Origin of the sequence: Glaciibacter sp. 2TAF33 (assembly GCF_052114945.1) — a bacterium.
Classification (GTDB): domain Bacteria; phylum Actinomycetota; class Actinomycetes; order Actinomycetales; family Microbacteriaceae; genus Cryobacterium.
In genome coordinates this window covers 1-115,343 of sequence record NZ_JBFRFS010000003.1, presented here as the reverse complement: position 1 = coordinate 115,343, position 115,343 = coordinate 1, and the positions used below count along the sequence as shown (strand labels likewise).

Sequence of the window (115,343 nt, the reverse complement as noted above, 5' to 3'; positions counted from 1 at the left end):
GCTACGCGAGACGTTAGAGCGTATGCTGCCATTCCGGGGATCCGTCAGGGCTCGGGCCCTCATCGAGTTCGGCACGGAGCTCTCGGGTTCGACCGGGGAATCGTGCAGCAGAGTCGACATCGCACTGAACGGGTTCCCCGACCCGGTTTTACAGCAGACATTCGTGATCGACGGCACGAGCTACGACACTGATTTCTTCTGGAGGGAATTCGATTCTGTTGGTGAGTGTGATGGCGATTCCAAGTATTTTGACCCTGCGATTTTGAGGGGACGGACCACCGCCCAAGTGGTGAAAGCCGAAAAGGACAGGGAAGACGCGATTCGGCGGAAGGTTGCTGCCTTCGCACGCTGGAACAGCGCAATCGCGATGAGCCAGTATCGGTTACGCGACCGATTGGTCGAGCTCGGGCTCCCGCCTGGACGTCCAAGACTGCAACTGGCGACACGGTGAGGTCACTTGCTCGCGCGCGGGTTCAACGCCGTTACGCGCGGTGAATTCGTCCCGCGCAACGGCGTTCGTCCCGCGCGTAGTGAATTCGATGACGGATGCACCGGCCGTTCAACGCGCGCAACGGCGTTCGTGCCGCGCGTGCCCTCCGTCGTGCCGGCCCAGCGTGGCTCAGCGCGGCGCGTGCGCCTCGAGGAACTGGAACACCTCGGTCTCGTCCACACCCGGGAAAGTCCCCGTCGGCAGCGCCGCCAGCAGGCTGGTGGGGGTGCGGGCGGCAGGCCAGGCCTGTCCTGACCAGCGCTCGAACAGTTCATCAGGTGCGCGGCGGCAGCAGGACTCGTCCGGACAGCGCGACACCGCCCGGTTCACAGTCTCGCGCCCGCGGAACCACTTCACGTGCACGAACGGCACGCCGACACTCACCGAGTAGTCGCCCTCCTTTGCCTTTTCAATGCGGGAGGTGCACCAGAAGGTACCGGAAGAGGTGTCGGTGTACTGGTACCAGGGGCTGAACCGGTCTTCGACGTCGAACACGGTCCGCGCCGTCCAGCTGCGGCACACCGTGGTGCCCTCGACCGCCCCGAGGGCGTCGCTCGGGAACCGCACGGAGTCGTTCTCGTACGCCTTGATGATGGTGCCCGATTCGTGCACCTTCATGAAGTGCACCGGGATGCCGAGCCGGGCGGTGGCGAGGTTGGTGAACCGGTGGGCGGCGGTCTCGTACGACACCGCGAACGCGTCCCGCAGGTCCTCCATCGAGATGCGGCGCAGGTTCTTGGCTTCGGTGAGAAGTTTCACGGTATCCCGCTCGGGCAGCAGGATCGCCGCGGTCAGGTAGTTGGTCTCGACTCGCTGGCGCAGAAAATCCGCATAACTTCTCGGCTCATCGTGCCCGCACAGGTGGCTGGCGAAAGCCTGCAGGATCGGTGACCGCGAGTCGTGGGATGCCGACTGCTCGGTCGGCAGATAGATCCGGCGGTTGCGTTTGTCGGTCACCGACCGCGTCGAATGCGGCAGGTCGCCCACATAGTGCAGTGAGTAGCCGAGGTGCGTCGCCATGTCCGCAACCACCTGGTGCGACACCGGTCCGCCGGTGTGCCCGACGGCGCCGAGAAGCTCGAGCGCCTGCTTCTCCAGCTCAGGAAAGTAGTTGTCGCGGCTGCGCATCTCCTTGCGGAGTTCGGCGTTGGCGCGCCGGGCCTCCTCGGGCGTTGCCGCCCGCTCCCTGTTCAGGCGCTCGATCTCGTTGTGCAGCGCCAGGATCGTGCGCAGCGTTTCGTCGTTCTGGCCCTTGCTGACCCGCGTCGCCGGTAGTCCGAGCGCGGTGAACACCGGCCCGTGCTGGGCTCGTTCCACGGCGATCTCGAGGGCATCGCGCTCTGACGGGGGTTCGGCGCTCATCAGGTCATCGACCGTGGCACCCAGTGCGGCAGCCATGAGCCGGAGCATGGCGAGGCTCGGTTCCCGCTTGCCGTTTTCGATGGTCGACACCTGCGATGGTGCCCGGCCAACGGCTGCGGCGAGGCGCTCGAGGGTCATCCCTCGCTCACGACGCAGCAAGCGGATGCGACGCCCCAGCGTGAGCGCGTCGAGTCCGTCGTGCTCGGTGGTGGCGGAAGCGGCCGGAGCGCGGGACGGCCGACGGGTGGGCGGATCGACGATGACCATGTCTCATGCTCACACGGGCCGAATGTTCTGACAAACAGAAGAACACCGCTTCTTCTGTCGATGGACCTGGTCTGGGCCGGCTGCGGTGGCCACACAGTTGGTGCACGGCCCCACCACGGCTGCACCACTGCCGCATCCCAGGCCCACCATCGACCCCCGTGGCGTCCCCTGGTCCCCGCACAGCCCCGCAGAACAGCCCCGCACCACCCCCAGCACGTCACCGACAGGAGCAAACCATGACCGACCACACGCCCAGCGCATCGCCCCGCATCCCTGCCTCCCGCCCCGGCGACCAGACCCAGACCGCCGCCGAACTCGCACTCGAGTGGGCTGCCGACCCGCGCTGGGACGGCATCCGTCGTGACTACACGGCAGAGGATGTCATCGCCCTACGCGGCTCGGTGCGGGAGGAACGCACCCTGGCCAGGCGAGGCGCCGAGAAACTGTGGGAGCTCGTCAACCAGAACGGCACCGCGGAGAATCCGGAATGGGTCTCGGCCCTCGGCGCCCTCACCGGCAACCAGGCGGTGCAGCAGGTGCGCGCCGGCTTGAAGGCGATCTACCTGTCCGGCTGGCAGGTCGCCGCCGACGCGAACCTGTCCGGCCAGACGTATCCGGACCAGTCGCTCTACCCGGCGAACTCGGTTCCGGCCGTCGTGCGCCGGATCAACAACGCGCTCCTGCGCGCCGACCAGATCGAGAGCAGCGAGGCATGGGTCTCGACCCCTCGACAAGCTCAGGACGGCGCGGGCTCGACCACCGATGGCTCGACCACCGATGGCTCGACCACCGATCGCTCGACCACCGCTGGCTCGACCACTGAACCCCGCGACTGGCTCGCCCCGATCGTCGCCGACGCGGAGGCCGGCTTCGGTGGCCCGCTCAACGCGTACGAGCTGATGCACTCGATGATCGAGGCGGGCGCTGCCGGCGTGCACTGGGAGGACCAGCTCGCCAGTGAGAAGAAGTGCGGCCACATGGGCGGCAAGGTGCTGGTGCCCACGGCACAGCACATCCGCACCCTCAACGCGGCCCGGCTGGCAGCGGATGTCGCCGGAGTTCCGACGGTCGTCATCGCCCGCACTGACTCCCTGGCTGCAACGCTTATCACCAGCGACATCGACCCCCGTGACCAGGGGTTCCTCACCGGCGACCGCACGGCAGAGGGCTTCTATGACACCCGCAACGGCATCGATGTCGTCATCGCCCGCGGCCTGGCCTATGCGCCGTACGCCGACCTGATCTGGGTGGAGAGTAGTGAGCCGGACCTCGAGCTCGCGCAGCGATTCGCCGCGGCGATCCACGCCGAATTCCCCGGCAAGAAGCTCGCCTACAACTGCTCGCCGTCGTTCAACTGGAAATCCCACCTCGACGACGCGCAGATCGCAGCCTTCCAGCGGGAGCTCGCGAAGGCCGGTTACACGTTCCAATTCATCACGCTGGCCGGTTTCCATGCGCTCAACCACTCGATGTTCACGCTCGCGGCGGACTACGCCGAGCGCCAGATGAGCGCCTACGTCGACCTGCAGGAAGCCGAGTTCGCAGCCGAGAGCGCCGGTTACACCGCGACCCGCCACCAGCGGGAGGTCGGCACCGGCTACTTCGACCGGATCGCCACCGCGCTGAACCCGACCAGCGCCACCCTCGCCCTCGCCGGATCCACCGAGGCCGAACAGTTCTAACCCACCTCACCGACACATTCTTCGAAGGAGATACGACCATGAACACCACACCAACGGCAACTCTGGATCGCCGGGTCTCGACAGGCTCGACCACCGGGACAGGCTCGACCGCCGCCACCGGGAACGGAAGCTTCGCCACCATCCGTCCGCACCTGGAGGTCACCGGCCCGATCGGCGACCGGTACGACGAGATCCTCACTCCCGACGCCCTCCAGTTCCTGGCCGACCTGCATGAGCGGTTCGCCGGCATCCGTCATGACCTGCTCGCCGCCCGCCTCCGTACCCGGGTCGACGCCGCGAACGGCCGGGACCCGAAATTCCTGCCCGAGACCGAGCACATCCGGCGCGACCCGGAGTGGCGGGTCGCCGGCGCCGGGCCGGGGCTCGAAGACCGGCGAGTGGAGATCACCGGCCCAACGGACCGGAAGATGGCCATCAACGCACTCAACTCGGGCGCCCGGGTGTGGCTGGCCGACCAGGAGGACGCCACCAGCCCCACCTGGCCGAACGTGATCGAGGGCCAGCTCACCCTGCTCGACGCGATCCGCGGTGACCTGCGCTTCACCAGCCCGGAGGGAAAGCAGTACCGGGTGACGGATGCCGCGGCCACGCCGACAATCGTCCTGCGTCCTCGGGGTCTGCACCTGGTCGAGAAGCACATCTCCTTCGTGGACCGCGCAGGCCGGGCAATGGCGGCCTCCGGGAGCCTGATCGACTTCGGACTGTACTTCTTCCACAACGCGCACCGGTTGATCGAGCAGGGCAGTGGGCCGTACTTCTACCTGCCGAAGCTCGAAGGCCACCGCGAAGCGCGCCTCTGGAACGAGATCTTCACCTTTGCCGAGCAGTGCCTGAACATCGCACATGGCACCATCCGCTCGACCGTGCTGATCGAGACGATCCAGGCCGCGTTCGAGATGGAGGAGATCCTCTACGAGCTGCGCGACCATTGCGCCGGGCTCAACGCCGGCCGCTGGGACTACATCTTCAGCATCATCAAGACCTTCCGTGCTCGTGGCGCCCGGTTCGTGTTCCCCGATCGCACCCAGATCACCATGACCGTGCCGTTCATGCGCGCGTACACGGAGCTGCTGGTGGCCACCTGCCACCGTCGCGGCGCACATGCGATCGGCGGCATGAGCGCCTTCATCCCGAACCGGCGCGACCCGGTTGTCACAGCGCTGGCGCTGGAACGCGTCTCAGCCGACAAGCGCAGGGAGGCCGGCGACGGCTTCGACGGCACCTGGGTCGCTCACCCCGACCTGATCCCCACCGCGCAGGCCGAGTTCGACCGGGTATTCGGCGACCAGCCGAACCAGCTGGAGCGCACCCGGGATGAGGTGGAGGTGACGAAAGCGCAGCTGCTCGACATCGCATCCATCGGCGGCACCATCACCGAGGCGGGAGTGCGGGACAACATCCGGATCGGCATCCGCTACATCGAGTCCTGGCTTCGGGGTGCGGGCGCCGCAGCGATCGACAACCTGATGGAGGACGCCGCGACCGCGGAGATCTCCCGCTCACAGGTGTGGCAGTGGATCCACAACAACTCCGTCACCGCCGAGGGCACGCGCATCGACGAGGCCTGGGCTGACCAGGCGCTGGCCGATGTGGTCTCGTCGATCGAGCGCACGCCCGGCGACCGGTTCGACGATGCGCTCGCCGTGTTCCGTGCCTCGGCGCTGGAGCCGGAGTTCCCGACGTTCCTCACCGTGGGGGCTTACGCCCGCTTCTTCTGAGGCTCGTGCCGCGCCGGGCTGGCAGTTCCACGAATGTGGGACGACTCCCAGCCCGGTGGCGCGTGCGAGGAGTTCACCGGTCGTAATATTGGCGCATGACCGTCACGATCCGCCAGGCGCAGCCAACGGATGCCGCCGCGCTGGCCAGCCTGGCCGCCGCCACATTCGCCCTGGCCTGTCCGCCCGGCACGTCGCCGGAGGCGATCAACGACTTCATCCGGAACAACCTGAGCGAAGCCTGCTTCGAGCGCTATCTCGTCGACCCGGACCGGGACATCCGCCTGGCCCTGAACGACGACGTCGCCGCCGGTTACACCATGCTCGTCTACGGCGAGCCGCACGACGCGGATGTCGCCGCGGCGATCACCCGCCGGCCGACGGTGGAGCTCAGCAAGGTCTACGTGCTCGGCGAACACCACGGTGCCGGCGTCGCGGCTCCGCTGATCGCGGCCACCATCGATGCCGCGCGCGCGCGGAACGTGGCCGGGGTCTGGCTGGGGGTGAACCAGCGGAACGCCAGGGCCAGCCGGTTCTACGCCAAGAGCGGATTCGAGGTCGTCGGGGAGAAGACGTTCATGGTCGGCCCCGAGCTCCACCACGACTACGTGATGGAGCAGGTCTTCTAACCTTCCGCCACCCGGAGCACGATCTTGCCGCGGGTGTGGCCCTCCTCGAGCAGGCGGTGCGCCTCGGCGCCCTCGGCCAGGTCGAACACCCGGTCAACGTGCACCCGCACGCGCCCGTCCTCGATCAGGGCGGTGATCTGGTCAAGCACCCGGGCGTCGCCGGGCACCTTGTAGCCGGTGGCGCGGATGCCCGCCGCTACCGCCTCCTCCATCATGGTCGGCCAGCTTCCGGTGGGCGCGTTCACCAGGATGCCGCCGGGGCGGACCACGCCGAGTGAGCGGGTCCCGGTGTCGTCGTGCACGTTCCCGATCAGGTCGATCACGGCGTCGAGCCCCGAAACCTCGTCCTCGAAGCGCGCCCTGGTGTAGTCGATGACGGCGTCGGCGCCCAGCTCGCGCAGGAACTCGAGGTTGCGGGTCGAGCCGGTGGCGGTGACATGCGCCCCGGCGACGTGGGCGAACTGCACCGCGAAGTGGCCGACGCCCCCGCTGCCGGCGTGCACCAGCATCCGCTGCCCGGGCGCCGCGCCGGCCAGCTGCACCATGCCCCACGCGGTCATCGCGGCCAGGGGCACCGCCGCGGCTTCGATATGCGTGAGGTTGGCGGGTTTCCGGGCGACGCTCAAACTCGACACCGGCAGATAGTCGGCGTAGCTGCCCGTCGTGCGCGGCACCCGGCCCATTCCGTACACCTCGTCGCCCGGCTGCAGCGGGAACGCCTCGTACGGCGCCTTCACCACGACGCCGCTGAAGTCGTTGCCGAGTACCGCCGGCCAGCTGCTGATCGCCGCTGACGAGCCACGGCCGGCCCTGGTCTTGGCGTCGATCGGGTTGATGCCGGCCGCGACCACCCGCACCACCACTTCGTCCACCACGGCCACCGGCGAGGGCACCTCGGCCAGGTGGAGTTCTGCCGGTTCCCCGGTGCGGTCGATGACGAGCGCGCGCATAACGGTCGGGATCTCGAGTGGGTCTGCCATACCTTCATTCTGGGCCATGTGCACGTCGCACCGCAGTGCACAGCAGAGGACCGCCGAGGTGGGAGAAGACCGGGTCAGACCCCGCGGTACGCCGGCGCGTAGATGTCCTCGGGCGGATGCTCCGCCTCGCGTTGGCGCTGCCGGGCCAGGATTTCAAGCAGCTGGTCTGCGAAACCGACCAGGATGGCGATCTGGTCCTCGTCGCGGTCGACCCACCGGCACTCGGGTTCCCGGCTGACCGGCACGAAGTCCAGGTGCTGTTCCCAGACCACGAGCGTGCGGTCGGCGCCCAGCACATACTGCTGCCACCACACCTGGCGCAGATAGGAGCGCGGGATGCTGCGCCACGGCTTGCTGGTGGTCTTGATCTCGGCCAGCTGGAGCTCGCCGGACGCGCTGACGACCACACCGTCGGGAGTCGCCAGATGGCGCGGCTGGCCGTGGGCGTGGTAGAGGTTGGTGCTCGGTTCAATGCCGTAGCGGTCCAGCACCCAGGCCGCGATCTCCGGTTCGCGGGCACGACCATGGTCAGTGAACGGGTTGCCGCTGAATCCGGTGCCGTGGATCTTGTCGTACGCGGCATTGTGCACCGACTTCGCGGTGGCCAGTTTGGCGACATCCGTTGCGGTGATGCCGCGACTTCGCGCCCGCAGCCATCCGACCCGGTCGGTGGAATCGGCGACGATCCGCAGGGTGTGCGGTGCCGGTCGTGGCGGCGGGGGCAGGGCCGGTGACGGATGCTCGTCCAGGTCGAACAGGGAGAGCATGGTGTCGGTCACCCCTCTATTGTCGCCCCTCGGCGGGAGACGGGGCGCAAGCGGATCGGTGTCGTGCGGCATCCACCGACAGCAACGGCATCCGCCGACGGCAACGGCATCCGCTAGCGTGAGGGTCATGTCAGGGAAGCCGGCGCGGTCAAGGGCGAACGGTGGCGAGGCTGAGGCCGGCGCGGTGGATGTCAGCACTGACGACCGCGGGGTCGCCGCGCGACTGTTCGCCATCCTCGACGCGTTCACCGCGCCCACGCCGGCGGCCTCACTCACCCTGAGCGCAATCGCCGAACGCGCCCGCCTGCCGCTGTCGACCACGCACCGCCTGGTCGGCGAATGGGTGGCCTGGGGCGGCCTCGCGCGGCAGGACGATGGTCGTTACACGCTCGGGATGCGGCTCTGGGAGGTGGGCGTGCAGACTCCCAGCGCCCGCAATCTCCGCACCATCGCGCTGCCCTACCTGGAGGACCTCTACGAGACCACCCGCGAGCATGTGCACCTGGCCATCCTCGACGGCACAGACGCCCTCTACGTCGAGAAGCTCTCCGGGCACCACGCGGTCCGCGTGATCTCCCGGGTGGGTGGCCGGCTCCCCCTGCACTCCACCGGCGTGGGGCTGGTGCTGCTCGCATACGCCCCGACCGACGTGATCCAGGCGTACCTGGACGAACCCTTGCAGAAGTTCCTGCCGCAGACGGTGACCTCGTCCGACGAACTCCGGAAGCGCCTCGCCGTCATCCGGGCGCAGGGGATCGCGGTGATGTCCGAGGAGATGACGGCGGGGTCAAGTTCCCTGGCCGCGCCGATCAGGGACCGGACGGGCCAGGTCGTCGCCGCCGTGTCGATCGTGACCCGCACCGACCACAACCCGAGCCCGCAACCCGACCCGGGGCAGGAGCAGGCGGTGCGCCTGGCCGCCCACGGCATCAGCCGGGCGCTCGGCTACCGCCGCTCCGCCCCCTGACCAACGCCAGCTCCCGGGGGTTTCCACTCAGTGGAAACCCCCGACGGTGGCGCACCGGGGCCAGCCAGAATAAGGCAACCCCACGCCGACGTTGCCAGGAAAATGGTCGCACCGTGTCACATGAAACCACCCGAGTCGCCATCATCGGCGCCGGCCCGGCCGGCCTGCTCCTCAGCTGGGCGCTCCGCGACTCCGGGATCGACTCGATCGTGGTCGAGAATCGCTCGCAGGACTACGTCCTGGCCCGCATACGCGCCGGCGTGCTCGAGCAGGGTTCTGTCGAGACCCTGACCCGGCTGGGCCTCGGCGCCCGCATCAGGAGCGAGGGCATGGTGCACAACGGCATCTACCTGCAGGCCGCCGGCGAGCGGCACAACGTGAACTTCCATGACCTGATCGGCCGCACCGTCACCGTGTACGGCCAGCAGGAGGTCGTGAAAGACCTGGTCGCCGCGCACAGCGACGCCGGTTCCACCATCTACTACGAAGCAGCGGATGTCGCAGTGCACGACCTCGAATCCGCCCGGCCGCGCGTCACGTTCGGCCACGCCGGCGAGCCGCACGAGATCACGGCGGACTTCATCGTCGGCGCCGACGGATTCCACGGCGTCTGCCGCGCGTCGATTCCCGACCGCGACATCACCCTCTACGCCCATAGCTACCCGTTCGCCTGGCTCGGAATCCTGGCGGACGTTGCGCCGTCCACAGACGAATTGATCTATTCCCTGCACGACGACGGCTTCGCGATGCACTCGATGCGCTCGCACACCGTCTCCCGGCTGTACCTGCAGGTGGACCCCGCAGAGGACATCGCGAACTGGTCGGACGACCGCATTTGGGACGCGCTGCAGACCCGGCTCGGCGTGCCCGGCTGGACCCTGCATGAAGGCACAATCACCGAGAAATCCATCACCCCGATGCGCAGTTTCGTCGCTTCCCGCCTCGACTACCACAGCCTGTTCCTGGTCGGCGATGCCGGCCATATCGTGCCGCCCACAGGCGCCAAGGGACTGAACTCGGCGATCTCCGACGTGACCATGCTCGCCGCCGGGCTGATCGACCACTACGCCGGCGACGACGCGACACTCGGCCGCTACGGGGAGGCCGCGCTCGCCCGGCAGTGGAAGGTGCAGCAGTTCTCGCAGTGGATGACTGAGTTGCTGCACCGGCATCCCGGCGACCTGCAGTCGAACGAATTCGACTACCGCAGCCAGCTCGGCCGGATCGACTACGTCACCCACTCCCTCCACGCCCAACGGATGCTCGCTGAGCAGTACACCGGCTTTCCGCTCTGACCCCCACCGAGAGAAGCACGATCATGACGACGCTGTCCTCCCAGGACGAGATCACTGCCGAGATCCTCGCGACCGAAGCGGATGCCCGCAGCACGGTCGAGGAAGGCGGTGCGCCTGAGCTGCATCCCCGCCGCGACTATGCGCCGTACCGCAGCTCGATACTGCGCCACCCCACCCACCAACTGGTCCGGGCCGACCCGGAAGAGATCGAGCGGACGAGCCCGGCGTACGGGCACACCGATGTCGGCATCCTCGAGAGCGACCTCACCATCGCCCACTCGGGGGAGCCGATCGGCGAGCGCATCACCGTCAGCGGGCGGGTGCTCGACGGTGAGGGCCGTCCGGTGTGCAACCAGCTGATCGAGGTGTGGCAGGCGAACGCCGCCGGCCGCTACGTGCACAAGCGAGACCAGCACCCCGCCCCGCTCGACCCGAACTTCACCGGCGTCGGCCGCGCCATCACCGGCGACAACGGCGAGTACCGGTTCCAGACGATCAAGCCCGGGCCGTACCCGTGGCGGAACCACGTCAACGCGTGGCGACCCGCCCACATCCACTTCTCGCTCTTCGGCACCGCGTTCACCCAGCGCCTGGTCACCCAGATGTACTTCCCCGGCGACCCGCTGTTCGCGCTCGACCCGATCTACCAGTCGATCACCGACCCCGACGCCCGGGCCCGCCTCATCGGTCGGTACGACCACGATCTGAGTGTGCCGGAATACTCGCTCGGCTACCGCTGGGATATTGTTCTGACCGGTCCCAAGTCCACCTGGATGGAAAGCGAGGAAGCCCATGACTGACGCGACATTCCGGCAGACGCCGTCCCAGACGGTGGGACCGTTCTTCGGCTACGCGCTGCCCTACGAGAAGGGCGCCGAGCTGGTTCCCGGGCACCACACGAACGCCATCCGCTTCCACGGCACCGTGCTCGACGGCGCCGGCGAGCCGGTGCCCGATGCGCTGGTCGAGATCTGGCAGGCCGACGAGAGCGGCGTCATCAGCCGCGCACAGAACAGCCTGGAGCGAGACGGTTACACGTTCACGGGTTTCGGCCGCGCTGAAACGACGCTGGCCGGAGACTTCACGTTCACGACCGTCAAGCCCGGCCCGGCCTCCCCGGGCGCCGCACCGTACATCCTGGTCACGGTGTTCGCCCGCGGCCTCACCCACCACCTGTTCACCCGGGCCTACTTCCCCGAGAACGGCGAGGCCAACGACAGCGACACCGTGCTGGCCATCGTTCCCGCCGACCGCCGGGAAACCCTGATCAGCGTGGCGGACGGGGACGCGTCGTACCGGTTCGACATCCGCTTGCAGGGCGAGAACGAGACAGTCTTCCTGGATTTCGATGTCTGAACAGGATGTCGGATTACTGAACCCGCTCGGGCAGGGCACCCGTGAGGCCGAACTCACCAGCGACGCCGCCTGGCTGCAAGCGCTCGTCGACGCGGAACTGGCGCTCACCCGCGCACTCATCGACGCCGGGCTGGTTCCCGACTGGATGAGCGGCGTCTGCGACGAACTGGCGGCTGCCGCCCTCGACGTGGTAGCCATCGCCGCCGCCGGCCGCGGTGGCGGCAACCCGGTCATCCCCCTCGTCAGGCATCTGGGCCGTGCGGCCGACGCAGTGCGCGCCGGAGCGTCCGACCACATCCACGTCGGCGTCACGAGCCAGGACGTGCTCGACACCGCCGCCATGCTCATCGCAAGCCGGGTGACCGCGGACGTCCGCGCCCAGTTCGCGGCACTCGCGACGACCCTGTCGGCCCTTGCCGACCGGCACCGCACCACGGTCATGGCCGGTCGAACGCTCGGGCAGCAGGCCTCGCCCACCAGCTTCGGTTTCGTCGTTGCCGGCTGGCTTGACGCCGCCGTCACCGTACTGCAGGGCCTGGACCGGGTGCGGGGCAGCCTTCCCGTGCAGTTCGGCGGCGCCGTCGGAAACCTGTCGGTGTTGACCGAGATCGCCGGTGCCCGGCGAGCGGATGCCGCTGCCGCCGTCGACCGGGCGCGTGCCCGGTTCGCGGAGCGGCTCGGCCTGTGCGATCCGGTCGTGAGCTGGCATACCAACCGGGTGGTCATCACCGACCTCGCCTCCGCGCTGGCCGCCGCAGTCGGGGTGGCCGGACGGTTCGCGCTGGACGTCTCGGTGCTCTCCCGCACCGAGGTCGCCGAAGTCTCTGAACGGCTCGGCCACGGCGAGGGCGGCTCGAGTGCGATGCCGCACAAGCGCAACCCGGTGACCGCAGTGCTCGTCGTCGCTGCGGCTCGGCAGGCCCCCGGGCTCATCGCAACCCTCTACGGAAGCCTTCTCGCCGAAGACCAGCGCCCGAGCGGCGCCTGGCACGCCGAGTGGCAGCCCCTGCGCGACCTCGAACGGCTGGCGATCGGCGCCAGTTCCGGGGCGGCATCGCTCGCCGAGCGGCTCGACGTCGACTCCGAGCGGATGCGCGCCAACCTCGACCTCACCGACGGCCTGGTCTTCAGCGAACGGGTGACGACATTGCTCGCCGAGGCGCTCGGCAAGTCCCGGGCATTCGACCTGGTCACCCGCGCCTCCCAGGAGGCAGCGGCCACCAATCGGCCACTGCAAGTGGTGCTCTCCGGCGCACTCGCCACCGACGGCACCGGCGACGAACTGCGCCGCACGGTATGGGCGGCGTTCGACTACTCCGGCGACCTCGGCCAGTCCGATGCCGCCATCGACCGGGTGCTGGCCCGTTTCGCGCAGCTCCCGGACCCCGCTGCGCCCTCACCCGGCGTTGCGCCCTCAGAATCGGAGGCCTCATGAGCAAGCCCACCATTCGGTGCACAGTGACACCGGTTCGAAGCGGAGCGCCCGACGCGCAGCTGATCGTGCTCGGCCCGTCGCTCGGCACCACGACCGCCCTCTGGGAGGGCGCGGTTGCCGCCCTCTCCGAGCAGCACCGGGTGCTCTGCTTCGACCTGCCGGGTCACGGCTACAGCCCCGCAGCGGCAGAGCCGTTCACCGTCGCCGAACTCGCGGCATCCGTTCTCGATGTTGTCGACTCGATCGGCGGCGGCTCATTCCACTACGCCGGAATTTCGCTCGGTGGGGCCATCGGGCTGGCACTCGCGGTGAACCACCCGGAGCGCCTGCAAAGCCTGGCCGTGATCTGCTCGGCCGCGAAGATCGGCACGGACGAGAGCTGGCGGGAGCGCGCAGCGCAGGTTCGTGCCAGCGGCACTCCCTCCCTGGTGCGCAGCAGCTCAGAGCGATGGTTCGCACCCGGGTTCCTGGAGCGGAACCCGTCGGCAGGATCGTCGTCCCTGGAGACGCTGATGGAGGTCGACGACGAATCGTACGCGCGGTGCTGCGAGGCGCTCGCCGGCTTCGACCTGCGGGAGGCCGTTTCCGGCATCGGCACGCCGACCCTGTGCGTGTCGGGGGAGTTCGATGTCGCCACCCCGACCGCGCTTGTGCAGGAACTCGCCGACGCGGTTCCCGGGGCACGGTTGGTGACGATCCCCGGGGTTGCGCACCTTCCCGCCTATGAGGCACCGGATGTTGTGGCCTCCCTGGTCATGGCGCACATCCAGGCCGTTGAAGGGGGCACCGTCGATGTCGGCACCGTCGAAGGCAGTACCGCCCCGCAGCATGACCCGCTTGGCGGCGGCGCGGCCCGAGCCACGACTCCCACCTCGCCCACCGCGGCAGAGACGTACACGGCGGGAATGCGCGTGCGGCGGGCGGTGCTCGGCGACGCTCATGTGGACCGGGCTACCGCGGCGATCACCCCCGAAACCGCTGACTTCCAGGACTTCATCACCCGGTATGCGTGGGGGGAGATCTGGACCAGGCCCGGCCTTGACCGGCGCACCCGCAGCTTCCTCACGATCGCATCGCTGGTCACCGGTGGGCACGAGCACGAACTCGCGATGCACGTGCGCGCCGCGCTGACGAACGGGCTCACCCGAGCCGAGATCAGCGAAGCGATCATGCACACCGCGATCTACGCCGGGGTTCCGGCGGCCAATTCAGCACTCGGCGTGGCACGCGATACCTTTGCAGTGATGGACTCCGCAGCGGATGCCGCGGCGAGTTCTGACCTCATCTCCTGACTCTTGACCTCTGATCCAACGAAGGACAGCCCCATGGATAAGACGTACTCCTCCGCGGCCGCAGCCGTGGCCGACATTCCCGATGGTGCCTCGCTGGCAGTGGGCGGCTTTGGGTTGGTCGGCGTACCGATCGTGCTGATCAGGGCTCTTCTGGCCCAGGGAACCACCGACCTCCGTGTCGCGTCGAACAACTGCGGCGTGGACGGCTGGGGTCTCGGTGAGCTGCTCGCCGCCGGTCGGATCAGCCGGGTGATCGCCTCCTACATCGGCGAGAACAAGGACTTCGCCCGCCGGTACCTCGGCGGCGAGCTTGAAGTGGAACTCACGCCGCAGGGCACCCTCGCCGAGCGGCTGCGCGCCGGCGGCACCGGGATCCCCGCGTTCTTCACCGCCAGCGGGGTGGGCACCATGGTCGCCGACGGCGGTCTGCCCTGGCGCTACGGGCCTGACGGTGAGGTGACCGTGAAGTCCCCGCCCAAGGAGACCCGCACCCTCACCACGTTCGGCAAGGAGACCGAGTACGTGCTCGAGGAGGCGATCGTCACAGACTTCGCCCTGGTGCGCGCGGCCAAGGGAGACCGGCACGGCAACCTCGTGTTCGAGAAGTCCGCCCGCAATTTCAACCCGCCGGCGGGCATGGCCGGTCGGATCACGATCGCTGAGGTCGACGAACTGGTCGAGCCCGGTGAGATCGACCCGGACCAGGTTCACCTGGCCGGCATCTACGTGGACCGGATCATCCAGCTCACCCCCGACGAGGCGTCAGACCTGCCGATCGAGAAGGTGACCACCCGGGCGAAACCCGGTGGGGCATCCGCTTCTGCCAACGGCACAGCGAAGGAAGGCAACTGAGATGGCTCTCTCTCGGAACGAAATGGCGGCCAGGGCGGCGCAGGAGCTGGCCCCGGACAGCTACGTGAACCTGGGCATCGGGCTGCCGACGCTGATCCCCAACTTCCTGCCGGAGGGGGTGCACGTGATCCTGCACTCGGAGAACGGCGTGCTCGGCGTCGGGCCGTACCCGTGGGAGGGGGAGGCAGACCCCAAGCTGATCAACGCCGGCAAGGAGACCATCACGGTCAACCCCGGCGCGGCCTACTTCGATTCCTCGCAGAGTTTCGGCATGATCCGCGGCGGCATGATCGACGTCGCCGTGCTCGGCGCCATGCAGGTGTCGGCCGCCGGTGACATCGCCAACTGGGCGGTCCCCGGCAAGCTGATCAAGGGCATGGGCGGCGCGATGGACCTCGTGCACGGTGCCGACAACGTGATCGTCGTCATGGAGCACGTTGCCAAGGATGGCGGCTTCAAGATCGTCCCGGAGTGCACGCTGCCCCTGACCGGCAAGAAGGTCGTCACCCGGATCATCACCGACCTGGCCGTGATCGACGTGACGGATGCCGGGCTGGTGTTGCGCGAGATCGCCCCCGGCCTCACGGTCGACGAGGTGCAGGCCGCGACCGGCGTGCCCCTGATCAGTGAGGGCGAGCCCGCCGTCATCACCACCATCCTCTCCGCGCCGGACGGCGACGCCGCATGAGCGAGCTCCGCGAAGTTGTGATCTGCGAGCCGCTCCGCACCCCGATCGGCCGGTTCGGCGGGGTGTTCAAGGCGGTCCCGCCGGTCGACCTGGCATCTGCGGTGATCGCGGCGCTGATCTCGCGGACCGGCCTCGACGGCGGGGTCGTCGACGACGTGATCTTCGGGCAGGGTTACCCGTCGGCGGAGGCTCCCCCGATCGCGCGTGTCGCCGCCCTCAACGCCGGGCTTCCAGTCACCGTCGGTGGAGTGCAGCTGGACCGCCGCTGCGGATCCGGCCTGCAGGCCATCCTCGACGCGGCGATGCAGGTGCAGACCGGCGTCAGCGATGTCGCGATCGCCGGCGGCGTCGACTCAATGAGCCAGGCTCCGATCTACACCGTCGACTCACGATGGGGCCTCTCCGGAACCAGCGGCGTGCTGCTGCGCGATGCGCTCGGTCGAGCCCGCGAGACCGCCGGCGGCGTGCACTACCCGGTCCCCGGGGGCATGATCGAAACCGCAGAGAACCTGCGCCGCGACTACGCGATCGGCCGCGCCGAGCAGGATGCGCTCGCGCTCCGGTCCCAGGAGCGGGCCGCCCGTGCCGTTGCCGAAGGCCGATTCGACGACGAGATCGTCCCCGTGTCGGTGCCCGGCCGTAAAGGTGCGACGGTCATCTCGGTCGATGAGACACCGCGTGAGACGTCGCTGGAGGCGCTCGCCGGGTTACGCCCGATCATGCTGAAAACGGATGCGGAGTCGACGGTGACCGCCGGCAACGCCAGCGGGCAGAACGACGCCGCGGCCGCGTGCATCGTGACCACGCCGGAACGGGCATCCGCTCTGGGCCTCACCCCGCTCGTGCGGCTGGTGTCGTGGGCTCGCGCCGGCGTCGACCCGTCGCGGATGGGCATCGGCCCGGTTCCTGCGTCGGCGAAGGCCCTGGCGCGTGCGGGTCTCACCCTCGCCGACATGGACCTGATCGAGCTCAACGAGGCATTCGCCGCGCAGGTGCTCGCCGTCAGCCGCGAATGGGGCCTCACCGAGGGTGACTGGGAGCGCACCAACGTCAACGGGTCGGGAATCTCGCTCGGGCACCCGGTCGGCGCCACCGGCGCTCGCATCCTCGCCACCGGTGCGCGCCAGCTGCAGCGCGACAACAGCCGCTACCTGCTCGAGACGATGTGTATCGGCGGTGGGCAGGGCCTCGCCGCGGTCTGGGAACGGGTCTAACCCGGTCGTTTCGACCCGCGCGGTTTGAACGCTGTTGCGGGCGTTGAACGCCCGGCGACCGGGGCGGTGCCAGAGACCTGCGCGGGTTGAACGCCGTTGCGCGGGTGGAACTCAACCGGCGAAGCGGCGTTCGACTAGCGCAACGATCATTGGACCACGCGGGGTGTCGATCGAACGCGTGCTCAATCGTCATAGGGGTATACCGGTCACGCGATGCGGCCGGTACCGTACCTGAAGGGAAGGAACTCCCATGCGATATTCATTGCTCATGCACTACCCGGAAATGACCGAGGCGGAGCTCGGCGAGGACGTTCTGGCCGAGGGGAAAGCCGCGTTCGACGCCTACGCGAAATCTCTCGACTCGGCCGGCGTGCTCGTCTCCGCAGAAGTGTTGCAACCCGTGGCTTCGGCCACGACGCTCACCCTGCGCGAAGGGTCGCGGAAAATCCAGGACGGCCCGTTCGCCGACACGAAGGAGCAGCTCGGCGGCACCTTCGTCATCGACGTTCCGGACCTCGATGCCGCACTGGACTGGGCTGGCAAATGTCCGGCCGCACAGTACGGCGTCGTCGAAATCCGCCCGTCTGCAGTCTTCTTTCACGACGGGCAGTGGCAAGGCGCGATGTGAGCCCGGACGGCACGGCGGCACGAGCAGAGCAGGTCGCCCGTGCCGCCTACGGGCACTTGCTGGCGCTCCTCGCCGCCGCGACGGGCGACATTCCGACCGCGGAGGACGCGCTGTCGGACGCGTTCGTGCAGGCACTGACGACCTGGCCTGTGCGCGGTGTGCCGAACAATCCGGAGGCCTGGCTCCTCACCGTCGCTCGCAACCGGCTTCGCGACCTCTACGCGTCATCCGCTCACCGTACCTCGGTGCCCTGGCTGGACCTGGAGCCCGCTGTGTTTGACCACTTCGACCTTGAGGTAATCCCGGACAAGCGGCTCGAACTCCTGTTCGTGTGTGCGCACCCGGCGATCGAGGCTGGCATTCGCACCCCCCTCATGCTGCACACGGTGTTGGGTTTCGAGGCGTCGCAGATCGCGACGGCATTCGCTGTGCCCGCGCCGGCGATGGCGCAGCGTCTGGTGCGAGCCAAGCGCCGCATTCGGGACGCGCGAATCCCGTTCACCGTGCCGACGCGGCAGGACATGCCGGCGCGGCTGCCCGCGGTGCTCGAAGCGATTTACGGTGCCTATGCGATCGACTGGGTGCTCCTCCCCGGCGAAGGCGTGCGTCTCTCGCTGTCAGGTGAGGCGCTCTATCTGGCCGCCACGCTGGCCGCGCTGCTCGAGGACGAGCCTGAGGTCTTCGGGCTGGCCGCTCTCATCGCGCTGTCCCTGTCGCGAGCGGATGCCCGCGTCGTCGACGGCGAGCAGGTGCCGCTCGACGAGCAGGACACTGCACTCTGGGACGCCGAACTGATCGCCCAAGGGGAGGCGTGGCTGCGGCGTGCGCACTCGTTCGGGCGCATCGGGAGGTTTCAACTGGAGGCGGCGATCCAGTCGGTGCACAGCACGCGGGCGATATCGGGGTCGACGGACTGGGAGGCGCTGCGGAAACTCTACGAGGGGCTAATGCGGGTTGCACCCACCCTGGGGGCGGCAGTTTCCCGCGCGGCAGCAATCGCGCACACTGAAGGGCCGGCCGTCGGGCTGGCGGCGCTGGACGCGATCACCGATGCGGCGGTCGAGCGCTTCCAGCCGGCTTGGGCGACGAGAGCGCACCTGTTGGCTGAGGCCGGCAGGTCAGGTGAGGCGGCCGCGGCCTTCACGGCGGCCATCTCGCTCACCGTGGACCCCGTCACCCGCGCTTACCTGACGAGACGCGCGGCGCGGGTTCTGTAGCGGAGCCCGGGCACGGTGAGAGGTGACGGGTGACGCCTTGGACGCTCCGAAGCCCCTGCTGGCACGAGCTGTGCCCTCGAAGTCCGGTTCGGGACTGGATTAGAAGGGCAGACCATCGAGCATCGACCGCCCGGCGAGCCCTAGCGCGGAAACGTCCCGCGGAACTAGAAGTCGAGCGTCTCGTACGTCTCGCGCACCCGGCCTTCGAGTTCGGGGATCGCCCTCCCCAGCGCGAATTCGGCGAAATGGGCCGACTTTCCGTGTGCCTCGAAGGCATCGGCATCCGTGTACACCTCGAAAATACGGAACACGTTCGGCGCCTCGGGGTCAGCATAGGGCTGGTAGTAGATGTTCCCGGGTTCGGTGCGGGTCGCCGGGGTCAGCTCGGCGAGGGCGCCTCGTACGATGTCCTCACTGCCCGGCTTGGCGGTCCAGGTCGCGATACAGACGAGCGCCATGTTGGTGCCTTTCGAGTTGTCGGAACTCAGTCGAGTCCCGCCCAGCCTATTCGCCGGGCATCGTCCCGATGACGATTGTCGCATCGACGTCTTCGGACCTGGCGATCCGCGCCTCCAGCCCGCTGCGCGTGAACACGTCGGCCAAGTGCGGCGCCTGCCGCCGGCTGGTCTCGATCAGCAGGTGCCCTCCGGGACGCAGCCAGAGAGGCGCCCCTGCAACAACACGACGCTGGATCTCGAGCCCGTCCGCCCCTCCGTCGAGCGCAAGGCGGGCCTCGTGGAGCCGCGCCTCGGGCGGCATCATGGCGATCGCATCCGTTGGCACGTATGGCGCGTTGGCGACCAGCACGTCGACGCGACCACGGATTCCGGACGGCAGCTGTTCGTAGAGGTCACCCTGGAACACGCGGTCGGCTCCGAGATTGCGCCGCGCGCACGACACCGCACGCGGATCGATGTCGGTCGCATACAGGTCGATGCCGTCAACGGATGCGGCCAGCGCGGCTCCGATCGCCCCGGCCCCGCAACAGAGATCGACGACAACCGCCCGGGGAAACGCGCGCGCCGCCGCCTGCCGCACGAGGAACTCGGTACGACGGCGAGGCACGAAGACGCCCGGCTCGACGAGGATGCGGAGCCCGCAGAACTCGGCCCACCCGAGGATGTACTCCAACGGCTGACCGGCAGCCCGCCCGGCCACCATGGTCTCCAGCTCGGTGGGGGAGCGTGCCGCTTCCACGAGCAGCCTGGCCTCGTCCTCTGCGAACACGCAGCCGGCCGCGCGCAGGCGAAGAACGACGGCGGACTCGGTCGGGGAAACGGAAGAGGTAACGGCGCACATCCTGTCTGCGTGAGGGCGAGCGCCATGCTACCGAACGGATGCCGCCGCTGTCACTCGGCCGGTCACGCCGCCTCGCGCACCACGCCCTGCTTGATGTGAAGCCGCCGCTGGGCACGCCGCGCCACGGTACTGTCGTGGGTCACCACGATCAACGTGAGTCCGCGCTCCCGCCAGAGGTCCTCCAGCAGCGCCATGATGTCGTCGCGGGTCTCCTCGTCGAGCGCTCCCGTCGGCTCGTCGGCCAGCAGCACCGACGGCCCTTTCACGAGTGCGCGCGCAATCGCCACCCGCTGCTGCTGGCCTCCTGACAGCTCGGACGGCCGGTGGTTGCCCCGGTCCCCGAGACCAACGGATGCCAGCGCCTCCGCCGCTCGTTGCGTGCGTTCCGACCCGCTCACCCGGAGCGGGGCGAGGGCCGTCTCGACGTTCTCCTGCGCGGTCAGCGTGGGGATCAGGTTGAAATCCTGGAAGACGAAGCCGATCTGCTGCGCCCTGATATGCCCGAGCTTGTGATCGCCGAGCCGGGCCAGGTTCGAGACGGCGCCGTCGGCGGCGCCCAGCTCGATGGTGCCTCCAGTCGGCCGGTCGAGGGCTCCGAGCATCTGCAGCAGAGTGGACTTGCCACCGCCGGTCGGTCCCTGGACCGCGAGCATCTGGCCATCCGGAATCGAGAGGTTCACGGCGTTCAAGGCAGTCACCTTCCGTTTCCCTTGCTTGTAGGTCTTGGTGACATCGGTCAATTCGTACATGGCGTCTCTTTCGTGGATTGTTCACCCGGTGAGGGGCCAACTTCTCCTAGTGCGAAGCGCGCCGCACTAGGTTTTGGTGACCCTCACCGGCTGGAGTGAAGGGGAGCGGGGGGACGGGGGAACGGGGTGAGTGGGGAACGGGCGCTGGTCAGGCGACGCTGCGGAGCGCTTCGGCCGGGCGCAGGCGAGACGCCCGCCACCCACCGATCGCGCCGGCGAGCAACCCGCCGAAGATGGCGAGTCCGACTGCGATCAGGATCACCGGGACCGTGACCGGCGCGGTGAGTGCGACGTCAGTCGTCGCGGCAGCCTGCGCGGCCTGGCCGAGACCGAATCCGCCGCCGGTGCCCGCGGTGACGGCGCCTCCGCCCGCCCCACGGCCGGGTGCGCCCGCTGCGAGGCCCGTCGCAGTGGCGGTGAGGGTGGGGGAGACCAGGTTGACCACGAGGATCCCGACCAGGCCGATCGCGATTCCCGCAACGCCGCCGATCAGTCCCTGCACGAGCGACTCACCCGCGACCTGCCGCACGATCCGGCCGTTCGACCAGCCGATCGCCTTCAGGGTGCCCAATTCTCGCGTGCGCCGGGTGACGCCGGAGATGGTGAACAGGATGGCGATGAGGAACGCGGCGGCGAGCACGATCAGCGACAGCCAGCGACCCAGGTTCGAGGCCAGGTCCGCGGCGGTGGAGAGCGATCCGGACACACTCGACGCCAAATCCGCCTGGGTCTTCACCGTGGCATCCGGCAGGGCCTTCTCGATGGCGGACTGCACCTGGTCGATATCGGTCGACGACGCCGCCTGCACGTAGATGTCGGACACCTGCCCGGTCAGGCCGGAGAGCGTCTGGGCAACGTCCAGCGGAATGTAGACGTTCGACGCGGTGGCGGCATCCGCTGTCGCGGCAGAGACCAGACCAACGACCGTGACGCCGGTTCCGGCGATCTGGATGGTGTCACCGAGCGCAACGGATGCCGTGGTCGCGTATGCGGCGTCGAGGACGGCAACGTCCGTCCCGGCGTCGGCGGCCGTGAGCGTACGGCCGTCGGTGAGGGCGACGGCGGACAACGGGCCGACCGCGTCGGTGGCCGGGTCGATGCCGAGCACGCTGAAGGAGTCGACGTTGAAGGAGCTGCCTCCGGCGCCGTCAGGCCCGCCTTCCGGCGGTGTCGTGCCATCGGCGCCGGGCGCGGCGGAACCCTGCGGCGTCTGGGCCCGGTTGGGCAGCTGCCCGTTGAAGGTGGTGTTCTCGAGGGACAGGGTGGCCGCCGCCGCGCTGACATTGTCGATGTCGCTGACCGTTTTCAGGGCGGCAGCGTCGAAGGTGGCGGTGCCGCGCCCGGCCCGGAGACGGGACTGGCTGACGCTGGTCGTGCCGTCGGAGGTAGCGCCATCCGCTGCCCCGAAGTCGAACCGCTGGGGTCCGCCGGTGCCGGCCGCGGCGTCGGTCGGCGTGGTGGGCGTCTGGTTGACGGTGATGTCCGTGCCGACGCCGTAGACCGATTCGAGCACTTTCGCCTGGGCCGATTGCACGCCGCTCGACACGGCATTGACGATGATGACCAGCGCGATGGCCAGGGCCATCCCGATGGCGACGACAGCCGTTTGCTTCCGGCGACCGGCGAGCTCTCGTCTGAGGTAGGTGATGAACATGCGTCTCCCGTTCCGTCGGCCAGCGAAATCCGGCCCTCGAACCCTGACCCTAGGAACCCCACTTATCACCGCACTATGGCGACCCTATGAACGCCCTATGTCGCGGACAGCCAGTCGTCGACGGCGGTGCGCATGGCCGCGGTGTGCACGCGCACCCCGTCGTCGCGAGCGGGTACCCGCAACAGCGGCGCACCGAGTCCGTCCGCCCACTGCTCGGCGATCGACAGCGGATGCACCGGGTCGCGTACCGCGCCGACCACGGCGATCCGCGCCTCTGTCCGGCCGGCGGCGGCGAGCTCGTCCGGGCCTGCGAACGCTCGGTTGCGCGGGATCTCGACCAGGCGAACGGCGCGCGCCGCGGCATCCGCTGACCGGAACTGGCTGAGCAGGCCGTGGCCCCCGAGCGGAGAGGCCTCGGCGATGCGGGAGTACAGCGACGTCCGGCGGAACGCTGCCTCGCCGTCGCGGGAACCGAGGTCGGCCAGGAACTGCCCGATCACCGGGAACGGATTGAGATTGGCCGGGAGCGGTTCGTCGGTGAAGGCCGGTCGCACGAAGACGGCGCGCCGCACCGGCAGGAGCCCGCGCAGCAGGATGCGGAGCCCGATCGCCGCCCCCATCGAGATGCCGATCACGGTCAGCGGGGGGTTGTCGGCCGACTCGAAGCCGGTTCCGGCGCCTTGGCCGCCGGGGCCGGCGAGGTCGGCGTGCACTGCCGACATCACCCGGTCGGCGAGCCGGTCGAGCGCGAAGTCGGACGCGGGAGGCGTGGCGACCCCGCCCCCGGCCCCGCCCCCGGCATCGACGAGTTGGCCGTGTGCCAGCACATCGGGGGCCAGTATCCGTGCACCGGCGGACCCCATCCCATGCCCGCTGTGCGAGCCGGCGCCCAGGACCGCTCCGAACAGCGACAGCGGTTGACGCCGGTCGGCGCCGAGCCCGTGCAGCAGGAGAGTGGTCACGGCTCCATTGTCCCCGCGCCGTGCCGACGCGGTGAAACCCCCGGCTCACAGAACTCCGACTCACAGAACGCGTCAGGCGCTCACATGGCGAATTCATAGGATTCGCGCAGATAATCGAGCGCATGAGCACACGCGTCAACGACAACCCTGCCCCCAAACTGCACAAAGCGGACGGCAGCGCGATCCGGGTCCTGGTCGTCGACGATGAGCCGGGCCTCACCGATTTGCTCTCGATGGCTCTCCGCTATGAGGGCTGGGACGTTCGTTCGGCGGGTGACGGCCAACAGGCGCTCCGGATCGCGCGGGAGTTCCGGCCCGACGCGATCGTCCTCGACATCATGCTCCCGGATATCGACGGCCTGCAGGTGCTGCAGCGCGTGCGCGCCGACGGCCACGAGACACCGGTGTTGTTCCTCACCGCCAAGGACTCACTCGACGACCGCATCGCGGGCCTCACCGCGGGCGGCGACGACTACGTCACCAAACCGTTCAGCCTCGAGGAGGTGGTCGCTCGGCTCCGCGGGCTGATCCGCCGCTCGACGCTCGCCGTCGCCGACTCCAGCGACCCGCGCATCACGATCGGCGACCTCACCCTCGACGAGGACAGCTACGAGGTGTTTCGTGCCGGCGAGCAGATCGAGCTCACTGCCACCGAATTCGAACTGCTCCGCTTCCTGATGCGCAACCCGCGCCGGGTGCTCAGCAAGGCGCAGATTCTTGACCGGGTCTGGAGTTACGACTTCGGCGGGCGCTCATCCGTCGTTGAAATCTACATCTCCTACCTGCGCAAGAAGATCGACGCCGGCCGCGACCCGATGATCCACACCGTGCGCGGCGCCGGCTACATGCTGAAGACCGCGAAATGACCAACGACCGATCGGTGACGGATGCCGCGGGCTCGACCGGCCCGCAGCATCCGTCGCCGGCGGACGAGCGAACCCCCGCCGGAGAGCCGGCACGCGAATCCAGCGAGCCCGGCACGCCCGCGCCCGAATCCAGCGAGCCCGGCACGCCCGCGCCCGAATCCCGCGAGCCCGGCACGCTCGTGCCCGCATCCCGCCCGCCCGAGCCCGCGCCCAGCGCCGCTCCGGCCGCCACACGCCGCGCGCCGTGGACCCTGCGGCGCCGACTGGTACTCGCAGTGGTCGGCCTGCTCGCCCTGGTCAGCATCGTGATCGGAATGGTGAGCGTCGCGATCCTGCGCGCGAGCCTGCTCGACGAACTTGACCAGCAGTTGTCGGCAGCCGCCGACCGCTCACGCTCGGCACTCGAAGGCGGGCCACGACCCGGAGCGCTCGGGTTGACCACCCCGTCCGCCGAGACGATCCTGAACGGCCCGGCGCAGCCACCCGGAACCCTCGCCCTGGTCTACGACGGCACTACAGTGACCGCCGGGTACACCACCCAGCACGGTGAGATCCGGCAGCTCACGTCCGCCCAGGCAAGCATCCTCGCCGAACACGCCAGCCCGAACGGGCCGGTCACCATCGAGATGGGGTCGGACCTCGGCAGTTACCGCGTGGTCGCCACGTCGACGCGCACTGGCACCGCCTACCTGATCGGCTTGCCACTGGCCACGGTCGACAGCACCGCGGCACAGCTCGGCCTGATCATCGGAGTGGTCTCGCTGGCGGGCGTGATCCTCGTGGCCGCCCTCGCCGCCTGGATCGTGCGGCTCGCGCTCCGGCCGTTGCAACGCGTCACCGACACCGCTGCGCGTGTCTCGGAGCTTCCGCTGGACCGCGGCGAGGTATCGCTCGTCGACCGGGTCCCCGAGCAGGACACCGATCCCCGCACCGAGGTGGGCCGGGTTGGATCGGCACTGAACCGGATGCTCGACCACGTCGATATCGCCCTCGAGACGCGGCAGGCCAGCGAACGCAAGGTCCGCCAGTTCGTCTCGGATGCCAGCCACGAGCTCCGAACCCCGCTCGCGTCGATCCGCGGCTACTCGGAACTCACCCGCCGCAGCGGCCACGACCTGCCGCCGGACACCGTGCACGCCCTCAGCCGAATCGAGTCCGAATCGGTGCGGATGACCGGACTGGTCGAAGACCTCCTGCTCCTGGCGCGCCTGGACGAAGGCCGGGAACTCTCGGCGGAGGCCGTCGACCTCGCGCCGCTCATCATCGACACCGTGAGCGACGCGCACGCTGCCGGACCCGACCACGTCTGGCACCTGGAACTTCCAGAGGAGCCGGTGCAGATCGTCGGTGACGCCGCCCGGCTGCACCAGGTCTTCGCGAACCTCCTCACCAACGCACGCGTTCACACGCCGGCTGGAACCCGGGTGACGGTTGCCCTGGCGAGTGAGCCGGGCGCCGGCGACCCCGGTCTGGCACGCATCACGGTGACGGATGACGGTCCCGGCATCCCGGACGAACTCCAGACCACCCTGTTCGAGCGGTTCGCCCGCGGCGACTCGTCGCGGTTCCGGGGCGCCGGCAGCAGCACCGGGCTCGGCCTGGCGATCGCCCGCGCCGTCGTGACGGCGCACCATGGCAGCATCGACGTGGAGAGCCGCCCCGGGTACACGCGCTTCACGGTGACCCTGCCGCTGGCATCCGCCTCGGATACCGACTAGCCCGGAGTGCCGGCTACGACTCCCGGTCGTTCAACCGAGCGATGTAGCCGGCGAACCGGTGGAGATCCTCGATCGACCAGGTGCTGAGCCGGTTGTGACTGAGCAGGCTGTCGGTCGCCCTGGCCGCGCCCAGCTTCTCGGCCGCCGCGGCAGTGAGGGTCAGGAACCGGGCGCGGCCGTCAGACGGATCCGTTTGCAGCTCAATCAGCCCGAGTTCCTCGAGCTGGCGGGCCTGGCGGCTGACGACACTCCGGTCCACGAACAGAAGGTCCGCGGCGACGCTGGCGTGCGTCGGGCCGCAGCGCGCGAGCACCCGCAACATCTTCAGCCCGAAGGGCGCCAGTGCCGGGTCGATCCGCAGGGCGGTATCGCGGATGCTGGCCCTGATGTGCCCGGCGAGCTCCCCCATCTGCTCCTCGACGGCGCCAATGGCTTCCTCCACCGCCGCATCGACGATGCGACGATCCGCGGGGCTCGCAACCCCGGTCGGGTCCGCCGGACCGGGGTTGCTCCCGGCACTGGCCGGAGCGCTGACCTGCGTCATGGCTTACCGCCTGGGGTCGGAGGTGGGAACGGTCGTCGACGGGTTGATCACGTCAACGGATCCGGTGGGGTGCGCTTGCCCGGCGGGGGCGAGGCCAACGCCGCCGGCGCTGACGCCGATGAGCGTGTCCTCGGCATCCTCGATCTCGCGCTCCCGGGTCGGGGCAGCGTGGGTCGTGGCGACCGCGCCGGTGAGGGTGCCGGCGGCCCGCTTGAGCTGCACGGCGGTCTTCGTTCCGAGCGATGCGTTCGGAAGGAGGATCACGGCGATCAGGGTGATCAACGCCAGCGGGGCGCTGACCAGGAACGCGGTGCCGACACCCGAGCCGTATGCGCTCTCGACGAGGACGCGGATGGCGCCCGGCAGCTGCGAGATGTGGGGGATCGTTCCGCTGCCCAGGGTCTGCACAGCCGTGATCTGGTCGGCCTTGCTCAGCCCGGCGATGCCGTCCTTGATGTGCTGGGCGACGAAGGTTCCGAGAACCGACCCGAGCACCGAAACGCCGATCGTTCCGCCGAGGCTGCGGAAGAACGTCACCGCGCTGGTGGCAACACCGAGGTTCTTGACCTCGATTGAGTTCTGCACGACCAGCACGAGGTTCTGCATGATCATGCCGACGCCGGCGCCGAGGATGAACATGTAGACGCCGACCAGGACCAGGCTGGTGTCGTAGCGCAGGGTGCCGAGCAGCACGGAGCCGGCGACAACGAGCACGCTGCCCGAAACCATGATTGCTTTCCACTTGCCGCGGCGGCTGATGAGGTTACCGAAGAAGGTGGAGGCGATAAGCAGGCCGCCCATCATCGGGATCGTCAGCAGCCCGGACTGGGTCGGTGTTGCGCCGCGCGCCAGCTGCATGTACTGGCTGAGGAACACTGAGGTGCCGAACATTGCGACGCCCACCGAGATGCTGGCGATGACCGACAGCGTGAAGGTGCGGTTCTTGAACATGCTCAGCGGGATGATCGGCTCCGGCACCTTGAACTCCACGATGACCGCAGCGATCAGCAGCAACGCCGCACCGGCAACCATCAGGAACGACGGCAGGGAGGCCCACTCGAACTGGTTCCCGGCGAGGGTCACCCAGATCATCAGGAGCGAAATACCGGCGGTGATCAGGACCGCCCCGATGTAGTCGATCTTGACCACGCGCTTGACGGCCTTCGGCAGGTGCAGCGTGAGCTGCAGCATGATGATGGCCAGAACGGCCACGGGGAGGGCGATGAAGAAGTTCCAGCGCCAGCCGAACGCATCCGTCACCACACCACCGAGCAGCGGGCCGCCGATGGTTCCGAGCGCCATGACGGCGCCGAAGAGGCCGGCGTACTTGCCGCGGTCCCGCGGGCTGATGATGTCGGCCATGATGATCTGGCTGAGCGCCGCGAGGCCGCCGGCGCCGAGGCCCTGCAGGACGCGGAAGGTGATCAGGGTGCCGGTGTCCTGCGAGAACCCGGCCAATGCCGATCCGAGGACGAAGACGATGAGGGCCAGCTGGATCAGCAGCTTGCGGTTGAAGAGGTCGGCGAACTTGCCCCAGAGCGGGGTGCTCACGGTCGTGGCGAGCAAGGTGGCCGTGATCACCCAGGTGTACGCGGACTGGTCGCCCTTGAGATCGGAGATGATCAGCGGCATCGATGTGCTGACCACGGTGCCGGCGAGGATCGATACGAACATGCCGAGCAAGAGTCCGGAGAGCGCCTCAAGCACCTGCCGCTTACTCATGGTGCCGTCAGCGGAGATGGTGCGTTTAGGGGCTTTGGCGGTCTTGCCGGACTGGGGTGAAGCGGATGACATCGGACTCCTGTTAGTAATTGACAACGGTAAACTATATGTCCGGTAGTGGACATCTGTCAACTACTTTGCCTGCGTATGCTGGATTGCTGTCCCCCATATATAAGGAACCCGCCCGTGACGAGATCCCCCCGCTTGGTGGCGTTCGACCTGGACGACACCCTCGCAGCCTCGAAGTCCCCGATCGACGCCCGAATGGCGCGCCTCCTCCTCAACCTCCTCGATGCGGTCCCGGTGTGTGTGATTTCCGGCGGTCACATCTCCCAGTTCCAGATGCAGCTGATCGACAACCTCGACGGCGCCACCGACTCGGAGCTGGCGCGCCTGCACCTCATGCCCACCTGCGGCACCCAGTACTACCGCCATGTCGACGGTGAGTGGACGCAGATCTACGCCGAGTTCCTCGACGACGACGAGAAGAACCGGGCGCTCGCCGCGGTCGAGGGCTCAGCCCGCGAACTCGGCCTTTGGGAGAGCGAAACCTGGGGACCGATCCTCGAGGACCGCGGCTCGCAGATCACCTTCTCGGCCCTCGGCCAGTCGGCCCCGGTCGCGGCGAAAATCGCGTGGGATCCCAGCGGCGAGAAGAAGAGCCGCCTGCGCGCCGCCGTGCAGGTCAAGCTGCCCGACCTTGAAGTGCGCTCGGGCGGATCGACGTCGGTGGACATCACCCGGCGCGGCATCGACAAGGCGTACGGCATGACCAAGCTCGCCGAACTCACCGGGGTCGCGCTCGACGACATGGTCTTCGTCGGCGACCGGCTCGACAAGGACGGCAATGACTACCCGGTGAAGGCCCTCGGTGTCGCGTGCATCGCGGTGACCGGTTGGGAAGACACGGCGGCTTACCTCGAGCGGCTGATCCCCGAGCTCACCGCGGCAGTCAGGTAGGCATTGCCGTGACGGTGGTAGCCGGAGTGACGGATGCTTCCGCCCGGACTCGACTGTGGTGCGGCACGTACACGCCCCCCGCCGGCACCGGCCGGGGCATCGAATCCCTGGCCGCGGACGGTGAGGGTCACATCACCGGTTCTTCCCGGGCGGCTACGGCCGATTCGCCCTCGTTCCTGGCCGCCCACCCGTCATTGGACCTGGTCTACGCCGTCGCCGAGCACCAGCAGACGGTGCAGGGCTACCGGGTCATCGGGCGCGACCGGCTCGAGCCCGTCGGTGACCCATGGCCGGCGGGGGAGGCCGCCTGCCATGTCGCGGCGGATCCCGGCGGCCGGTTCCTCGTGGTCGCCTGCTGGGGGAGCGGCGAGGTGCTGCTCTACGATCTGGGCGCCGACGGCGCGATCGTGGCTCGGCACGAGGCGGCCGCAGCTGTCGATCCATACCCGGACGGGCCGGCCGGCGCCACGCGGGTCTCGCGCGCCCACAGCAGCGCCATGCTGCCTGACGGTCGGGTGCTCACCACCGACCTCGGTTTCGACCTGCTCCGGGTGTGGGAGTATGCGCCAGGGCGCGGCCTCGTCGCCGACGGCGACGTGCCACTCGGCGCCGGAAGCGGGCCCCGGCACGTCGCCCTCCACCCCGGCGGATTCGTCTATGTCGTCACCGAATATTCCATCGAAGTGGTGATTCTGGCAGCGGATGCGGCCGGCCGGCTGACCGTCGTCGGCCGCACCCCCGCGACAGCGGCCGGCCCACGGCCCGGCGACGCCGCCGCTGAGATCTCGCTCGACCCCGCCGGTCGGTTCCTGTACGTCTCCGTGCGCGGCAGCAACGTGATTTCCACCCTCGCCGTGCTGGACGACGGTGCGCGGCTGGTGCCGGTGGGCGACGTGCCCTGCGGCGGCGACTGGCCGCGGCACCACCTGCAGCGAGGCGAGCTCCTGCACGTGGCCAACGAACGCTCGAGCAGCGTGACAACGTTCCGGATCGACGCGAGCACCGGCGTCCCGGCCGAACTCGTCGACACGGCCCGGGTCGGGTCCCCGACCTGCCTGCTGCCCGCGTAACGCGGCTCGATTTGCCGAGCGGATGCGGCATCCGCTACTCTGAACGAAGCCAAAGACCGCCGGTTATCGCTGTGCGCAGAAATGCTCACGGTGATCGAAGGTTCATTCACGTGAACGGCCCGCGCAGGATTCGAAGTACAAGCAGTGAAAGCTGCCTCAGCTCCGGCCTTGCGCTGGAGCTTTTTTCATGTCTGCGCCCGGGGCTACCGGCACATGAGAATTAAGAGGAGCGCCATGGCGAACAAGGAAGCATCGGTCGCCGAGCTACAGGACAAGTTCCAGAGCTCGACCGCCGTTCTGCTCACCGAGTACCGCGGACTCACTGTTGCGAAGCTCAAAGAGCTGCGCACGTCCATCAGTGAGGACGCCACGTATGCCGTGGTAAAGAACACGCTGACCAAGATTGCGGCCAACAACGCCGGCATCTCGTCTTTCGACGAGGAGCTTGTTGGGCCGTCAGCAATCGCATTCGTTCACGGTGACCCGGTCACCGTCGCGAAGAGCCTGCGTGCCTTTGCCAAGGCAAACCCTCTCCTGGTGGTCAAGGGCGGTTACTTCGACGGTAACCCGCTCTCCGCCGAAGAGGTAGGCAAGCTCGCCGACCTCGAGTCCCGTGAAGTTCTGCTCGGCAAGCTTGCCGGCGCCTTCAAGGCCTCGCTGTTCGGAGCCGCATATCTGTTCAACGCACCGCTGTCGAAGGCCGTTCGCACGGTCGACGCGCTGCGTGAGAAGCAGGAGTCCGCGAACCAGGCGTAGCCCGGTACCGCGGTGAGTAACTAAGAAACTATAAGGAGAAAATCATGGCAAAGCTTTCAACTGAAGACCTGCTTGAGCAGTTCAAGGGCCTGACCCTGATCGAGCTCAGCGAGTTCGTCAAGGCATTCGAGGAGACCTTCGAGGTCACCGCCGCCGCTCCGGTTGCTGTCGCAGCCGCCGGTGGACCCGCCGCCCCCGTCGAAGAGGTCGAAGAGAAGGACTCCTTCGACGTCGTTCTCGAGGCTGTCGGCGACAAGAAGATCCAGGTCATCAAGGTTGTGCGCGAGCTCACCAGCCTCGGCCTGGGCGAAGCAAAGGCAGTCGTCGACGGTGCACCCAAGGCCGTCCTCGAAGGCGCTTCCAAGGAAGCGGCCGAGAAGGCCAAGGCTGCACTCGAAGAGGCAGGCGCCACCGTCAACCTCAAGTAATTGCGGCCCCGCGAGGGGTTCTCAGTTCATGAGGCGTGACCGGCGCTCGTCGCGTTACTCGACAAGCCGCACGTAGTGAAGGCGTCGCCCCCGTTGCCGGGGGCGACGCCTTCACGCGTTTAAGCGCACGCCCCCTGCCCGTCACCCCCTGCCCGTCACCCCCGTACCCGTCACCCCTGTACCCGTCACCCCTGTACCCGTCACCCCTGTACCCGTCACCCCCGTACCCGTCACCCCCGTACCCGTCACCCCCTGCCCGCCACCTCTGTCGCGCTGCGGTTTCTCGCTCGCGCTGCGGTTTTGACCACGCGCGGATGGCAGGCCAGCCGCGCGTGGCATTTTCCTCAGCGCGAAGGAGAGAGGGGGCCGAACGGGCGAGCGAGAGGCGAGCGAGGGGCGAGCGAGGGCTCAGCACGGGGGCGATGCGCGCATGTGCATAGCCTGGCTATGTATAATGGGGACATGCCCACCGAACTGCACCGCATGCTCGGTGACCTGGTCGCGGTCAACCACCGCCTGACCCGGGTCGCCGCAACAGCCGCCGGCGGCACCGAGTCGCCCGCTCTCTGGCGCACGCTCAGCGTGCTGGAGACCACCGGGCCGATCCGGCTCGGCGAACTCGCCGAACTCAGCCGGGTCGCCCAGCCCACCGCCACCAAGATCGTGGCCGGCCTGGTTGAGCGCGGCTGGGTGGAGCGACAGGCCGATCCAACGGATGCCCGCGCGACGCAGATCGCCGCGACCGACGCGGGACTCGCCGCCAAGCAACAGTGGCGCAACAAACTCGCCGAGGCACTGGTGCCACTGTTCGACGACCTGGCACCCGAGGAGATCCGGATACTCGAGCAGGCCGTCACGATCGTGCGTAACCGCGTCGACCTCAGCGAGCGCGGGGTGCGCAACACCAGCGGAACCACCGACAGAACAACACAGGGAGCACAGTAATGAGCACGGCACACCAGCCCACAGCAGGGGCCAGCATCCTGCACCAGCCGAAGGCGGTGTGGGCGGTCGCTTTCGCCTGCGTCGTCGCCTTCATGGGCATCGGCCTGGTCGACCCGATCCTTCCCGCGATCGCCGCGGACCTGCAGGCGACCCCGGCCGAGACGGAGTTGCTGTTCACCAGCTACCTGGTCATCACCGGGCTGGCCATGTTCTTCACCAGTTGGCTGTCCAGCCGGATCGGCGCCAAGAAGACGCTCCTGATCGGTCTTGCCCTGATCGTCGCCTTCGCCCTGTTCGCCGGTCTCTCCCAGGACGTCGAGTCCATCATCGGCTTCCGGGCCGGCTGGGGGCTCGGCAACGCCCTCTTCATCTCAACGGCGCTCGCCACGATCGTCGGCGCGGCGTCCGGCGGTACCTCGTCGGCGATCATCCTCTATGAAGCGGCACTCGGAGTCGGCCTGGCCGTCGGACCGCTGGTCGGCGGCCTCCTCGGCACGCTGAGCTGGCGCGGCCCGTTCTTCGGCACCGCCGTGCTGATGGCTGTCGGCTTCGTCGCCATAGTGGTGTTGCTGAAGACCGACACGTCCGCGGCAGCGAAACCGGTGCCCTCACGGATCTCGGCACCGTTCCGGGCTCTGGCCCGACCGGCCCTCGGCATCCTCGCCGCCGCGGCGCTGTTCTACAACATCGGCTTCTTCGTGCTGCTCGCCTACACGCCGTTCGCCCTGGTGCCGTTGGGCCTGTCCGACGCCATCACGCTGGGCTTCATCTTCTTCGGCTGGGGCATCTCGGTCGCGATCACCTCCGTCTGGATCGCCCCGCTGCTCACCGCGCGGATGCCGCGGACGCGCGTGCTGTGGTTCGTCCTCCCGCTGCTCGCCCTCGACCTTGTTGCTCTCGCCCTTCTCGTGCACTCCGCGGTGGGCCTCATCGTCGGCATCGTCATCGGCGGGCTGCTGCTCGGCGTGCTGAACACGGTGCTCACCGAGTGCGTGATGGAGGCGACGGACCTGCCGCGCTCGGTCGCGTCATCCGCTTACTCCGGCGTTCGCTTCCTCGGCGGCGCCATCGCGCCTCCCGCTGCTGCGCTGCTGGCCGCGACCATCTCCCCGTCGATGCCGTTCTGGGCTGGGGCTCTCTCGGTCCTGATCGCTGCGGCAATCGTCGTCATCGGCCGGAAGCACCTGCGGCTGGCGGACGGTCACCAGGAGAGCCAGCTGGAAGAGGCCGAGGTTCTGGCTGTCGCCGACGCCACCTGACGACTGCCACTGCCACCAGCGCGACCGGCAGCACGACAGACAGTGCCAGGGTGACGACCAGGAGGGCCGCCTCCTGGTCGCTCGCCCCGTGCAGGTGCCCGACATGGAAGACCAGGTGCGGTACCGCGAACGCCAGGTATGCCAGCAGCGACACCACGACGAGGCGGGTTTCAGGCCAGAGGGCAGCGGCGCCGAGAGCGAGGGCGATTCCGATGCTCGCTCCCCCGAAGTCGCGGAGCAAGTGTTCACTGAACGGTGGCGTGAGGTTCACCGTCGGCACGGTGTCGTAGAAGTTGCGCGGGAAGAACGCGGTCCAGATCCCGAGCACCAGTTCGACGGCCGCCAGCAACCAGAGCCCGATCCGCAGCACAGCGGTCAGCACGCCCGTTGTCATCCGGGCATCCGTCGTCATCCGGGCACCGCAGCCGATTCCGCCAGGTAGTCCGCGAAGCTGATCCGCCCCACCGGATCGCCCGGTACGAGGTTCCCTCCGGCGGTGTAGGCGGCGATGGTCTTCCCCGGGAGCCGCAGCCGCCAGATCGGGCGCGTCCGATCCCGTGCCGCGGCCCACACCGCCCCCAATTCGGCCGCGCTGAGAGTCTCAGGGCCGCCGATGTCAGGCACCAGGCCCTGCGGGGCACCGAGGGTGAGCTCGACCAGCCGATCGGCGACATCGCGGGTGTCGATGGGCTGGAACGAGAAAGCGGGGGCCAGCGTCACCGGCAGGAAGCGTTGGGCGCTGAACAGGAGCTCCACCAGGTAGTGGAACTGGGTGGCCCGCTGGATCGTGAAGGGAATGCCGGAGACAGCCAGCATCCGTTCGATGGCGACCTTGCCGCGGTAGTAGGCCAGCGGGATCCGGTCGACGCCGACGATCGAAATGAGAACAACGTGTGCCACACCGGCCGATTTCGCGGCGGCGAAGAGGTCCCGGGCTGCGGCCACATCGCCCCGCCCGGTCGCCAGGTGAACAAGGGTGTGCACGTCGTGCAGCGCCTCCCGGACGCCGGCGCCGGTGCGGAGGTCTCCGGTGTGGAGGCCAGGGCCGCTGCGCCGGCTCAGCACGCGCACGTCCTGCCCGGCTGCCCGCAGCCGTTCCACGGTGGGGCGACCGAGATGCCCGGTGCCACCGGTGACCAGAACCTTCGTCATACGATCTCCCCGCTCCTGAGTCCCGGCGCGCTCGTGCTCGATCGCGTGACCAGGCGTACCGGCATGATCTCAGCCCCTGGCTCGTTGGGCACGGCAGCGGATGCCCCCAGTTCGCCCATCAGGATCTCCACGGCCCGTCGGCCCTGGTCACGCGGATGCTGTTCGATGGTGGTGAGTCCGAACATCGGCGCGTAGTCGTGGCCGTCGATGCCGATCACCGAGAGTTCCGCCGGCACCAGGATGCCGAGTTGCCGGGCTGCGATGATCACGCCGATCGCCACCTCGTCGCTGCCGGCGAAAATCGCGGTGGGACGATACCGCGGATCGCCGAGGAGGCGAAGCGCGGCATCCATGCCCCCGGGCAGGCTGATCTCGGCCGGCCAGTGCCGGTCCGCGGCGGGCACCCCCGCCGCCCGCAACGCCGAGGTGAATCCGCTCAGCCTCCGCCCGTGCACCGAGCCGAGCCACTCGTCCCCTTCGTCGCCATCGCCCCCGAGGAAGACGATCTCGGTGTGGCCGAGGCGCAGCAGGTGGTCGGCGGCGAGGGCCCCGGCGGCGACGTCGTCGATCGAGACCGAGCGGATGCCGTCGGGTGCGGCCCCGATCCCGATCACCGGCTTGCCGAGGCGCAGCGGCGACCACACGCGGGACACGTGCGGCTCGACGCCGATCACGATGACAGCGTCGAAGCGCTTGCGGGCGAGGAAGAAGTCGAAGATGCGGTCGCGGTCGTCAGGGTCGTCCGTGAGGTTGTACAGGGTGAGGTCGTACCCGCAGTCCAGCAGCGCCCGCTCCGCACCCTCCAGCACCTCGCCGAAGAACCACTTGTTGATGAACGGGATCACCACGCCGACATTGAACGTCTGGCCGGTGACGAGGCTCGCCGCGTTCGGGGAGGCGACGTAGCCGATTGCGCTGGCCGCGGCGACGACGCGGTCACGGGCATCCGTTGAGACATAACCCCTGCCGCTCAGTGCGCGCGATGCGGTGGCTTTCGAGACGCCAGCCGCCCGCGCCACGTCTGCCAGTGCGTTCACTCGGCTCCCTTGTCTGATTCTCAGCACAGCTTATTCCGTATCTATACGTCTGGAAACGATTCCATAACGCCTCGGCATTCTTTCGTCAAACGGTTGATTAACAGGGACGCCGGGCGTATTTTTCGATGTGGAACCGGTTCCTCATTGAGGGTAGATGTCGGCTCGCAGTGCTCCGCGCCATAGCTCTTCCAGATCCAAGGGGTAATGATGAGAATCCTTCGGCACCGTCGTTTGCTCGCCGCAGTCACGTTGGGAGGATCCGCGGCCCTGGTGCTCGCCGGATGCTCAAGCGGATCGAGCACGAGCAACACCAACTCAGCATCCGGCGGTGACCTCAAAGGCGTCACCCTCAATGTGGCGGCCGACTGGTCAGGCTCCGAGCAGTCCAACTTCGAGAAGGTGCTGAAGAAGTTCTCCGACGACACGGGCGCGAAGGTCAACTACACCAGTTACGGCACTGACGTCGCGACCACCCTCAATACCAAGGTCGAGGGCGGTGACCCGCCGGATGTCGCGGTGATTCCGCAGCCGGGCCTGCTGGACTCGCTGGCCAAGGCCGGCAGCCTGATCGAACTCGACAAGGCCACCCAGAGCACTGTGAAAGACAACTTCGCCCAGGACTGGGTGGATCTGGGCAGTTCAGACGGAAAGCTCTACGGGGTCTGGTTCAAGGCCGCGAACAAATCGACCGTCTGGTACAACACGACTGTGTATGACACCGCAGGCGCGAAGGTTCCGAAGACCTGGGAGGACTTCGACAAGCAACTCGGTGTGATCGCCGACTCTGGCGTGTATGGACTGTCCATCGGAGCGGATGCCGGCTGGCCGCTCACCGACTGGTTCGAGAACGTCTACCTGCGCACCGCTGGCGGCGAGATGTACGACAAGCTCGCAACGCACGCCATCCCGTGGACGGACCCGTCGGTCACCACGGCGCTGACCGACCTGGGGACCCTCTGGGGTAACACGACCGTGATCCAGCCGGGCACTGCGCAGCGCACCTTCGGCGACTCGGTGATCGCGGTGTTCGGCGACCCGCCGGCCGCCGGAACAGTCTTCGAGGGCGACTTCGTGGCCGGCAACATCAGCAGCGACACCAAGTCGAAGGTCGGCGAAACCGCGAAGTTCTACGACTTCCCGTCGATCAACGGCTCTGAACCGTCCGTGGTCGGTGGCGGCAACGTCGCCGTGCAGCTCAAAGACAACAAGGGAGCCGCAGCGCTGATGAAGTACCTGGCGACTCCGGAGGCCGCGACGATCTGGGTCAAGGCAGGCGGCTTCACCTCACCGAACAAGAAGGTCGACACGGCCGGATACCCCGACGCGACGAGCAAGCAGATCGCCGAGGCACTGGTGGGCGCGAAGACCTTCCGGTTCGACATGTCCGACCTGGCGCCGAGCGCCTTCGGCGGCACCAAGGGCGCGGGGGAGTGGCAGATCCTGATCGACTTCTTCAACAACCCGACCGATGTCGCCGGCACCCAGCAGAAGCTGGAAGCGGCGGCGGCCGCCGCGTTCGGGTAACGGCGAGACAGCGACGACGAGCCGTGGCCACCTCTGTCGTGGACGCGCCACCCGCCGGGGGCACACGCCCCCGGCGTCCCGTCGCGGCCGGACGCCGGCGCTTCCTCATCGCCCTGGCTTTCCTGGCGCCGGCGCTGGTGCTGCTGGGGGTGCTGGTCGCCTATCCGGTGATCTATTCGGTCTACCGTTCCCTGTTCGACGCCGCCGGCAGCAACTTCCTCGGCCTCGGCAACTACGTGACGATGTTCACCGACCCGGCGACGTTCATCTCGATCCGCAACAACGTGATCTGGGTGTTGGTCGTCCCGGTCAGCGTCACCATCCTGGGCTTGATCTTCGCGGTGTTGATGGACCGGATCAAGTGGGGCATCGCGTTCAAGCTGATCGTCTTCATGCCGATGGCCATCTCCATGGTCGCCGCGGGCGTCATTTTCCGCACCACCTTCCAGGAGAATCCGAACCTCGGCGTGGTCAACGCCGCGCTGGTGGGCATCCACGACGTCTTCGGCGGCGGCTCCGCCTACCCGAACGCCCGGCCACGGGACAGTACCGGACTGCAGGCGGCGAAGGGTGCCATCGAGACGGCGGACACCGTGCAGCCAGGCGGTGTGCAGGACTTCCCGTTGATCGGCGTCAACCAGGCCAACATCCCGGGCAACGCGGCGCAAGCGGTGGCGGCGGACACCCCCGGCTCCGACGCGATCAGCGGCACCGTCTGGCTTGACTTCATCCGCGGTGGCGGAGGGACGCCGGGCGAGATCGGCGAGGGCAAGAAGGGCCTGCCGAACGTGGAGGTCACGGCGCTGGATTCGTCCGGCGCGGTGGTGGCCAGTGCGCGCACCGCGGACAACGGCACCTATGTGCTGTCCGGGGTCTCGGGTGATGTCACGCTCGCCCTGCCGGCCAGCAATTTCTCGGCCGCCTACGCCGGGGTGTCCTGGCTCGGCCCCACCCTGGTGACCGCGGTGGTCATCCTCAGCTACATCTGGATCTGGGCCGGCTTCGCGATGGTGATGATCGCATCCGGTCTCTCAGCCATGGACCGCTCCCTGCAGGAGGCGGCGCGCATGGACGGCGCCAACGAATGGCAGGTGTTCCGGCGGATCACGGCACCCCTGCTCTCCCCGGTGCTGATCGTGGTCTTCGTGACGTTGATCGTGAATGTCCTGAAGATCTTCGACCTGGTCTACGTCATCCCGCCACCCTCGTCCCTGCCGGATGCGACGGTGATCGCCGTGCAGATGTGGACCGTCTCCTTCGGCGGCGGCAACGACCAGGGACTGGGCTCGGCGCTGGCGGTACTGCTGCTCATCCTGGTGCTGCCATTCATGATCATCAACGTGCGACGCTTCAGAATGGACCGGGAACGATGACCACAGACGTCGCCCCTGCCATCGACCTCAGCGGGAGCTCCACCACCGCCGCGAAGCTGACCCTGGTCAAGCCCAAGCGCAGCACTGCGGGCAAGATCCTCGACTTCTTCGGCCGCGGCGTGGTCAACCTCGTGCTCGGAATCGTGGCGGTGTTCTGGCTGGTGCCGACGATCGGCTTGTTCATCGCCTCACTCCGCAACAGCACCGACAACAGCCAGACGGGTTGGTGGACGGTGTTCACCCGGCCGGCCCAGCTCACCTTCGAGAACTACGGCAACCTGCTGGCCAATTCGCAGTTCATGGGCTCGTTCCTGAACACGATCGCCATCACCGTTCCGGTGACCGTGCTGGTGATCGTGATCGGCGCGCTCGCCGGCTATGCATTCGCGTGGATCCAGTTCCCCGGTCGGGACTGGCTGCTCGTCGGTGTCATCGTGCTGCTGGCCGTGCCGGTGCAGGTGGCGCTGATTCCGATCGCCAAGCTGTTCGGCAGCCTCGGGCTGTTCGGCTCCATCGTGGGTGTGGTCATCTTCCACACCGCCTTCGGCCTGCCGTTCGCGATCTTCCTGCTGCGGAATTTCTTCACCCAGGTGCCGGGAGAGCTGATGGAAGCCGCCCGCCTCGACGGTGCCAGCGAATGGCGCATCTTCTCCCGTATCATCCTGCCGCTCGGCATGCCCGCGGTGGCATCGCTCGGCATCTTCCAGTTCCTCTGGGTCTGGAACGACCTCCTCGTGGCACTGATCTTCACCAACGCCTCATCGCAGCCGGTGACGGTGGCGATCCAGAGCCAATTGCGGCAATTCGGCGCCAACATCGACGTGCTGTCGTCCGGCGCGTTCTTGTCGATGATCATTCCTCTCATCGTGTTCTTTGCATTCCAGCGGTATTTTGTCACCGCATTGTTGGCTGGTTCCCAGCGCTGATTCAGGTAACGATTCGGCATCCCCGGTAACGGATGCCGCGCACGGCCTTGCCGCCGGAGCCGAACCGCCCCTACATTGAGTGATGTAAACGCTTACTACTGCGAGCATCGATCGGTTTTCGCATGGGAGCGCTTTCTTTTGCTCTTTTTCACTCAATGAGGAGGAACCGCTTTTGAGCGCTACACCGCTACGCCGGATCTTGATCCCGCTCGCCGCAACAGCCGCCATTGGACTCGCGCTCACCGGATGCACCGGCGATATCGCCGCGAACGACGCGTCGAACACCGACTGCGCCGACTACGGGGACTACGGCACGTTCAAGGACAACGCCGAGGTCACCATCGGCGGCACCATCCAGGACGACGAGGCTGACCGCCTGGTCGAGTCATGGAAGGACTTCCAGGCCTGCACCGGCATCACCATCAAGTACCAGGGCACCAAGGAGTTCGAAGCGCAGATCGCCGTCCTGGCCGAAGGCGGCAAGGCACCCGACATCGGAATCATCCCGCAGCCGGGCCTGTTCAACAAGCTGGCCGACGCCGGCTTCCTGAAGAAGGCGCCGAAGGCCGTCGAGGCCAACGTCGACAAGTTCTGGTCGGCTGACTGGAAGGGCTACGGCACGGCTGCCGACGGCACCTTCTACTCCGCACCGCTGATGGCCAGCGTCAAGGGCTTCATCTGGTATTCGCCGGCTGAGTTCAAGGACAAGGGCTACGAAATCCCGAAGACGCTCGACGAGCTCACCACGCTCACCGAGAAGATCGCGGCGGACGGCGACCACCAGCCGTGGTGCGTCGGCCTCGGCTCCGGCGACGCCACCGGGTGGCCGGGCACCGACTGGGTGGAAGACTACGTACTCCGCCAGGCCGGTCCCGACGTCTATGACCAGTGGGTCAAGCACGAGATCCCGTTCAACGACCCGGCCATCGTCAAGGCCTTCGACGCCGTCGGCGACATCATCAAGAACCCGGACTTCGTCAACGCCGGCCTCGGCGACGTGTCCAGCGAGATCTCGACGGAGTTCGGCGACGCCGGCCTGCCGATCCTCGACGGCAAGTGCTCGCTCCACCACCAGGCCTCCTTCTACGAGGGCTTCTGGAAGAAGGCGGACGAGTCGAAGGTCACCGTCGCTCCTGACGGCGACGTGTACGCGTTCCTGCTGCCGCCGGTCTCGGCGGATGCCGGACAGGCCGTCACCGGTGGTGGCGAACTGGTGGGTGCGTTCAAATCGAGCGACGCCATCACCGCGACGCTCACGTACCTCTCCAGCGACACCTGGGCCAACAACCGGGTCAAGCTGGGCGGCGTGATCAGCGCGAACAAGGGTCTCGACCCGGCCAACGCCGGCAGCGACATCCTGAAGCAGAGTGTTGAGATCCTGCAGGACCCCGACACCACGTTCCGCTTCGACGGCTCAGACCTGATGCCGGGAGCCGTGGGAACCGACTCCTTCTGGAAGGGGATCGTCTCCTGGGTCAGCGGGGACGACACCAAGAAGACGGTCGACACCATCGAGTCGAGCTGGCCGACGAGCTAAGTCGGCTCTGAGCTGGGTGGACCCGTCGAACATTCGCCGGGTCCACCCGCGCACCCATCTCGCCCACTCACACACGTGACTGAAGGGTCCGGCCAATGACCACCGCAGACTTACTCGGCAAGATCATCCAGGTGGTGGCGGCCCTCGCCGTCTTCTCGCTGGTGATCGGCCTCATCCTCTTCCTGATCGACAAGGCACCCAAACGCGGACGCGACTACTGGCAGCTCGCCCTGTTTCTCGCCCCCACGCTCATCCTCCTGGTGCTGGGGTTGATCTACCCGGCGATCCGAACGACGCTGCTCTCTTTCACCAATAGCAAGGGGGAATGGGCCGGCCTCGACAACTTCGTCTGGATGTTCACCCAGCCCGCGGCGCTGATCACGCTCGGGAACACTGTCATCTGGGTGGTGGTCGCGCCGCTCGTCTCCACCGCGATCGGGCTCGCCTATGCGGTGTTCATCGACAAATCGCGCGGGGAGAAGTATTTCAAGGCCCTCGTGTTCATGCCGATGGCCATCTCCTTCGTCGGAGCCGGCATCATCTGGCGGTTCGTCTACGACTTCCGGTCCGGCGGCGCCGAACAGATCGGCCTGCTCAACCAGATCGTGGTCTGGCTGGGCGGCTCGCCGGTGCAGTGGCTGCAGAGCTCGCCGGTCAACACGCTGCTGCTGATCGTGGTGATGGTCTGGATCCAGACCGGGTTCGCCATGGTCATCCTCTCGGCGGCGATCAAGGGCGTGCCGGCCGAGCAGCTCGAGGCAGCCCAGTTGGACGGAACCAATGGCTGGCAGCGCTTCAGCAACGTCGTGCTGCCGGGCATCCGCGGGTCGCTGGTCGTGGTGCTGACCACGATCTCGATCGCCACCCTCAAGGTGTTCGACATCGTGCGAACCATGACGGCCGGCAACTTCAACACCAGCGTCATCGCGAACGAGATGTACACCCAGGCGTTCCGGGCCGGGGAGCCGGGCCGCGGTTCAGCGCTCGCGCTCATCCTGTTCCTGCTGGTGTTGCCGATCGTTGTCTACAACGTGAGAGTCTTGCGCAAGCAGAGGGAGATCCGATGAGCGACAACGTAATCGACCTGCCCGTTCCCGACTCGGCGACAGGACGCGAGACGTCGTTTGAGGCCGCAGTGGCCGGCGAATTCGTCGAGACCAAGACCGCACGGGTCAAGCGGCGGCTCACCTCACGCGGCGCAACCATCGCCGCGCTGGTCATCGCCGTGGTGTGGACGATCCCCACCTTCGGGCTGCTGGTGTCGTCGTTCCGCCCGGCCGGCCTGATCAAGACCACCGGCTGGTGGACGATCTTCCAGAACTGGGGTTTCACGCTCGACAACTACCGGGACGTGCTGCTCTCGACATCGCAGTCGTCCCCGCAGCTCGGCGCCTATTTCGTGAACTCCCTCGCGATCACGATCCCGGCAACGGTGTTCCCACTGGTGCTGGCTTCGATGGCGGCGTACGCGTTCGCCTGGATCAAGTTCAAGGGCAGCGGAGCGCTGTTCGTGCTGATCTTCGCGCTGCAGATCGTCCCCCTCCAGATGGCGCTGCTTCCGCTGCTGAAGATGTTCACCGCGTTCCTCAGCCCCGGCCAGGAGCTGGTGCACAACCTGATCCCGATGATCCCGGAGCAGAGCTACCTGCCGGTCTGGATCGCGCACACCATTTTCGCCCTCCCGCTGGCCATCTTCCTGCTGCACAACTTCATCTCCGAGATCCCGGGCGAAGTGATCGAGGCAGCGCGCGTGGACGGTGCGACGCACGGCCAGGTTTTCTTCCGCATCGTGCTCCCGCTGGCCATGCCGGCCCTCGCCTCGTTCGCCATCTTCCAGTTCCTCTGGGTGTGGAACGACCTGCTGGTGGCGCTGATCTTCTCGGGTGGCACGCCGGACGTAGCGCCACTCACCCAGCGGCTCGCCGAACTGACCGGAACCAGGGGCCAGGATTGGCAACGGCTCACGGCCGCGGCGTTCGTGTCGCTGATAGTGCCGCTGATCGTGTTCTTCAGCCTCCAGCGTTACTTCGTGCGCGGCCTGCTCGCCGGGTCGACGAAGGGGTAGCGCGCGCGCCAGGAGCCGGTCCGCAGGCCGGGACATCCGCTGCGGCGCGGAAACATCACCTCGGCGGGCACGCTTAGAGTGGGCGTATGAGTGGAATGCACGGCGGCGGCGGTCGTGGAAGTGGCGGCGGCGAAGGCAGCGGACCCCGCGTCCGGCCCGGCCGGATCAGCGGCGGAGACGTCGCAGCGCAGCGTGCGGCCAACGCCGAGGCGCCCAGGATCCCCAACCTGTTCAAGCGCATCACGGAACTCTTCGCCGGGCATCGTGCCGCGCTCACGGTCACGATCGTGCTGGTCCTGGTCAGTGCCGCGCTCTCGGTGGTACCACCGCTTTTGACCCAGCGCGCATTCGACGAGGGACTGTTCCCACCCGGCGGCACGCCGAACCTGCCCAGGCTGGCCACGCTGGTCGGGCTGATGATCGTCGTCTACCTCGGGTCTGCGCTCCTCGGGGTGTGGCAGACCTGGCTCACGGCGACAGTGGGCAACAAGGTGATGGGCGCACTCCGGGTGCGGCTATTCACCCACTTGCAGGCGATGGAGCTCAGCTTCTTCACCAAGACCAAGACCGGCGTGATCCAGTCCCGGCTGCAGAACGACGTCGGCGGTGTGGCCAGCGTGCTCACCAACACCATCTCCAGCGTGCTCGGCAACACCGTCACCGTGATCGCGGCCTTTGTGGCGATGCTGCTGCTGGACTGGCAGCTCACGATCGTCGCGGTGATCCTGATGCCCGTCCTCGTCATCGCCCAACGCCGGGTCGGGCAGGTGCGCGCCCGGATCGCCACGAAGACCCAGGAGTCGCTCTCCGACATGACCGCGATCACCCAGGAGACGTTGAGCGTCTCCGGGATCCTGCTGTCGAAGAGCTTCACCCGGCAGAACACCGAAATCGGGCGTTACTCCGACGAGAACGCCAACCAGATCCGGCTGCAGGTGAGCCAGCAGATGAGTGGCCAGTGGTTCTTCGCCATGGTGAGCATCTTCCTCTCCAGCATCCCGGCCATCGTCTACCTCGTGGCCGGCGCCCTGGCGTCCAACGGCACCACGGGCATCACCGCCGGCACCATCGTGGCCTTCACCACGGTGCAGGCGAGGCTGCTGTTCCCCTTGCTCGGGTTGATGCGGGTGGCGCTGGACCTGCAGACCTCGAGCGCCCTCTTCGCGCGGATCTTCGAGTACCTCGACCTGAAGCCGGCCATCAGCGACAAGCCCGGGGCGCTGGCCGTGCCCGCGACGGGCGGCGACGCCACCGGCCGCGTCGAATTCGACCACGTCACCTTCGCCTACCCCGACGCCGGCACCGAGTCCCGTCCCACCCTCGACGACGTGTCGTTCGCCATCGAGCCGGGGGAATTCGCCGCATTCGTCGGCCCGTCCGGCGCAGGCAAGACCACCGTCTCCTACCTGATCCCGCGGTTCTATGAGGTCAGCGGTGGCCGCGTGCTGTTCTCCGGGGTCGACGTTAGCGACCTCGCCCAGGAGTCGCTGGTCTCCCACATCGGCATTGTCAGCCAGGAGACCTACCTGTTCCATGCGAGCATCGCCGAGAACCTGCGGTATGCCAAGCCGGATGCAACGGATGCCGAACTCGAGTCCGCCACGCGCGCCGCGAACATCTACGAAACGATCGACTCCTTCCCTGAGCGGTTCGACACCGTGGTGGGCGAGCGCGGCTACCGGCTCTCCGGCGGCGAGAAGCAGCGCATCGCCATCGCCCGGGTGCTGCTCAAGGACCCCGAGGTGCTCATCCTCGACGAGGCGACCAGCGCCCTCGACGCGATCTCCGAACGCATCGTGCAGGCCGCGCTCGACACGGCGTCGCGTGGGCGCACCACGATCGCCATCGCGCACCGGCTCTCCACCGTCGTGGGGGCCGATGTGATCTTCGTGGTGGAGGCCGGGCGCGTGGTCGAGCACGGCACCCACACCGAGCTCCTCGCGCGTGAAGGCGCGTATGCGCGGTTGTACTCCGAGCAGGTGCGGGTGCCGCAACCCGTTCCGCAGCCCGCAGACTGAGCCGCACCGCGGCATCCGCTGCCCACAACCGGCTACGGCAGTTCGGCGAGCATCGACTCCATCAGGGTGATCTCGGACTTCTGGCTTGCCACGACACCGGTCGCGAACGACAACACCGTCGTGTCGGTGGCCCGGTCGAGCACGGCATCCGCCATGTCGAGCGCGCCCTGGTGATGCGCGATCATCAGGGTGAGGAAGATCCGCTCCGCCTCGGCACCGGTGGCTGCACGGAGCGACTCGATCTGCTCTGGCGTCGCGAGGCCGGGCATCGGCTCGCCTGGAGCATGCGCCGGGTCGGAACGGGAGTGTTGGTGCCCGCCGTCGCCACGCCCGGGCCTGGTCATCCAGGTCATCGACGGTTCGCTCGGCGCCTGCGGGAGTCCCCAGGCGCTGAGCCAACCGAACATCTGGCCCGACTGCTGGCCCTGGGTGGTGATGATGTCGTAGGCGAGCAGCCGGGTGGCTTCGTCGTCCGTCCGGTCACGCACGATCAGCGAGAGCTCGACGCCCTGGTCGTGGTGCACCTGCATGTCCCGGGCGAAGCCGGCTTCCGCGCTGGTGTTGGACGGATCGGGGTTGTCCAGTGTGCTCAGCCGGCCAGCCGACCAGCCGACCAGCCCCACCATGACGGCCGTGACCAGCGCGGTGACGAGCAGGGCGGTACGGCCCCGCCGCGGGGTGGGCGGGGACGGCGACGGGTGCGACGCGGCGGCCAGCTTAGGAGACCTTGCCTGGCGCATCGAACGCCCCCGAGCATGACGCACCGAGCTCCGGAGCGGTCCCGCCCTTCCAGTACTCCTCGAAGAACTGGCCGATGCGCTCGTCGGAGGCCGAGTCGACCTGCAACTGCACGTTCCATCCGCTCAGCACGATGTCGGATGGAAGCCCCTCGAACGGCGACAGGACGACATAGGTGGAGGGTAGCTTCGCCTTGAGGGCGTCCAGTTCGGTGGCGCTGAGCGACGGGTCGTAGGTGACCCAGATCGCGCCGTGCTCCAGGGCGTGCACCGCGTTCTCGTTCGGCACCGGCTCCGTGTAGACGCCACAGTTCAGCCAGACCGGGTTGTGCTCGCCGCCCACCGGGGGAGTCTGCGCGTAAGTGACCGGGGTCTCCACGTGGTTGGCGGTGTTGGTGAACGTTTCGACGCCCTTCACGGTCGCCCCGCTGCTCCCGGCCGAATAGCTCGCCTGCTGCGGGGTGAGCACGATCGAGGTGATCACGACCCCGAGTACCGCGACAACGGCGACCACGCCCGTGATGATGCCGATGCGGCGGTTGCGTGCACTGCGCTTCTGCTGGCGGTGGTATTCCTCGAGCTTCCTGGCTCGGTTCTCTGCGCGCTGCTGCTTGACGGTGAGGGATCCGTTCGAATTCGAACCGGACGACGGGGCAGGGGTCACGGTGGGCCTCTCGGGGTGGGGGTGCTGAATACATACGAACGTATCGGAGTTCGCTGAGCCTTTCCCGAGCAACATGCGCCATCGGGCGGCCTGGCCGGGGCTTCGCAGGGGTGCGGAGCGGATGCCGGTCCGGGCGAATTGCCCGCCCGGTAGAGTTGGACAGGTACGCGAAGGGGCCTCATGAAGATTGCACAGACCATCCTCGACTTGATCGGCGACACCCCGCTGGTCAGGCTCAACCGGGTCACGGACGGCGTAGCAGCCACCGTGCTCGTCAAGCTGGAGTACCTGAACCCTGGCGGGTCCTCGAAAGACCGCATCGCGGTCCGCATCATCGACGCCGCTGAGCGGGACGGTCTGCTGCGGCCGGGCGGCACGATCGTGGAGCCGACCTCCGGGAATACCGGCGTCGGATTGGCACTGGTCGCCCAGCAGCGCGGATACAAGTGCGTCTTCGTGTTGCCGGACAAGGTGGGCGAGGACAAGCGCAACGTCCTCACCGCGTACGGTGCCGAGATCGTGGTGACCCCGACATCCGTTGCACCGGACGACCCTGAGTCGTACTACAGCGTCTCCGACCGGCTGGCCCAGGAGATCCCCGGCGCTTTCAAGCCGAACCAGTACGCCAACCCGAACGGCCCGCTCAGCCACTACGAGACCACCGGCCCTGAGATCTGGCGTGACACCGACGGGACCGTCACCCACTTCGTTGCCGGCGTCGGCACCGGGGGCACCATCACCGGCACCGGGCGCTACCTGCGGGAGGTGTCTGAGGGTGCTGTCACGATCATCGGAGCAGACCCCGAGGGCTCCGTCTATTCCGGCGGCACCGGTCGCCCGTATCTCGTCGAAGGGGTCGGAGAGGACTTCTGGCCCGGAGCGTACGACCCCACAGTGGTGGACGAGGTGATCGCCGTCTCCGACGCCGACTCGTTCGCGATGACGCGCCGGCTGGCCCTCGAGGAGGGCATCCTGGTCGGCGGATCCAGTGGCATGGCGGTGGTCGCGGCCCTGCGCGTGGCCGAGAAGCTGGGCGCGGACGACGTGGTCGTGGTGCTGCTGCCCGACGGCGGCCGTGGGTACCTCGGCAAGATCTTCAACGACAGCTGGATGCGCAGCTACGGCTTCACCAACGCGCCCAGCGGCCACACCGTCGCCGACCTCCTCGAATCGAAGACCGGCAGCATGCCGGCGTTCGTGTACGTGCACCCGAGCGACACGGTGCACGACGCCATCGGTGCGATGACGACATCGGGCGTCTCGCAGCTGCTCGTCCTCACCTCACAGCCGCCGGTCGTGATGGGGGAAGTGCTCGGCGCGCTCGACGAGCGCAGGCTGATGGAGCTGGTGTTCTCCGGCGAAGCGCAGCTGACCGACAAGGTGAGCTCTGTCGTCGGCGACGCGTTGCCGCTGATCGGCGTGAACGAGCCGGTGTCGACGGCCCGCTCGGCGTTCGCCAACCACGATGCGCTGCTGGTCACCGACGGGGGCAAGCCCCTCGGCGTCATCACCCGCAGCGACCTGCTCTCCTACCTCAGCGCCTGAGACGCTGAACCACAGGGTTGTAGATACACAGAAAAGGACTCCTCCACCATGGCCAGAAAGCAGAACTTCAACACCGTTGCGATCCACGCCGGAGCGGAATTCGATCCCACCACGGGAGCCGTCATCCCGCCGATCTACCAGACCTCCACCTTCGTGCAGGACGGCATCGGCAACCTCCGCGGCGGTTATGAGTACAGCCGCGGCGGCAACCCCACCCGCGATTCGCTGCAGACGCTGCTCGCCGCGCTGGAAGGCGGAAAGCACGGCCTCTCCTTCGCCAGCGGCCTCGCCGCGGAAGACACCCTGCTCCGCGCAGCGCTCTCGCCCGGAGACCACATCGTGATGGGCAATGACGTCTACGGCGGCACCCACCGGCTGATCGAGCGGGTGCACGGGGCGTGGGGCGTGCGCAACAGCGTCGTGGACATGTCGAACCTGCGAGCGGTCGAGCAGGCCATCATCCCCGGCGAGACCAAGATGCTGTGGATCGAGACCCCGAGCAACCCGATGATGAAGATCAGCGATATCGCCGAACTCGCCGATATCGGCCACCGCGCCGGGCTGATCGTCGTCGTCGACAACACGTTCGCCTCGCCCGCCCTGCAGCGCCCGCTCACCCTTGGCGCCGATGTGGTGGTGCACTCGACGACCAAGTACCTCGGCGGCCACTCTGACGTGCTGGGCGGCGCGCTCATCATCGACGACGACGAATTGTTCGAGAAGGCGAAGTTCCTGCAGTTCGCCGCGGGACCGGTGTCGGCGCCGCTCGACGCGTGGCTCACGACTCGCGGCATCAAGACCCTGGCGGTGCGGATGGAACGCCACTGCAGCAACGCGCAGGCCATCGCGGAGCACCTGGTGGGGCATCCGTCGCTGGAGGCGGTGTACTACCCGGGCCTGCCCGGGCACCCGGGGCACGCCCTCGCCGCCCAGCAGATGAGCGGTTTCGGCGGCATGCTCTCGCTGGCTTTCGTCGGTGGCGGCAAGGCGGCGCGAACCTTCGCCGAGTCGACGCACCTGTTCCAGCTCGCGGAGTCGCTCGGCGGGGTGGAGTCGCTGGTGAACTACCCGTCCGAGATGACCCACGCTTCGGTGCGGGGAACCGAGCTCGAGGTGCCGGAGAACATCGTGCGGCTCTCCGTCGGGATCGAAGACGTCGGGGACCTGATCGACGACCTCGACCGGGCATTGCCCAAGAAGAAGCGCTAGGACGGCGTACCCGCGGGCCGGGCCCTCGGCATGCCTCACAGCTGAATCACAGGAATAGGGCCCGGTTCCTTCGGCTTGCTTCCAGCATGCCCCCTCGCACTCCTGCCGATTCCACGCGCCGTCCGTTGCGTCGCCTACGCCCCCGCCTGACCTGGACGATCGCAATTGTGGCGGTCCTCGCGATCGCTGGAACGACCTGGGGGGCGGTCGCCGCGTCATCGGGGGGCGACGCCCGCGCCGCGGCGTCTGCGGCCGAGGTGAGCCGGTCGGTGCTCGCCGCAGACACCCGGATGGGCGCCGTCGAGATCTCGGCGCGCGATCTGGCGCCGATGCGGTCCTTCTACGCCGACGCAGTCGGGCTGGATGTGCTGGCGGAGGGCGACCAGGTGCTCTCGCTCGGCTCCGACGGGGAGGAACTCGTGCGCGTGGTGCCGAGTGACAGCCCCGCCGCGACTGCGACCGACGCAGGGCTGTACCATACCGCCATCCTCTTCCCGGATGCGGCATCGCTTGCCGGCACCCTGCAGAACCTCGCCCGCGTCGCGCCCCAGCGCTACCAGGGCAGCGCCGATCACCTCGTCAGCCTGGCGTTCTACTTCGGGGACCCTGAGGGCAACGGTGTGGAACTCTATGTCGACACGCCTCGCGACCAATGGGAATGGACCGACGGGCGGGTGCGCATGGGCGCGGCGGCACTGGATCCGAACCGGTTCATCGCGGACCACCTCGGCACCGCGCCGGCTTCCCCGGCGACGGTGGGGCATGTGCACCTCAAGGTCGGCGATCTCGCGGCGGCGCGCGCGTTCTACGTGGACGCGCTCGGCTTCGCCGTGACCAGCGAGACCAACGGCGCACTCTTCATGTCCGCGGGCGGCTACCACCATCACCTGGCGGCCAACACCTGGGGCAGTGCCGGCGCCGGCGTGCGCGGTGACACCCTCGGGTTGGCGGAGTTCGCGGTGCTGTTGCCGGATGCCGGCGAGCTGGAGGCCGCGGCGACCCGGCTCGACGGCGCCCGGATCACCTATGAGCGAGGCGATAGTTCGCTCACGGTCGGCGACCCGTGGGGAAACGCGGTGCGTCTCACCGTCGCGGCGTAGCCGACGCGTGGGCGCGGGAGCGCGCTTCTCGCAGCGCTCTCCGGTGGTCGTCCGTCGCCGCCCTTCCGCCGCTCCTCGGGGCTCCGCGGGCCCCGAATGGGCCGTGCGCAGGATGGCAGGATCTGAACGAAGTATGTCAACTCTGCCATCTTGGAGCCCTCGCCTGACCGGCATGATGGTCTGGTGACCATCTCCACGACCAAGCCGGCAGGCGCATCCGCTCTCGGCAGTACCGTCAGCAGCACGGATGCCCGCCCGGCGCACGCAGGACGCCTCGGATTGGTGCAGGGTACGGCCCTGTACATCGCGTCGGTGCTCGGCACCGGCATCCTGGTACTACCGGGCCTGGCGGCGACGGCAGCCGGGCCGGCGTCGATGGTCTCCGTGCTCGCCGTGTTCTTCCTCTCCATCCCACTGGCCGGCACCTTCGCCGCGCTGGCCAGCCGGTACCCGGACCCGGGCGGCGTGGCGAGTTACGTGCGACGGGCGCTCGGCCAGACCTGGGCACGGATGGCCGGATACTGGTTCTTCTTCGGCGTGGCCGCGGGCGCCCCGGTGGTCGCCATGCTCGGTGCCGAGTACGTGGTGGCCATCGTCGGCGCCGACCATGGAACGGTTATCTGGGTGGCGCTGGCGATCTTCGTGCCGCCGCTGGTGTTCAACTACTTCGGGTTGCGGGTGTCCGGCGTGGTGCAGCTCGTGCTCACCGGCGCACTCCTGTTCGTCGTGATCGGCGTTGTGGCCGTGGCGTTCCCGGCCGCGAACCCGGCGAACTTCGAGCCGTTCCTGCCTAACGGGTGGGGCGGCGTCGGCACGGCGATCAGCCTCTTCGTCTGGGCGTTCGCCGGTTGGGAGATCGGAACCCACATCTCCGGGGAGTTCCGCAATCCCCGCCGCGTCATCCCGATCGCGACGGGCATCGCCCTCGTCGTCGTCGGCGCAGCGTACCTGGTGCTCCAGTACGTCACGGTGGCGGTGCTCGGCGAATCCGCTGGAACCGGGCAAGTGCCGCTCCTGGACCTGGTCAGCGGCTCCGCTCTCGGCATCGGCCCGGTCTTCGTCGCCGTCATCGCCGCGATCGTGGCGCTCGGGGTGCTGAACGTGTACCTCGGCGCCTTCGCAAAGCTCGGGGCATCGCTCGGGCGGGACGGCGACCTGCCGCGCTGGTTGGCTCGTGGTGTCGAGTCCGGCGGCGTGCCGCGACGGAGCCTGTCGGTCGTCGCCGTGCTCTGCGCGATCTACTTCGTCCTGATGGTCGGGCAAGGCCTCACTCTCACCCCGTTCATCCTGATCCACACCAGCTCCATGGTCGCGATCTATGCCCTCGGCATGATCGCGGCCGTGCGGCTCCTCGAGCGCTGGACGCCCGGCTGGTGGATGGCCGTCGTCTCGGTTGTGCTCACCTTCGGCCTGCTGGTCCTGGCCGGGACAAACCTGCTCGTTCCCGCCGCGCTCGCCGCGCTGGCAGTCCTCGTCGCCGTGGCCAAGCGCCGCGAGGCCAAGCGCGGCGAGGCCAAGCGCGGCCGTCCCACGCGCGGCACTCCCACGCCGCCGCCCACAGCCCCGAGGAAACGAGCCGCTTGATGCCCCACAGCCAGGTCACCGCACCAGATCCTGCGACAACGGATGCTGCCCCACAGTCACCCGCGACGAGCGCCACGCCGAACCCCACGCACTCCCGCGCGACGCCCGCCACTCCGGCTGCCCCGCCGGACCCCACGCAGTCCCGCGCGACGCCCGCCACTCCGGCTGCCCCGCCGGACCCCACGCAGTCCCGCGCGACGCCCGCCACTCCGGCTGCCCCGCCGGACCCCACGCAGTCCCGCGCGACGCCTCCCGGTAGTCGCTTCGTCGACCTGAGTCACGACATCCGGGCCGGGCTCGTCACCTATCCCGGCCTGCCGGCCCCGGTGATCACGCCGCACCTCACCCGGAGCGATTCGCGCGACCACTACGCGCCGGGCACCGAGTTCGCGATGGACCTGATCACGCTCATCGGCAATACCGGCACGTACGTCGACAGCCCGTTCCACCGTTACGAGGGTGGAATCGACCTGGCCGGCCTTCCGCTGGAGTCGCTGGTGGACCTGCCGGCCGAGGTGTTCCATCTTGCCGACCAGTTCGCGTCGGACGCGGACCCCGCGGCCGATGCGGCCGATGCGGCCGATGCGGCTGACGCGCCCACTGAGGCCGAGGCGGCTGATGCGGCTGATGCGCCCAATGCGGTCGACCTGGCCGACGTCGCCGTCGCGCGGGGGATCGGCGCCGAGGTGCTTGCCGGCCGCGAACTGGTCGGAAGGGCCGTGCTGCTCCACACCGGTTGGGACCGTCACTTCGGTGGGCCCGCATACGCCGCCGGGGCGCCATTTCTTAGCGCGGAGGGCGCGCAGTTCCTGGTCGAGGCCGGGGTCGCCCTGGTGGGAATCGACTCGCTCAATATCGACGACACCGAATCCGGCGGGGAGCGACCGGCGCATTCGCTGCTCCTGGCTGCTGGGATTCCCGTGGTCGAGCACCTGACCAACCTGGGACAGCTCCCGTCACACGGCATGCGGTTCACCGCCGTGCCGCCGAAGATCGTCGGGTTCGGCACCTTCCCGGTTCGCGCGTTCGCCCGGTCCTAACCGGACGCGTGCCGCGCCGGCGCCGGGGGTTGCGCGGGGCGCCTGATCCGACACGGCGGTGTGGCCGGGCACCCGGTATCGCGCTGGGCGCGCGATATTTCGGGAGCCCGACGCGTTTTCGCGCGCCCGGGCGGAGGCGAGCTGGGCGGGGGGAGGCCTGCTGTACGAGCCGCGTCGGACGTGTGCGGCCCCGGGCGCCAGGCACCGGGTGCTGTCCGGGGCGCCGGGGTTGTGCGGGGCGCCTCATCCGACACGGCGGTGGGGCCCGGGCACCCGGTATTGCGTGGGGCGCGCGATATTTCGGGTGCCCGACGCGTTTTCGCGCGCCCGGGGGTGGGGAGGGCTTGCCGGACGCATGCTGCGTCGGACGTGCGCCGCGCCCGGCGCATGCTAGGTCGGACGTGTGCGGCGCCGGGCGTTTGCGGCGCCGGGCGCCGGGGGCTGTCGAGACAGCGGGGGTTGTGCGGGGCGCCTCATCCGACACGGCGGTGGGGCCCGGGCACCCGGTAGCGCGTGGGGCGCGCGATATTTCGGGTGCCTGGCGCGTTTTCGCGCGCCGGGGTGGCGGGGCGGCCCGTCGCTCGCGCGCAGCGGAAGCGTGCCGGGCGCGCACTCCAAACGGACGTATGCGGCGCCGGGCATATGACGTGTCCACTGCGACGGCACGCCATGTGACTGTCACAACCGCACTCGCCGGGTGTCCGCGCGGCATGCATAATTGACCTGCGTTCACATTTGTGACCGTGCACATTGCAGCAAGGTCGACACGTGACAACGGAACCGCCGAAGGGCCGCGCGCCCAGTATCCGCGACGTCGCGCGCCTGGCCGGCGTGTCTCACCAGACCGTGTCGCGAGTGCTCAACAATCACCCGAGCATCCGTGAGTCGACCAAGCTGCGCGTGCAGCAGGTGATGGATGAGCTGAAGTACCGGCCCAACCGCGCCGCCCGCGCCCTGGTCAAGGGACGGTCGCGCACGATCGGCGTGATCTCCGCCTCCAGCTCGGAGTACGGGCCGGCCAGCAGCATCGCGGCGATCCAGGACGCAGCCCGCGCGGCCGGCTACTACGTGAACACTGCGAATCTCACCTCGGTGGATCGCCCATCGATCGAAGCGGCGATCGACCACCTGATGTACCAGGCCGTCGAGGGAATCGTGGTGATCGCACCCCAGGTCCGGGTGTTCGACGCCCTCGAAGACATGCTGCTTGACGTACCTTTCGTCACCCTGCAGTCCACCGGTCGGCTCGACGATCATGCCCTGTCGGTCGACCAGATCGCCGGCGCCCGCCTGGCCACTCGGCACCTGATCGAGCTTGGGCACCGGTCGATCTACCACCTCGCGGGACCGCAGGACTGGATCGAAGCCGAGGCCCGCATGCGCGGGTTCCTCGAGGAGATGGGGGCGATGGACGTGCCGACCACTGCGCCGATCCTGGGGGACTGGACCGCCGACTTCGGTTTCTACGCCGGCCGTGAGCTGCTCCGGGTGCGTGACTTCACCGCGATCTTCTCCTCCAACGACCAGATGGCGCTCGGGCTGATCCACGCTATTCGTGAGGCAGGACTGACCGTTCCAGGTGATATCAGCATCATCGGCTTCGACGACATCCCTGAGGCGCGGCACTTCTGGCCGCCGCTGACCACGGTGCGGCAGGACTTCGCCGAACTCGGCCGCCGGAGCATCGCCCTCCTGCTCAGTGAGCTCGCCGGCGAACGCAGCACGGCCTACGTCGGAACCATCCAGCCTGAGCTGATTGTGCGCGCGTCGACCGGTCCGCCCTCGTTCTAGTCCCGTTGGGCGCGGGCTCGGCCAGTTACCGAACCGAGACAATTCCAACTTGACAGACGATTCCCGAATGCGGCTAACATAGGCAGACCGCAAATGTGACCGTTCACATTCTGGTGTTTCCGGCCACACGGGCCGCCAGCACCGTCAGGGCACAAGCCCGAGGCATCCGCTAGACCGCACCGGACAAAGGAGTCGATTCGTGAGCACGAGCGCCGAGCAGCACACGGCAGAGGCACATCCGTCGGCCCCCATTGCCGCACCCGAGCTCGACTCCTACGTGATCGGCGTCGACTTCGGAACCCTGTCCGGACGCGCCGTCGTGGTGCGAGTCTCCGACGGCGCCGAACTCGGCTCGGCCGTGCTCGACTACCCGCACGCCGTGATGGACACCACGCTGATCGCTACCGGGCAACAGCTGCCACCCGACTGGGCACTCCAGGTCCCGCAGGACTACGTCGACGTGCTGAAGGCCGCCGTGCCCGCCGCCGTGCTGGACGCCGGCATCGACAAATCCCGGGTGATCGGTATCGCAACCGACTTCACCGCGTGCACGATGGTGCCAACCCTGGCCGACGGCACCCCGCTGTGCGAGCTGCCCGAGTACGCCGGCCGCCCGCACGCCTACGTCAAGCTGTGGAAGCACCACGCCGCCCAGCCGCAGGCCGACCGGATCAACGACCTGGCCCGCGAACGCGGCGAGAGCTGGCTGCCCCGCTATGGCGGACTCATCTCCAGCGAATGGGAGTTCGCCAAGGGCCTCCAGCTGCTCGAGGAGGATCGCGAACTCTACGACCGCATGGAGCACTGGGTGGAGGCGGCTGACTGGATAGTCTGGCAGCTCACCGGCCGCTACGTGCGGAACGCGTGCACCGCCGGCTACAAGGGAATCCTGCAGGACGGCCAGTACCCGAGCGAAGCCTTCCTCGGCGCGCTGAACCCCGACTTCGCCGCATTCGCAACCGACAAGGTGGCCCACGAGATCGGCCAGCTCGGGTCAGCGGCCGGCACCCTCAGCGCGCAAGCCGCCGAATGGACCGGCCTGCCCGAAGGCATCGCGGTCGCCGTCGGAAACGTCGACGCCCACGTCACCGCCCCGGCGGCGCAAGCGGTGGAACCCGGCCAGATGGTCGCCATCATGGGAACCAGCACCTGCCACGTGATGAACTCCGACCTCCTCACCGAGGTCCCCGGAATGTGCGGCGTCGTCGACGGCGGCATCGTCGCGGGCCGCTACGGCTATGAAGCCGGCCAGTCCGGTGTCGGCGACATCTTCGCCTGGTACGTCAACAACCAGGTGCCCGCTGCCTATTTCGGGGCAGCGGCGGCAGCCGGGCAGAGCATCCACCAATACCTCACCGACCTGGCAGCGGATGCCCCGGCCGGCGCCCACGGACTCGTCGCGCTGGACTGGCACAGCGGCAACCGCTCGGTCCTGGTCGACCACGAACTCTCCGGCGTCGTCATCGGCGCCACCCTCACCACCCGCGCTGAGGAGGTCTACCGGGCGCTGCTGGAGGCGACAGCCTTCGGAACCCGCACCATCGTCGAAACCTTCAACGCCAGCGGGGTTCCGGTCACCGAATTCATCGTCGCGGGCGGCCTGCTCAAGAACCGGTTCCTCATGCAGACCTACAGCGACGTCCTGCGCCTGCCGATCTCCACCATCGCCAGCGACCAGGGCCCGGCGCTCGGCTCGGCCATCCACGCGGCCGTCGCCGCCGGGGCCTACCCCGACGTGCGCGCCGCGGGAGCCGCGATGGGAAAGGTCAACACGAACGTCTTCACGCCGAACGAAGAGTCGGCGCGTGCCTACGACCGCCTGTTCGCCGAATACACGCTGCTGCACGACTACTTCGGCCGCGGTGCCAATGACGTGATGCACCGTCTCAAGGCGCTGAAACGCGAGGCGATGCAGCCGGCGGCCGTCGGGCAGTTCGCGACAGGGACCGCGACCACCACGGGCACCCCGAGCGCCCCGACCGCCCCGGCAACCGACGCGGACGCCGACGCCGTCGCGGGGATCCGCGCGTGAGCAGCTACGGGCCCCAGGTCGAAGTCGCCATCGCGCGGGTGCGCTCCGACATCGCGAAACTACACGGCGAACTGGTGCGCAACAACCTGGTGGTCTGGACCGGTGGCAACGTCTCCGGCCGGGTACCGGGCGCCGACCTGTTCGTGATCAAGCCCAGCGGCGTCGACTACGCCGAGCTCGCCCCGGAGAACATGATCCTGTGCGACCTCGACGGCGTGGTGATTCCCGGCACTCCCGGCGCGGAGCGCTCGCCCTCCAGCGACACCGCCGCGCATGCATACGTCTACCGGAATATGCCCGACATTGGCGGGGTCGTGCACACGCACTCGGCCTACGCCACCGCCTGGGCCGCCCGTGGTGAGGCCATCCCCTGCGTCATCACCGCGATGGCGGACGAGTTCGGCGGGGACATCCCGGTCGGCCCGTTCGCCATCATCGGCGATGACTCAATCGGGCGGGGTATTGTCGACACGCTCGCCGGTCACCGCTCCCGGGCTGTGCTGATGCAGAACCACGGGCCGTTCACGATCGGCACCGACGCCCGCGACGCCGTCAAGGCCGCGGTCATGGTCGAGGACGTCGCCCGGACCGTGCACCTGGCGCGGCAGGGCGGCGAGCTTGTCCCGATTCCGCAAGCCGCGGTCGACTCCCTCTTCAACCGCTACCAGAACGTCTACGGACAAGCACCGCAAGGAGCCCTGCAGTAATGCCCACCCTCTCTACCACGCTCGACCACTATGAAGTCTGGTTCCTCACCGGCAGCCAGAACCTGTACGGAGAGGAGACCCTCCGCCAGGTCGCCGAGCAGTCCCAGGAGATCGCGCGGGCGCTCGAGAACGCCGGCGACATCCCGGTGAAGATCGTCTGGAAGCCGGTCCTGAAAGACTCCGAGTCCATCCGTCGCGCCGCCCTCGACGCCAACTCGGCCGATCAGGTGATCGGCCTGATCGCGTGGATGCACACGTTCTCGCCGGCCAAGATGTGGATCGCCGGCCTCGACGCCCTCCAGAAGCCGCTGCTGCACCTGCACACCCAGGCCAACGTCGAGCTGCCCTGGGCCGACATCGACTTCGACTTCATGAACCTCAACCAGGCCGCGCACGGTGACCGGGAGTTCGGTTACATCCAGACCCGTCTCGGCGTTGCCCGCAAGACCGTGGTCGGCCACGTCTCCAACCCGGCCGTCACCGCGCAGATCGGCTCCTGGACCCGGGCAGCGGCCGGCTGGGCCGCGTCGCGCAGCCTCAAGCTCGCCCGCTTCGGGGACAACATGCGCTACGTCGCCGTGACCGAGGGCGACAAGACAGAAGCCGAGCTGCGCTTCGGGGTGCAGGTCAACACCTGGGCCGTCAACGAACTGGCGGAGGCCGTGCACGCGTCGACCGACGCGGACATCGACACGCTGGTGGCCGAGTACGAAGACCTCTACGACGTCGCGCCGGAACTCCGCGCGGGCGGCGACCGCCACGACTCGCTCCGGTACGGTGCGGCGATCGAGCTGGGCCTCACGTCCTTCCTCGAGGAAGGCGGCTTCGGCGCGTTCACCACGAGCTTCGAAGACCTCGGCGCGCTCCGCCAGCTGCCCGGCCTCGCCGTGCAACGGCTGATGGCCGAGGGCTACGGCTTCGGTGCGGAAGGCGACTGGAAGACATCCGTTCTGGTGCGCATCGCCAACGTCATGGGTGCGGGCCTTCCGGGCGGAGCCAGCCTGATGGAGGACTACACGTATCACCTGGTGCCCGGACAGGAGCTCATCCTCGGCGCCCACATGCTCGAGGTCAGCCCCTCGCTCACCACGGCCAAGCCGAGCCTGGAGATCCACCCGCTCGGCATCGGCGGCAAGGAAGACCCGGTTCGCCTGGTCTTCAATACGGATGCCGGCCCCGCCGTTGTCGTCGCACTCTCGGACATGCGTGACCGGTTCCGGCTGGTCGCCAATGTCGTGGAGGTCGTCGCCCCGACCGCGGACCTCCCGAACCTCCCGGTCGGCCGCGCCGTGTGGCGCCCGGAACCCGACTTCGCCACCTCCGCCGCCGCCTGGCTCACCGCCGGCGCTGCCCACCACACCGTGATGTCGACTGCCGTCGGCATCGAGGTGTTCCAGGATTTCGCCGAGATCGCTCGCACCGAGCTTCTCGTGATCGATAAAGCCACCACCCTGCGCGACTTCACGCGCGAGGTGCGTTGGAACCAGGCCTACTACCGGTTGGCACAAGGCCTGTAACACCCCTGTTCACCGAACACATCCGCATCAATGTCGATTACAGAAACAGAAACACGAAAGGGAACACAGTGAAGAAGAGAGCAATTCTCGCAACGCTGGCCGCTGGCGCCATGCTGGTCTCGCTGGCCGGTTGTGCCAACGGAGCCGCAAGCGGCGACGGTGCTGGCAAGGGCGACGGCGGACTCGTCGGCGTTGCCATGCCGACGAAGTCGTCGGAGCGCTGGATCAAGGACGGCGACTCGATCAAGAAGCAGCTGGAAGACCAGGGCTTCAAGGTCGACCTGCAGTACGCAGAAGACGACATCCCCACCCAGGTCTCGCAGATCGAGAACATGATCACCAAGGGCGCTGAAGTCCTGATCATCGCCTCGATCGACGGCACCACGCTCACCAGCGTGCTGCAGGAGGCCAAGGACGGCGACATCCCCGTCATCGCCTACGACCGCCTGATCCGCGACTCCAAGAACGTCGACTACTACGCCACCTTCGACAACTTCAAGGTCGGACAGCAGCAGGCCTGGTCGCTCCTGAACGGCCTCGGCCTGACGGACCTCGAGGGCAAGCCGGTCGACGGCGCCCCCGCAGGCCCCTTCAACGTCGAACTGTTCGCCGGGAGCCCCGACGACAACAACGCCACCTTCTTCTTCAACGGTGCAATGGATGTCCTCCAGCCGCTGATCGACGCCGGCACGCTCGTTGTCAAGAGCAAGCAGACCGACTTCAACACGGTCGCCACGCTGCGCTGGGACGGCGAAGTCGCCCAGAAGCGCATGGAGAACATCCTGACGTCGACCTACTCGGACGGCAGCAAGGTGCAGGGCATCCTCGCCCCGTACGACGGCCTGTCCCGCGGCATCATCTCCGCGCTGACAGACGCCGGCTACAGCACGGGCGACCAGTGGCCGGTCATCACCGGCCAGGACGCCGAGCTCGACTCGGTGAAGGCCATCAACTCCGGCGAGCAGTACGCCACCATCTTCAAGGACACCCGCGAACTCGCCAAGGTTGCCGTTGAGATGACTGTTGCCGTCCTCGGCGGCGACAAGCCGACCGTCAACGACACCAAGACGTACGACAACGGCAAGAAGGTCGTTCCGTCGATGCTGCTCGACCCCACGATCGTGGTCAAGGACAACATCAAGAAGGCACTCGTCGACAGCGACTACTGGACCCAGGCCGAAATCGACGGCTAGTCAGTACCGCTGACCTGCCGGTGGGGGGACTACGGTCTCCCCACCGGAAGGTCGGAGCCCACCGCTCCACCGGCTCATCCCGCTCCAACTGCTCGAACCGCTCTAACTGAGAGAGGCACGCACGTGACCACCAACATTCTCGAGATGCGCAACATCACCAAGACGTTCCCCGGCGTCAAGGCGTTGCAGGACGTCACCCTTGATGTCGCCCGCGGCGAGATCCACGCCATCTGCGGGGAGAACGGCGCTGGCAAGTCCACCCTCATGAAGGTCCTGAGCGGCGTCTACCCGCACGGCACCTACACCGGCGACATCGTCTTCGAAGACGAGGTCGTCGCCTTCCGCGACATCCGTGACAGCGAGGCCAAGGGCATCGTCATCATCCACCAGGAGCTGGCCCTCAGCCCCTACCTCTCTATTGCGGAGAACATCTTCCTCAACAACGAACAGCGCGGCGGTCTCGGGCTGATCGACTGGAACAAGACCAACCATGAGGCGGCAAAGCTGCTCGCCCGGGTCGGCCTCAAGGAGAACCCCACCACCAAGGTGCTCGACATCGGCGTCGGCAAGCAGCAGTTGGTGGAAATCGCCAAGGCGCTCTCGAAGCGGGTGAAGCTTCTCATTCTGGACGAGCCGACCGCGGCGCTGAACGATGAGGACTCCGACCACCTGCTGGACCTGATCCTGCACCTCAAGGGCCAGGGCATCACGTCGATCATCATCAGCCACAAGCTCAACGAGATCAAGAAGATCGCCGACTCGGTAACGGTCATCCGCGACGGCAAGGCCATCGAGACGATGGCCAAGCAGGACGTCACCGAAGACCGCATCATCAAGGACATGGTCGGCCGGGACCTCGAACACCGCTACCCGGACCACACGCCGAACATCGGCGAAGAGATCCTCCGGGTGGAGGACTGGACAGCCCACCACCCGCAGGACGTGACCCGGGTGATGGTCGACAAGGTGAACCTGAACGTGCGCCGCGGCGAAATCGTCGGCATCGCGGGCCTGATGGGCGCCGGGCGCACCGAATTCGCGATGAGCCTGTTCGGCCGCACCTACGGCACGCGCATCTCCGGCAAGGTCTTCAAGAACGGCACCGAGATCAAGACCCGCACCGTCTCGGAGGCGATCGACAACGGCCTCGCCTACGCCACCGAGGACCGCAAGCAGTATGGCCTCAACCTGATCGAGGACATCCAGCGCAACATCTCCATGGCATCGCTGGGCAAACTGACCCGCCGCGGCCTGGTCGACGGCAACGAAGAGTTCAAGATCGCCAACGAGTACCGCAAGAGCATGAACATCAAGGCTCCGTCGGTGCTGGCCAAGACCGGGAAACTCTCCGGCGGCAACCAGCAGAAGGTGGTGCTGTCGAAATGGATCTACTCAGACCCCGACGTGCTCATCCTCGACGAACCGACACGCGGAATCGACGTCGGCGCCAAGTACGAGATCTACGCGATCATCAACGCGCTTGCGGCGCAGGGCAAGGGGATCATCGTGATCTCGTCCGAGCTGCCGGAGCTGATCGGCATCACCGACCGCATCTACACACTTTCCGAGGGCACCATCACGGGCGAGTTCCCGATCAAGGATGCGACCCCGGAAATCCTCATCAAGCACATGACAATGGAAAAGGCCCGCTAGCGCCCGGCGCTCTCGGATAAGGAGAAACGTCTTATGAGTGATCTCGACACGAAACCGGCGACCGCGACCGCCGCCGGCGCGCAGGTGAACCCCAGCACGTCCAAGGCGGCATCCTGGTTCACCCACCTGGCCTCCGACCTCGGCCGGAACGGCATCTTCATCGCGCTGATCGTGGTGGTGGTGCTGTTCAGCATCATGACCGACGGCATCCTGCTCCGCCCGCAGAACATCTCCAACCTGATCGTGCAGAACGGCTACATCCTGGTCCTCGCGGTCGGCATGGTGATGGTCATCATCGCCGGGCACATCGACCTCTCCGTCGGTTCGGTGGCGGCGTTCGTCGGCGCGGTATCCGGTGTCTTCGCCGTGAACTGGGGGCTGCCGTGGTGGCTGGCGATCGTCCTGTCGCTCCTGGTCGGCGCCCTGGTCGGCGTCTGGCAGGGCTTCTGGATCGCCTTCGTCGGCATCCCGGCGTTCATCGTGACGCTGGCCGGCATGCTGATCTTCCGAGGCCTCGCGCTGGCGGTTCTCGGCAACGCCAACATCGGCTCCTTCCCGGCCGAATACCGCGCCCTCGGAAACGGATTCCTGAACAACGTCTTCGGCGAGTTCGAACTGGACCCGCTGACCCTCGGTATCGCGGCGATCGCGGTCATCGCGTTGATCGTGCAGCAGGTGCGCACCCGCACGGGACGCGCCAAGTACGGCCAGGAGGTCGAGCCGATCGTCTGGTTCGTCACCAAGCTGGTGCTGATCACCGTGGTCATCGGCCTGTTCTCCTGGGCGCTCGCCTCGTACAAGGGCATCCCGGTGACGCTGATCGTGCTGGCCGTGCTGGTGATGGTCTACGGCATCGTGATGAACCGCACCGTGTTCGGCCGCCACATCTACGCCATCGGCGGCAACCTCCACGCCGCGGAACTTTCCGGCATCAAGACCCGCAACGTCTCGTTCTGGCTGTTCGTGAACATGGGCGTGCTCGCCGCCCTGGCCGGGCTGATCTTCACCGCCCGCCTCAACCTGGCCGGCCCGAAGGCCGGTGACGGCTTCGAGCTCGAGGCCATCTCCGCCGCGTTCATCGGTGGGGCCGCGGTGCAGGGCGGCGTCGGCACGATCGGCGGCGCGATCATCGGTGGCCTGATCATCGGCGTGCTGAACAACGGCATGTCCATCATGGGCATCGGTATCGAGTGGCAGCAGGCCGTCAAGGGCCTGGTGCTGTTGCTCGCCGTGGCGTTCGACGTGTACAACAAGCGCCGGTCGGGCGGCCGCTGACGCGGCATCCGCTCGCGCGGCATCCGCTCGCGCGGCATCCGCTCGCATTGTCGGGCCCCGGTCGTCGGTGACGACCGGGGCCTTTGCGCGTGACCGTCGATGCTCGGTACATCCCGCGCCCGGGCGGGATCTCCGGGTGGGGTCTCCGGGTGGAGTCTCCGTGCGGCGGCCGTGCGGCGGCATCCGCTGGCCAAAGTCCTCCACAGCGGATGCCTCGCACGGGTTGTCCACAGAACGCTGGCCCGGGCGGCAGACGAGGATTGCCGGCAGGGCACCCTGAGGTGTGCACGAAATCCTCGAAACGGCCGCACTCCAGACCGGAGGCCTCATCACGACTTCGGCGCTGCGCCGGATCGGCGGTCCATCGCACACCGCCGAGACCATGATCGCGCGCGGTGAGCTGGTTCGTGTCGCTCACGGGATCTACGTCGACGGTGGGACCTGGAGAGCGGTTTCGGCGGAGGAGCGGTATCGCCTCTTCGTTCGGGCCAATGCCCTGCTCGGCCGGCGCCCCGCCGTGGTCTCCCACCTGTCCGCCGCGGTTCTGCACGGCCTTCCGACGATCGGTGGCTGGCCGAAAACGCTGCACACGATTGATAACGATGCGACAGGCGGAAGCAACGCCCGGTTCACGACCAGGCATCGCAACGTCGTTCCGCCGGACATTGTGCACATCACGGGGTTGCCCGTGACGTCATTGGCGCGCACGCTGGTCGACGTTGCAAGCAGCTCCAGTTTCCTTATTGCCGTGACGATGATCGATCATGCGCTTCGCGTCGAGCTCGAACGGGTGGCACACGACGGTTCCGGAACCGTCGGTGCAGCGGCGCTCACGAAGGACGATCTCCACACCGAACTCGTCGCCGTGCACCCCCGGTTCGGCGCGAGGCAGGCCGCGCACGCCATCGAGTTCGCGAACCCGCTGGCGGCCAACCCCGGGGAGACCATGGGGCGGGTGCGGATGTTCCAGCTGGGGTTCGAGGTTCCGGAGCTGCAGGTCCATTTCAGTATCAAGGGCAAGGACTATTGGGTGGACTATTTCTGGCGTCGCATCCGCAAGGTCGGCGAATTCGACGGTGACGTGAAGTACACCCGCGGAATGGTGCTCGGGGACCGCGATCCGTCAGAGATCGTCGTCAGCGAGAAGAGGCGCGAGGACATCCTCCGTCAACATGTGAACAGCTTCGACAGGTGGGACTGGAACACCGCCCTGTCTCCTCGCCGGTTCTACGAGTTCCTCTCCGAGCACGGAGTGCCGCGCGCCTGAACCTTGAAGGGCGGCGCCGCGGACGCGCACTGTGCGGCGCAGGGGGCGGAGTGCGGGGCGCGGGATGTCGCACTGGGCGCGGGATATCGCGCTGGGCGCGCGGGATATCGGGTGCCGGATGCGATTTCGCGCGCCCAACGCGAGGCGGCGCGCGGCGACGCCGCCGTGGCCGGGTGCACGCACGGGCCGCTGGCTTGACGGTACAGGCGCCGGGCGAGGAGGGCGGAGAGCCGGGGCGCGGGATATCGCGCTGGGCGCGCGGGATATCGGGTGCCGGATGCGATTTCGCGCGCCCAACGCGGGGGTCGCAACGGCGCGACTCGGCGGCGCGCGTGCACTCGGCGGCTTGCCGCACGGGAATGTCGGTGGTCGGTGGGACACTTCCGGCACACGAGAACGGCGCGCACCCGGCGACACGCCGACGCTGATTCCACAGGGCGAAAAGTATCCGATTGCCCACCTGTGGATAACTCGGACGGATGCCGCGTCAAATCGCCGAAGCGGCATCCGCTGGCCTGTTGAAAACGGGTGCATAACCTGTAGAAAACTACATAAATGTAATTACTGCATGTAGTGGCTGTTCCTATTGGGAATCACTAGATGTAGTATTAGAAGTCCAGTACGGCACTACCGCCGCACCCCAAATCAATCACATTGTGAACGACTTATTCGGGCGTATTCCGAATGACGAGAAGGGCCCCTACAGATGGCAATCACGGTCTACACGAAGCCTTCCTGTGTCCAGTGCACGGCGACGTACCGCGCCTTGGACAGCAAGGGCATCGAGTACGAGGTACTCGACCTCTCGGCTGACGAGAACGCACTCGAAGCGGTCAAGGCCCTGGGCTACCTGCAGGCTCCCGTTGTGATCACCGACGAGGACCACTGGTCGGGCTTCCGCCCCGACAAGATCCAGGAACTCGCCGACCGCCTCGCGTAGTCGGAAGCGGCTCCTGTAATCGAGGGGGTGACTGATGACCGAACTCGTCTATTTCTCCAGCGTTTCGGGCAACACTCACCGCTTCGTTCAGAAGCTGGGTCGACCGGCCACGCGCATCCCGCTGTACGCCAGGGATGAGCCGTTGCGCGTCGACAAGCCGTACGTGTTGTGCCTGCCGACCTATGGCGGGGGCAACGGCAACGGTGCGGTTCCCAAGCAGGTGATCAGGTTCCTCAATGATGAACAGAACCGGTCGCTGATCAGGGGCGTCATCGGTGCCGGCAACACCAATTTCGGCGAGGCCTTCTGCCTCGCGGGGGACATCATCGCTGCCAAGTGCAAGGTGCCCCACCTGTATCGCTTTGAAGTATTTGGAACACCGGATGATGTGCGCATCGTTCACGACGGATTGGAATCGTTTTGGAGTCAACAGCTGTGAAGATCACACCGATCGAAGCGCCCACGGTGGGAATGGACTATCACTCCCTCAACGCCATGCTCAACCTGTACGGCCCGAGCGGGGAGATCCAGTTCGACAAGGACCGTGAGGCGGCACGCGAGTACTTCCTGCAGCACGTGAACCAGAACACGGTGTTCTTCCACAGCCTCAAGGAACGACTCGACTACCTGGTCGAGAAGGAGTACTACGAGCAGGCCGTGCTCGACCAGTACTCATTCGAGTTCATCACCAAGCTCAACGACCTCGCGTACTCGAAGAAGTTCCGCTTCTCCACCTTCCTCGGTGCGTTCAAGTACTACACCTCCTACACGCTGAAGACGTTCGACGGAAAGCGCTACCTCGAGCGGTTCGAAGACCGTGTCGTGATGACCGCGCTCGGGCTGGCCGCGGGCGACGAGGCCCTCGCGGTGAGCCTGGTCGAGGAGATCATCGCCGGCCGCTTCCAGCCGGCGACCCCCACCTTCCTCAACTCCGGCAAGGCGCAGCGCGGTGAGCTCGTCTCCTGCTTCCTGCTCCGCATCGAAGACAACATGGAGTCGATCTCCCGCGGCATCAACTCGTCGCTGCAGCTCTCCAAGCGCGGCGGCGGCGTCGCCCTGCTGCTCTCGAACATCCGCGAGGCCGGCGCCCCGATCAAGCAGATCGAGAACCAGTCCAGCGGCATCATCCCGGTGATGAAGCTGCTCGAAGACTCCTTCAGCTACGCCAACCAGCTGGGCGCCCGCCAGGGTGCCGGCGCGGTCTACCTGCACGCGCACCACCCCGACATCATGCGCTTCCTTGACACCAAGCGTGAGAACGCCGACGAGAAGATCCGCATCAAGACGCTGTCCCTCGGCGTTGTCATCCCCGACATCACCTTCGAACTCGCCAAGAAGGGCGAGGACATGTACCTGTTCTCCCCGTACGACGTGGAGAAGGTCTACGGCGTGCCGTTCGGTGACATCTCGGTGAGCGAGAAGTACCAGGAGATGGTCGACGATCCGCGCATCAAGAAGTCGAAGATGAAGGCCCGTGACTTCTTCCAGACCCTCGCCGAGATCCAGTTCGAGTCCGGCTACCCGTACATCGTCTTCGAGGACACCGTGAACGCGGCCAACCCGATCAAGGGCCGCATCAACATGTCGAACCTGTGCTCGGAGATCCTCCAGGTCAACACCCCGACCACCTACAACGAGGACCTCTCCTACAAGGAGATCGGCAAGGACATCTCCTGCAACCTCGGCTCGATGAACATCGCCCTGTCGATGGACTCGCCCGACTTCGGCCGCACCGTGGAGACCGCCATTCGCGGACTCAGCTCGGTCTCTGACCAGAGCCACATCGCATCCGTTCGCTCGATCGAGGACGGCAACGACAAGTCGCACGCCATCGGACTCGGGCAGATGAACCTGCACGGCTACCTCGCCCGCGAACGGGTGTATTACGGCAGCGAAGAGGGCATCGATTTCACGAACATCTACTTCTACACGGTGCTGTTCCACGCCCTCCGCGCCTCGAACAAGCTCGCCATCGAGCGCGGACGAGCCTTCGAGGGCTTCGCCGACTCGACTTACGCGTCCGGCGCGTTCTTCGACAAGTACACCGACCAGGTGTGGGAGCCGGCCACCGCCCGGGTCGCCGAACTGTTCGAGACATCGGGCGTCGCCATCCCGACCCAGGCGGACTGGGCCGGGCTCAAGGCATCCGTCATCGAGCACGGCATCTACAACCAGAACCTGCAGGCCGTGCCGCCGACCGGGTCGATCTCGTACATCAACAACTCGACGTCGTCGATCCACCCGATCGCGTCGAAGATCGAGATTCGCAAGGAAGGCAAGCTCGGCCGGGTCTACTACCCGGCGCCGTTCATGACGAACGACAACCTGGACTACTACCAGGACGCCTACGAGATCGGCCCGGAGAAGATCATCGACACCTACGCGGCTGCCACCCAGCACGTCGACCAGGGCCTGTCGCTGACGCTGTTCTTCAAGGACACGGCCACCACACGCGACATCAACAAGGCGCAGATCTACGCCTGGCGCAAGGGAATCAAGACGATCTACTACATCCGTCTGCGCCAGATGGCCCTCGAGGGAACCGAACTCGATATGTGCGTCTCCTGCATGCTCTAGCGTTTCGCTCAACGCAATCGGTGGTCGAGCGTGTCGAGACCACATCACCGGATCTCACCGCCGCTCGATCACCGCACTGAAGAAGGAAAACAATGATTGACAAGCTGAAGCTCGTCTCGCACGTCGACGCGATCAACTGGAACAAGATCGAAGACGAGAAAGACGTCGAGGTCTGGAACCGCCTCGTCAACAACTTCTGGCTGCCGGAGAAGATCCCGCTGTCCAACGACATCCAGTCCTGGAACACGCTCACCCCGGCCGAGCAGCAGCTCACCATGCGCGTGTTCACCGGGCTGACCCTGCTCGACACGATCCAGGGCACGGTCGGCGCGGTGTCGTTGATCCCGGATGCGATCACCCCGCATGAAGAGGCCGTCTACACGAACATCGCGTTCATGGAGTCGGTGCACGCGAAGAGCTACTCGTCGATCTTCTCGACGCTCTGTTCGACGAAGGAGATCGACGAGGCGTTCCGCTGGTCGACCGAGAACGTGAACCTGCAGAAGAAGGCGTCCATCGTGATGGACTACTACACCGGCGACGACCCGCTGAAGCGCAAGGTCGCCTCGACCCTGCTGGAGTCGTTCCTGTTCTACTCGGGCTTCTACCTGCCGATGTACTGGTCGAGCCGGGCCAAGCTCACGAACACGGCCGATCTCATCCGTTTGATCATTCGCGATGAGGCCGTGCACGGGTACTACATCGGCTACAAATTCCAGAAGGGCCTGGAGAACGAAACCCAGGAGCGCCGTGACGAGATCAAGGACTACACGTTCAACCTGATGTTCGAGCTGTACGAGAACGAGGTGCAGTACACGCAGGACCTCTACGACGAGGTCGGCCTCACCGAGGACGTCAAGAAGTTCCTGCACTACAACGCCAACAAGGCGCTGATGAACCTCGGCTACGAGGCCATGTTCCCGAAGACCGTGACGGATGTGAACCCGTCGATTTTGTCTGCGCTGTCACCGAACGCAGACGAGAACCACGACTTTTTCTCCGGGTCGGGTTCGTCGTATGTGATCGGCAAGGCCGTGGTCACCGAAGACGAGGACTGGGACTTCTAGTCGACCTGGATAGAAAGGCCACGGGCGGATGCTTCGGCATCCGCCCTTCTGCGTCTGCGGCGATGCACGCGGCACATTGCACGCACGATTGCAGCATCCCGCCCGCTTTGTTCCGGCGTGCAGCCGTACGATGGCGGTGTTCCATCCGATGTTTCGACGGGAGTCGCCATGGTTCAGGTGCACGTTCTCGGGGTTGCGCTGGACAGCGAGGGCCAGCACATTATCCTGCTGAAACCAGTCGCGGTGGCGCCGGCTGTCGGGAAGGTGCTGCCGATCTGGGTCGGCGAGCAGGAGGCGACGTCAACGATGATCGCCCTCAGCGGTGACGCGCCACCGCGGCCGCAGTCGCACGATCTGATGAAGACGCTGCTCGACACCGTCGGCGCGCACGTCGAGCGGGTGGAGGTGACCCGCATCGACCAGGGAACCTTTTACGCCGACATCACACTCGGCACCCCATCCGGCACACTCGTGCTCGATGCCCGGCCCTCGGATTCCATCGCCCTCGCGCTGCGCGCCGAAGCGCCGCTCTTTGTTGCCGACGACGTCTTGGCAGAGGTGGGCATTCCCGCCGCGATGGTCGAATCCGCCGGCAACGAGGAGATGCCTGACCCCGAACAGGCGCTCAACGAGCTCAAGGAATTTCTCGAGCATGTCGACCCGGAGGACTTCACAGGCTGACTACGCCCGCGGGCGCCTGGGCACCGTATCCCGCGGTACCTGCCGGAACCCGTCGCGCCGCGTGCGACCGAGGACTAGCGTGAAGTCGTGCCCGCTCCCGTGGTTGACGCGCCGAGTGCTCACGCCGCCGGCGTGCAGCGCCTTCTGGAGAGCTATCAGTCCCTCCCCGTGACGGCCCCGGTCCGGCTGGCCAAACCCACCTCGAATCTGTTCCGGACACGCGCCAGAAGCCGCGCACCAGGCCTCGACACCTCCGGCCTGACCGGCGTCATCACGATAGATGCTGAGGCGCGGACGGCCGACGTGGCCGGCATGTGCACCTACGAGGACCTCGTCGCCGCGACCCTGCGCCACGGTTTGGCACCGCTGGTGGTGCCGCAGCTGAAGACCATCACCCTCGGCGGCGCCGTCACCGGCCTCGGCATCGAATCGACGTCGTTCCGCAACGGCCTGCCGCACGAGTCGGTACGGGAGATGGACATCCTCACCGGCTCCGGTGAGGTGCTCACCGCATCGCCCCGCGAGCACGCCGACCTGTTCCGCGCCTTCCCGAACTCGTACGGGACGCTCGGCTACGCGGTGCGCTTGCTGATCGACCTCGAACCCGTCGAACCGTTCGTCGCGCTCAGGCAGGTACGTTTCCACTCGCTCGACGACCTGGTCGCCGCCATGCGCGGCATCATCGAGACGGGCAGGTTCGAGGGGGATTCCGTCGACTACCTCGACGGCGTGGTTTTCAGCGCCGCCGAAAGCTACCTCTGCCTGGGGAGGAAGACCGGTGCGCCCGGCCCGGTCAGCGACTACACCGGCCAGCGGATCTACTACCGCTCCATCCGGCACGACAACGGCGTGACGGATGACCGGCTCACCATCCACGACTACCTCTGGCGCTGGGATACCGACTGGTTCTGGTGTTCGGAGGCGTTCGGCGCGCAGGATCCGCGGCTGCGCCGGTTCTGGCCGCGGCGTTACCGGCGCAGCAGCTTCTACGGGAAGCTGATGAACCTCGAGCAGCGGTTCCACATCGGCGATCGCATCGAGAAACTGCGCGGCCGGCCGCCGCGTGAGCGGGTCGTGCAGGACATCGAGGTGCCGATCGAGCGGTGCGCGGAGTTCCTGGGCTGGTTCCTGGACACCGTGCCGATCACGCCGATCTGGCTGTGTCCGCTTCGGGTGCAAGCCGACGACGGCTGGCCGCTCTACCCGATCCCGCCGCATCGGGACTACGTCAACGTCGGCTTCTGGTCGACCGTGCCGGTCGGTTCCACCGAGGGGGCGACGAACCGGCTGATCGAACGCAGGGTCCGTGAGCTTGACGGGCACAAGTCGCTGTACTCCGACGCCTACTACTCCCGGGAGGAGTTCGACGAACTCTACGGCGGGGACAGGTACCGGGAAGTGAAAACCCGCTACGACCCCGATTCACGTCTCCTCGACCTCTATGCGAAAGCGGTGCAACGACGATGACCACGTTCAAGGATCGCTCGACCACGTCGATGGCGACGTCGAAGTCGACGGTGACGGATGCGACGCGGAATGCGGATGCGACAGCCAGGCTCACCCTCGCCGAAGTACTGGAGACCCTCGCCGGCGGTCGGCTTCCGTTGCGGATCACGGCCTACGACGGGAGCTCGGCAGGACCGACCGACGCTGCGTTCGGCCTGGACCTCAAGACCCCGCGCGGCACGACCTATCTCGCCACCGGCCGCGGCGACCTCGGCCTGGCCCGTGCCTACATCGCCGGCGACCTCGAGATCCGCGGGGTGCACCCCGGTGACCCCTATGAGCTGCTCAGGGCGCTCGCCGAGAGCCTGGTCTTCACCCGCCCGCCGGCACGCGTGATGGTCGACATCATCCGCTCCATCGGCGTCGAACACCTGCGCCCGGTCCCGCCGCCGCCCGAGGAAGTGCAGCCCCGTTGGCGGCGAGTCGCCGGGGGGCTCCGGCACAGCAAGGCCCGTGACGCCGACGCGATCCACCACCATTACGACGTCTCGAACACCTTCTACGAGTGGGTGCTCGGGCCGTCGATGACCTACACCTGCGCGTGCTACCCCCGCGAAGGCGCATCCCTCGGCGAGGCACAAGAGAACAAGTACCGGCTCGTTTTCGAGAAACTGCGGCTGAAGCCCGGCGACCGGTTGCTCGACGTCGGGTGTGGCTGGGGCGGCATGGTGCGCTATGCCGCGCGCCGCGGCGTGCGGGCCACCGGTGTGACGCTGTCGGCCGAGCAGACCGGCTGGGCGCAGCAGGCCATCGCAGACGAGGGGCTGGGTGACCTGGCCGAGGTCCGCTTCGGCGACTACCGTGATATCACGGAGAGCGGCTTCGACGCCGTGTCGTCGATCGGGCTGCTCGAGCACATCGGAGTGCGCAACTACCCGTCGTACTTCGGCTTCCTGCAGTCGAGGCTCCGCCCCGGCGGGCTGCTGCTCAACCACTGCATCACCCGGCCGGAGAATCAGACCAGACCGGCGACCGCCGGGTTCATCGATCGGTACGTGTTCCCCGACGGAGAGCTCACCGGATCGGGCCGGATCATCAGCGACGCCCAGGACGCCGGCCTCGAGGTGTTGCACGAGGAGAACCTGCGCCAGCACTACGCACTGACGCTGCGCGACTGGGGCGCCAACCTCGTCGAGCACTGGGACGAGGCCGTCGCCGAAGTCGGGCTGCCGACCGCGAAAGTGTGGGGCCTGTACATGGCCGGATCACGACTCGGGTTCGAGAGCAATGGGATCCAGTTGCACCAGGTGCTGCTGAACAGGCCCGGCGATCGCAGCGTTGTCGGTGAGCTGCCGCTGCGGCCGTGGTGGACACCGTGACCTGGCTACTCGGCCGTGGCATGCCCGTGATCGTGTAGATGACGACGATCCGCGTTCCCCGGGTCGGTGGCGATAGCCCCGTTTGCCGAGCGCCCGTCCGCGCAACTCCTGCGATTCGTTCCGCCCCGGGTCTCACTTCCGCGAAATCACGGGGCGGCGCACGTCGCGGCGATACTGATAGCAGGAGTTATGCACGTGGGTGCGGGACACCGCTGCCGCCCGGACGGCGTCGCACGCGAGCCGCAACGCCATTCGAACCGGATTCGTGTCTGATGAAGCGCACTCACCGCGGGCGCATCCGCCGATGGAATGTGAACGCCCCCCGGCGCGTTGACAATGGAGTTGCACCCATCCCAACCCGACGAGGAGACCACATGGCGACCATAGAGCTCACGGCAGACGCGTTCGAAGAGACGGTCACGGCCCCCGGCATCACGCTGGTGGATTTCTGGGCGGACTGGTGCGGCCCGTGCAAGAGCTTCTCCCCGATCTACGACGCCGCGAGCGCGAAGAACCCGGACATCACCTTCGGCAAGGTGGACACCGAAGCGGAGCAGGGCCTCTCCGCCGCAGCGGGCATCACGTCGATCCCGACGCTGATGGCATTCCGAGACGGCATCCTGGTGTTCTCGCAGCCCGGAGCGCTCCCCGCGCCGGCGCTGGACCAGGTCATCACGGCCGTGAAGGGGCTCGACATGGACGAAGTCAGGGCCATGGTTGCCGCGCAGGAAGCCGGCGCCACGCCCGAGGGCCACGACCACCCCTAGGCATCCGCCGAGCTGACGGAGTCTCTCCAGCGGATGCCAGCCTGGCGGATTAGCATGACCCCATGAGCGCAGCCCGCGAGAGGACCTGGGCGATCGTGGCCGGCCTGGTGAGCGCCGCGGTCACCCTGGGAATCGCCGAGGTCGCCGCCCTGATCGTGGCACCGGCAGCCAGCCCGCTTCTGGCGGTCGGTTCGCTGGTCATCGACCTGGTGCCCGGTTGGGCCAAAGACCTCGTCATCGCCCTGTTCGGAACGGACGACAAGCTGGTCCTCCTGCTGTGCCTCGGCGTCCTGGTGGCGCTCCTGGCCGGCATCATCGGCCTGCTCGAATACCGGCGGCCGCCGTGGGGCATCATTGGACTGGTGCTGGTCGGCGGCATCGCGACGATCGCCGTGACCACCCGGGCCCAGGCGACCGGCATCTGGGCGCTCCCCACCGTGCTCGGAATGATCGGAGGGGTGGTCGTGCTGCGCGTGGCGAGCATCCGCCTGCGGGCGTGGGCCGGAACCGGTCACATCACCACCGCATCCGGGGTGTCCCGCCGCAGTTTCCTGGCCTTCGTCGGGGGCACCGGTCTGGCCGCCCTTGTCGTCGGAATCGGCGCGCGTGCCGTGAACGCAGGAACCGTCGCCGTGAAAGCCGTGCGCGACGCGATCAAGCTTCCACAGCCCGCCGCCGCCGCCGCCCCGATCCCGGCCGGCGCTGAACTCGCCGTGACCGGCATCACGCCGCTGGTCACCGCGAACGACGCGTTCTACCGCATCGACACCGCCCTGCAGGTGCCGAGCGTCGACGCCTCAACATGGCGCCTGAAGGTCACCGGAATGGTGGAGAACGAGTTCGAGCTCAGCTTCGACGAACTTCTGGCGTTGCCGCTCACCGAAACCACCGTCACCCTGATGTGTGTATCCAACGAGGTCGGCGGCAACCTGGCCGGCAACGCCGTGTGGCTCGGCTACCCGATCCGGGAACTGCTTGCCCGAGCCAAACCGACCTCCGGCGCCGACATGGTGCTCTCGACCAGCGTCGACGGATTCACCGCCAGCACGCCGCTCGAGGTGCTGCGGGAAAAAAGCCGGGACAGCCTGCTCGCGGTCGGCATGAACGGCTCGCCGCTTCCGCTGGAACACGGCTTCCCGGTGCGGATGGTGGTGCCGGGACTCTACGGCTACGTCTCCGCCACCAAATGGGTGGTCGAACTCCGCGTCACCCGGTTCGCCGACGCCACCGCATACTGGACTGACCGCGGCTGGTCGCCGAAAGGACCGGTCAAGACGGAGTCCCGGATCGACGTGCCGGGCGACGGCGCCCAGGTCGCCGCCGGCACGGTGGCCGTGGCCGGCGTCGCCTGGGCCCAGCACACCGGCATCGAACGCGTCGAGGTGCGCGTCGACAACGGCGCCTGGTCGCCGGCCCGCCTCGCCACCGCCATCTCTGCAGACACCTGGGTGCAGTGGGTCTACGAATGGGAGGCGAGACCCGGCAGCCATGTGATCCAGGTGCGGGCAACGGATGCCGGTGGCTTCACCCAGCGCGAGAGAGACCTCCCCCCGGTCCCCGACGGGGCGGAGGGGTGGCACACCGTGCGCGTGACAGTGGGGTAGCCGGGAACGCGGCAACAGGACTCTGGACGGGCGGCATCCGCTGCAATAGGCTGCGAGCACCATCGGGCTCACACGATGAACCTCAGCAGAGGAGACATCATGGGAATCATCTCATCGGGATTTCGCGGCCGCCGGCGGGACACCAACCCCGCACTTCCTCCCGGCCAGTATGAGACCGAGAGCTTCCCCGTGCTGTCGGCCGGTCCCGCCCCTGACATTCCCACCAATGAATGGGAGTTCTTCATCCAGACCGAGACCGGCGCCCGCCACACCTGGACCTGGGACCAGTTCATGGCCCTGCCGCAACAGGATGTGACCCGCGACATCCACTGCGTGACCAGCTGGTCCAAGTTCGGAACCTCCTGGCGTGGAGTGGCACTGGACACCCTGTTCGAATCGGTGCAATCCAGGTACCGATTCACGATGGCGCACTCCTATGGCGGCTACACCACGAATGTGCCGCTCGACGACCTGCTGGGAGGAAAGGCCTGGGTCGCGTGGCAGTTCGACGGCGCACCGCTTGAACGCGCCCACGGCGGCCCGGCCCGGCTCCTCGTTCCACACCTGTACTTCTGGAAGAGCGCCAAGTGGCTGCGCGGCCTGGAGATGCTGGCGGAGGACCAGCCCGGCTTCTGGGAGCAGAACGGCTACCACATGTATGGCGACCCGTGGCGTGAAGAGCGCTACTCATGAGGCCGTGACGTCGCTCTGGCACGTCGCCGACGTGGTGAGCGCCCGCGACGAGACCGCCAATGCGCGCACCCTCGGCCTCCGCGTCGACGGGGTGCACGGCAACACGGCCGGCCAGCACGTCGACATCCGTGTGACCGCCGACGACGGCTACTCTGCGGTGCGCTCCTACTCGATCGCCACCGCCGGCACCGGCGACTACCTCGAGGTCACCGTTGACAAGCTCACGGATGGCGAGGTCTCGCCGTACTTGGTCGACGGGGTCACCGTCGGCGACAAACTGGAGATCCGCGGGCCGGTCGGCGGCTGGTTCGTCTGGCGTCCCGCCGACCCAGGGCCGGTGCAATTGATCGCGGGCGGCTCGGGCATCGTGCCGCTGATGGCGATGATCCGTTCGCACGAGGCGGCGCGCAGCACGTCGGCGTTCCGGCTGTTGTACTCGGTGCGGTCCCCGGCCACGACCATATACAGGGACGAGCTCGCCGGCCTCGCGGGCCGTTCGGCGACCCTCACGGTCGACATGGTCTACACCCGCGCCGCGCCGGACGGCTGGCCGAGCGAACCCCGCCGGCTCGACGCCGACACGCTATACTCCCGCATCATGCCGGTGACGGATGCCCCGCAGGTCTTCATCTGCGGACAGACCATCTTCGTCGAAACAGTCGCAGAATGGCTGGTAGCGGCGGGCTATGCGGCGGGCACCATCAAAACCGAACGCTACGGCGGAACCGGAGGCACCTCATGAGCGGGATTGACGCAACGGACATCGTCGCGGTGGCGAGCGACCCGATCCCCCACCTCGACGGCAACGCGCTCGGCGGCCTGCTGATGGAGATCTTCCGAATGGATGTCACGGCCGCCGTCGGCCGGTGCGACACCTGCGGCGACACCCGTCCGGTGGCCGAGGCGATGGTGTACCGGGATGCCCCGGGCGTCGTGGTGCGGTGCAAAGCCTGTGCGGGTGTGCTCCTCTGCCTGGTCGACACCCCGGACCGGATCCGGCTCGACGTGCGCGGCCTCAGCTACCTGGACGTGGCCCGGGATCCCGATGAATGAGGGACGCCGCTTCGAGCCCCTGGTCGCGCCGGGTGCGCCGCTGGCGGCCGACGGCAGAGAGCGTTACTCCCGTTCACTCTCCCTTCCCGGTTTCGGACCAGACGCGCAGCGCCGGCTGGCGGCGGCGCGGGTGCTGGTCGTCGGTGCCGGCGGACTCGGCAGCGCCGTCATCCCCGCGCTCGCCGCTGCCGGGATCGGAACCCTCGGCATCGTCGATGGCGACTCCGTCGAACTCAGCAACCTGCCTCGGCAGGTCGTCCACACCCCCGCCGACGTCGGAGACGGCAAGGTCGCATCCGCCGCCCGGACTGTCGCCGCGCTGGGCGCCGGCACCGACGTGGTCGGCTTCGGGGTCTCGCTGTCCGCCGAGAACGCCCTGGCGACCTTTGCGGGCTTCGACCTGGTGCTCGACGGCAGTGACAACTTCCCGACCCGGTACCTGGTCAACGACGCCGCCATCCTCGCCGGGATCCCGGTGGTCTGGGGGGCCGTGCACCAGTTCGGTGGCCAGGCCGGTGTCAGCTGGGCCGCTCGCGGTCCGCACTACCGCGACCTGTTCCCGGTTCCCCCCGAGCCGGGCTCCGTCCCCAGTTGCGCTGAGGCGGGGGCGCTTCCCTCGGTCTGCGCCGTGATCGGCGGGATCATGGTCTCCGAGACGATCAAACTCATCACCGGGGTGGGGCATCCGCTGGTCGGCCGGGTGACGTGCTACGACAGCCTCGGCGGCGGTTTTCGTGAGATCGCATACTCCGGCGACCCGCTGGCCGAAGCGGTGACCGGCCTGGTCGACTATGCCGTGTTCTGCGGGTTGCAGCCTGCGCGCGCGCCGGGGACCACCGCTGCGACGTCGATCACGACGACGCAGCTGCAGGCCCGGCTCGCGCGGGGCGAACCGCTGCGCCTCGTCGACGTACGGGAACCGTGGGAGGCGGAGATCGCCGCGATCGCCGGGGCGGCACTCATCCCGCTGGCCGAAATCGGGGACGACCCGAAGTCCCATGCCGCCGCGCTCGCCGGGGTTCCCGTCGTCATCGTGTGCCATCACGGCCCACGGGCGGAGCGCGCCCGCACGATGCTGGCCGGTGCCGGCCTCGGCGACATCACGGTGCTCGCCGGCGGCATCGACGCCTGGGCGCGCGAGATCGATCCCGCGCTGGCACGATACTGAACCATGACCCCGAGCGAACTATGACCCCGGCCGAATCATGACCGCCACGAGCGCGGAGGATCACGCGGCCCACATCGAACGGATGCTGCGGCCCGCCCTCGCGCGGGCGGTCGCCGAATCCGTGCCGCTGGCTTCGGCGCTCGGGCGAGTGACCATCGACGACGTCCGCTCGGCGGTCGACCTGCCGCTCTTCCGCAACTCGCAGATGGACGGATTCGCCGTGCGCGCCGACGACCTCGCCGCCGTCCCGGCGACCCTCAGGGTGGTGGGAGAAGCCCCGGCCGGCCACCCGGCCACTGGCACCCTGCAGCCGGGAACCGCCCTTCGCATCATGACCGGCGCCCCGGTCCCCGCCGAAGCGGATGCCGTCGTCCCGGTCGAAGACACCGACCGGCGATTCGGCGCCGACGGTTCGACGGCAGAGGGCACGGTGACCATCAGCCGGAGTCCCACCGCCGGCGACTTCGTGCGGGACCGCGGCAGCGACCTGCGCCGCGGCGACCTGATCGTCCCCGCCGGCGTCGTGCTCGCCCCGAGGCACCTCGCCGCGCTGGCCGCGGCAGGACACCGAGACGTGCCGGTGCGCCGGCGGCTCCGGGTGGCCGTGATCACCACCGGTGCCGAACTGGTCGAGACCGAACCGGGCACCGCACCCGGCGCCGGGCAGATCTACGACTCCAACAGCATCGCGCTGGCCACCGCCGTCGCCGAGGCCGGCGCGACCGTGTCAGTGGTCGCCCGCAGCGACGATCGCGCCGAGATGTTCCGGCGCGTGCTCGACGAGGCAGTGGCGGTGTCGGACCTGGTGATCACCTCGGGTGGGATCTCCCACGGCGCCTACGAGGTCGTGCGTGACGTGCTCGAGCCGCTCGGCGCATCCGTCTGCCACGTCGCCATGCAGCCGGGCGGACCGCAGGCCACGGCCGTCGTCGACGGTGTTCCGGTGGTGTGCTTTCCCGGCAACCCGGTCAGCACCCAGGTGTCGTTCGTCGTGTTCCTGCGGAACCCGGTGCGCACTGCCGCGGGACTCACCCCGATCCCGGCCCGGACCAGGGCGCTGGCGCACCCGCTGGCGTCGGTGGGCGGCAAGCGACAGTTCCTGCGCGGCACGCGGCTCGCGGGCGGGGCCGTCGAGCAGGTGGCCGGTGCCGGGTCCCACCTGGTCGCCGCCATGGCGCGCTCCGATGTGCTGATCGACATCCCGGCGGAGACGACATACCTCGCCGCGGGGGCGGACGTGGCAGTGTGGGCGCTATGACAGAACTCAGCCACCTCGACAGCGAGGGCCGGGCACGCATGGTGGACGTGAGCGACAAGGCCGAGACCACCCGCATCGCCATCGCGCGCGGCCGGCTGGTCACCACCCCCGAGGTCGTCGCGCTCGTCCGGGCCGACGGCCTCCCCAAAGCCGATGTGCTCGCGACGGCGCGGATCGCGGGGATCATGGGCGCCAAGAAGACCTCCGACCTGATCCCGTTGTGCCATCCGCTGCCGTTGACCGCGGTGACCGTGGTGTTCGAGCTCGATGAGTCGGAGATCCGCATCGAAGCCTCAGCCAGGACCACCGGCCGCACCGGGGTGGAAATGGAGGCGCTGACCGCCGTCGCCGTCGCCGGCCTCACCCTGCACGACATGGTCAAGGCCGTCGATCCCGCCACCACGCTGACCGACGTGCGTCTCGACTTCAAGAGCGGAGGAAAGCGCGGCCGGTGGGTGCGGGGCTCGGCTGCTGCCACCGCCGCTGCCGCTGCCACCGGCGGGCCTGCGGATGCCGGGCCGCGCACGGCCCGGGTGCTCGTCGCGTCCACCCGGGGCGCCGCGGGACTCCGCGAGGACACCACCGGGCCGCTGATCGCGTCGTGGCTGGCCGGGCGGGGATTCCGGGTCGACCCGCCCCGGGTCGTCGCCGACGCTGAGATCGCGCACGCGCTCGCTGACGCGGTCCGGGCGAGCCCGTCGCTGGTGATCACCACCGGCGGAACCGGGGTTTCGCCCACCGATGTGACCCCGGAGGCGACCCGTGCGGTGCTTGACCGCGAGCTTCCCGGGGTCGCAGAGGCGTTGCGCGCGCGCGGGCTGCTCTCCACGCCGTCCGCTGCGTTGAGCCGTGGGCTCGCCGGAACGGCCGGCCGCACCGTCGTGGTCAACCTCCCCGGGTCCTCGGGCGGCGTGGAAGACGGCCTGGCGGTGCTCGAGGGCGTCATCGACCACCTGGTCGACCAGGTGAGCGGTTCGGCGCAGCATGGCTGACGCTCGAAGTCGTGAAGCACCGAGCCCCGCCGTCCTCGCGGTGGTCAGCTCCGACGCCATCGACCCGTCGGTTCTGGACGCGTTCGTGACGGGCCCCGCGAACGGAGCCGTCGTGACCTTCTGCGGTGTGGTGCGCGACCACGACGACGGCAAGGCGGTGTCGGCGCTCGACTACCAGGCGCATCCGTCGGCCGAAGAATTCCTCCGGGCCTGCTGCGCCCGCGTCGCGGCGTCCACCGGGCTGCGGGTGGCCGCCAGCCACCGCACCGGTCCGCTGCACATCGGCGACCTCGCCCTCGTCGCATCCGTCGCGGCTCCGCACCGGGCCGAGGCGTTCGCCGCCTGCGCCGAACTGGTCGAGCTGATCAAGGCACAGGTTCCGATCTGGAAGCGGCAGCACTTCGTCGACGGGGCCTCCGAATGGGTGGGCCTGGCGTGAGAACACGACGGGACGGGCGAAGCGTGGCGGGCCTCTGGTCCGTCCGGGCCGCGCTCTTTCTCGGCGCCGCCCTCGCCGTGTCGCTGTCTGCCTGCGCGCCGGGTCACGCCGGTGACACGGCAGGCACGGCGAACAGCACCGTCCCGCCGGGTTCCCCAGGCCCGGACGGCACCCTCACCGTCTTCGCCGCAGCGTCCCTCACCACCACGTTCACCGAACTCGGCAACGGCTTCGAGCAGCGGAACCCGGGAGCCAGCGTCGACTTCAGTTTCGCCGGCTCCTCCAGCCTGGCCACGCAGATCATCGAGGGAGCGCCCGCCGATGTGTTCGCCTCCGCCGACACGGCCACCATGCGAGGCGTGACCGACGCCGACCTCGTCGACGGTGAGCCTGTCACGTTCGCCACCAACACGCTCGCGATCGCGGTGCCGGCCGGCAACCCGGCATCCGTCGGCTCATTCGCCGACCTCGCCCGGCCCGGCGTGCGCACCGTCGTCTGCGCGCCACAGGTGCCGTGTGGGGCGGCCACGGCCCAGGTGCAGAGGCTGACCGGAATCACGGTGACGCCGGTCAGCGAGTTCCTGTCGGTCACCGACGTGCTCGGCACGGTGAGTTCCGGTGAAGCGGATGCCGGCATCGTGTACGTCACCGACGTGCGCGCGGCGGGCTCGCGCGTCGAGTCCGTGCCGTTCCCCGAGGCGAGGTCGGTGGTGAACGACTACCCCATCGCGCGGGTCGCCGGGTCTCAGCACGGCGCGCTCGCTGCCGCATTCATCGCCTTCGTCACCGGGCCAGCGGGTCGCGCCGTGCTCGAAGCCGCCGGCTTCGGGACGCCGTAACCGATGGCCGCGAAACTCAGCCGGGACCCCGGTGCGGGACCACGGCTCGGCGTGCCGGGCTGGGTCGTGGCCGTCGCATCCGTCGGCGGGTTGTTGATCCTGCTGCCGGTTCTCGCCCTGGTGTTGCGGGTCGACTGGGCCAGGTTCCTGCCGCTGGTCACGTCGGAGTCGTCGATGGCGGCGCTGGCGCTCAGCCTCCGCACCTCGGTCGCGGCGACCATCGCCTGCATCGTGCTCGGTGTGCCGATGGCCCTGCTGCTCGCCCGCACGTCGTTCCCCGGCCAGCGGCTGGTGCGCGCGCTGGTGCTCCTGCCGCTGGTGTTGCCGCCGGTGGTCGGCGGCCTCGCGCTGCTCTACCTGTTCGGGCGGCGTGGCCTGCTCGGGCAGGTATTCGAGCTGGCAGGCGTCCCGATCGCTTTCTCCACCACGGCGGTTGTGCTGGCGCAGACCTTCGTGGCCCTGCCGTTCCTGGTGCTGAGCGTCGAGGGGGCACTCCGCACCGCGGGAACGCGCTTCGAGGCGGTGGCCGCGACGCTCGGAGCGCGCCCGTCAACCGTGTTCCGCCGGGTGACCCTGCCGCTGGTGGTGCCGGCACTGGTGTCGGGCACGGTGCTCTCCTTCGCGCGGGCGTTGGGCGAGTTCGGCGCAACACTGACCTTCGCCGGCAGCCTGCAGGGAGTCACCCGCACCCTGCCGCTGGAGGTCTACCTGCAGCGGGAGATCGACCCGGACGCTGCGGTCGCGCTGTCGCTGCTCCTGGTGGCGGTCGCGATCCTGGTGGTCGGGCTGGCCCACGGGGTCGGCCAGCCCTTCGGGTCGCTGCCCGGACGCTCACGCAGTGCCGGAGCCCGGATATCGTCAGGCGGCGCGAGGTGAACCCCGGCCCGGTGAACCGCAACCCGGTGCAGCTCAGCTTTGCTGCCCGGTCCGCCGCACGCGGGTTCGACGTCGGTCTTGAGATCATGGCGGGGGAGACGGTGGCGGTGCTGGGCCCCAACGGAGCCGGCAAGTCCACCCTGCTCGGCCTCATCGCCGGGTTGGTGCGACCGGACGCGGGCCGCGCGCGGCTGGGCGACCGGGTCTTGTTCGACCGTGGCCCCGACCGGCCGGACCGGTGGCTCGCGCCGCACCGGCGCGGGGTCGCCTTGCTCGCGCAGGACGCGCTGCTCTTCCCGCACCTGTCGGTGCGTGGTAACGTCGCCTTCGGGCCGCGGAGCGCCGGGAACGGCCGCGCCGCTGCCACTGCAACGGCCGACCACTGGCTCGGCGAGGTCGACGCGTCGGACCTCGCCCGCCGGAGACCGGACGAGCTGTCGGGCGGCCAGGCCCAGCGCGTGGCGATCGCCCGCGCCCTCGCCGCCGAGCCCGGGCTGTTGCTCCTGGACGAGCCGCTCTCCGCCCTCGACGTCACCGCAACGCCGACCATCAGGCGGATGCTCCGGCGGGTGCTCGCGGCTCGCACCGCCCTCATCGTCACCCACGACCCGCTCGACGCCTACCTGCTCGCCGACCGCGTCGTCGTGATGGACGCGGGGCGCATCGTCGAGCAGGGCGCCACGCGAGACGTCCTGGACCGCCCGCGCGTGCGGTTCACCGCCGATCTGGCCGGCGTGACGCTGTTCCACGGGCTCCGCACCGCATCCGGCCTGGTCACCGACGACGGCGCGGAGATCCTGGCGGCCCTGGGCGGACCGGGGGTGGGCGAGCGGGTGGCGGCGACCCTTCGCCCGGCCGCGGTGCGCGTGTCAGCGCCGCGGGGTGAGGGCCCTGGCGCGCCCGGCGATGCGACGGCGGACGGCGCACCCGACCGGAGCCGCGCGGGTCGCGACGGCATGAATCGGCTCACCGCGACCGTTCGCGACCTGGAGGCCTCCGGCGACACCGTGCGGGTGCACACCGAATGGCTCTCCGCTGACGTTCCGCCGGTCCTGGTGGCCGACCTGGATCTCGTCACCGGTTCGCGAGTGGTCCTGAGCTTCGCGGCGGCCGATGTCACGGTGTACGACGCTCGAGGCGGCACCTGAACCCCGGGCTCGGTGGCCTCCCGGGCCGGCTCAGCCGCCGGCGAACGGCGGCAACACGTCGACGGCAGCGGCAATGCTGCGGGTGGGGTCCCGGCTGACGACAGTGTCCACAATGAAGGACCCCGACCGCATCACCCGCTCCATCCCCGCTCCATACCGAACCGAGAGTTCAGTTTTCAGGCCGCCGAGGGTGGGATCGCCCAGTTCGATCGTCTCCTCGTCCCGCCCGGCGGCATCCGCTGCGGCCGCGAAATACCGCACCGTCACCGTCACCGGCGCACCCGCCGAGCCAAGCGCCGAGCCAAGCGCCGAGCCAAGCGCCGGTCCAACCGCCGGTCCAACAGCCGATTCAGCCACCGATCGCCCCCATGCTGCGCTCCGGCCGGCGGAACCCGTCGGCGTCGATGCCGTGCCCGGCCTGCTTGTTCCACATCGCCCCGCGCCAGTACCGGGCGATCTCGAAGTCGTCTGCGCCGCCGCGGAGGAGCGCCCGCAGGTCAGTCTCGGCGTCGCCGAACAGGCACGACCGCACCGTTCCCTCTGCGGTGATCCGGGTGCGGTCGCACTGGGCGCAAAAGGATCGCGTGACGGAGGCGATGATGCCCACGGTCTCCGGTCCGTCGTTGACCAGCCACTCCTCCGCAGGGGCCGACGGATCGGCGCGGCCCGCCTCGGTGAGCCGGAACCGGGTCGACAGCACACCCAGCAACTCCTCCGCCGACACCATGTTGTCGCGGGCCCAGGCCCGGTCGGCGTCCAGCGGCATCTGCTCGATGAACCGCAGCCGGCAGCCCGCGGCGAGTGCCCAGGCCAGCAGGTCAGCGGCCCCGGCGAGGGTCTCCCGCATCAGCACGGCGTTCAGCTTGAGCGGCGTCAGCCCAGCGGCGTGTGCCGAGCGGATGCCGGCCAACACGCTCGGCAGCCGGTCCCGCCGGGTCAGAGCGGCGAAATGGGCCCGATCCACGGTGTCCAGGGAGATGTTCACCCGGGTCAGCCCGGCCGCGACCAGGGCGGCGACCCGGTGGTCGAGGCCGATCCCGTTGGTGGTGAGCGACAGGTCGATGCCGGGGGCGGCCGCGGCACTCGCACCGATGATCTCGGCCATGTCGGCCCGCATCAGCGGTTCCCCGCCGGTGAAGCGCACCTCGCGCACCCCGAGGTCGTGGACGCCGATGCGCACCAGCCGGCCGATCTCCGCCGGCGTGAGCAGGTTCTCCCGCACAATCGCGGGAAGCCCCGCCTCGGGCATGCAATAGGTGCAACGCAGAGAGCACTTCTCGGTGACCGAGATGCGCAGGTCCCTGGCGGTTCGGCCGAACCGGTCGACCAGGGTCGGAACCTCCGGCCGCCCAACGATGGGCGGGGCGGCAGACGGCGGGGCGGTTGGCCGCGCGCCGACCGAAGGCGCACCGCGCTCCGGCACGGCGCGTGCGCGTGGAAGACCAAGGTTGACGGCCACGCACCCAACCTAGTCCTGCGCCCCCGCCCGCGCCCCCTCCAAACGACCCCGATGTGCGTGAGGGGCCAACATGTCCTGGTTCGCGGCTCGGCGCAACCACTGTTTGTTGGCCCTCACCGGACGGCGCGGCACGGCGCGCGGCGCGGGACTACTCGACGGGCACGGCCTCGGAAGCCGGCTCCGCCAGGGCCTCGAGCTCGTCATCGGGCTCGCCGCCCATGAACTGCGACATGTAGAGCGCGTAGTAGGCGCCGCGCTGGGCGAGCAGGTGCTCGTGGTTGCCCTGCTCCACGATGCGGCCGCCGTCCATCACCAGGATGGTGTGGGCGTCGCGGATCGTGGACAGCCGGTGGGCGATCACGAACGAGGTTCGGTCGGTGCGGAGCGCGGCCATGGCGTGCTGCACCAGCAGCTCGGTGCGGGTGTCGACCGACGAGGTCGCCTCGTCCAGGATCAGCAGCGACGGGTTGGCGATGAACGCCCTGGCGATCGTGATCAGCTGGCGTTCACCGGCTGAGACGCTGCCGCCGTCGGCGTCCAGCACCGTGTCGTAGCCCTCAGGCAGCTGGCGCACGAAACGGTCGACCATGGTGGCCTGGGCCGCAGCCACGACCTCCTCGTCCGTCGCATCGAGCCGGCCGTAGCGGATGTTCTCCCGAATCGTGCCACTGAACAGCCACGCGTCCTGCAGCACCATGCCCACTTGCGAGCGCAGTTCGCCGCGGGAGAGGGAGGTGATGTCGACGCCGTCGAGGAGGATGCGTCCGCCGGTGAGCTCGTAGAAGCGCATGACCAGGTTCACCAGCGTCGTCTTGCCGGCGCCGGTCGGACCCACGATCGCGACCGTGTGGCCGGGCTCGGCCGAGAACGTGAGGTCCTCGATCAGCGGCTTGTCCGCACTGTACGCGAACGACACCCGCTCGAACTCGACGTGGCCGTCGGTGCGCTCGGGCAGGTGCGCCGTCTGGGTCTCCGGGTCCTGCTCGTCGGCATCCAGCAGCTCGAAGGTGCGTTCAGCGGATGCGACGCCGGACTGGAGCATGTTCGCCATTCCGGCCATCTGACCGATCGGCTGCGAGAACTCCCGCGAGTACTGGATGAACGCGGTCGCATCCCCCAGCGTCATCTGCCCGGAGGCCACACGCAACCCGCCGACCACGGCGATCAGCACGTAAGACAGGTACGAGACGAACGTCATCGCGGGCATGATCATTCCGGAGACGAACTGGGCACCGAACGAGGCGGTGTAGAGCTGCTCGTTGCGCTTGTCGAACTCCTCCAGCATCTCCCGGTCCCGGCCGAAGGCGCGCACGATTTCCTGCCCGGAGAAGGTCTCCTCAATGTGGCCGTTCAGGGCGCCGGTGTTCTTCCACTGCGCGGTGAAGAGCTTCTGCGAGCGGGCGCCGATGACGCCGGCGATGATCCCGGACAGCGGCAGCGAGATCAGGGCGATGAGGGCAAGCTGCCACGACACGATGAACATCATCGCGGCGATGCCGAGCACCGTGAGCAGCGACTGCACCAGCTGGGAGAAGGCCTGCTGGAGCGCCTGCTGGATGTTGTCGACGTCGTTGGTGACCCGCGACATCAGGTCGCCGCGCTGGCGGGTGTCGAAGTAGCTCAGCGGCAGGCGGTTGAGCTTCTCCTCGATGTCCTGGCGCAGTCGGAACACGACCCGCATCACCAGCCCGTTGAGGATGTAGCCCTGCGCCCACGACAGCACAGAGGCGATGGTGTACATGGCCAGCACCACGATGATCAGGCGGCCGAGGACGGTGAAGTCGACGCCCTCGCCGGGCACCACCGCCGTGTTCTGGAGCATGTCGGCGAACTGGGTGTTCCCGTCGGCGCGGGCCTGGGCGACCACCTGGTCCAGCGGCACGCCCTTCGGCAGCTGCATGCCGATGACGCCGTTGAAGATGGCGTCCATCGCCTGGCCGAGGATCTTCGGCGCCAGGACGGTGAGCACCACCGAGACGACGACCAGCGCCACGACGATGATCATCTTCGCGCGCTCGGGCCGCAGCAGTCCGATCAGGCGCTTGGCCGACGGAAGGAAGTGCTGCGCCTTCTTGGCCGGGGTGGCGCCGAACATGCCGCCGTCGGCCTCGGTCGGCTGGTATTCCTCGTCACCCAGGGCGGATGCCGCGGTGTCGGACGCCGCAGTGTCGGACGCCACGGTGCCGGCGGCCGCCGGTGCCTGGTTCTTGGTTCGTCTGGCCATGGTTACGCCACCTCAACACTCAGCTGGGATTCGACAATTTCGCGGTAGGTGTCATTGCCCTCGAGCAATTCGTCGTGGGTGCCCCGGCCGACGATGACCCCGTTGTCGAGAACGAGGATCTGGTCGGCGTCGGTGATCGTCGACACCCGCTGGGCGACGATGATCACGGTGGCGTCCCTGGTCGCGTCGGCGAGCGCGGAACGAAGGCGGGCATCCGTTGTCACGTCGAGCGCCGAGAACGAGTCGTCGAACAGGTAGACCCGTGGTTTCGCGACCAGCGCACGGGCGATGCACAGCCGCTGGCGCTGGCCGCCTGACACGTTCGTCCCGCCCTGCGCGACTCGTTCGTCCAGGCCCAGCGGCATGGCCCGTACAAAGTCCTCGCCCTGCGCGATGCGGAGGGCGTCCCACAGTTCCTCGTCCGTCGCATCCGCTCGTCCGAACCGGAGGTTGGAGCCGATCGTGCCGGAGAACAGGTACGGCTTCTGCGGGATGAGCCCGACCACCTCGGCGAGCTGGCCGCGGGTCAGCGTCGACACGCCCACGCCGTCGATGGCGACCGTGCCATGCTGGGCGTCGTAGAGCCGGGCGATGAGGTTGACCAGGGTGGTCTTGCCGGCGCCGGTGGACCCGACGATCGCGGTGGTCTTGCCGGGCTCTGCCGTGAAGGTCACGTCGTCGAGCACCGGGCGTTCGGCGCCCGGGTAGCCGAAGCCGGCCCCGCGGAACTCGACCACGCCGGTGGCGGGCGTGGCGACCCGGGCGTCGCGGGCGATGGTCTGGCTGCTCTCGGTGTTGAAGACCTCGGCGATGCGCTCGGCGCAGACGACGGCGCGGGGAATCATCATCACCATGAAGACGCCCATCATCACGGCCATCAGGATCTGGAGCAGGTACTGGAGGAACGCGGTGAGCGAGCCCACCTGCATTTCGCCGGCGTCGACCCGGTGGCCGCCGAACCAGAGAACCGCGGCGGTGGCCAGGTGCAGCACCATCATGATCACCGGGAACATGAGCACGAAGATGTTGCCGACCTTCACCGAGACGCCGGTGATCGACTCGTTCGCCCGTCGGTACCGCTCGGACTCGAAGGGCTCGCGCACGAACGCGCGCACAACGCGGATGCCGACGATCTGCTCGCGCAGGACGCTGTTGATGCCGTCGAGGCGGTCCTGCATCAGGCGGAACAGCGGCAGCAGCAGGTAGACCAGGAAACCGACGATGACGAACAATACCGGCACGGACACCCACACCAGCCACGACAGCCCGGCGTCCTCGCGGAGCGCCATGATGATGCCGCCCACGCACATGATGGGCGTGGAGACCATGAAGTTGAGGGTCATCAGCACCAGCATCTGAACCTGCTGCACGTCGTTGGTGCCGCGCGTGATCAGCGTTGCCGTTCCGAAACCGCCGAGCTCAAGGGCGCTGAGCGAGTCGACCTTGCGGTACACCTCACGGCGGAGGTCACGGCCGATGGCCATGGCGGTGCGGGCACCGAAGTAGACGCCGCCGACGGCAGTGACGACCTGCACCAGGCACACCGTCAGCATCATCATGCCGGTCGACCAGATGAAGTCCGTGTCGCCGCGGGTCACGCCCTCGTCGATGATCTGTGCGTTCAGGCTGGGAAGGTACAGCGCGGCAATCGTGGAGATCAGTTGCAGCACGAACACCGACACGATCCAGGACCGGTATGGCCTGGCGTGGCGGAGGACCAAAGACATCAGAGCCAACAGGACTTCCTTACAGTGGGTGGCCGACCAGAACATAGTCGCGACGGGGAATACTAGCAGTATGAGTACCGCGAAGCTCAGCGCCGGGATCGTGTTGTATCGGTTCGGGGACAACGTCGCGCAGGGCGGAGGGCCGTCGGTCTGGCTGGCGCATATGGGCGGCCCGTTCTGGTCGGCGACGGGCAAGCGGGCATGGACCATTCCCAAGGGCGAATACGAGCCGGGGGATGACGAGTTCGCCGCGGCCCGTCGGGAATTCGAGGAGGAGATCGGCTCCCCGCCCCCCGCCACCCCGTATGCCGGCCTGGGGGTGTTCACGATTGCATCGGGGAAGCGCATCACCGTGTTCTGTGCGGAGCACGACTTCCATGTCGACCAGCTGGTGAGCAACACGTTCGACCTGGAGTGGCCGAGGGGGTCGGGGCGGATGCGCTCGTTCCCGGAGGTCGACGATGCCCGGTGGTTCACCCTTCCCGAGGCCCGGGCCGGGATCCTGACCGGGCAGTTGCAGATCCTCGACGCGCTCGAAGCGCGGCTGCGGCCGTAGTGGCGGTTCACTGTTGCGAAACAATTCGGTCATGTCCCGGCTATGTCTGAGGCCTAACTTAGGGTGAAGTCGTCTCGAGAGGAGTCATCATGATCGCCGGACGCGTCCAGCCCAGTGAGCCGAACCACATCAGGATCGACGCACTGTCGGCGAGCGAGTGGAGGGTCTCTGACGATCGAGTCCCGTCCAACGACGCGAGCTCGCTGGTCGGTTTCATCGAAGAGCACGACGGTGTCTACGAGGTGCTGCGCTTCGGGGACCCGGTCGAGTTCACGTTCGCCCCCAGCCTCGACGCAGCGATCGCCCACTTGACGGATGCCGTCGGGCGATCGGCGACCGGGACCGGGCTCCACCTGGCCACGGTGACCCAGATCGTCAGGACCAAAGCCGCGTCCTGACGCCGCTACGGAGGGCACTCCGCGGTCGGCGCGAGTGCGAGCCAAAGCTGGCAGACTCTGACATATCCTGCCTCGTTACATCATGCATTTTATAGACAGCGGTCACCGTATCTGGTTAGGTGGTCAGGACGGGGCGTCTGATCTCGCTCTTTCGCTGCTGCTGCGGCGGCGATCGGTCGCGGGGTAAGTGTGAGGAATCCACCCGTTTCCGGGTGGAAATGAGGAGAATTGAATGGCTGAGAGACTAGTCCTGACGGGCGCAGGTGACGTGATTATCGATCGCGACGACCACCTATCCGTGTTCACGCACGTGAAGGACATTTTCCGGGCGGCCGACGTGGCCTACGTGAACATGGAGCAAATACTCTCCGACGACGGTATCCCGCATCCCGCCCAGTCGGTTTCGAAAGGCTCGCGCTTTGTCGAGGCCTACGCGGATGCCCAGGTGGATGTGGTGTCATGCGCAACGAACCACGCCTTGGATTGGGGAGTTCCCGGTCTCACGGGAACGATCGAAACGCTCGACGGCGCCGGCATCGCCCACTGCGGTACCGGCTCAAACCTCTTCGAGGCTCGAAAGCCTGCGATCTTGGAGCGCAAGGGGACGAAGTTCGGCGTACTCAATTACTGCTCGGTTGCTCGACCTGAGTACGACGCCGACGAGAACTACCCCGGCATCGCACCCCTGAAGGTCCACACGCTCTATCAGCAGGTTGACTTCCAGCCGGCGACCCCGCCTGCAATCATCTCGCGCCCCACTCCTGAGTCATACGAGATGATCGTCAGCGATGTGAAGGCACTGCGCGAGCAGGTGGACGTCGTCATCGTCGCCTTCCACTGGGGGCAGCACCTTGTTCCTGTGATCGTCCCTCAGTACTGCGTGGAGATGGCGCACGGTGTGATCGACGCGGGGGCCGATATCGTCATCGGCTCTCATACCCACATTCTGAAGGGTATCGAGCTGTACAAGGGCAAGGCCATCTACTACTCCACGGGAAACTTCGTTCTCGATTTCGGCAAGGGCTTCACGGACAGGAGACTGATCGACGGGCTCGACCAGCACTACTTCGGTGGCAAGCCAGATCCGAGCGTCCATGAAGAGCGAAACCAGACCATGATCGTCAAGGCCTACATCGAAGACGGCGAGATCGTGCAGTATGGCTTCATTCCGTGCATGATCATCGACGGCGACCCCACCCCCGTCAGACGGGGCGACAAGGGCGACGATGTTGTCGAGTACATGAAGAAGATCACCGAGGCAGCCGGCTTCAACGCGAAATTTGAGTGGATATCCGACGATGAGGTGGTCATCGTCGAGTCATGACCGGGCACGTGTTGCGACGTGCCGGTCACCGAGGGTCGCGAAGGTAGGCCAGCTGCGCGGCGACGGATGCCTCGGCGGCGAACCGCACCGCGGCATCCGTTTCGGCGTACACCCGGTCTGTGACCTGCGCGACGGTGGCATCGGCACCCAGCTCGGCCAGGGCGGCGCGGATCTGGTCCAGGCGCTCCTGCCGATGGATCAGGTACGCCTCGCACGCCGCGTCGAGGTGCGGCAGTACCGGGCCGTGCGCGGGCAGTACGGTGGCCGGCCCGATTGCGCGGAGGGTGGCCAGCGAGGAGAGGTAATCGGTAAGCGTGCCGTCGGGGTACCCGAGGATCGTGGTGCCGCGGCCGAGTACGGTGTCTCCAGTGAGCACCGACCCGAGCGGCCCATCGGCCGGCAGGTGGAAGCACACCGAATCACTGGTGTGCCCGGGGGTTGCGATGACGCGGATGCGCACCCCGGCCGCGTGGATCTCCTCGTCCGGTGTGAGCGGTGCCCCGTTGACGCAGTACGCGGCGTTCCGTGCGCGCACTGGTGCGCCGGTGAGCTCGGCGAAATGCGCGCTGGCGGCGCTGTGGTCAGCGTGATGGTGGGTGACCAGCACCAGGTCCACCCGGCCGGCGCCGGCGAGCACGGCGAGGTGGGCCTCGTCGAGCGGGCCGGGATCCACAACCACGACCGACGGGGAACCGGGCGCCTGGAGGATGTAGGAGTTGGTGCCGTCGAGGGTCATCGGCCCCGGATTGGGGGCCAGGACCCGCCGGGTGAGGATGCTGGTGGGCTCGATGGAGCCGGGCACTGCTGCCGGGGGCACTGCTGCGTCGTCATGCATGTCGGCAGCCTAATGCGGTCGCAGGCCGTGGGCTGGAAGCCGGCGCTAGGGTGGGAGCGCACGGCGGCACGACCGCCGGGTCGACCGACTGATCGGAACAGGCGATATGCAGGAAACCAGCCACACGGCGCCGTCCGAGCCCGCCCTGGCCGCGACGGCGGTGCTCCTGCGGGACGGTGTCTCTGGGCTCGAGGTGCTGCTGCTGGAGCGGCCGAGCGACCGTGGTTCGTTCGCCGGGGCCTGGGTGTTCCCGGGCGGCCGGGTGGACCCCGAGGACTGGGTCGCCGGTGGAAGCCCCGGTATCGGGGGCGTGGCCGACGCCACGGCCGTAACGGCGAATGAGACTGAACAGAATGCCGCGCGCCGCGCCGCGGTTCGGGAGGTACGCGAGGAGACGGGCCTGGCGGTGGCGCCGGGGGAGCTGGCCACCACCGCCTGCTGGACCCCGCCCGCCAGCGCACCGCGGCGATTCCGCACCTGGTTCTTCATCGCGCCCGCCCCGGAGGGTGAGCTCCTGCTCCCTCCGGACGAGGTGGTCGACCACGCGTGGGTACGCCCGGCGGCTGCTCTCGGGTTGCACGGTTCCGGCGCACTCCTCCTGGTGCCGCCGACCTGGGTGACACTGCACGGGCTCTCCCGGCACGACACCGTGAACGCCGCCCTGGCCGAGGCGCGGCGGGCGCCGGTGCAGGAGTTCGCCACCCGCATGGGAGCCGCCGGGACGATCTTGCTCTGGGAAGGTGATGTCGCCTACGACGACGACACGCTCGTCGACACAGCCGGTGCCCGCCACCGGCTGGAGGTCGGGCGGCTGCCCTGGGCGTACCGGCGGTATCCTGAACCGTGATGCTTCGAACCATGCTCTCCGCCAAAATCCACCGTGCCACGGTGACCCACGCCGACCTGCACTACGTCGGCTCCATCACGGTCGACAGCGACCTCCTTGACGCCGCCGGCATCCTGCCCGGCGAGAAGGTCAGTGTGGTCGACGTGACGAACGGCGCCCGCCTGGACACCTACACGATCGCCGGTGTTCCTGGCAGCGGCGTGATCGGCATCAACGGCGCCGCCGCCCACCTGGTCCAGGTCGGCGACCTGGTGATTCTCATCGCCTACGGCTTGCTGGACAGCGCCGAGGCCCTCACGTACCGACCGTCGATCGTGCACGTGGACGCGGAAAATCGAATCGTGCAGGTCGACGCGGATGCGGCATCCGTCGTGCCCGGCACCACTGCCGGACTTGAACGAGCGCCGCTGTCGCTGTGATCATGCACGCTCCCAGCCGCCTCGGTTAGCCTCGACGCATGCAGTTCGAGTCGACGTACGCGCCCCGCGTGCCGGTGAACCTGCGGGCCACGCTCGGCCCGGTCGGGCGCGGCCCGTTCGACCCGACGTTCCGGTGGGACGGTCCGTGCGCCTGGCTCACCCTGCGCACCGCTGCCGGGGCGGCCACGCTGCACCTGCGGCAGGGGGCTTCGATCGCAGCCCGGGCCTGGGGGCCAGGCGCAGAGCTCGCCATCGCGGGCGTGCCGGCGCTCCTCGGCGCTGACGACGACTGGGCCGGGCTCGACGTGAGCGGGCATCCGCTGCTCCACGAGACCCGACGACGGATGCCGGGCCTGAAGCTGGCGCGCACCGGCCGGCTGTTCGCGGCCCTGGTTCCGGCGATCATCGAACAGAAGGTCACCAGCGTCGAGGCGCTCCGCAGCTGGCGACGGCTGGCGACGAAGTTCGGTGAGCCGGCGCCGGGACCCGCGCCGGACGGGATGCGGGTCATCCCGAGCGCTGATGCCTGGCGCCGGATTCCCTCCTGGGAGTGGCACACCGCCGGGGTCGGACCGAACCGCGCGGAGGCCGTGGTGCGCGCGGCATCCGTCGCCTCGTCGCTGGAACGCGGCGCCGCCATGAACGCGACAGAGGCGGCGCAGCGGATGCGCACCGTGCCGGGGATCGGCGTGTGGACGGCCGCGGAGACGGTGCAGCGTTCGCACGGGGACCCGGACCACGTCAGCGTCGGCGACTACCACCTGGCCGCCTTCGTCGGCTGGGCGCTGGTCGGGGCGCCGGTGGACGACGACGGGATGCTCGAACTGCTCGCGCCGTGGGAAGGGCAGCGGCAGCGGGTGGTGCGGCTGCTGGTCGCGAGCGGGTTCCGGAAGCCGTCGTTCGGCCCGCGAATGACGATCCAGGACCACCGCGGGCACTGACGGGTCTCGACAAGCTCGAACACCGGGTCTCGACAGGCTCGAACACCGGGCCGGTGGTTGAGCCTGTCGAAATCAGAGTGTGGGCACCAGCCGGCCGACCGGCTGGCAGGGCTGGCCGCCGACGAGATTCAGGCACGGGGCGAAAATGGCGGGGTAGGGCACGGTGTCGGTGGGCCCGAACCAGCGGTTGTAGAGGATCCAGAAGTTGAGGTTGCCGTACGCGGAGCACTCATCGCCGTCTTGTGCGACGTTCGCCAGCGCCGCCGCGTTCGGCTGGTACGGCGTGTAGTTGTACAGGTTGGCGGTGGCCTGGTTGCGGATCTGCACCGGCGTTGACCCGCACGCGGCGTTCGGGTGGTACCCGACGTCCACAGTGCCGATGTGGTAATCGCGCACCGGTTGCTGCGTGTACTGCCGGAACTGCCAGGCCGCGTTGTACACCTGGTTGAAGAATCCGAAATACTCGGTGTCGCAGTCGGCGGTGTCCGGGCACCCGTAGCCGGTGGCGCGCAGGTAGCCTGAAGCACTCGGCCGGGTGACCAGGGATTGCTCCTTCTGCAGCAACACCAGCAGCACCCGCGGGCTGATCCCGCACGCCTCCGCGACCTTCGCGATGATGCGGCTGGCCCGCTCGTTCTTCGCCCCGTCGTAGGCCGCGCAATGCCCGGCGCCGACGGCCGGCTGCGACACGGTGTCCTGCCGGAACCAGGACAGGCACGGCGACGAGCTGTCGCGCGGCTTGCACGGATGGGCGACCAGGAAGTCCTGGATCTCGCTCTCGGTCATCGCGTGGGCGTTGAAGAAGTTGTAGTCGCTGATGATCAGGCCGGGGTCGAAGCCGCGCCCGCCGTGGTCATTGACGGAGCTATGGACGGAGCTGTCGGCGGAGCTCCCGGCGGCGGTGGCCGGCGTCGCCCCGGCGGTGCCGGTCGCCACTGCGACGACGGCGATCAGTGCCGCGACAGCGACCATCGCAAGCCGGCGAACGCGAGTCGGACGGCGCGTTGCGACGAGGACAGTCATGGGTTCGACCCTACCGGGCGCCGCTGGTGGTGGGCTGCGAAAGCCTAGAACCAGGTGCTCAGCCAGGGCGCATACGGGGAGTGGAATGTGTTGTCGAGCCGGGCGGCGGCATCCGTTGTGCCTTCGGTGATGCGGCCGGCAGCGGCCAGTGCCTGCGCGCCGGTAGCGCCCAGGTACAGGGCGGCGAGATCGGCGGCGGAGAGCGACAGGCGGATCGCGTCGGTCGGTGCTGCTCCGGGAGGCAGCGGATGCGCACTCGCTCGGCCGTCCCGCACCGCGAGCAGGTAGGTGCCGCCGATGAGGCCGAGCGGATCGTCGACCGTCAGCGCGAATGTGCCGTCTGCGGCATATGTTCGTCGCTCGAGCGCGGCCGGCAGGTCGAGGATGCGGAGCCACAGGTGGTCTCGTTCGTCGGTCTTCCGCACCGAGCGGTAGTCGGAGACCTGCCAGGAGACCGTCTCCCGGGTGCGACGCAGGGGTGCGCGCACCTCGTTCACCAGGTCCATCTCCAGCACGTAGCGCCACAGGGCGGCGGAGGCCTCGTCGGTTGCCGCGACCAGGTCGCTGATCTCGAGCCGGCCGGGGTAGCCGCCCGGGCCGTGCACGAACCGGTACACCGCGTAGCCCTGCAGCCGGCCGGACTCGTCGTCGTAGCGGACGGCTCGCATGGCAGGGTTCGTGTCCTCCTCGTCCGGCGGGAACAGCCCGAGGATCTTCCGCCACAGGTCGTCGCGGCGGTCGACCTCGCCGGGCGATGTCTGCCGGGCCCTGGCGAACACGCCGGGGGCTTCGGACAGGAGCGAGGCCGGGGTGACAAGGTGGACGCGACCGGCCGGCACCGGTCCGAGGAAGCGGGCCCTGGCGGTGTCGATCGAGTAGTCGGCACGGTATGCGGAGGGGGCGAACCCGTACCGGGCGTAGATGGTGGCCTCGGAGACGGTGAGCATGGCGATCGGCAGGCCCGCCCGCTGTGCGGTGCGAAGCTCGCCGCCGAGCAACGCCCGTGCGATTCCGCGGCGACGGTGGGTCGGCGCGACGGTCACGCTGCTGATCGCCCACGCCGGAAGCACGTCGCCGCCCGGCACCGTCAGGTCCATCACCCAGGTGCGCACCGTGGCGACCGGGCTGGCGGGATCGGCAGCTGAGGGGTCCCACACCCCGGTGACCCGGTCGTCGCCGAAGCTGTCGAGCAAGGCGGTGATGCGTTCGTCGTTCGGCACGCGGTCATGGAAGCCCTGGGTCTCGGCCAGCAGCCAGCGCCGCGCGGCGGCTGTGTCGGCGTTATCGATGAGGCCGAGTTCCAGGCCGGCGCCGGCCAGGAATCGGGTGGATTCCGGATCGGGCGGGACTGCTGAGAAGTCGGTCACGGGCCCACCCTAGCCGGGGCGGTCGGCGTCGCAACAGCTCGAGCATGCGCCCCGGCCGGCCGGGTGGACCTACCCGGCTGGAGTCGGCGTGCGGGTGGCGGGGGTCGGCGCGGTCGTGCCGGCCGTCGCCTGGGTCTGCACGAAGGCAGCGAACGCGGCGGCATCATCGAGTGCCCCGGAGTAGGCCGTGCCGTTCACCAGCACGGTCGGGGTGCCGGTGACCTTCGGCACGGTGGAGTTCGGCAGCGGTCCGGCCAGCGCCCGTTTGGTCGCGGCGCCCACCCACGGCGCGAAGGTCTGGCCGGCGATGCAGGTGGGGACCCCGGCAGCCGTCACGCCGGCACCCGTGACCAGGCTGGCGAGCGCGTCGTCGGTCAACCCGCTGGTGTTCTCGGCCGGTTGCTTGGCGAACAACGCGGTGTTCACCGCGAGGAAGTGGTTGGGGTCCATGTCGGCCACGCAGGCGGCGGCGTTGGCGGCACGGGTGGAGTACTTGGTGCCGGACGATGAGCTGTCCAGGATCGATATCGGATGCACCTCGAGGGTGGCATTGCCGGCGGTCACCCACCCGGCGATCTGCTGCGCGTTCGTGGTTTCGAACTGGCCGCAGAACGGGCACAGGTAGTCCACGTAGGTCACGATGTTCACGGTGCCGGCCAGGCTGGTCCGGTCGGTGGCGGTGGGTGTGGCACCGGCCGCGATGGCGGGCGTGGTGACGGCGGTGACGGATGTGCCGTCTCCGGTGAGCAGGATCCCGTCGCTGGCCATGTTCCGCGGCCCGGTCGCCGCTTCCGGGCGCACCCCGTTGACGATCACGATCGCGACGATGGCCGCGATGGCGACGATGCCGACGGCGACCCCGCCGCGCCAGGCCAGCCGGCGTCGCCGCTGCCGCTTCTGTTGCTCCTCGCGCAGCATCCGAGCCTTCTCGCGAGCGAGATCCCGGCGGTCCTTGCGCGGGGGGAGTGACTGGCCGGGAGCCGGACTCATCATGTGGTTGCCGTTTCGTCGGGGATGTGGGCCCACGCTACGAGCCCCGCCTTTGCGTGTGGTTTCGGTCTGCTGTGACATTCCTGTGAGTTCGCCCGGCCCGCGGGGGGAGCGCACTCCACGGCCGTGCCCCCGCCTGCCATGCTGGTCCCCATGTCGACCCGCACCGTCGTGATCGCCCCGGATTCCTTCAAGGGAACGGCCGGCGCGGCCGATGTCGCCCGGGCACTCGCTGCCGGCTGGGCGAGTGTGCGCCCCGACGACACCGTGCGGCTCCTGCCGATGGCCGACGGCGGTGAGGGCACGGTCGAGGCCTTCGAGACTGCGGTGCCCGGTGCGCAACGAATTCCGGTGCGAGTGCAGGGTCCAAACGACCGACCGGTCGACGCTCACTGGCTCCTCCTGCCCGACGGCACGGGCGTCGTCGAACTGGCCAACAGCAGCGGACTCACGCTGCTGGGCTCGCTGCGTCCGCTGGACGCCCATACCCTCGGGTTCGGCGAGGCGATCCGCGCGGCACTCGACTACGGCGTCCGCCGCCTGGTCCTCGCGCTCGGCGGCAGCTCGTCGACCGACGGCGGGGTGGGCGCATTGGTCGCGCTCGGCGGCACCTTCCGCGATGCGGCGAACCGACCGGTGCGCCTCGGCAATCGGGGACTGGGCACTCTCGCCACAGTCGGCCTGGCCGGGGTGCGGCCGCTCCCGGTGGACGGCGCGGTGATCCTCTCCGATGTGACGAACCCGTTGCTCGGGACGCACGGCGCGGCATCCGTTTTCGGTCCGCAGAAGGGCGCGAATGCGGCGCAGGTACTCGAGCTGGAGTCGAACCTCACGCGGCTGGCGCGGCTCATGCGGGGGGTCGACCCCGAAACGCCGGGCACCGGGGCCGCGGGCGGGACCGGGTTCGGGCTCCTCGCCTGGGGCTCCACGATCCGGTCCGGCGCCGCGGCGATCGGGGAGGCGGTCGGCCTGCCGGGCGCCATTGCCGGGGCATCCGTTGTCATCACGGGCGAGGGCCGGTTCGACGCCCAGTCGGCCGCCGGGAAGGTGCCGAGCTACGTGGCCGGCCTGGCGGAGGCATCTGGTTCCCTGGTGATGCTCGCGGCCGGGTCGATCGAGGCCGATACTGGCGGCTTCTCAGCCTCGGTGTCGCTCACCGAGCTTGCCGGCACCGCACAGGCGGCGATGGCCGAGCCGCTCTGGTGGCTGGCGCTGGCCGGCGCGCGGCTGGCCGCCGACTACGGCGCAATCGGTGCCCTCACTCAGGAGAATGCTCGGGAGTAACCCCGCGTACGCGCGAGGTGCCCCCGAATGTCCTGAATAAGTTCCGGGATTGTTAAGAGGAATCAGCGACGGGCGGCGTACTGCCTGCGGATCAGCGGCCTGAAGTCCGGCGCGGGCCGCGCGGCGATCGATAGCGCCCAGCTGGGCCGCGCACCCGAGAGCGCCCACGCCGCCTGAGCGGCTGCCCCGTCCGCCACGTATTCGCCGGGCGCCGGCACGACGACCGGCGCGTCGAACACCTGCGCGGCGATGGCCTGCACCGCCGGGTTCAGGGCCGCACCGCCGATCAGGAGGATCCGCTCCGCCGCGACGCCGTGGCTGAGGAGCGCGTCGAGGCCGTCGGCCAGCCCGCAGAGCAGCCCTTCGATCGCGGCCCTGGCGAGGTTCGGCCGGGTGGTTGAGGCCAGGGTCATTCCGAAAACAGATGCCGTCGCATCCGGCAGGTTCGGGGTGCGCTCGCCCTCGAAATAGGGTTTCAGCACCAGGCCGCCCGCCCCGGCTGGCGACTCAAGCGCGAGTCGGCCGAGTTCGGCGTGGTCGACGCCGAGCAGCCCCGCGACAGAGTCGAGGATGCGCGCCGCGTTCAGGGTGGCGACCAGCGGCAGGAACCGCCCGCTGGCGTCGGCGAATCCGGCGACCGTGCCGGTGGCATCCGTTGCCGGTGTGTCGGTGACGGCGAAGACGGTGCCGCTGGTGCCGATGGACACGATCACGTCGCCGGCTGTCGCCCCGAGGCCGAGGGCCGCGCCCGCGTTGTCGCCCGCGCCCGCGCCGACGACGAGGCCGGCCGGTATACCGGTTGCCCCCGACGTAGTGCCGGCCGATTCGCCGGGGTCGAGCACCCGGGGCAGGACCGCGCCGTGGCCGAGGGCGCGCTCGAACAGGTCGACGTCGTACTCACCGGTGGCCGGGGACCAGTACCCCGTGCCGCTCGCGTCGGAGCGGTCGGTGGCCAGCTCGGTGAGCACCGGCCCGAGCCGGCTCTCGCCAGCCGCGCCGAAGCCCCGGAGCCGCCAGGTCAGCCAGTCGTGGGGGAGCGCGACGGCGGCCACCCGGGCGGTGTTCAGAGGCTCGGCGCCCTGCAACCAGCGCAGCTTGGTGTTCGTGAAGGACGCGACCGGCACGGATCCGGTGCGCCGCGCCCACTCCCCGGCGCCGACTTCGGCGATCAGGTCCAGCGCGGCCGGGGCGCTGCGGGTGTCGTTCCAGAGCAGGGCGTCGCGGATCACCCGCCCGTCGGCGTCCAGCGCGACCATGCCGTGCTGCTGCGCCGCGACAGAGATGGCCGACACGTCGTCGAGTCCGCCGGCATCCGTTATCGCTGCCTGCAGGGCGTCCCACCAGGCGGCAGGATCGACCTCGGTGCCCACGGGGTGGGAGGCCCGGCCGGTGCGGACGAGGGCGCCGGTGCCGGCATCCCGGATCACGATCTTGCAACTCTGCGTCGACGAATCGACTCCGGCAACCAGGGTCATGGGTTCATTCTCCACGGGTAGGGGTCTGATCAAGGGGTGAAACCGGGCTCTCGCGGGGGCCCCGGCTGCATAACTCCTGCAATTTCGGATGCCGCCGCCGACGAGCCGCGGAATTCCGGCGGGGCCGACTCGGCCGGATTGCAATTGCAGGAGTTATGCGCACGAGGCCCGGTAGCGGCCTGCGCGGCAGGCACGCCCTAGCCGCGGGCTCCGAGCAGGTGCTCGAGCGCCAGCTGCTGCAGGCGCACAAATCCGAAGCCCTTGGCATTGAAATAGGCGTCGGCGTCGAAGTCCTCGTAGGCGCTGTGGTCAGCAATCAGGTCGTCGTACGACTCGCCCGCGTCAAGGGTCGGCTGCGACAGCTCCGGCACGAGCGAGGCGGCCAGGGCCTCCTGCACCTCGGGGTCGGCGCGGAACGAGGCGGCCCGCTCCTTGAGCAGCAGGTAGGTGCGCATGTTCGCGGCCGCGGAGTCCCACACGCCGGTGATGTCCTCGGTACGCGACGGCTTGTAGTCGAAGTGGCGTGGGCCATCGTATGACGGGCCGCCGTTCGGGCCGCCGTTCTCGAGCAGGTCCACCAGCGCGAACGCGTTCTGCAGGTCGCCGTGGCCGAACACCAGGTCCTGGTCGTACTTGATGCCGCGCTGCCCGTTCAGATCGATGTGGAACAGCTTCCCCTGGTACAGCGCCTGCGCGATGCCGGCGGCGAAGTTCAGCCCGGCCATCTGCTCATGCCCGACCTCCGGGTTCACCCCGACCAGCTCCGGCCGCTCGAGGGTCTCGATGAACGCCATCGCGTGTCCGACGGTGGGCAGCAGGATGTCCCCGCGGGGTTCGTTCGGCTTCGGCTCGATGGCGAAGCGGATGTCGTAGCCCCTGTCCGTGACGTAGTCGCCGAGCAGGTTCACGGCTTCCCGGTAGCGCTCCAAAGCCTGGCGGATGTCCTTGGCCGCATCGTATTCGGCGCCCTCGCGGCCGCCCCACATCACGAACGTCTTCGCGCCGAGCTCGACGCCGAGCTCCAACTGGCGGATCACCTTGCGCAGAGCGAACCGGCGCACCGAGCGGTCGTTGGAGGTGAACCCGCCGTCCTTGAACACCGGCGCGCTGAACAGGTTCGTCGTGACCATCGGAACCACGAGGCCCGTAGCGTCGAGCGCCCCCTTCAGGCGGTCGATCTGGGTCTGGCGGTCGGCATCCGTTGATCCGAACGCGAACAGGTCGTCGTCGTGGAAGGTCAGGCCGTACGCGCCGAGGTCGCTGAGCCGGTGCACGGCTTCGACGACGTCGAGCGGCGCGCGGGTCGGGCCGCCGAACGGGTCGGCGCCGTTGTAGCCGATGGTCCAGAGGCCAAAGGAGAACTTGTCGTCGCGGGTGGGCGTGAGAGCCATGGGTGTCCTTCAGCTTCGTTGATGATTTGTTGGATGTGAGAACATATTACGGCATGGCTGGTTCTGCGACAAGCGCATGCCGCCGCTAAGGTTCATTCCATGTCCTCGCTCGCCGGCCTCGCGCAGGCCGATGCCCCGCCGCGCGGCACAGCCGACCAGTTGCGCCGGCAGAACCTTGCCCGGTTGCTGACCCTGATCCACCAGAACGGTTCGCTGTCACGGGCCGAACTCACCCGGCGCACCGGCCTCAACCGCTCCACCGTCGGAGCGCTGGTGGCCGACCTGGTCGCCCTGGACCTAGCTTTCGAGACCATGCCGGACTCCGGAAGCCGCGCCGGCCGGCCCAGTCCCATCGTCAATCCCGGCAGAACGGTGGTGGCGATCACGGTCAACCCGGAGGTCGACGCCATCCACATCGCACTGGTCGCCCTCGGCGGCCGGGTGCTGCGCACCGTGCACCTCGACGTCGAGTCTCCGCTCACCGTGGCGGAGGTCGTCACCCGCAGTTCGGCCGCGATCGCAGGCATGCTCTCGGGGCGGGAGCCCGCGGTGCGCGTGATCGGAGTCGGCCTCGCCGTCCCCGGCCAGGTGCGCCTCTCCGACGGCCAGGTGCGGGAAGCCACCCATCTCGGCTGGTTCGAAGAGCCGATGGCAGCGATGATGGCCCGCGCCACCGGGTTCCCCACCTGGGCGGCCAACGCCGCCATCGTCGGGATGCGCGCTGAGGGCGTCTTCGGGGCCGGCCGGGGCGTCGACGACCTGGTGTACTTCATCGGCGGTTCCAGCGGGATCGGCGGGGGAGTCGTCACCGGCGGCCAGTGGATGACCGGTTCCGCCGGGTATGCCGGCGAGTTCGGCCACACCTTCGTGCAGAGCGCGGGCACCGCCTGCCACTGCGGGGCCAGCGGATGCCTCGAAGCCGAGGTCACGCAGCGGGCGCTCCTGGAGGTGGCCGGCCTCCGGCACGACGAGGCCGACGAACTTGCGGTTGCGCTCATCGGGTCAACGGACCCGGCGGCCGCCGCGCTGGTGTCGCGAGACCTCGAACTGCTCGGCATCGCCGTTCGTAACGCCGTGAATGTGTTCAACCCGGCCAGGGTCGTGCTCGGCGGTTTCCTGGCCGAACTCTACCGCGCCGGCGGCGATCGGGCCCAGTCGTTGGTGGGCGCCGCCATCCGCTCGGCCAGGGAGAGCGTGACGATCGTGCCGGCCGCCCTCGGCCGCGACCAGCTGATGATCGGCGCCGGGGAACTGGTCTTCGCCGGCCTCCTCGCCGACCCCTCAGGCGCCCTCTCCCGCTGACCCCCCCTCCCGCCGCCCTCCCTTCCGCCGCCCTCCCTCCCGCTAGCCCCTCCCGCGAGACCGCACTTGTTGGGGTTATGACGCCCGGATAACCCCAACAAGTGCGGGTTCGGCGGGCGGGAGGGAGGTGCGCCGGGGAGCTTTGTTGACGGGGGGAACATTCGCCCGGGTGGGGCCGGAGGGCAGGCGGGAGGGGTGCGCGCGAGCAGCGATGCGTCGAATTGATCCCAGAACCTGCTTGCAGAATGCCCTCCGCTGTGCTTATGTTGTGCACGTCAACAAATTGCATCGGAGTGGCTGCAGCCTGCTACGCATCCGCTCCACTACAAGGAGGTATTCGATGCGTAAGAGGCATCTCGCACTGGGCGCCATGCTGGTCGCCGGTGCAATGCTGCTGGCCGGTTGCTCGACCAGCGGCGGCAGTTCCAGCGACACAGTGAACAAAAACGTCGACGGCGCGGGCAAGACCCTCACCCTCTGGCACTTCGAGAGCGAGACCAGCGCCATGGGTATCGCCTGGGACCAGGCGATCAAGACGTTCGAGAAGGAAACCGGCGCCAAGGTCAAGTTCGAGGCGAAGAGCTTCGAGCAGATCCGCTCCACCGCCAGCCAGGTGCTGAACTCCAACGCCGCACCCGACATCCTCGAGTACAACAAGGGCAACGCCACGGCGGGGCTGCTCTCCAGCCAGGGTCTGCTGTCCAACATCGACAAGGCCGTCGACGCCTACGGCTGGGACAAGAAACTCGCCCCGTCGCTGCAGACCACGGCGAAGTACGACGACAAGGGCATCATGGGCTCCGGCAGCTGGTTCGGCGTGCCGAACTACGGCGAATACGTCGAGGCCTACTACAACAAGGACATGTTCGCGAAGTACGGCATCGAGGTGCCGACGACCCAGGACGAACTCGTCACTGCGATGCAGAAGTTCACCGACGCCGGCGTGACCCCGCTCGCCGAGTCCGCAGCGGAGTACCCGCTCGGCCAGCTCTGGTACCAGCTCGCCCTGACCAAGGCCGACCGCGCGTTCGTCGACGACTACCAGCTCTACAAGGGCAAGGTCGACTTCAGCGGACCGGAACTGAGCTACGCAACCGCCACGATCAAGGACTGGGTGGACAAGGGCTACATCTCCAAGGACGTCACCGGCGCCAAGGCAGAGGATGCCGGCACCAGCTTCATCAGCGGCCAGTACCCGATCTTCTTCTCCGGCAGCTGGTGGTACAACCGCTTCAACACCGAGGTGAAGTCGTTCGACTGGGGAACCTTCCTCTACCCGGGCGCGAAGATGTCGCCCGGATCGGCCGGCAACATGTGGGTGGTCCCCGAGAAGGCCCAGAACAAGGACCTCGCCTACAAGTTCATCGACATCACCATGCGTCCGGAGATCCAGGCACTGATCGGCAACAACGGCGGCGTTCCCGTCGCAGCGGACAGCGCCGACATCACCGATCCCAAGAGCAAGGAACTGATCGACAACTTCAACACGCTGACCGGGGCTGACGGCATCGCCTTCTACCCCGACTGGCCCACCCCGACCTTCTACGACCAGCTGAACGCCGGCCTGCAGGAGCTCATCAACGGCACCAAGTCGGCCAAGGACGTCAACAAGGAACTCGGCGACGAGTACCAGTCGGGCGTCGACGACATCGTCAACCAGTAACACCCTGCGGGAGGGTCCGGCATCCGGCCGGCCCCTCCCGCACCGCTTGCCTCCCAACGAAAGGCCCGGCCCATGACAGCCGTGATACCCGCTGACGTCGCTGCTGACATCACGCGGAATAGAAAAGCCCCCAGCGAAAGCCTGCTCCCGCACAGCGGCCGCGGTGGTTTCTGGTGGTACCTGCTTCCCGGCTTCGCCCTGCTGGCCGTGGTGGTGCTCGTGCCCCTGGTCTGGAACATCTACCTCAGCTTCACCTCGTACCGCGGCATCCGCCCGCCGAAGTGGATCGGCCTCGCCAACTGGACCAAACTTCTCGGCGACGAGAAATTCTGGACCTCGTTCGGCAACAGCGTCGCCATGATCATCGCAATGGTGATCGTGCCGACACTGCTCGGACTGCTCCTGGCCGCCATGCTGTTCGACCTGATCGGAAAGAAGTTCGGCGGACGGCTGGCCAGCTTCCTCAGGGCCACCTATTACCTGCCCCAGATCCTGCCCGCCGTCATCGCGGCCATCGTGATCGGCTGGATCCTGCGCCCGGAGAACGGCGCCCTCAACTACGTCCTGCAGGCGGTGGGCCTCGGCTCGCTGCAGCACAACTGGCTCGGCAGCCCCGACACCGCACTGGCCTCGATCATGGTCGTGATGGTCTGGGTGCAGATCGGATACCCGGTCGTCATCTTCATGGCGGCGCTGCAGCGGGTGGATCCCGAGCTCTACGAGGCGGCGGAACTGGACGGCGCGAACTGGTTCCAGCGGTTCCGCGCGATCACGGTCAGCATCATCCGGCCGGAGATCTACGTCGTCACGCTCACCTGCACGATCGCGGCGCTCAAAGTGTTCGGTCCGATCTACACCCTCACCCGCGGCGGCCCGGGCACCGCCACCATCGTGCCCAGCTACTACTCGTACAGCGAGTTCTTCCAGAACCAGCAGGTCGGCTACGGCGCCACCATCGCCACAGCCCTGACGCTGCTCATCATCGTGGTGTCTGTTCTGTTCATTTCCGCCCAGAATCGCTCGGAGCGCAAGGAGCGTGAGATCTGATGACCACCCAACTCGCACCCGTTCGGACGGCCCAGCCGGCGCCAGCGCGTAAAACCCACCGGCAGAAGCCCAAGAAGACCGTCGCCGATTGGGTGATCCTCGCGGCCGCGATCGTGGCCGGCGTGGCCATCGCAGTGCCCTTCCTGCTGATCCTGGTCAACTCGTTCAAGTCGCCGGCCGACTACAACACCGGTGGCCCCCTGCAGTTGCCGAGTCACCTGTACTTCGACGGTATCGTCAACTTCTGGGAGCGCGTCGCCTTCCCGCAGAAGCTCTGGAACAGCGTCTTCATCAGCGGGATGGTGGCCGTGCTCGCGGTGCTCATCTCGGTGCTGAACGCCTACGCACTGGGCATCGGGCGGGTCAAGGCTCGCGTCTGGATCATCGTTCTGTTCCTGCTGGCGAACATGATCCCGCAAGAGGCCCTGCTGTACCCGCTGTACTTCATGTTCAAGCAGGTCGGCCTCTACGACAACGTGTGGAGCGTCATCATCATCTTCACGGTGATCCAGAGCGCGTTCGGCACCTATCTGCTCTCCAGCGTCTACGGCACCTTCCCGAAGGAGATCCTCGAAGCGGCGTCCCTCGACGGTGCCAGCCGGTGGACCATCCTGTGGCGCGTCATCGTGCCGATCAGCAGGCCCACACTGTCGGTGCTGTTGATCTTCTTCTTCATCTGGACCTGGAACGAGTTCCTGATCCCGCTGGTGTTCCTGGTCAGCAATGACAACCAGACGGTACCGGTGGCGATCAGCGTGCTGCAGGGCGACCGGCTGATGGACGTCACCACGACCAGCGCCTCCGCCCTGCTCGGCCTGATCCCCACGCTCATCTTCTTCCTTATCTTCCAGCGCACCCTGACCCGCGGCATCACCGCCGGCGCCGTCAAGTAGCAGCACACACGACCACAGGAGTCACATGAAATTCACCGACGGTTTCTGGCAGACCAGGCCCGGCGTCACCCCGCTTTACGCCCAGGAGGCGTACGACATCGTCGCCGGTGACGACACCCTCACCGTCACGGCGCCGACCCGCGTCATCGCCGGTCGTGGCGACACCCTCAACCGACCGACCCTCACGGTGACGCTCAGCTCGCCACTGCCGAACATCGTCGGCGTGAGGATCGAGCACTTCCAGGGCGGCCGCGACGAGATCGGCTTCGACCTCGCCACCGAGACCGGGCACGTCCGCGTGGCGACGACGGATGCCTGCGGCACGCTCACGACGGGCGAGCTCACGGCGTCCGTCGCCCACGGCGCACCCTGGAACCTGAGCTTCAGTGCGGGCGGCAGAACCTTGACGCACAGCGGCGCCAAGTCGCTCGGGTACGTGCAGGTGGCACCGGGCGCCGAGGTGACCAGCGGAATCGTCGGCAATGCCCGCTCCGCCGACACGCAGCATCCGCCGCAGCCGGCCTCGTTCGTGCACGAGCAGCTCGCCCTCGGCGTCGGCGAACTCGTCTACGGCCTCGGTGAGCGCTTCGGGCCGCTGGTGAAGAACGGGCAGGTGGTCGACATCTGGAACGCTGACGGCGGCACCTCCAGCGAGCAGGCGTACAAGAACGTTCCGTTCTACCTCACCAACCGCGGCTACGGCGTGCTGGTCAACCATCCCGGGCATGTGTCGTACGAGGTCGGCTCGGAGACGGTCGAACGGGTGCAGTTCTCGGTGCCGGGGGAGAGCCTCGAGTACTACCTCATTTACGGGCCGAGCCCCAAGCAGATCCTCGAGCGCTACACCGCCCTCACCGGGCGCCCCGCCCGGGTGCCGGCCTGGACCTACGGGCTGTGGTTGTCGACGAGCTTCACCACCAACTACGACGAGGAGACCGTCACCGGCTTCATCGACGCGATGGCCGAGCGGGACCTGCCGCTGTCGGTGTTCCATTTCGACTGCTTCTGGATGCGCGAATTCAACTGGTGCGACTTCGAGTGGGACCCGCGCACCTTCCCCGACCCGGAAGGCATGCTCGGCCGCCTGCACGCGAAGAACCTGCACGTGTGCGTCTGGATCAACCCGTACATCGGGCAGCGATCCCCGCTGTTCGCCGAGGCCGCCGCCGCCGGCTACCTGGTCAAGCGCCCGAACGGCGACGTCTGGCAGTGGGACCTGTGGCAGGCCGGCATGGGCCTGGTCGATTTCACCAACCCGGATGCCACAGCCTGGTACCAGGGGCACCTCCGGCGCCTGCTGGGCCAGGGCGTCGACGCGTTCAAGACCGACTTCGGTGAGCGGATCCCGCTCGAGGTCGACTACTTCGACGGCTCCAGCCCCGAGCGCATGCACAACTACTACACCCAGCTCTACAACCAGGCGGTCTTCGACGTGCTCGAGGAGGTACGCGGCGAGGGCGACGCGGTGCTGTTCGCCCGCTCAGCCACTACCGGCGGCCAGACCATGCCGGTGCACTGGGGCGGCGACAACACCTCCAGCTACGAGTCGATGGCCGAGACCCTTCGCGGCGGGTTGTCCCTCGGGTTCAGCGGGTTCGGTTTCTGGAGCCACGACATCGGCGGCTTCGAGGGCATGCCCGACGCCGGCGTGTTCAAGCGCTGGACCGCATTCGGCCTGCTCTCCAGCCACAGCCGGTTCCACGGCAGCAGTTCCTACCGGGTGCCGTGGATCTTTGACGAGGCAGCCGGCATCGATGAAGCGGATGCCCAGAGTGCGGTCAGCGTGACGCGCAGGTTCACGAAGCTCAAGCTCTCCCTGATGCCGTACCTCTACGCCGCCGGTTTGGACGCCGCCAGGGTCGGCACCCCGGTGATGCGTCCGATGCAGCTGGAATTCGCCGGCGACCCCGCAGTCGACTACCTGGACCGGCAGTACATGCTCGGCGGCGACCTCCTGGTCGCACCGGTGTTCTCCGCCTCCGGCGACGTGGAGTTCTACCTGCCCGCCGGCACCTGGACGAACTACTTCACCGGGGAGCAGGTGCAGGGGCCGGTCTGGCGCCGGGAGACCCACGGTTTCGACAGCCTGCCGTTGTACGTGCGGGAGGGCGCGGTGCTCCCGATCGGCGCCCGAAGCGACCGGCCGGATTACGACTACCTCGACGGCCTCGTCCTCGCGGTGTATCCGTCGGCTGCCGCATCCGCCGGGGCGGTTCACACGGTCAGCGTGACCACGCCGGAGGGGCCGAGTGCCGACTTCACCGTCGAACGCTCGGCCGGGCAGTTGCGTGTCACAAGCGATTCCACGGCTTCGTGGAGCGTTAAGGTCAGTACTGGGGGCGGCGTCGTCGGCCAGTTGAATGGAGAGGCGGTCGTAACACTGTGAGTAGCACTGTGAGTACCGAAACCACACCAACCGGAACAGTCGAAAGCGCGGACTATCGCGACGGCGGGCTGGCCTTTCCCGCCGCCTTCGTGTTCGGATCGGCCACTGCGTCGTACCAGATCGAGGGGGCCGTGAACGAGGGCGGCCGCGGACCGTCGATCTGGGACACCTTCAGCCACACCCCCGGGCTGGTCTGGAACGGCGACACCGGAGATGTGGCAGACGACCACTACCACCGGCTCGAGGAGGACCTCGAGCTGATGAAGAGCCTGAACCTGCAGGCGTACCGGTTCTCGATCGCCTGGCCGCGGATCCAGCCCACCGGCGTGGGACCGGCGAACCAGGCCGGGCTCGACTTCTACTCCCGCCTCATCGACGGCCTGATCGAACGCGGCATCACCCCCGTCGCGACGCTCTACCACTGGGATCTCCCGCAGGCCCTTGAAGACGAGGGCGGCTGGGCAAACCGCCGGACGGCGCTGGCCTTCGGCGAATACGCCCGCATCGTGGGCGAGGCCTTCGGTGACCGGATCGCCGTCTGGACCACCCTCAACGAACCGTGGTGCTCCGCCTATTTGGGCTACGCCTCCGGCGCCCATGCACCCGGGCGCACCGAACCGCTCGCTGCGCTGCAGGCCGTGCACCACCTCAACCTGGCCCACGGCCTGGCCATCCAGGAACTGAAGAAGGTCGTGAGCAACGACCCCCAGTTCTCGGTCACGCTCAACCTGCACGCCATCCGTGGTGAGGGTCCGACCGGCCCGGAGGCGGTGCGCCGGATCGACGCGCTGGCCAACCGGGCCTTCACCGGGCCGATGCTGCACGGCGCCTACCCGGCCGACCTGCTCGAAGACACCGCATCGATCACCGACTGGTCGTTCGTGCTGCCCGGCGACACCGACATCATCAAGCAGCCGATCGACATCCTCGGCGTCAACTACTATTCGACGACGCTGGTGCGGGTCTGGGACGGCGAGGGCGAGCGGCTGAGCGCGGATGGGCACAAGAACGTCGGCGCGTCGCCGTGGCCCGCCGCCGACAACATCGAATTCCTCGCTCAGCCCGGCCCGTACACGGAAATGGGCTGGAACATCGAGCCGAGCGGCCTCGAAGAGTTGCTGCTGGCCGTGCACGCCGAGTTCCCCGGCCAGCCGCTGATGATCACCGAGAACGGCGCCGCGTTCCCCGACGTCGTGACGGATGCCTCGGTGACGGATGCTGGTGCATCCGTCGGCCCCGCCGTGCACGACGACGACCGGATCGACTACCTGCGACGGCACATCACGGCCGCGCACCGGGCGCTGCAGCAGGGAGTGGACCTTCGCGGCTACTTCGTCTGGTCGCTGATGGACAACTTCGAGTGGGGCTACGGGTACTCCAAGCGTTTCGGGATCGTGCGCGTCGACTACGACACCCTCGAGCGGCTGCCCAAGGACAGCGCCCACTGGTACGCCGAGCTCGCAGCCACGAACCGGATCCCGGCCCGATGAGGGCGGAGTGACCATGGCCGTGGCGTCATGACCCCGCCTCCGGCGCGCGGCAACAACCTCGACACCGTCCGGCAGCACAACCTGTCGACGGTGCTCGGGATGGTTCACCGTGCCGGCGCGGCGTCCCGCTCTGAACTGACCCGGAGCACCGGCCTCAACCGTTCGACCATCGCCGCACTGGTGGGTGAGCTGGTCGAACTGGGACTGGTGAACGAGAGCGAGCCCGACGCCAACAACCGGGTCGGCCGGCCGAGTCCGGTCGTCACCGCCAGCGGACGCGTCTGCGCGATCGCCATCAACCCCGAGATCGACGCCGTGACCGTCGGCGTGGTCGGCCTCGACGGCACCGTGCACCACCGGGTGCGGTACCCCACCGAGTCGGTGCCGACCGTCGCCGACGCGGTCGCGATCGGGCGTTCCATCATCGACGGGATGCGGCCGGATCTCGACGACCGGTACCGCGTCGTGGGCATCGGAGCGGCCATCCCCGGGCTGGTGCGGGTCTCCGACGGGGTGGTGCGCCTGGCGCCGCACCTGGACTGGCGGGACGAGCCGTTCGCCGAACTCCTCGCCGCGGCCACCGGATTGCCCGTCGACGCCGGCAACGACGCCAACCTCGGGGCCAACGCCGAACGACTCTTCGGCGCCGGTCGCGGCTACGCCGACCTCGTCTACCTGAACGGGGGCGCCAGCGGCATCGGCGCCGGGGTCATCGTCGACGGCAAACCGCTCACCGGCCGATCCGGATACGCCGGTGAACTCGGCCACACCCTGGTGAACAGCACCGGCATCCGCTGCCACTGCGGGGCGATCGGGTGCCTCGAGACCGAGGTCAGCCAGTCGGCCCTGCTGCGCGTGCTCGACCTGCCCGGCGCCGACCCGGACGAACTCGACCGGGCGCTGGCAGGGGCATCCGCTGACGAACGCGTGCTGGCGGAAGTCGAACGGCAGCTCGGCCACCTGGCCGTGGCGGTGCGGAACGCCGCCAACGTGTTCAACCCCGAGCTGATCGTGCTGGGCGGTTTCCTGGGGGCGTTGATCGCCGTCGCTCCGGGCCGGCTCGAGATGCTGGTGACCGAGCACGGTCTTGGCGCGACGGCCGAGTCGCTGGTCATCGCCCGCGCCGAACTCGGCTCCAGGCTGCTCATGATCGGAGCCGCCGAACTGGCCTTCGGCAGTCTCTTGGCCGACCCGGCCCGCATCCCGTTTCCGTGAGCATCACCCACCCCGGCGACGCACTGTCGCGCAACCAACGCCTGGCCTACATCGTGGTCCTCGGCGCCCTGACCGCGCTCGGGCCCTTCACCATCGACCTGTACCTGCCTGCATTCCCGCTGCTCGAACAGGACCTCGGAGTCTCGGCCACCCAGATCCAACTCACCCTGACCGGGACCATGATCGGTTTCGGCCTCGGGCAGCTGATCGTCGGGCCGTGGAGCGACACGGTCGGCCGGCGGTTGCCGCTGCTGCTGGCCACCGGGTTCCATGTGCTGGCCTGCGTGGGCGCCGCGATGTCCGCGGACATCGTCTGGCTGAGCCTGTTCCGAGTGCTGCAGGGATTCGGCGCGGCGGCTGGGGGCGTGGTGGCGATGGCGATGGTCCGCGACCTGTTCGGCGGCAAGCCGCTGGTCAAGATGCTGTCCCGGCTCGCCCTGGTCAGTGGACTCGCCCCGGTGCTGGCCCCGGTGACCGGCTCCCAGCTGCTGCTGGTGATGGACTGGCGGGGAGTCTTCTGGGTGCTCGCCGCGTACGGCGCCGTCGTCATCCTGGCTGTCGCCGCGCTGGTGGCCGAGACCCTGCCGGCGAGCAGGCGGCGTTTCGCCGGCCACAGCACGCTCGGCCAGCGCTACCGTGCCGTGCTCACGGACCGGGTGTTCGTCGGCGTGGCGATCATCGGTGCGATGACGTTCACCGGATTGTTCGCCTACCTGGCCGCGTCGCCGTTCCTGTTCCAGCAGGTCTATGCGTTCAGCCCGCAACAGTACGGCCTGCTGTTCGCCGTAAACTCGGTCGGCGTCGTGCTCGGGGTGCAGCTGGGGTCGATGGTCATGCACCGCACTACCATCGGGCCGCAGTGGATCCTCGCCGTCACCACAGCCGTGCTGGCCATCACCTCGGCCACGATCGTCGTGCTCGACACGTCCGGCGCGGGTCTCTGGGGCACGCTGGTTCCGCTCTGGTTCTTCATTGCGGCCTGCGGATTCACCATGCCCTGCGTCCAGGTGCTCGCCCTCAACGCCCACGGCCACGAGGCCGGGACCGCAGCGGCACTGCTCGGAGCGGCGAACTTCGGCGTCGCCGGACTGATCTCGCCGGTGGTCGGCCTGCTCGGGGTGAGCGACTCGGTGCCGATGGGCGCGGTGATGGGCGCCACCTCCGTGGTGTCGGTCCTCGCCCTCTGGCTGGTGGTGCGGCCGCGGCAGGTGCCCGCCCTCGCCCCGTAGTCCTGTGCGTACTCGCAGGTTCCGGGCGCCTGTGCAACCGGGAACATCGACCTAGCATGGGCTCATGGACAGCAGCGTGAGCAAACCCGAGGTCGCGGCAGAACCGGCGGCGAAGCGCGTCTCGGCGCGCTGGCCGCTGATCAGCGGATTCAGCGCCCTCGCGCTCGCGGTCGCCATCGGCGCCCTGATCACCCTTCGTGAGAAGGGCAAACCGCTCTGGATCGACGTCGAATGGCTGCAGGAACTGGTCGAGCACCGCTCGCCGTTCTGGAACGTGCCCTCCCTGGTGATGAACTACATCGGCGCCGGCATCATCGGGGTCTTCGTCGTGCCGGTGCTGATCGTGGCCATCCTGCTGTTCATCAAACGACCATGGGCCGCGGGCTACTACCTGCTGGCCACGCTGGTCAGTTCCGGCCTCGTGCAGCTGCTCAAGCACCTGTTCGGGCGGGCGCGACCCGAGGACATCCTGGTGATCAGCGACTTCGGTTCATTCCCGTCCGGGCATGTGGCCAACGCGGCGGTGATGGCCACCACCCTGGCGATCATCTTCCCCAAGACCTGGGTATGGGTCGCCGGCGCCGTCTACACGGTCATCATGCTGCTCTCCCGCACCTACCTCGGCGCGCACTGGCTCTCCGACACGATCGGCGGGATGCTGCTCGGAGTCGGGGTGGCCGTCGCGCTGTGGGCGCCGTTCGCCGCCAAGCTCAACGGCGAGCGACATCTGGCGCCCGCGAAACGGGGCTGAGCGCCCGTCGCGGACCGCCCGGTCCCAGCGTGCGACTTCGGCTTGAATCCTCCGTTTTCGGTGGGATCTCCACCGGATCGGATGGTCGACGGGGCAGACAACAACGGATGCCGCACGGTAGCGTCAGTCCATGAGGATACTTCTGGTGGGTGCCGGCGGCGTCGGCGACGCCATCGCCAAGATCATCGCGCGGCGCTCGTTCTACGAGCACGTCGTCGTCACCGATTACGACCTGGCCCGCGCGGAGCGCACCGTCGGCTTCATCGCCGAACGCCACGGGGCGCAGGTGGCCAGCCGGTTCACGGCGGCGCAGATCGATGCGTCGGACCCGGACGTGGTCGCATCCGTTGCCCGCGGGCACCGCGCAACCCATGTGATGAACGCGGTGGAACCCGCGTTCGTGCCGTCGATCTTCGCCGGCGCGCTGGCGGCGGGGTGCGACTACCTCGACATGGCGATGAGCCTCTCTGAGCCGCATCCGGCACACCCGCACGCGCTGACCGGGGTGAAACTCGGCGACGACCAGTTCGCGCGGGCCGGGGACTGGGAGGCCGCCGGGCGCCTGGCGCTGGTGGGGATGGGGGTCGAACCGGGGCTCTCCGACGTGTTCGCCCGCTACGCCAGCGACCACCTGTTCAGCCGGATCGACGAGCTCGGCACCCGCGACGGAGCCAACCTGGTGGTGCGCGACGAGTTCGGCACCGAGATCTTCGCCCCGTCGTTCAGCATCTGGACCACCATCGAGGAGTGCCTGAACCCGCCGGTGGTGTTCGAGAAGGACCGCGGCTGGTACACCACCGAACCGTTCAGCGAGCCTGAGGTGTTCGAGTTCCCGGAGGGGATCGGAGCGGTCGAATGCGTGAACGTCGAGCACGAGGAGGTGCTGCTGATGCCCCGCTGGCTCGATGCGCGGCGGGTCACCTTCAAGTACGGGCTCGGGGAGGAGTTCATCGGAGTGTTGAAGACGCTGCACCTGCTCGGGCTGGACAGCGTCGAACCGGTTCGGGTGCGCTCGGCGGACGGGCCGGCACACGTCGCACCGCGCGACGTGGTGGCGGCCAGCCTGCCGGACCCCGCCACCATCGGCCCGCGGATGACCGGCAAGACCTGCGCCGGAGTCTGGGTGACCGGCACCGGCCTGGACGGCACGCCGCGGGAGGTGTATCTCTACCATGTCGCCGACAACGAGTGGACGATGGCGGAGTACGGCTCCCAGTGCGTGGTCTGGCAGACCGCGCTGAACCCCGTGATCGCACTGGAACTGCTCGCGACCGGCGTCTGGCAGGGGCAGGGCGTGCTCGGGCCGGAGGCCTTCGACGCGAAGCCCTTCCTCGACCTGATGCAGGCGCCGGTGGCGGAGGGCGGCTACGGGCAGGCCTGGGGCCTCGAGGAACGGGCGCCGGGCGCGGCTGCCGCGCCGGCTGGCCCGGCGGCCGACCCGGGGG

104 protein-coding genes (1 of these 104 running past the window's edge) are annotated in these 115,343 nt (G+C 68.2%); 79 read left to right on the top strand and 25 right to left on the bottom strand.

Annotated features, from left to right (window positions below; genetic code table 11):
• Positions 1 to 451 carry the 3' end of a hypothetical protein gene (locus tag AB4Y94_RS03590; protein ID WP_441724856.1) on the top strand. 584 nt of this gene lie to the left of the window's left edge, so only the last 451 of its 1,035 coding nucleotides appear in the window; its start codon lies off the left edge, out of view; its stop codon occupies positions 449 to 451.
• Between the two features lie 168 nt (positions 452 to 619).
• On the opposite strand, the gene AB4Y94_RS03585 is transcribed toward AB4Y94_RS03590, so the two are convergent.
• A complete protein-coding gene (locus AB4Y94_RS03585; protein ID WP_441724853.1) occupies positions 620 to 2,119 on the bottom strand; it encodes a helix-turn-helix domain-containing protein in 1,500 nt (499 codons plus the stop codon).
• A gap of 236 nt (positions 2,120 to 2,355) precedes the next feature.
• Between AB4Y94_RS03585 and AB4Y94_RS03580 the strand changes: the two genes are divergently transcribed.
• The 3 genes from AB4Y94_RS03580 to AB4Y94_RS03570 all read left to right on the top strand — a co-directional run bounded on the left by AB4Y94_RS03580 (position 2,356) and on the right by AB4Y94_RS03570 (position 6,166).
• Positions 2,356 to 3,801, top strand: coding sequence for an isocitrate lyase family protein (locus AB4Y94_RS03580; protein ID WP_441724851.1), 1,446 nt, complete (start codon positions 2,356 to 2,358; stop codon positions 3,799 to 3,801).
• 38 nt (positions 3,802 to 3,839) lie between these two features.
• A complete protein-coding gene (gene aceB, locus AB4Y94_RS03575) occupies positions 3,840 to 5,540 on the top strand; it encodes a malate synthase A (RefSeq protein WP_441724848.1) in 1,701 nt (566 codons plus the stop codon).
• 95 nt (positions 5,541 to 5,635) lie between these two features.
• Positions 5,636 to 6,166, top strand: a complete 531-nt coding sequence (locus AB4Y94_RS03570) for a GNAT family N-acetyltransferase (protein WP_441724846.1) — start codon at positions 5,636 to 5,638, stop codon at positions 6,164 to 6,166.
• Here the strand turns inward: AB4Y94_RS03570 and AB4Y94_RS03565 are convergent.
• Both AB4Y94_RS03565 and AB4Y94_RS03560 read right to left on the bottom strand, forming a co-directional pair.
• A complete protein-coding gene (locus AB4Y94_RS03565) occupies positions 6,163 to 7,146 on the bottom strand; it encodes an NADP-dependent oxidoreductase (RefSeq protein ID WP_441724843.1) in 984 nt (327 codons plus the stop codon). The two genes, AB4Y94_RS03570 and AB4Y94_RS03565, sit on opposite strands and share 4 nt — an antisense overlap.
• A gap of 74 nt (positions 7,147 to 7,220) precedes the next feature.
• Entirely contained in the window at positions 7,221 to 7,913 is a 693-nt protein-coding gene (locus AB4Y94_RS03560; protein ID WP_441725183.1) for a YqaJ viral recombinase family protein, read from the bottom strand.
• 127 nt (positions 7,914 to 8,040) lie between these two features.
• Between AB4Y94_RS03560 and AB4Y94_RS03555 the strand changes: the two genes are divergently transcribed.
• The 11 genes from AB4Y94_RS03555 (at position 8,041) to AB4Y94_RS03505 (ending at position 18,857) form a co-directional block, all read left to right on the top strand.
• Positions 8,041 to 8,880 (top strand): IclR family transcriptional regulator, encoded by an 840-nt coding sequence (locus tag AB4Y94_RS03555; protein WP_441724840.1) that lies wholly within the window; start codon positions 8,041 to 8,043, stop codon positions 8,878 to 8,880.
• 113 nt (positions 8,881 to 8,993) lie between these two features.
• Positions 8,994 to 10,175, top strand: coding sequence for a 4-hydroxybenzoate 3-monooxygenase (locus AB4Y94_RS03550; RefSeq protein ID WP_441724837.1), 1,182 nt, complete (start codon positions 8,994 to 8,996; stop codon positions 10,173 to 10,175).
• Positions 10,176 to 10,198: 23 nt separating this feature from the next.
• On the top strand, positions 10,199 to 10,975 hold the full coding sequence (pcaH, locus tag AB4Y94_RS03545; protein ID WP_441724834.1) for a protocatechuate 3,4-dioxygenase subunit beta: 777 nt from the start codon (positions 10,199 to 10,201) through the stop codon (positions 10,973 to 10,975).
• The gene (gene pcaG, locus AB4Y94_RS03540) at positions 10,968 to 11,531 is read left to right on the top strand and encodes a protocatechuate 3,4-dioxygenase subunit alpha (RefSeq protein ID WP_441724832.1); all 564 of its coding nucleotides are present in this window, start codon (positions 10,968 to 10,970) and stop codon (positions 11,529 to 11,531) included. The genes pcaH and pcaG overlap by 8 nt, the downstream gene beginning before the upstream one ends.
• Complete coding sequence (locus tag AB4Y94_RS03535) at positions 11,524 to 12,966, top strand: lyase family protein (protein WP_441724831.1); 1,443 nt, start codon at positions 11,524 to 11,526, stop codon at positions 12,964 to 12,966. The genes pcaG and AB4Y94_RS03535 overlap by 8 nt, the downstream gene beginning before the upstream one ends.
• A complete protein-coding gene (gene pcaDC / locus AB4Y94_RS03530; RefSeq protein ID WP_441724828.1) occupies positions 12,963 to 14,258 on the top strand; it encodes a bifunctional 3-oxoadipate enol-lactonase/4-carboxymuconolactone decarboxylase PcaDC in 1,296 nt (431 codons plus the stop codon). Before AB4Y94_RS03535 ends, pcaDC begins: the two co-directional genes overlap by 4 nt.
• A 33-nt stretch (positions 14,259 to 14,291) precedes the next feature.
• On the top strand, positions 14,292 to 15,110 hold the full coding sequence (locus tag AB4Y94_RS03525; protein ID WP_441724825.1) for a CoA transferase subunit A: 819 nt from the start codon (positions 14,292 to 14,294) through the stop codon (positions 15,108 to 15,110).
• Between the two features lies 1 nt (position 15,111).
• Entirely contained in the window at positions 15,112 to 15,798 is a 687-nt protein-coding gene (locus AB4Y94_RS03520) for a CoA transferase subunit B (RefSeq protein ID WP_441724823.1), read from the top strand.
• Complete coding sequence (locus AB4Y94_RS03515) at positions 15,795 to 17,012, top strand: acetyl-CoA C-acetyltransferase (RefSeq protein WP_441724820.1); 1,218 nt, start codon at positions 15,795 to 15,797, stop codon at positions 17,010 to 17,012. The genes AB4Y94_RS03520 and AB4Y94_RS03515 overlap by 4 nt, the downstream gene beginning before the upstream one ends.
• Before the next feature lie 250 nt (positions 17,013 to 17,262).
• Positions 17,263 to 17,640, top strand: coding sequence for a YciI family protein (locus AB4Y94_RS03510; protein WP_441724817.1), 378 nt, complete (start codon positions 17,263 to 17,265; stop codon positions 17,638 to 17,640).
• Complete coding sequence (locus tag AB4Y94_RS03505; RefSeq protein WP_441724815.1) at positions 17,637 to 18,857, top strand: RNA polymerase sigma factor; 1,221 nt, start codon at positions 17,637 to 17,639, stop codon at positions 18,855 to 18,857. Before AB4Y94_RS03510 ends, AB4Y94_RS03505 begins: the two co-directional genes overlap by 4 nt.
• Positions 18,858 to 19,021: 164 nt before the next feature.
• On the opposite strand, the gene AB4Y94_RS03500 is transcribed toward AB4Y94_RS03505, so the two are convergent.
• From AB4Y94_RS03500 to AB4Y94_RS03480, 5 genes are all read right to left on the bottom strand, one after another.
• Complete coding sequence (locus tag AB4Y94_RS03500; RefSeq protein WP_441724812.1) at positions 19,022 to 19,315, bottom strand: putative quinol monooxygenase; 294 nt, start codon at positions 19,313 to 19,315, stop codon at positions 19,022 to 19,024.
• A 46-nt stretch (positions 19,316 to 19,361) separates the two neighbouring features.
• Positions 19,362 to 20,156 (bottom strand): putative protein N(5)-glutamine methyltransferase, encoded by a 795-nt coding sequence (locus tag AB4Y94_RS03495; protein ID WP_441724809.1) that lies wholly within the window; start codon positions 20,154 to 20,156, stop codon positions 19,362 to 19,364.
• 62 nt (positions 20,157 to 20,218) lie between these two features.
• The gene (locus tag AB4Y94_RS03490; protein WP_441724807.1) at positions 20,219 to 20,905 is read right to left on the bottom strand and encodes an ABC transporter ATP-binding protein; all 687 of its coding nucleotides are present in this window, start codon (positions 20,903 to 20,905) and stop codon (positions 20,219 to 20,221) included.
• A 148-nt stretch (positions 20,906 to 21,053) separates the two neighbouring features.
• Complete coding sequence (locus tag AB4Y94_RS03485) at positions 21,054 to 22,559, bottom strand: ABC transporter permease (RefSeq protein WP_441724805.1); 1,506 nt, start codon at positions 22,557 to 22,559, stop codon at positions 21,054 to 21,056.
• A gap of 95 nt (positions 22,560 to 22,654) precedes the next feature.
• Positions 22,655 to 23,521, bottom strand: a complete 867-nt coding sequence (locus AB4Y94_RS03480) for a hypothetical protein (protein WP_441724802.1) — start codon at positions 23,519 to 23,521, stop codon at positions 22,655 to 22,657.
• Between the two features lie 122 nt (positions 23,522 to 23,643).
• Here AB4Y94_RS03480 and AB4Y94_RS03475 point away from each other — a divergent pair, with 122 nt between their 5' ends.
• Both AB4Y94_RS03475 and AB4Y94_RS03470 read left to right on the top strand, forming a co-directional pair.
• On the top strand, positions 23,644 to 24,387 hold the full coding sequence (locus AB4Y94_RS03475) for a response regulator transcription factor (RefSeq protein ID WP_441724800.1): 744 nt from the start codon (positions 23,644 to 23,646) through the stop codon (positions 24,385 to 24,387).
• Positions 24,384 to 26,105, top strand: coding sequence for a sensor histidine kinase (locus AB4Y94_RS03470; RefSeq protein ID WP_441724797.1), 1,722 nt, complete (start codon positions 24,384 to 24,386; stop codon positions 26,103 to 26,105). Before AB4Y94_RS03475 ends, AB4Y94_RS03470 begins: the two co-directional genes overlap by 4 nt.
• A 13-nt stretch (positions 26,106 to 26,118) precedes the next feature.
• Here AB4Y94_RS03470 and AB4Y94_RS03465 read toward each other — a convergent pair whose 3' ends face one another.
• A complete protein-coding gene (locus tag AB4Y94_RS03465) occupies positions 26,119 to 26,649 on the bottom strand; it encodes a MarR family winged helix-turn-helix transcriptional regulator (RefSeq protein ID WP_441724794.1) in 531 nt (176 codons plus the stop codon).
• 3 nt (positions 26,650 to 26,652) lie between these two features.
• On the bottom strand, positions 26,653 to 28,443 hold the full coding sequence (locus tag AB4Y94_RS03460; protein WP_441724791.1) for an MDR family MFS transporter: 1,791 nt from the start codon (positions 28,441 to 28,443) through the stop codon (positions 26,653 to 26,655).
• A 114-nt stretch (positions 28,444 to 28,557) separates the two neighbouring features.
• Here AB4Y94_RS03460 and AB4Y94_RS03455 point away from each other — a divergent pair, with 114 nt between their 5' ends.
• The 6 genes from AB4Y94_RS03455 (at position 28,558) to AB4Y94_RS03430 (ending at position 33,789) form a co-directional block, all read left to right on the top strand.
• Positions 28,558 to 29,331, top strand: a complete 774-nt coding sequence (locus AB4Y94_RS03455) for an HAD-IIB family hydrolase (protein WP_441724788.1) — start codon at positions 28,558 to 28,560, stop codon at positions 29,329 to 29,331.
• A gap of 8 nt (positions 29,332 to 29,339) precedes the next feature.
• A complete protein-coding gene (locus AB4Y94_RS03450; protein WP_441724786.1) occupies positions 29,340 to 30,401 on the top strand; it encodes a lactonase family protein in 1,062 nt (353 codons plus the stop codon).
• A gap of 234 nt (positions 30,402 to 30,635) precedes the next feature.
• Entirely contained in the window at positions 30,636 to 31,157 is a 522-nt protein-coding gene (rplJ, locus tag AB4Y94_RS03445) for a 50S ribosomal protein L10 (RefSeq protein ID WP_441724783.1), read from the top strand.
• A 44-nt stretch (positions 31,158 to 31,201) separates the two neighbouring features.
• Complete coding sequence (gene rplL / locus AB4Y94_RS03440) at positions 31,202 to 31,585, top strand: 50S ribosomal protein L7/L12 (protein WP_441724781.1); 384 nt, start codon at positions 31,202 to 31,204, stop codon at positions 31,583 to 31,585.
• 462 nt (positions 31,586 to 32,047) lie between these two features.
• Positions 32,048 to 32,530, top strand: coding sequence for a MarR family winged helix-turn-helix transcriptional regulator (locus AB4Y94_RS03435; RefSeq protein ID WP_441724778.1), 483 nt, complete (start codon positions 32,048 to 32,050; stop codon positions 32,528 to 32,530).
• Complete coding sequence (locus AB4Y94_RS03430) at positions 32,530 to 33,789, top strand: MFS transporter (protein WP_441724776.1); 1,260 nt, start codon at positions 32,530 to 32,532, stop codon at positions 33,787 to 33,789. The genes AB4Y94_RS03435 and AB4Y94_RS03430 overlap by 1 nt, the downstream gene beginning before the upstream one ends.
• On the opposite strand, the gene AB4Y94_RS03425 is transcribed toward AB4Y94_RS03430, so the two are convergent.
• The 3 genes from AB4Y94_RS03425 to AB4Y94_RS03415 are packed head-to-tail and all read right to left on the bottom strand — an operon-like array spanning position 33,698 to position 35,978.
• Positions 33,698 to 34,183: a hypothetical protein gene (locus AB4Y94_RS03425; protein WP_441724773.1), complete on the bottom strand. Its 486-nt coding sequence runs from the start codon at positions 34,181 to 34,183 to the stop codon at positions 33,698 to 33,700. The two genes, AB4Y94_RS03430 and AB4Y94_RS03425, sit on opposite strands and share 92 nt — an antisense overlap.
• Before the next feature lie 14 nt (positions 34,184 to 34,197).
• Positions 34,198 to 34,941 (bottom strand): SDR family oxidoreductase, encoded by a 744-nt coding sequence (locus tag AB4Y94_RS03420; RefSeq protein WP_441724770.1) that lies wholly within the window; start codon positions 34,939 to 34,941, stop codon positions 34,198 to 34,200.
• The gene (locus tag AB4Y94_RS03415; protein WP_441724767.1) at positions 34,938 to 35,978 is read right to left on the bottom strand and encodes a LacI family DNA-binding transcriptional regulator; all 1,041 of its coding nucleotides are present in this window, start codon (positions 35,976 to 35,978) and stop codon (positions 34,938 to 34,940) included. Before AB4Y94_RS03415 ends, AB4Y94_RS03420 begins: the two co-directional genes overlap by 4 nt.
• A 204-nt stretch (positions 35,979 to 36,182) precedes the next feature.
• Here AB4Y94_RS03415 and AB4Y94_RS03410 point away from each other — a divergent pair, with 204 nt between their 5' ends.
• The 7 genes from AB4Y94_RS03410 to AB4Y94_RS03380 all read left to right on the top strand — a co-directional run bounded on the left by AB4Y94_RS03410 (position 36,183) and on the right by AB4Y94_RS03380 (position 45,421).
• Positions 36,183 to 37,502, top strand: coding sequence for an ABC transporter substrate-binding protein (locus tag AB4Y94_RS03410; RefSeq protein WP_441724765.1), 1,320 nt, complete (start codon positions 36,183 to 36,185; stop codon positions 37,500 to 37,502).
• Between the two features lie 23 nt (positions 37,503 to 37,525).
• Positions 37,526 to 38,875 carry a carbohydrate ABC transporter permease gene (locus AB4Y94_RS03405; protein WP_441724763.1) on the top strand — a complete coding sequence of 450 codons (1,350 nt, stop codon included), beginning with the start codon at positions 37,526 to 37,528 and terminating at the stop codon, positions 38,873 to 38,875.
• Complete coding sequence (locus tag AB4Y94_RS03400) at positions 38,872 to 39,801, top strand: carbohydrate ABC transporter permease (RefSeq protein WP_441724761.1); 930 nt, start codon at positions 38,872 to 38,874, stop codon at positions 39,799 to 39,801. The genes AB4Y94_RS03405 and AB4Y94_RS03400 overlap by 4 nt, the downstream gene beginning before the upstream one ends.
• 172 nt (positions 39,802 to 39,973) lie before the next feature.
• Entirely contained in the window at positions 39,974 to 41,338 is a 1,365-nt protein-coding gene (locus tag AB4Y94_RS03395) for an ABC transporter substrate-binding protein (protein ID WP_441724758.1), read from the top strand.
• Between the two features lie 95 nt (positions 41,339 to 41,433).
• The gene (locus AB4Y94_RS03390) at positions 41,434 to 42,405 is read left to right on the top strand and encodes a carbohydrate ABC transporter permease (RefSeq protein ID WP_441724755.1); all 972 of its coding nucleotides are present in this window, start codon (positions 41,434 to 41,436) and stop codon (positions 42,403 to 42,405) included.
• Complete coding sequence (locus tag AB4Y94_RS03385) at positions 42,402 to 43,403, top strand: carbohydrate ABC transporter permease (RefSeq protein WP_441724752.1); 1,002 nt, start codon at positions 42,402 to 42,404, stop codon at positions 43,401 to 43,403. Before AB4Y94_RS03390 ends, AB4Y94_RS03385 begins: the two co-directional genes overlap by 4 nt.
• 86 nt (positions 43,404 to 43,489) lie before the next feature.
• Positions 43,490 to 45,421, top strand: coding sequence for an ABC transporter ATP-binding protein (locus tag AB4Y94_RS03380; RefSeq protein ID WP_441724749.1), 1,932 nt, complete (start codon positions 43,490 to 43,492; stop codon positions 45,419 to 45,421).
• 32 nt (positions 45,422 to 45,453) lie between these two features.
• On the opposite strand, the gene AB4Y94_RS03375 is transcribed toward AB4Y94_RS03380, so the two are convergent.
• Together AB4Y94_RS03375 and AB4Y94_RS03370 are read right to left on the bottom strand one after the other, a co-directional pair.
• Entirely contained in the window at positions 45,454 to 46,161 is a 708-nt protein-coding gene (locus AB4Y94_RS03375) for a DUF305 domain-containing protein (protein ID WP_441724746.1), read from the bottom strand.
• On the bottom strand, positions 46,139 to 46,822 hold the full coding sequence (locus tag AB4Y94_RS03370; protein WP_441724744.1) for a DUF3105 domain-containing protein: 684 nt from the start codon (positions 46,820 to 46,822) through the stop codon (positions 46,139 to 46,141). The genes AB4Y94_RS03375 and AB4Y94_RS03370 overlap by 23 nt, the downstream gene beginning before the upstream one ends.
• Positions 46,823 to 47,002: 180 nt before the next feature.
• Here AB4Y94_RS03370 and AB4Y94_RS03365 point away from each other — a divergent pair, with 180 nt between their 5' ends.
• The 32 genes from AB4Y94_RS03365 (at position 47,003) to AB4Y94_RS03210 (ending at position 83,662) form a co-directional block, all read left to right on the top strand.
• Positions 47,003 to 48,367 (top strand): cystathionine beta-synthase, encoded by a 1,365-nt coding sequence (locus tag AB4Y94_RS03365; protein ID WP_441724742.1) that lies wholly within the window; start codon positions 47,003 to 47,005, stop codon positions 48,365 to 48,367.
• A 48-nt stretch (positions 48,368 to 48,415) separates the two neighbouring features.
• Positions 48,416 to 49,576 carry a cystathionine gamma-synthase gene (locus AB4Y94_RS03360; protein WP_441724739.1) on the top strand — a complete coding sequence of 387 codons (1,161 nt, stop codon included), beginning with the start codon at positions 48,416 to 48,418 and terminating at the stop codon, positions 49,574 to 49,576.
• 167 nt (positions 49,577 to 49,743) lie between these two features.
• Positions 49,744 to 50,676 carry a VOC family protein gene (locus tag AB4Y94_RS03355; protein ID WP_441724736.1) on the top strand — a complete coding sequence of 311 codons (933 nt, stop codon included), beginning with the start codon at positions 49,744 to 49,746 and terminating at the stop codon, positions 50,674 to 50,676.
• A gap of 183 nt (positions 50,677 to 50,859) precedes the next feature.
• Entirely contained in the window at positions 50,860 to 52,260 is a 1,401-nt protein-coding gene (locus AB4Y94_RS03350) for an APC family permease (RefSeq protein ID WP_441724735.1), read from the top strand.
• Positions 52,260 to 53,300: a cyclase family protein gene (locus AB4Y94_RS03345; RefSeq protein ID WP_441724733.1), complete on the top strand. Its 1,041-nt coding sequence runs from the start codon at positions 52,260 to 52,262 to the stop codon at positions 53,298 to 53,300. The genes AB4Y94_RS03350 and AB4Y94_RS03345 overlap by 1 nt, the downstream gene beginning before the upstream one ends.
• A gap of 768 nt (positions 53,301 to 54,068) precedes the next feature.
• Complete coding sequence (locus AB4Y94_RS03340; RefSeq protein ID WP_441724730.1) at positions 54,069 to 55,091, top strand: LacI family DNA-binding transcriptional regulator; 1,023 nt, start codon at positions 54,069 to 54,071, stop codon at positions 55,089 to 55,091.
• 250 nt (positions 55,092 to 55,341) lie between these two features.
• Complete coding sequence (gene araB / locus AB4Y94_RS03335) at positions 55,342 to 57,123, top strand: ribulokinase (RefSeq protein WP_441725180.1); 1,782 nt, start codon at positions 55,342 to 55,344, stop codon at positions 57,121 to 57,123.
• Complete coding sequence (locus tag AB4Y94_RS03330) at positions 57,120 to 57,830, top strand: L-ribulose-5-phosphate 4-epimerase (protein WP_441724727.1); 711 nt, start codon at positions 57,120 to 57,122, stop codon at positions 57,828 to 57,830. Before araB ends, AB4Y94_RS03330 begins: the two co-directional genes overlap by 4 nt.
• A complete protein-coding gene (araA, locus tag AB4Y94_RS03325) occupies positions 57,830 to 59,347 on the top strand; it encodes an L-arabinose isomerase (RefSeq protein ID WP_441724724.1) in 1,518 nt (505 codons plus the stop codon). Before AB4Y94_RS03330 ends, araA begins: the two co-directional genes overlap by 1 nt.
• A 110-nt stretch (positions 59,348 to 59,457) precedes the next feature.
• The gene (gene chvE, locus AB4Y94_RS03320; RefSeq protein WP_441725178.1) at positions 59,458 to 60,540 is read left to right on the top strand and encodes a multiple monosaccharide ABC transporter substrate-binding protein; all 1,083 of its coding nucleotides are present in this window, start codon (positions 59,458 to 59,460) and stop codon (positions 60,538 to 60,540) included.
• Positions 60,541 to 60,663: 123 nt separating this feature from the next.
• Positions 60,664 to 62,193, top strand: a complete 1,530-nt coding sequence (mmsA, locus tag AB4Y94_RS03315; protein ID WP_441724721.1) for a multiple monosaccharide ABC transporter ATP-binding protein — start codon at positions 60,664 to 60,666, stop codon at positions 62,191 to 62,193.
• A 33-nt stretch (positions 62,194 to 62,226) separates the two neighbouring features.
• Positions 62,227 to 63,468, top strand: a complete 1,242-nt coding sequence (gene mmsB, locus AB4Y94_RS03310; RefSeq protein WP_441724718.1) for a multiple monosaccharide ABC transporter permease — start codon at positions 62,227 to 62,229, stop codon at positions 63,466 to 63,468.
• A 283-nt stretch (positions 63,469 to 63,751) separates the two neighbouring features.
• Positions 63,752 to 64,735, top strand: coding sequence for a type IV toxin-antitoxin system AbiEi family antitoxin domain-containing protein (locus tag AB4Y94_RS03305; RefSeq protein ID WP_441724715.1), 984 nt, complete (start codon positions 63,752 to 63,754; stop codon positions 64,733 to 64,735).
• Between the two features lie 706 nt (positions 64,736 to 65,441).
• On the top strand, positions 65,442 to 65,675 hold the full coding sequence (gene nrdH / locus AB4Y94_RS03300) for a glutaredoxin-like protein NrdH (RefSeq protein WP_441724712.1): 234 nt from the start codon (positions 65,442 to 65,444) through the stop codon (positions 65,673 to 65,675).
• 34 nt (positions 65,676 to 65,709) lie between these two features.
• Complete coding sequence (nrdI, locus tag AB4Y94_RS03295) at positions 65,710 to 66,114, top strand: class Ib ribonucleoside-diphosphate reductase assembly flavoprotein NrdI (RefSeq protein WP_441724709.1); 405 nt, start codon at positions 65,710 to 65,712, stop codon at positions 66,112 to 66,114.
• Positions 66,115 to 66,146: 32 nt separating this feature from the next.
• Complete coding sequence (gene nrdE / locus AB4Y94_RS03290) at positions 66,147 to 68,252, top strand: class 1b ribonucleoside-diphosphate reductase subunit alpha (protein WP_441725175.1); 2,106 nt, start codon at positions 66,147 to 66,149, stop codon at positions 68,250 to 68,252.
• 92 nt (positions 68,253 to 68,344) lie between these two features.
• Positions 68,345 to 69,319: a class 1b ribonucleoside-diphosphate reductase subunit beta gene (nrdF, locus tag AB4Y94_RS03285; RefSeq protein ID WP_441724707.1), complete on the top strand. Its 975-nt coding sequence runs from the start codon at positions 68,345 to 68,347 to the stop codon at positions 69,317 to 69,319.
• Positions 69,320 to 69,487: 168 nt separating this feature from the next.
• A complete protein-coding gene (locus tag AB4Y94_RS03280; RefSeq protein ID WP_441724704.1) occupies positions 69,488 to 70,000 on the top strand; it encodes a bifunctional nuclease family protein in 513 nt (170 codons plus the stop codon).
• Positions 70,001 to 70,087: 87 nt separating this feature from the next.
• The gene (locus AB4Y94_RS03275; RefSeq protein WP_441724701.1) at positions 70,088 to 71,467 is read left to right on the top strand and encodes an FAD-binding oxidoreductase; all 1,380 of its coding nucleotides are present in this window, start codon (positions 70,088 to 70,090) and stop codon (positions 71,465 to 71,467) included.
• Positions 71,464 to 72,825 (top strand): class I SAM-dependent methyltransferase, encoded by a 1,362-nt coding sequence (locus AB4Y94_RS03270; RefSeq protein WP_441724698.1) that lies wholly within the window; start codon positions 71,464 to 71,466, stop codon positions 72,823 to 72,825. The genes AB4Y94_RS03275 and AB4Y94_RS03270 overlap by 4 nt, the downstream gene beginning before the upstream one ends.
• A 374-nt stretch (positions 72,826 to 73,199) precedes the next feature.
• Positions 73,200 to 73,592: a thioredoxin family protein gene (locus AB4Y94_RS03265; RefSeq protein ID WP_441724695.1), complete on the top strand. Its 393-nt coding sequence runs from the start codon at positions 73,200 to 73,202 to the stop codon at positions 73,590 to 73,592.
• 62 nt (positions 73,593 to 73,654) lie between these two features.
• A complete protein-coding gene (locus tag AB4Y94_RS03260) occupies positions 73,655 to 75,196 on the top strand; it encodes a molybdopterin-dependent oxidoreductase (RefSeq protein WP_441724692.1) in 1,542 nt (513 codons plus the stop codon).
• A 99-nt stretch (positions 75,197 to 75,295) separates the two neighbouring features.
• Complete coding sequence (locus AB4Y94_RS03255; protein ID WP_441724689.1) at positions 75,296 to 75,889, top strand: sulfite oxidase-like oxidoreductase; 594 nt, start codon at positions 75,296 to 75,298, stop codon at positions 75,887 to 75,889.
• A complete protein-coding gene (locus AB4Y94_RS03250; protein WP_441724687.1) occupies positions 75,870 to 76,631 on the top strand; it encodes a ferredoxin reductase in 762 nt (253 codons plus the stop codon). Before AB4Y94_RS03255 ends, AB4Y94_RS03250 begins: the two co-directional genes overlap by 20 nt.
• Positions 76,628 to 76,942 carry a DUF6510 family protein gene (locus tag AB4Y94_RS03245; RefSeq protein WP_441724684.1) on the top strand — a complete coding sequence of 105 codons (315 nt, stop codon included), beginning with the start codon at positions 76,628 to 76,630 and terminating at the stop codon, positions 76,940 to 76,942. Before AB4Y94_RS03250 ends, AB4Y94_RS03245 begins: the two co-directional genes overlap by 4 nt.
• Entirely contained in the window at positions 76,935 to 78,110 is a 1,176-nt protein-coding gene (locus AB4Y94_RS03240; protein WP_441724681.1) for a ThiF family adenylyltransferase, read from the top strand. The genes AB4Y94_RS03245 and AB4Y94_RS03240 overlap by 8 nt, the downstream gene beginning before the upstream one ends.
• Positions 78,111 to 78,147: 37 nt before the next feature.
• Positions 78,148 to 79,368 carry a molybdopterin molybdotransferase MoeA gene (locus AB4Y94_RS03235; protein WP_441724679.1) on the top strand — a complete coding sequence of 407 codons (1,221 nt, stop codon included), beginning with the start codon at positions 78,148 to 78,150 and terminating at the stop codon, positions 79,366 to 79,368.
• Positions 79,365 to 80,360 carry a bifunctional molybdenum cofactor biosynthesis protein MoaC/MoaB gene (gene moaCB / locus AB4Y94_RS03230; protein WP_441724676.1) on the top strand — a complete coding sequence of 332 codons (996 nt, stop codon included), beginning with the start codon at positions 79,365 to 79,367 and terminating at the stop codon, positions 80,358 to 80,360. The genes AB4Y94_RS03235 and moaCB overlap by 4 nt, the downstream gene beginning before the upstream one ends.
• Positions 80,353 to 80,799, top strand: a complete 447-nt coding sequence (locus AB4Y94_RS03225) for a molybdenum cofactor biosynthesis protein MoaE (RefSeq protein ID WP_441724673.1) — start codon at positions 80,353 to 80,355, stop codon at positions 80,797 to 80,799. Before moaCB ends, AB4Y94_RS03225 begins: the two co-directional genes overlap by 8 nt.
• On the top strand, positions 80,796 to 81,638 hold the full coding sequence (modA, locus tag AB4Y94_RS03220; RefSeq protein WP_441724670.1) for a molybdate ABC transporter substrate-binding protein: 843 nt from the start codon (positions 80,796 to 80,798) through the stop codon (positions 81,636 to 81,638). Before AB4Y94_RS03225 ends, modA begins: the two co-directional genes overlap by 4 nt.
• A gap of 3 nt (positions 81,639 to 81,641) precedes the next feature.
• Entirely contained in the window at positions 81,642 to 82,514 is an 873-nt protein-coding gene (locus tag AB4Y94_RS03215) for an ABC transporter permease (RefSeq protein WP_441724667.1), read from the top strand.
• Positions 82,515 to 82,540: 26 nt separating this feature from the next.
• Entirely contained in the window at positions 82,541 to 83,662 is a 1,122-nt protein-coding gene (locus AB4Y94_RS03210; RefSeq protein WP_441725172.1) for a sulfate/molybdate ABC transporter ATP-binding protein, read from the top strand.
• A gap of 30 nt (positions 83,663 to 83,692) precedes the next feature.
• Here the strand turns inward: AB4Y94_RS03210 and AB4Y94_RS03205 are convergent, their stop codons facing one another.
• The 4 genes from AB4Y94_RS03205 to AB4Y94_RS03190 form a co-directional block, all read right to left on the bottom strand.
• On the bottom strand, positions 83,693 to 84,019 hold the full coding sequence (locus AB4Y94_RS03205; protein WP_441724664.1) for a MoaD/ThiS family protein: 327 nt from the start codon (positions 84,017 to 84,019) through the stop codon (positions 83,693 to 83,695).
• Entirely contained in the window at positions 84,012 to 85,121 is a 1,110-nt protein-coding gene (moaA, locus tag AB4Y94_RS03200) for a GTP 3',8-cyclase MoaA (RefSeq protein ID WP_441724661.1), read from the bottom strand. The genes AB4Y94_RS03205 and moaA overlap by 8 nt, the downstream gene beginning before the upstream one ends.
• Positions 85,122 to 85,269: 148 nt before the next feature.
• On the bottom strand, positions 85,270 to 87,345 hold the full coding sequence (locus tag AB4Y94_RS03195) for an ABC transporter ATP-binding protein (RefSeq protein WP_441724658.1): 2,076 nt from the start codon (positions 87,343 to 87,345) through the stop codon (positions 85,270 to 85,272).
• A 2-nt stretch (positions 87,346 to 87,347) separates the two neighbouring features.
• Complete coding sequence (locus AB4Y94_RS03190) at positions 87,348 to 89,072, bottom strand: ABC transporter ATP-binding protein (RefSeq protein ID WP_441725169.1); 1,725 nt, start codon at positions 89,070 to 89,072, stop codon at positions 87,348 to 87,350.
• 70 nt (positions 89,073 to 89,142) lie between these two features.
• On the opposite strand from AB4Y94_RS03190, the gene AB4Y94_RS03185 reads away from it, so the two are divergent.
• The 3 genes from AB4Y94_RS03185 (at position 89,143) to AB4Y94_RS03175 (ending at position 91,350) form a co-directional block, all read left to right on the top strand.
• Positions 89,143 to 89,628: an NUDIX domain-containing protein gene (locus tag AB4Y94_RS03185; protein WP_441724655.1), complete on the top strand. Its 486-nt coding sequence runs from the start codon at positions 89,143 to 89,145 to the stop codon at positions 89,626 to 89,628.
• Between the two features lie 89 nt (positions 89,629 to 89,717).
• The gene (locus AB4Y94_RS03180) at positions 89,718 to 90,026 is read left to right on the top strand and encodes a hypothetical protein (RefSeq protein ID WP_441724653.1); all 309 of its coding nucleotides are present in this window, start codon (positions 89,718 to 89,720) and stop codon (positions 90,024 to 90,026) included.
• Between the two features lie 232 nt (positions 90,027 to 90,258).
• Positions 90,259 to 91,350, top strand: a complete 1,092-nt coding sequence (locus tag AB4Y94_RS03175; RefSeq protein ID WP_441724651.1) for a CapA family protein — start codon at positions 90,259 to 90,261, stop codon at positions 91,348 to 91,350.
• A gap of 25 nt (positions 91,351 to 91,375) precedes the next feature.
• Here the strand turns inward: AB4Y94_RS03175 and AB4Y94_RS03170 are convergent, their stop codons facing one another.
• On the bottom strand, positions 91,376 to 92,185 hold the full coding sequence (locus AB4Y94_RS03170; protein WP_441724648.1) for an MBL fold metallo-hydrolase: 810 nt from the start codon (positions 92,183 to 92,185) through the stop codon (positions 91,376 to 91,378).
• A gap of 106 nt (positions 92,186 to 92,291) precedes the next feature.
• Between AB4Y94_RS03170 and AB4Y94_RS03165 the strand changes: the two genes are divergently transcribed.
• Genes AB4Y94_RS03165 through AB4Y94_RS03155 form a run of 3 tightly spaced genes read left to right on the top strand, consistent with a single transcriptional unit; the run spans position 92,292 to position 94,392 of the window.
• A complete protein-coding gene (locus tag AB4Y94_RS03165; protein WP_441724645.1) occupies positions 92,292 to 93,032 on the top strand; it encodes an NUDIX hydrolase in 741 nt (246 codons plus the stop codon).
• Positions 93,032 to 93,451, top strand: coding sequence for an aspartate 1-decarboxylase (panD, locus tag AB4Y94_RS03160; RefSeq protein ID WP_441724643.1), 420 nt, complete (start codon positions 93,032 to 93,034; stop codon positions 93,449 to 93,451). Before AB4Y94_RS03165 ends, panD begins: the two co-directional genes overlap by 1 nt.
• Positions 93,452 to 93,489: 38 nt before the next feature.
• Positions 93,490 to 94,392: a DNA-3-methyladenine glycosylase family protein gene (locus AB4Y94_RS03155; RefSeq protein WP_441724642.1), complete on the top strand. Its 903-nt coding sequence runs from the start codon at positions 93,490 to 93,492 to the stop codon at positions 94,390 to 94,392.
• 72 nt (positions 94,393 to 94,464) lie between these two features.
• On the opposite strand, the gene AB4Y94_RS03150 is transcribed toward AB4Y94_RS03155, so the two are convergent.
• The 3 genes from AB4Y94_RS03150 to AB4Y94_RS03140 form a co-directional block, all read right to left on the bottom strand.
• Positions 94,465 to 95,415: a hypothetical protein gene (locus tag AB4Y94_RS03150; protein WP_441724640.1), complete on the bottom strand. Its 951-nt coding sequence runs from the start codon at positions 95,413 to 95,415 to the stop codon at positions 94,465 to 94,467.
• A 44-nt stretch (positions 95,416 to 95,459) separates the two neighbouring features.
• Positions 95,460 to 96,782 carry a GNAT family N-acetyltransferase gene (locus AB4Y94_RS03145; protein ID WP_441724638.1) on the bottom strand — a complete coding sequence of 441 codons (1,323 nt, stop codon included), beginning with the start codon at positions 96,780 to 96,782 and terminating at the stop codon, positions 95,460 to 95,462.
• A 69-nt stretch (positions 96,783 to 96,851) separates the two neighbouring features.
• Positions 96,852 to 97,775 carry a DsbA family protein gene (locus AB4Y94_RS03140; protein ID WP_441724636.1) on the bottom strand — a complete coding sequence of 308 codons (924 nt, stop codon included), beginning with the start codon at positions 97,773 to 97,775 and terminating at the stop codon, positions 96,852 to 96,854.
• A gap of 150 nt (positions 97,776 to 97,925) precedes the next feature.
• Here AB4Y94_RS03140 and AB4Y94_RS03135 point away from each other — a divergent pair, with 150 nt between their 5' ends.
• Positions 97,926 to 99,056, top strand: coding sequence for a glycerate kinase (locus AB4Y94_RS03135; protein WP_441724634.1), 1,131 nt, complete (start codon positions 97,926 to 97,928; stop codon positions 99,054 to 99,056).
• Between the two features lie 62 nt (positions 99,057 to 99,118).
• Here the strand turns inward: AB4Y94_RS03135 and xylB are convergent, their stop codons facing one another.
• Positions 99,119 to 100,531, bottom strand: coding sequence for a xylulokinase (xylB, locus tag AB4Y94_RS03130; protein ID WP_441724632.1), 1,413 nt, complete (start codon positions 100,529 to 100,531; stop codon positions 99,119 to 99,121).
• 197 nt (positions 100,532 to 100,728) lie between these two features.
• Complete coding sequence (gene xylA / locus AB4Y94_RS03125; RefSeq protein ID WP_441724630.1) at positions 100,729 to 101,922, bottom strand: xylose isomerase; 1,194 nt, start codon at positions 101,920 to 101,922, stop codon at positions 100,729 to 100,731.
• Between the two features lie 99 nt (positions 101,923 to 102,021).
• On the opposite strand from xylA, the gene AB4Y94_RS03120 reads away from it, so the two are divergent.
• The 10 genes from AB4Y94_RS03120 to AB4Y94_RS03075 all read left to right on the top strand — a co-directional run.
• Entirely contained in the window at positions 102,022 to 103,224 is a 1,203-nt protein-coding gene (locus tag AB4Y94_RS03120; protein ID WP_441724628.1) for an ROK family transcriptional regulator, read from the top strand.
• 340 nt (positions 103,225 to 103,564) lie between these two features.
• Positions 103,565 to 104,887 carry an ABC transporter substrate-binding protein gene (locus AB4Y94_RS03115; protein ID WP_441724626.1) on the top strand — a complete coding sequence of 441 codons (1,323 nt, stop codon included), beginning with the start codon at positions 103,565 to 103,567 and terminating at the stop codon, positions 104,885 to 104,887.
• Between the two features lie 72 nt (positions 104,888 to 104,959).
• A complete protein-coding gene (locus AB4Y94_RS03110; protein WP_441724624.1) occupies positions 104,960 to 105,934 on the top strand; it encodes a carbohydrate ABC transporter permease in 975 nt (324 codons plus the stop codon).
• A complete protein-coding gene (locus tag AB4Y94_RS03105; protein ID WP_441724622.1) occupies positions 105,934 to 106,827 on the top strand; it encodes a carbohydrate ABC transporter permease in 894 nt (297 codons plus the stop codon). Before AB4Y94_RS03110 ends, AB4Y94_RS03105 begins: the two co-directional genes overlap by 1 nt.
• A 25-nt stretch (positions 106,828 to 106,852) precedes the next feature.
• Positions 106,853 to 109,213, top strand: a complete 2,361-nt coding sequence (gene yicI / locus AB4Y94_RS03100; RefSeq protein ID WP_441724621.1) for an alpha-xylosidase — start codon at positions 106,853 to 106,855, stop codon at positions 109,211 to 109,213.
• 8 nt (positions 109,214 to 109,221) lie between these two features.
• Positions 109,222 to 110,703, top strand: coding sequence for a GH1 family beta-glucosidase (locus AB4Y94_RS03095; protein ID WP_441724619.1), 1,482 nt, complete (start codon positions 109,222 to 109,224; stop codon positions 110,701 to 110,703).
• A gap of 27 nt (positions 110,704 to 110,730) precedes the next feature.
• Positions 110,731 to 111,918 (top strand): ROK family protein, encoded by a 1,188-nt coding sequence (locus tag AB4Y94_RS03090; protein ID WP_441724617.1) that lies wholly within the window; start codon positions 110,731 to 110,733, stop codon positions 111,916 to 111,918.
• Positions 111,915 to 113,147, top strand: coding sequence for a multidrug effflux MFS transporter (locus AB4Y94_RS03085; protein ID WP_441724616.1), 1,233 nt, complete (start codon positions 111,915 to 111,917; stop codon positions 113,145 to 113,147). Before AB4Y94_RS03090 ends, AB4Y94_RS03085 begins: the two co-directional genes overlap by 4 nt.
• 64 nt (positions 113,148 to 113,211) lie before the next feature.
• Positions 113,212 to 113,898: a phosphatase PAP2 family protein gene (locus AB4Y94_RS03080; RefSeq protein ID WP_441724615.1), complete on the top strand. Its 687-nt coding sequence runs from the start codon at positions 113,212 to 113,214 to the stop codon at positions 113,896 to 113,898.
• Positions 113,899 to 114,028: 130 nt separating this feature from the next.
• Positions 114,029 to 115,343, top strand: a 1,315-nt coding sequence (locus AB4Y94_RS03075; RefSeq protein WP_441724613.1) for a saccharopine dehydrogenase C-terminal domain-containing protein, incomplete at its 3' end; no start/stop codon positions are given.

Coding starts and splice junctions, on each gene's coding strand:
- rplL (WP_441724781.1), top strand. CDS start 31,202: ATGGCAAAGCTTTCAACTGAAGACCTGCTTGAGCAGTTCAAGGGCCTG.
- AB4Y94_RS03120 (WP_441724628.1), top strand. CDS start 102,022: ATGTCCTCGCTCGCCGGCCTCGCGCAGGCCGATGCCCCGCCGCGCGGC.
- AB4Y94_RS03485 (WP_441724805.1), bottom strand. CDS start 22,559: ATGTTCATCACCTACCTCAGACGAGAGCTCGCCGGTCGCCGGAAGCAA.
- AB4Y94_RS03260 (WP_441724692.1), top strand. CDS start 73,655: ATGAGCGCAGCCCGCGAGAGGACCTGGGCGATCGTGGCCGGCCTGGTG.
- AB4Y94_RS03105 (WP_441724622.1), top strand. CDS start 105,934: ATGACCACCCAACTCGCACCCGTTCGGACGGCCCAGCCGGCGCCAGCG.
- AB4Y94_RS03435 (WP_441724778.1), top strand. CDS start 32,048: ATGCCCACCGAACTGCACCGCATGCTCGGTGACCTGGTCGCGGTCAAC.
- AB4Y94_RS03140 (WP_441724636.1), bottom strand. CDS start 97,775: ATGATGAGTCCGGCTCCCGGCCAGTCACTCCCCCCGCGCAAGGACCGC.
- AB4Y94_RS03345 (WP_441724733.1), top strand. CDS start 52,260: ATGCCCCACAGCCAGGTCACCGCACCAGATCCTGCGACAACGGATGCT.
- AB4Y94_RS03195 (WP_441724658.1), bottom strand. CDS start 87,345: ATGGCCAGACGAACCAAGAACCAGGCACCGGCGGCCGCCGGCACCGTG.
- AB4Y94_RS03255 (WP_441724689.1), top strand. CDS start 75,296: ATGGGAATCATCTCATCGGGATTTCGCGGCCGCCGGCGGGACACCAAC.
- AB4Y94_RS03190 (WP_441725169.1), bottom strand. CDS start 89,072: ATGTCTTTGGTCCTCCGCCACGCCAGGCCATACCGGTCCTGGATCGTG.
- AB4Y94_RS03265 (WP_441724695.1), top strand. CDS start 73,200: ATGGCGACCATAGAGCTCACGGCAGACGCGTTCGAAGAGACGGTCACG.
- AB4Y94_RS03245 (WP_441724684.1), top strand. CDS start 76,628: ATGAGCGGGATTGACGCAACGGACATCGTCGCGGTGGCGAGCGACCCG.
- rplJ (WP_441724783.1), top strand. CDS start 30,636: ATGGCGAACAAGGAAGCATCGGTCGCCGAGCTACAGGACAAGTTCCAG.
- nrdE (WP_441725175.1), top strand. CDS start 66,147: ATGGACTATCACTCCCTCAACGCCATGCTCAACCTGTACGGCCCGAGC.
- aceB (WP_441724848.1), top strand. CDS start 3,840: ATGAACACCACACCAACGGCAACTCTGGATCGCCGGGTCTCGACAGGC.
- pcaH (WP_441724834.1), top strand. CDS start 10,199: ATGACGACGCTGTCCTCCCAGGACGAGATCACTGCCGAGATCCTCGCG.
- AB4Y94_RS03495 (WP_441724809.1), bottom strand. CDS start 20,156: ATGTGCGCCGTTACCTCTTCCGTTTCCCCGACCGAGTCCGCCGTCGTT.
- AB4Y94_RS03390 (WP_441724755.1), top strand. CDS start 41,434: ATGACCACCGCAGACTTACTCGGCAAGATCATCCAGGTGGTGGCGGCC.
- AB4Y94_RS03570 (WP_441724846.1), top strand. CDS start 5,636: ATGACCGTCACGATCCGCCAGGCGCAGCCAACGGATGCCGCCGCGCTG.
- AB4Y94_RS03240 (WP_441724681.1), top strand. CDS start 76,935: ATGAATGAGGGACGCCGCTTCGAGCCCCTGGTCGCGCCGGGTGCGCCG.
- AB4Y94_RS03090 (WP_441724617.1), top strand. CDS start 110,731: ATGACCCCGCCTCCGGCGCGCGGCAACAACCTCGACACCGTCCGGCAG.
- panD (WP_441724643.1), top strand. CDS start 93,032: ATGCTTCGAACCATGCTCTCCGCCAAAATCCACCGTGCCACGGTGACC.
- AB4Y94_RS03365 (WP_441724742.1), top strand. CDS start 47,003: ATGAAGATTGCACAGACCATCCTCGACTTGATCGGCGACACCCCGCTG.
- pcaG (WP_441724832.1), top strand. CDS start 10,968: ATGACTGACGCGACATTCCGGCAGACGCCGTCCCAGACGGTGGGACCG.
- AB4Y94_RS03155 (WP_441724642.1), top strand. CDS start 93,490: ATGCAGTTCGAGTCGACGTACGCGCCCCGCGTGCCGGTGAACCTGCGG.
- AB4Y94_RS03535 (WP_441724831.1), top strand. CDS start 11,524: ATGTCTGAACAGGATGTCGGATTACTGAACCCGCTCGGGCAGGGCACC.
- AB4Y94_RS03270 (WP_441724698.1), top strand. CDS start 71,464: ATGACCACGTTCAAGGATCGCTCGACCACGTCGATGGCGACGTCGAAG.
- yicI (WP_441724621.1), top strand. CDS start 106,853: ATGAAATTCACCGACGGTTTCTGGCAGACCAGGCCCGGCGTCACCCCG.
- AB4Y94_RS03280 (WP_441724704.1), top strand. CDS start 69,488: ATGGTTCAGGTGCACGTTCTCGGGGTTGCGCTGGACAGCGAGGGCCAG.
- araA (WP_441724724.1), top strand. CDS start 57,830: ATGCCCACCCTCTCTACCACGCTCGACCACTATGAAGTCTGGTTCCTC.
- AB4Y94_RS03180 (WP_441724653.1), top strand. CDS start 89,718: ATGATCGCCGGACGCGTCCAGCCCAGTGAGCCGAACCACATCAGGATC.
- AB4Y94_RS03510 (WP_441724817.1), top strand. CDS start 17,263: ATGCGATATTCATTGCTCATGCACTACCCGGAAATGACCGAGGCGGAG.
- AB4Y94_RS03380 (WP_441724749.1), top strand. CDS start 43,490: ATGAGTGGAATGCACGGCGGCGGCGGTCGTGGAAGTGGCGGCGGCGAA.
- AB4Y94_RS03555 (WP_441724840.1), top strand. CDS start 8,041: ATGTCAGGGAAGCCGGCGCGGTCAAGGGCGAACGGTGGCGAGGCTGAG.
- AB4Y94_RS03215 (WP_441724667.1), top strand. CDS start 81,642: ATGGCCGCGAAACTCAGCCGGGACCCCGGTGCGGGACCACGGCTCGGC.
- AB4Y94_RS03585 (WP_441724853.1), bottom strand. CDS start 2,119: ATGGTCATCGTCGATCCGCCCACCCGTCGGCCGTCCCGCGCTCCGGCC.
- moaCB (WP_441724676.1), top strand. CDS start 79,365: ATGACAGAACTCAGCCACCTCGACAGCGAGGGCCGGGCACGCATGGTG.
- AB4Y94_RS03525 (WP_441724825.1), top strand. CDS start 14,292: ATGGATAAGACGTACTCCTCCGCGGCCGCAGCCGTGGCCGACATTCCC.
- AB4Y94_RS03565 (WP_441724843.1), bottom strand. CDS start 7,146: ATGGCAGACCCACTCGAGATCCCGACCGTTATGCGCGCGCTCGTCATC.
- pcaDC (WP_441724828.1), top strand. CDS start 12,963: ATGAGCAAGCCCACCATTCGGTGCACAGTGACACCGGTTCGAAGCGGA.
- AB4Y94_RS03170 (WP_441724648.1), bottom strand. CDS start 92,185: ATGCATGACGACGCAGCAGTGCCCCCGGCAGCAGTGCCCGGCTCCATC.
- AB4Y94_RS03465 (WP_441724794.1), bottom strand. CDS start 26,649: ATGACGCAGGTCAGCGCTCCGGCCAGTGCCGGGAGCAACCCCGGTCCG.
- AB4Y94_RS03580 (WP_441724851.1), top strand. CDS start 2,356: ATGACCGACCACACGCCCAGCGCATCGCCCCGCATCCCTGCCTCCCGC.
- AB4Y94_RS03460 (WP_441724791.1), bottom strand. CDS start 28,443: ATGTCATCCGCTTCACCCCAGTCCGGCAAGACCGCCAAAGCCCCTAAA.
- AB4Y94_RS03080 (WP_441724615.1), top strand. CDS start 113,212: ATGGACAGCAGCGTGAGCAAACCCGAGGTCGCGGCAGAACCGGCGGCG.
- AB4Y94_RS03470 (WP_441724797.1), top strand. CDS start 24,384: ATGACCAACGACCGATCGGTGACGGATGCCGCGGGCTCGACCGGCCCG.
- AB4Y94_RS03235 (WP_441724679.1), top strand. CDS start 78,148: ATGACCGCCACGAGCGCGGAGGATCACGCGGCCCACATCGAACGGATG.
- AB4Y94_RS03490 (WP_441724807.1), bottom strand. CDS start 20,905: ATGTACGAATTGACCGATGTCACCAAGACCTACAAGCAAGGGAAACGG.
- AB4Y94_RS03425 (WP_441724773.1), bottom strand. CDS start 34,183: ATGACAACGGGCGTGCTGACCGCTGTGCTGCGGATCGGGCTCTGGTTG.
- mmsB (WP_441724718.1), top strand. CDS start 62,227: ATGAGTGATCTCGACACGAAACCGGCGACCGCGACCGCCGCCGGCGCG.
- AB4Y94_RS03150 (WP_441724640.1), bottom strand. CDS start 95,415: ATGACTGTCCTCGTCGCAACGCGCCGTCCGACTCGCGTTCGCCGGCTT.
- AB4Y94_RS03175 (WP_441724651.1), top strand. CDS start 90,259: ATGGCTGAGAGACTAGTCCTGACGGGCGCAGGTGACGTGATTATCGAT.
- AB4Y94_RS03115 (WP_441724626.1), top strand. CDS start 103,565: ATGCGTAAGAGGCATCTCGCACTGGGCGCCATGCTGGTCGCCGGTGCA.
- AB4Y94_RS03375 (WP_441724746.1), bottom strand. CDS start 46,161: ATGCGCCAGGCAAGGTCTCCTAAGCTGGCCGCCGCGTCGCACCCGTCG.
- AB4Y94_RS03410 (WP_441724765.1), top strand. CDS start 36,183: ATGATGAGAATCCTTCGGCACCGTCGTTTGCTCGCCGCAGTCACGTTG.
- AB4Y94_RS03400 (WP_441724761.1), top strand. CDS start 38,872: ATGACCACAGACGTCGCCCCTGCCATCGACCTCAGCGGGAGCTCCACC.
- AB4Y94_RS03520 (WP_441724823.1), top strand. CDS start 15,112: ATGGCTCTCTCTCGGAACGAAATGGCGGCCAGGGCGGCGCAGGAGCTG.
- xylA (WP_441724630.1), bottom strand. CDS start 101,922: ATGGCTCTCACGCCCACCCGCGACGACAAGTTCTCCTTTGGCCTCTGG.
- AB4Y94_RS03420 (WP_441724770.1), bottom strand. CDS start 34,941: ATGACGAAGGTTCTGGTCACCGGTGGCACCGGGCATCTCGGTCGCCCC.
- nrdI (WP_441724709.1), top strand. CDS start 65,710: ATGACCGAACTCGTCTATTTCTCCAGCGTTTCGGGCAACACTCACCGC.
- chvE (WP_441725178.1), top strand. CDS start 59,458: ATGCTGGTCTCGCTGGCCGGTTGTGCCAACGGAGCCGCAAGCGGCGAC.
- nrdF (WP_441724707.1), top strand. CDS start 68,345: ATGATTGACAAGCTGAAGCTCGTCTCGCACGTCGACGCGATCAACTGG.
- AB4Y94_RS03515 (WP_441724820.1), top strand. CDS start 15,795: ATGAGCGAGCTCCGCGAAGTTGTGATCTGCGAGCCGCTCCGCACCCCG.
- AB4Y94_RS03360 (WP_441724739.1), top strand. CDS start 48,416: ATGGCCAGAAAGCAGAACTTCAACACCGTTGCGATCCACGCCGGAGCG.
- AB4Y94_RS03225 (WP_441724673.1), top strand. CDS start 80,353: ATGGCTGACGCTCGAAGTCGTGAAGCACCGAGCCCCGCCGTCCTCGCG.
- AB4Y94_RS03185 (WP_441724655.1), top strand. CDS start 89,143: ATGAGTACCGCGAAGCTCAGCGCCGGGATCGTGTTGTATCGGTTCGGG.
- AB4Y94_RS03500 (WP_441724812.1), bottom strand. CDS start 19,315: ATGGCGCTCGTCTGTATCGCGACCTGGACCGCCAAGCCGGGCAGTGAG.
- AB4Y94_RS03385 (WP_441724752.1), top strand. CDS start 42,402: ATGAGCGACAACGTAATCGACCTGCCCGTTCCCGACTCGGCGACAGGA.
- AB4Y94_RS03430 (WP_441724776.1), top strand. CDS start 32,530: ATGAGCACGGCACACCAGCCCACAGCAGGGGCCAGCATCCTGCACCAG.
- AB4Y94_RS03135 (WP_441724634.1), top strand. CDS start 97,926: ATGTCGACCCGCACCGTCGTGATCGCCCCGGATTCCTTCAAGGGAACG.
- AB4Y94_RS03110 (WP_441724624.1), top strand. CDS start 104,960: ATGACAGCCGTGATACCCGCTGACGTCGCTGCTGACATCACGCGGAAT.
- AB4Y94_RS03560 (WP_441725183.1), bottom strand. CDS start 7,913: ATGCTCTCCCTGTTCGACCTGGACGAGCATCCGTCACCGGCCCTGCCC.
- xylB (WP_441724632.1), bottom strand. CDS start 100,531: ATGACCCTGGTTGCCGGAGTCGATTCGTCGACGCAGAGTTGCAAGATC.
- AB4Y94_RS03165 (WP_441724645.1), top strand. CDS start 92,292: ATGCAGGAAACCAGCCACACGGCGCCGTCCGAGCCCGCCCTGGCCGCG.
- AB4Y94_RS03475 (WP_441724800.1), top strand. CDS start 23,644: ATGAGCACACGCGTCAACGACAACCCTGCCCCCAAACTGCACAAAGCG.
- nrdH (WP_441724712.1), top strand. CDS start 65,442: ATGGCAATCACGGTCTACACGAAGCCTTCCTGTGTCCAGTGCACGGCG.